Source organism: Arthrobacter sp. D1-17, from assembly GCF_054130535.1.
This window is the reverse complement of the sequence record NZ_CP096382.1, coordinates 3,719,525-3,833,051: the sequence shown is the minus strand read 5'-3', so window position 1 is coordinate 3,833,051 and position 113,527 is coordinate 3,719,525. Positions and strand designations below refer to the sequence as shown.

Genomic DNA, 113,527 nt, shown 5'->3' with positions numbered 1-113,527 from the left:
CCGGGACCGGTTCGGCCGTGGCCTTGGTCTCTTCGGTGGCGGGCGGGGTGGTCTTCAGCCTGAATCGCTTGCCGACGGAGGACCCACCCCCGGCACGGTTCTTGTTGAAGATGTCGAAACCGACTGCGAGCAGGAGCACCAGGCCCTTGATCAGCTGCTGGTAGTCGGTTCCAAGGCCGAGGATGGACATGCCGTTGTTCAGGACGCCCATGATGAGGCCGCCGATCATGGCCCCGGCGACCGTGCCGATACCGCCCTGGACGGCTGCTCCGCCGATGAAGGCCGCGGCGATCGAGTCGAGTTCAAAGCCAGTGCCGCCGGCGGGCTGGGCGGAGTTGAGGCGGGCTGTGAAGATCAGGCCTGCGAGGGCGGCGAGGACGCCCATGTTCACGAAGAGCCGGAACGTGACGGCCTTGGTCTTGATGCCGGAGAGCTCAGCGGCGTGCAGGTTCCCGCCGATGGCGTAGGTGTGCCGGCCGAAGATGCTGTTGTTCATCAGCGCGGAATATGCGATCACCAGTCCCGCGAGGACGAGCAGCACGATCGGGGTGCCCCGGTAGCTGGCGAGGAGGAAGGTAATGGCCAGCATCAGCAGGGCAATGAATGCGGTCTTCGTGGCGAACCAGGCCATGGGTTCGTTTTCCAGGTTGAACTTGCTCCGGATCCGGCGCTCCTTGATGGCTTGGAAAAGCAAGGCGGCGGTGCCGCCAACGCCAAGGATGACGGTCAGCCACTCGAGCACGGACGTGCCGCCCGAGATATCCGGGAGGAAGCCGCCGCCCAAGGCCCGGAGTTCATCAGGGAAGGGGGTGATCTGCTGGTTCTTCAGTGTGATCAGGGTCAGCCCGCGGAAAATGAGCATGCCGGCCAGGGTGACGATGAACGCGGGGATGCCGACGTACGCGATCCAATATCCCTGCCAGGCGCCCACTAGCGCGCCGACGAGCAGGCACGCAGGGATAGCGGCCCACCAGGCCCAGCCCCAGTGGACAATCATGACACCGGCGACGGCACCAATGAAGCCGGCGATGGAACCGACGGATAGGTCGATGTGCCCGGCGATGATCACCATGACCATGCCGATGGCGAGGATGAGGATGTAGCTGTTCTGAACGACGAGGTTGGTGACGTTCTGCGGCTGTAGCAGGATGCCGTCGGTGAGGACCTGGAACAGCAGGACAATCAGTATCAGGGCGACGAAGATGCCGACCTGGCGGAGGCGGCTTGCCAGGAAGCCGAGGGATTCTCGTAGGGCGGACATGGCCGTTATTCCTTCTCTTGTGTCATGTAGTGCATGAGGGTTTCCTGGGAGGCTTCGGCGATGGGGACTTCACCCGTGACGTGACCGGCCGACAGGGTGTAGATCCGGTCGCAGATGCCCAGGAGTTCGGGGAGTTCGGAGGAGATCACGATGACGGCTTTACCCTGCGCGGCGAGCTCGGCGATGATCGTGTAGATCTCGTACTTCGCACCGACGTCGATACCGCGGGTGGGTTCGTCCAGGATCAGCACGTCGGGGTCCGAGAACATCCACTTGCTCAGGACTACTTTTTGCTGGTTGCCGCCCGATAGTTTGCCCGTGATGGAAGCGACCGAGGGAGCCTTGATGTTCATGCTCTTCCGGTAGCTGTTGGCCACCGTCGTCTCCTGGTTCTTATCCACCCAGCCGCGTTTGGCGATCTTGGGCAGGGCTGCCATGGAGATATTCCGTTTGATGTCCTCGATGAGATTCAGGCCGTAGTGCTTCCGGTCCTCAGTGGCGTAGGCGATGCCATGGCGGATGGCCTCCGGAACGGTTGACGTGTTGATTTCCTGGCCGTATTTGAACACTTTTCCGGAGACCGCCCGGCCGTAAGTGCGACCGAAAACGCTCATGGCCAGTTCCGTGCGACCTGCACCCATCAGCCCGGCGAGCCCGACGACTTCGCCCTTGCGGACGTTCAGGCTGGCGTTGTGCACCACGGTGCGGGTGTGGTCCTGCGGATGCTGGACCGTCCAGTCTTCGATGCGGAGGACTTCCTCGCCGATCTGCGGTTCACGCTCGGGGTAGAGGCTGTCCAGATCCCGGCCGACCATGCCGCGGATGATCCGCTCCTGGGTAATCTCGCCCTGGTCCAGGCGCAGGGTCTCGATGGATTTGCCATCCCGGATGATGGTGACGGCGTCGGCGACCTTGCGGATCTCGTTCAGTTTGTGGCTGATGATGATGCTGGTAACGCCCTGGCCCTTCAGGTGCAGGATGAGGTTCAGCAGGTGGTCGGAGTCCTCGTCGTTAAGCGCTGCGGTGGGCTCGTCCAGGATCAGCAGTTTCACCTCCTTGGACAGTGCCTTGGCGATTTCGACGAGCTGCTGCTTGCCCACGCTGATGTGCTGGACCGGCGTGGCCGGGTTTTCGTCCAAGCCCACGCGGGCAAGCAGCTTTGCCGCTTCAAGGTTGGTTTTGCGCCAGTCCACCCAGCCCCGGGAGGCCAGTTCATTGCCGAGAAAGATGTTCTCCGCGACGGAAAGGTACGGGCTCAGGGCCAGTTCCTGGTGGATGATCACGATCCCGCGCTTCTCGCTGTCACTGATGGATGTGAAGTCGCAGGGTTCGTTCTCAAAGAGGATGTCGCCGTCGAAGGTGCTGTGCGCGTACACGCCCGACAGCACTTTCATCAGGGTGGATTTGCCGGCCCCGTTTTCGCCGCAGATGGCATGGACCTCGCCGCGGTTCACGGCCAGGGTGACGTCCTGAAGCGCCTTGACGCCAGGGAAGGTCTTGGTGATCCCCCGCATCTGAAGAATGGGTACGTTCATGGTGAGTTCCCGCTGCTCTTTTTGTTGAACTGCTCTGTCCGGTGAGCTGATCTGGTGAATAAGCCCGGGGGCCCTGCGGTTGCAGGGCCCCCGGCTTACCTGTGGATAAGAGGCTGCTACTTAATGTCGGCGACTGTGTAGTAACCGGAATCGATCAGTTCCTGCTTGTGGTTGTCCTTGGTGACGATGACAGACTTCAGCAGGTAGGACGGAACCACCTTGACCTTGTTGTTGTAGGTCTCGGTGTCGTTGGTCTCCGGCTCCTCGTCCTTCAGGACCGCGTCCACCATCTTCACGGCCTGCTCGCCGAGTTTGCGGGTGTCCTTGAAGATCGTGGAGTACTGTTCCCCGGCAACGATGGACTTCACCGAGCCCTTTTCTGCGTCCTGGCCGGTCACAACCGGAAGGGCGCCCTTGGAGTAGCCGCCGGTGCTGGTCAGTGCGGAGATGATGCCGATGGAGAGCCCGTCGTAAGGAGACAGCACGCCGTCGAGCTTCTTGCCGGACCCGTATGCAGCGGTGAGGATGTCTTCCATTCTCTTCTGGGCGGTGGCAGCCTGCCAGCGCAGAATGGCGGCCTGCTCAAACTTCGTCTGGCCGCTGGGTACCTTGATAGTGCCGGCGTCCAGATACGGCTTGAGGGTGTCCATGGCGCCGGTCCAGAAGAAGTTGGCGTTGTTGTCGTCCGGGCTGCCGGCGAACAGCTCCACGTTGAACGGGCCCTTGCCATCCACCTTCTTGCCGGAAGCATCGATCAGGCCCAGGCCTGTCAGCAGGGACGTTGCCTGCTGAACACCTACCTCGTAATTGTCGAAGGTGGTGTAGTAATCCACGTTGGGCGTTCCGTTGATCAGGCGGTCATAGGCGATGACCTTGACGTTCTGCTCCTTCGCCTTGGCCAGGACATCCGTCAGTGTGGTGCCGTCGATCGCAGCGATGATCAGGGACTTGGCACCCTTGGTCAGCATGTTCTCAATCTGCGAGACCTGGGTAGGGATGTCGTCGTTGGCGTACTGGAGGTCCGTCTTGTAGCCAAGCTTGGTCAGGGATTCCGAGACGTTCTTGCCGTCGGCAATCCACCGCTCAGACGTCTGCGTCGGCATCGAGATCCCCACCAGTGCACCGGCAGCGTCGGCGCTGCCGGTTGCAGCGGCGGCGCCGGGCCGGCTGCCGCAGCCGGTGGCGCCTACCGTAACAGCCAGGACGACGGCGACGGCGCCCAGGAGCTTCTTAATTCTCACGTTTTTCTCCTTCCGTGGCCTGGCTGGGCCACGAATCGGTGCTTGAGCGGAAAGCGTATGTGCTTTTCGCCGGGGCCGGCCACTTGTGTCCGGCGTACCGAAGCCGTTCCGCAGGACCGGCGACGGAAGCTGTTATGCCGGGAGCAGGTACCCCGGCTGCGCAAATATATCTGTTAGCGCTAACAATTGAGGACAATACTATCCGCGGCATCCCTGTGAAGCAAGACACAGGTTGGTCACGCCCATGGCAACAGGCACTCCGGAAAAAGGGAAGTGCCGAAGACGGAGGGTGCAGGGCCGGGGGCAGCTGCCAGCCCTGCACCGCTGAAGCTATGAGCTCAGGAAGAACGTGGCCGCCAGCCGCTCACTCTTGCCGACCTTTGCCAGAGCCAAAGCCCCCTCGCGAAGAACCAAATAGGAGCCCGGGAAGTCGACAGCCTCAAAGGACACGCCTGCCCGGTCGGAGAGGCCGGCCCGTTCGAGGAAGCCCGACGATGATCCCTCGGTGGCAGCGATGGAGACGGCTGACCCCTGCACCCGGAGATAGCGCCCTTTGGTCAGGACCGGTTCGATGACCACCGAGTTCTTCTTGGCGTAGCCTGGGGCAATCCGGAATTGGGATGCTCCCAGGGAGGGGGAAGGGGCGGCCGTGACCACCGTACCGTCGTGGGCCAGGTAGGTGCCCCGAGCGGCGGCAGGTTCCAGCCGCACCGGAAGCTCTCCATCCCCGACTGGAACACCGAAATTTGGTGTGCCGTCGGCGTTCCAGTGCAGCCGCTGGACGCGCGCGTGCCGGTTGGGGTCGTAGAGGGGGTCGCCGACGATGGCGCGGTAGGACCGCGCGTGGTACACGAGCACGTCGTTGCCTGCTTCATCCGTTGTGAAGGAGTTGTGTCCCGGACCGTACTGCTTTGACCCCTCGTTGGTGGTGAAAACCGGGGTTGGGGTTTTTGTCCAGGAAGCGACGTCCAGCAGGTCGGCATTTTCGTCCGCGGTCAGGAGTCCCATGCAGTAATTGGCATCGGTGGCGCTGGCGGAGAAGGTGACGAAGATACGGCCGTTCCGCTTGATCACCGCAGCCCCTTCGTTGACTTTGAATCCGCGCGTCTCCCAGTCCATCGTCGGGACCGCAATGCGGACGGGAGTACTGGAAAGAGTGGAGGGCGACGACATGGAGGCGATGTACAGGCTGGAGTTCACGCCGGTATCGCTCTGGGCCCAGAGCAGGTAGCGCGTGCCGGCATGTTCGAAGGTGGTGGCGTCCAGCGAGAAGGTGTCTGCATGGGTAAACACGCGAACCGGCGGCTCCCACACGGCGGTGGTTGGGTCAGCTGCGGCAGTGGAAATGACGTAGATGCGCACACGGAAGACATCGCTGCTGTCGCCGGCGGCAAAGTAGATGTGCCATTTCCCGTCGAAGTGGTGCAGCTCCGGCGCCCAGATGTGGCCGCCCATTGTTCCGCTGGTCGGCCGTGTCCAGACGACTGCTTCCGGGGAGCTGCCCAGTCCGGAGATGGTGGAGGAGGAGCGCACGATGATCCGGTCATACTCAGGGACGGAGCCGGTGAAGTAGTATTTGCCGTCCGTGTGCTTCATGAGCCAAGGATCGGCACGCTGCGGAACTACCGGGTTGTTCAGCGGATCTGAGCCGGCCGCTGCGGCTGCGGCCGGCGCCGCAACGAGGGAACCGGCTCCGGCCGCGGCAAGTACTGCGGCTGCGGCTGTGCCGGAGCCGAGGAGTGCGCGGCGGGAAAAGGGGCGGGTAACGGGAACATTCATGCTGGAAACGTCCTTTCGACGTGCGGGAGGGAAAGAGGCAGGTGAGGCAGGGATCAACGTGTTTTCCTGCCGAAGAGCCGCTGCAGCAGGATGAAAACGAGGAGCAGGCCGCCGATGACGATCTTTGTCCACCAGGAGCTGAGGGTCCCGTCGTAAGCGATGAAAGTCTGGACGATTCCCAGCACAAGCACGCCTACCACTGATCCCAGGACATAGCCGGTGCCGCCGGTCAGAAGCGTGCCGCCGATGACAACCGCCGCGATGGCGTCCAGCTCCATGCCCTGGGCCGCGAGGCTGTAGCCGGAGAGGCTGTAGAAGGAGAACAGAATGCCGGCAATGGCGGAGCAGAGGCCGCTCAAGGCGTAGACCAGGATCTTGGTGGTCTTCACGGGCAGGCCCATCAGCATGGCGGAGTGCTCGTTGCCGCCGACCGCGTAGACCGTACGGCCGAAGCGCGTGTGGTGCAGGACGAAGAAGGCCGCGGCCACAATTCCAAGCGCCAGGAGGACGCCCGGCGAGACGAAGAGGTCCCCGGGCAGGGGAATCTGCGCCTGGGCCATGCCCGTGAAGAACGGCTCATTAACGGGGATGGAGTCGAGGCTGATGACGTAGCAGAGGCCGCGGGCCAGGAACATGCCAGCCAGGGTGACTATGAAAGGCTGGATGTCGAAGTACTGGATGATCAGGCCCATCAGGAGTCCCAGCCCGCCGCCGATGAGCAGCACCAGGACGATGACGGCCCCTGGGTTCCAGCCCTGCTGCAGGAGCGTGGCGCTCACCATCATGGACAGTGCGACGACGGCTCCCACCGAAAGGTCGATGCCGCCGGTAAGAATCACAAAGGTCATGCCGACGGCGAGCACAATGAGGAAGGTGTTGTCGATGAAGATGTTCAGGAAGACCTGGCCGGAAAGGAAGCTCGGGTACATTCCGGCCCCGACGGCGAACATGGCGATGAACAGGCCCACCGTGGCAAGCGTCGGTGCGTAGCGCGCAGCTCCGTGGAGGCGGCTGCGCGCCGGTGACGGTTTCTTGACGGCCAGGGGCGTAAGCGTGGACAGGGGGGACATTAGATGGCGACCTTTTCCTTGGCGGCTTCCTTTGCGGCGGGCTTGGGTGCTGCCTTGAGGCGGCTGAGCAGGTTCCGCGCCTTGGGCGCCTGCAGGAGGCAGACGGTGATGACGACGAGGGCTTTGAACACCAGGGTCACCTCCGGCGGAATCCCAAGCGTATAGACCGTGGTGGTCAGTGTCTGGATGATGAAAGCCCCGACGACGGTCCCCACCAGTGTGTACCGCCCGCCTGCCAGCGAGGTGCCGCCGATGACAACTGCGAGGATGGCGTCCATTTCGATGTAGAGGCCGGCGTTGTTGGCGTCGGCCGCCGTGACGTTGGAGCTGATCATGAGGCCGGCGATGGCAGCGCAGACGGCGCTGAAGACGTAGACGATCCAGATGATGTTCCGTGAGCGGAGTCCGGCCAGGCGGCTGGCGACGGGATTGATGCCGACGGCTTCGATCAGGGTTCCCAATGCCGTGCGGCGGGTGAGGACCGCCGCCAGGGCGAAGACAGCGGCGGTGATCAGGATGGAAATGGGAAGCGTGAAGAGGTACCCGGCGCCGATTGACTTGTAGTGGTCATTCGAGACGGAAATGATCTGGCCGCCGGTGATGAGCTGGGCGATGCCGCGCCCGGCCGTCATAAGCACCAGCGTGGCAATGATTGGCTGCACGCCGATGGTGGAGACCAGGAAGCCGTTCCATGCGCCGAGGACAAGGCCGGCGATCACTGCGATGAGAACCGCCATGGCGGCTGTCACTGGCGAACCGGGATCGGGCGAGGCTGCAATGTACGCGCACGAGGCCGCGCCGGCGATCGCCACCACGGCGCCTACCGACAGGTCGATGCCCCGGGTGGCGATGACCATGGTCATGCCCAAGGCGATGAGGATGGTCGGAGCGCCGTTGCGCATGATATCGATGAGGCTGCCGTACAGGTGCCCGTCCTGCATCCTGAGGCTCAGGAAGTCGGGCCGGAATACCTGGTTCAGCAGCAGCAGCGCTGCGAGGGCGATGACCGGCCACGCTAGGCGGTGTTTGAGAAGGGATTTCACTGGGCGCCCCCGGCGATGACCGTCATAACGTCTTCTACGGAGACGCCGTCGTTGTTGATTTCGGCGACCATCGCCCTGTCCTTGATGACCGCGAGGCGGTCGCTTACGCGCAGCACTTCCTCGAGCTCAGAGGAGATGAAGAGAATGGACATCCCGTCGGCCGCGAGTTTGTTGACAAGCTTCTGGATCTGGGTCTTGGCTCCGATGTCGATGCCGCGGGTGGGCTCGTCGAGGATCAGGAGTTCCGGATGCGTCACCAGCCATCGGGCCAGAAGCACCTTCTGCTGGTTTCCGCCGCTCAGGTTGCGGATGAGTGCGTCCGGGTTTGCCGGCCGGATGTCGAGAGCCTCGATGTATTCGGCCACCAGTTCGTCCTGGATGCGGCGGGGGATGCGGCGCGCCCAGCCCTTGCTGGCCTGCATTGCCAGCACCAGGTTATCGCGGACCGTCAGGTCTCCGACGAGGCCTTCCTCCTTGCGGTCCTCCGAGCAAAATCCGATGCGCTTGTCGATGGCGGCGCGCGGGGAACGGACCTTCTGGCCCGCGCCCTTGATCTTGATGGTGCCTTCGTCCGCCTTGTCGGCGCCGAAGATGAGCCGGGCAATCTCTGTCCGGCCGGCCCCGAGGAGGCCTGCCAGGCCTACCACCTCGCCAGGATAGATGGACAGGTCCACGTTGGAAACCGACCCTTTTCTACCCAGACCGCGGGCCTGGAGGAAAGGCGTTGCGTCGGCGCCGTTACTGGCACGTGCCCGGGCAGGGGCCTGGTCCAGTTCGGCGAGGGCCTCCATGTCCTTGCCGATCATCTTGGAGATGAGGCTCATGCGGGAAAGATCCCGGGTCATGTATTCGCCCACGAGCTTGCCGTTGCGAAGGACAGTCATGCGGTCTGAGATTTCGTAGACCTGTTCCAGGAAGTGCGAGACGAACAGGATGGCGACGCCGCGGTCGCGGAGGTCCCTGATGACGCGGAAAAGCTGGTTGACCTCGTCAGCGTCCAGGCTCGACGTCGGTTCATCCAGGATGAGGACTTTCGCGTTGATTTCCACTGAGCGGGCGATAGCGATCAGCTGCTGGACCGCGATGGAATGGGTGGACAGCAGCGATCCTGGATCAATGTGGTCCAGCTGCAGCTCGGCCATGACCTCACGGGCCCGGGACCGCACGCCCTTCCAGTCAATGGAGCCGCGGCGGCGCGGTTCGCGGCCCAGCAGGACGTTTTCTTCAATGGTGAGGTTGGGGCAGAGGTTAACTTCCTGGTAGACGGTGCTGATGCCGGCAGCCTGGGATTCAGCGGGCGCTGAGAACCGCTGCGGTTCGCCGAGTACCGTGATGGTGCCGGAGTCAATGGTGTACACGCCTGTCAGGGCCTTGATCAGCGTTGACTTGCCGGCGCCGTTTTCTCCCATCAGGGCGTGGACTTCACCTTGAAAGAGGCGGAAATCGACGCCGTCGAGCGCCTTAACTCCTGGGAATCCAATAGCTATCTCGGTCATCTCGACGACCGGAACGATCTCGTTCATCCTCATGTCTTTTCTCTGCTTGGCATGCCCTGCGGGGGCTGCCGTGCTTGGTGTGCCGTGCGGCGGCGGATCCGCCGCCGCACGGACATTCAGGGGGCCGCGGTTCAGTACGGGTTAGTACGGGCGGCTGGCGAGAACCTGCTTGGCCTGCTCCTGGGTGAAGGTCGTCTCCTCGGTGACGACGCGTTCGGGCACGCTCTCCCCGGCGACAACCTTCTTGGCGAGATCCATGAGCTGGTCGCCAAGCATCGGGCTGCACTCCACGATGTAGTTGATCTTGCCGTTGCTCAGCGCGGTCATGCCGTCCTTCACGGCGTCAATGGTGATGATCTTGATGTCCTGGCCCGGAATCTTGCCAGCCGCTTCGATCGCCTCGATAGCGCCCAGGCCCTCGTCATCGTTGTGGGCGAAAACGACGTCAATGTCCTCGTTGTTCTTGAGGAAGGCCTCCATGACCTGCTTGCCGCCGCTGCGGGTGAAGTCGCCGCTCTGGGAGGCGATGATCTTCAGATCAGGATCAGCCTTGATAGCTTCCTCGAACCCTTCCTTGCGGTCATTCGCGGGAGCGGATCCCGTGGTGCCCTGGATCTCCACGATGTTTACCGGTTCGCTCGCCTTGGACTGCTCAACGAGCCACGCCCCGGCTTTCCTGCCTTCCTCCACGAAGTCAGATCCAAGGAAGGTCTTGTAGAGGGACTTGTCGGAGGAGTCCACTGCCCGGTCCGTCAGGATGACGGGAATCTTCGCGTTCTTGGCTTCCTTCAGCACCGTGTCCCAGCCGGACTCCACCACGGGGGAGAAAGCGATGACATCGACCTTCTGCTGGATATAGGAGCGGATAGCCTTGATCTGGTTCTCCTGCTTCTGCTGGGCGTCGGAGAACTTCAGGTCGATCCCGGCCTTCTTGGCCGAGTCCTGGACTGACTTCGTATTGGCTGTCCGCCAGCCGCTTTCGGCACCGACCTGGGCGAAGCCCATCGTGATCTTGTCACCGCCGGAGTTGCCGGCAGCGCTGCCGGCATCTGCGGTTCCACCGCAGGCAGTGAGGGTAAGCATTGATGCGGCGGCCACCGCAAGCAGGGATTTCTTAAACACAACATCCTCCCGGACTGTAGTTACATGCAGGCGTGAGCCTTCTAACACCGCCGTTGCTGCAAGTGAGCTGATGCGCTCTGCGACTCAGTGTGAACGCTAACAATTGATCGCGTCAAGTAGCCGCGGTCACATTCTAGAAGTGCCCGCAGCGGGGCTGCCGATTTTCGCGGTCATGCTTTACAACAGCGGAAAGATGCCGAATACTCATGTTCCGGCGGCCGTTGTTAGCGTTCACAGTTTTCTGTCCACCGTTACGAGCGGCACTGCAGCCAGACCGGCGTTGTACATCCTGACGCGGGCAATGCTCTGACGTCCGCCATGCAACTGCAGCAGGGACTGCTGCAGTTGCATGGGTCATAGCGCCGGCGAACCGTTCAAAGGAGAAAGGCCATCCCTTCCATGCCATCCAAACCATCAATACCCGCCAGACGGGCATGCACCATGGTGCTTGCGGGTTCACTGGCGGCGGCGCTGCTGTCGTTGGCACCGGCCTTGGGCGCGAATGCCGAGGCCGGTGAGAACCGGACCATCAGCATCAACGCCGCCGGGACCGGGCCGTCGATCGACTCAACCATGTATGGAGCCTTTTACGAGGACATCAACCAGGGCGCCGACGGCGGCATATACGCGGAACTTGTCCAGAACAGGTCCTTTGAATTCAACTCCGCCGACAACCGCACCTATACACCCATGACAGCCTGGGAAACCCTGCGGCGGGGCAGTGACGGAACAGTCGCCGTCGTCAATGACACCAACCGGCTGAACGAAAAAAACCGGAACTACCTGCAGATTGATGCCACTGCCGCCGGCGCGGGCAGTGGCGCCGGAGTGGGGGTGCGCAACGGCGGCTGGAATGCAGGGCAGAAGCTCGAGGCGCACAAAAAGTACAGCTATTCGGTGTGGGCCCGCACTTCCAATCCTGCCGGGTCCACGCTTGCCGTGACCCTGGAGACCCCGGAAGGCTCCCGCCTGGACATCGCCAGCATCAAGATCAAGGGTGACCGCTGGGCCAAATACGATGTGACCCTGTCACCGAAGTCCTCCACCGGGGCCGGCCGGCTGGCAACGGTGATCCAGGGGACCGGCACTGTCCGGCTCGACATGATCTCCCTCTTCCCCAAAGACACCTGGAACGGCAGGGAAAACGGCCTCCGCAAGGACCTGGCCGAGAAGATTGCCGACCTGACCCCCGGATTCCTGCGCTTCCCAGGCGGCTGCATCGTCAACACCGGAAGCTACGACACGTACTCAGCCCCCAACTACACGCGGGCCCGGACTTACCAGTGGAAGGACACCATTGGGCCGGTGGAGCAGCGCCCGGCAAACCGTAACTTCTGGGGCTACAACCAGACCTACGGCCTGGGCTACATGGAGTACTTCCAATGGGCCGAAGACCTGGGGGCCGTCCCTGTGCCGGTGGTTCCGGTAGGCGTAACCGGCTGCGGCGACACCAAGCAGGCGCCGGACCAGGCAACCCTTGACCGCTACATCCAGGACACGCTTGACCTGATCGAGTTCGCCAACGGTGATGCCAGCACGGAGTGGGGCGCCAAGCGCATCGCCTACGGCCATCCGGAACCCTACAACCTGGACCGCATCGGACTGGGCAACGAGGAGTACAAGCCGGAGTTCAAGGAATACTTCACCCAGTTCTACAACGCCGTCCGAAAGGCGCATCCCGAGATCAAAATCATCGGGAACACCGGGCCGTTCAGCCAGGGCCCCGAATTCGACGATCTCTCCGAATTCAACGCAGAGACGGGCGTCGACTTCGTCGATGAGCATTACTACAACGAACCGTCCTGGTTCCTGAACAACAATGACCGCTACGACTACTACGACCGCAACAGCTACAAAGTTTTCCTCGGTGAGTATGCATCGCGCGGGAACAAGCCGGACAATGCCCTCGCGGAAGCCTCCTACATGACCGGCCTCGAACGGAACGCCGACGTGGTCAAGATGGCCTCCTACGCGCCGCTGATCGCGAATGAAGCCAACATCCAGTGGAGCCCGGACCTGATGTTCTTCAACGGCACGTCTGTCCGGACCACTCCTAACTACGAGGTCCAGAAGCTGTTCATGAACAACGTCGGCACCCAGGTGGTGCCGAGCACGCAGGACAACCCGGCCTCAACCGTGGCGCCAATTGCCGGAAAGATCGGGCTGTCCACGTGGGCAACTTCCGCACGGTATGACGACGTCAAGGTGACCGGCCAGGACGGCACCACCCTGTTCAGTGACGACTTCTCCGGAACGGCTGCGGCGTGGACCGGCAACGGCACCGGTTCCTGGTCCATCCAGGACGGCGGCTACGTCCAGTCCAGCACCACCGCGCAGAACACCATGGTGACCGCCGGGAGCGCGGACTGGAGCAACTACACGCTCAGCACCAAGGCAACCAAGCTGGCCGGCTCGGAAGGCTTCCTCGTATCCTTCGGCGTCAAGGACACCGGAAACTACTTCTGGTGGAACCTGGGCGGCTGGAACAACTCCAAGTCCGTCGTCGAAAAGGCCGTCAACGGCGGCAAGACGAACGTCATCGAAAAGAACACGGTGATCCAGACCGGACATGAATACGACATCAGGATCGAGGTCACCGGCCGTATCGCGAAGCTGTACCTGGACAACGTCCTGTGGGGCACCGTGGACGATACGCAAGCCGACCCTGTCTACTCCGTTGTCACGAAGGACGCCGGGTCGGGGGACACGATCGTGAAGGTGGTCAACACCTCGTCCGCCCGGACCCCTGTTGACGTCAAGGTCACCGGTGCATCCAAACTCAGCACCAATGCCGCGGTAACCACTCTCACACAGACCGCGGACGGGCAGAACCTCGCCCCGGCCGCCAGCACCTTCAGCGGAGCCGGGGCCGAGTTCACCTACGAGTTTGAACCGAAGTCCGTGACCTTCATCCGGCTTGCAGAAGCCCGGAAGTAGGCGGCACACCAAAGCCACGGCCTTGACCGGGGAAGGCCCGGCTGGATGGCACAGCCGGGCTTTCCCCTTCCCAACCACTGCATTCCACCATTGCCTTCCACAACACTGCGGCTCCCGGCCGCCCCTGAATGAAAGGGTCTCCATGCTCCCTCCACACGTACGTGCCCGCACGGGTCCGGCACTCACTACTACTGCAGGTGCAGTCGCCACTGCCGCCGCGCTGGTACTCGGCGGGCTCACCGCCGGCGCACCCGCCTCCGCCGCTGTCGACGACGGGCTGGTCCTGAAATACAGCCTGACGGAACCTGCGGGGACCATCGTGGAAGACAGCTCCGGGAACGGCCGCAACGGCGAGATCAGCGGTGATGCCACCCGACTGGGCAGCGAGGGCCTCCAGCTCGGCGGTACAAACGGACACGTCCGCCTCCCTAACGACGTCATGCGCGGGCTGACCTCGATCACCGTCTCAACGGACGTCAAAATCGCATCGGACCAGGGTGCCCCCTACTTCATCTGGGGGATGGGCAACACCACCAACGGCGCCGGCAACGGCTACCTCTTCACCACCGGCAACTCCTACCGGACCTCCATCGCCAGCGGCAACTGGTCAACCGAGCAGACCATCAGCGCGAACCGGGACCTGGCGCGCGAAGCGTGGAAGACCCTTACGTACACCCTCAACGGCGGTACGGCCGTCCTCTACGAGGACGGAACGGAAGTCGCCCGCAAGAGCGGCGTCACCATCACGCCTGGAAGCATCGGGGGAGGAACCACGACGGCGAACTACCTCGGGAGGTCCGTCTACAGTGGCGACAAGTACCTCAAGGGCCAGGTCCGCGACTTCCGCATCTATAACCGAGCCCTGTCAGCCAGCGAAGTCCGAGAGCTCGGGTACATTTCCCCTGAGCAGCGGGTCACCCTCGACCTGCAGGAGCTCTCACTCGGCGACACCTCCGCAGTGACCGTGAATCTGAAGCTGCCCGTTACCGGACCCAACGGCTCCGCCTACACCTGGTCCTCCTCGGACCCCACCGTCGTCTCTGCGCAAGGAGCCGTAACCCGTCCCGCCCACGGAACAGGAAACGCAGCTGTGACACTGACGGCCAGGGCCACTTCGGGTGGGGCATCTGCGTCGAAAGCTTTCACCGTCACGGTGCTGGAAGACATCAGCGACGAGCAGAAGGTCAGCGAGGCCGCCGCGGCCCTGAACATCTGGGACGCGGAGGCGATCCGCGGGAACATCACCCTTCCCGCAGCTGGGCTGCACGGCACCGACGTTGACTGGCAGTCAAGCGACGAGCCGGTCATCACGGCCACCGGCGAGGTCACGCGCCCCGCATACGGCAGCGAGCCGGCCAAGCTCAACCTGCATGCAACGGTCAGCATCGGCAAGACGAAGATCAGGAAGAAATTCCGCGTGACCGTGCTGCCGCTGCCGAAAGCGGAGGCCAAGGAGGGCTACGCGTTCGCCTACTTCACCGGCAACGACCTCGCCGGGGAAAACATCTTCATGGCCGCCAGCCGCGGCAATGACGCGCTCAAGTGGGACGAGCTGAACGGCGGAAAGCCCGTCCTTAAGTCCGGTCTCGGCACCAAGGGGCTTCGCGATCCCTTCATCATCCGCTCTCCGGAGGGCGACAAGTTCTACATGATCGCCACGGACCTCTCCATCGGCGGCGGCACCAGCTGGGACTCCTCGCAGCGCCAGGGAAGTCAGTACATCGAGGTCTGGGAGTCAACCGATCTGGTGAACTGGTCCGAGCAGCGGCACGTGAAGGTTTCGCCCGATACGGCAGGGAACACGTGGGCTCCGGAAGCGCACTACGACGAGAAGATCGGCGCGTACGTCGTGTACTGGGCCTCCAAGATCTACAACGCTAACGATCCCGCCCACGCCGGCGGCACGCACAACAAAATGATGTACTCCACCACGCGCGACTTCCGCACCTTTACCGAGGCCAAGGTGTGGAACGATCCCGGCAACTCTGTCATTGACTCCACGGTCATCAAGGAAGGCGACACCTTCTACCGGTTCACCAAGGACGAAGGCCGTGTTTCCGGATGCCTGGACATCATGCAGGAAAAGTCTGACGACCTGCTCGCCGTTGATCTGCCCGCAACGAATCCGCGAAACTGGGCGCTGATGGGCAACTGCATAGGCAAGAAGGCCGGGACCGGCGGAGTGGAAGGGCCCACCATCGTCAAATCCAACACGGAAGAGAAGTACTACCTGTTCGTCGACGAATTCGGCGGCCGAGGCTACATACCGCTGGAAAGCACCAGCCTCGAAAACCCTGACTGGAAGCTCTCCACCGACTACGAGCTGCCGCGCGCGCCTCGCCATGGAACCGTTCTTCCCGTCACGAAGGCCGAGTTGGAACGCCTGCGCAGCCAGCTCGGCTGACACTGCAGAAGCATCTCTGAACCGCGGAAGCAAGTGGCTCCGCCGCAACGGCGGAGCCACTTTCGGTCTAGGACGCCGGGCGCGCCACGAGCTCAACCTTGACCTCCTGCGTCTCCGTTCCCCGGCGGAATTCCACGGTCACGGTCTGGCCGGGGCTCTTGCTCCGCAGCGCTGCCAGCAGGTCCTCCGGCGACGCGACCTCGTCGCCGTCGAGCCTTACGATCACATCACCGGCACGCATGCCTGCTTTCGCTGCCGGACCGCCCTCCTGGACGGTGAGTGCCAGCGCCCCGCGGGTGTCCGGCAGGCCGAGTTCATTAGCGATCGGTTCGGTAATTTCCGCCAGCCCCAAGCCGATGAAAGCGTGATCGGCCGTGCCGTCCTCGCGGAGCTGGTCCGCGACTTTCACCGCCGTGGCTGCCGGAATCGCAAAGCCAAGGGCAACGGCGCCAGCTGAGGGCGGGATGTAGGCCTCGCTGATTCCGATCACCTCACCGCGGCCGTTGACGACCGCTCCACCGGAGTTACCGGGGCTGATCGCAGCATCGGTCTGGATCAGGTCCACAAGGGATTGGCTGCTCGACGCCGAGCCGGGGATTTCGCGGTGGAGTCCCGAGATGATGCCGGACGTGACTGTGTTTTCGAACCCCAGCGGCGACCCTATGACGATGGCGAGTTCGCCTATCCGGGGCAGGTCGGTCTGGAACTTGGCGGCCGGGAGGCCTGTCCGCTCGGCCTCCACGAGCGCAAGGTCCGAGATCTCGTCCGTGGCCCGCACCTTGCCGGCCACCCTCCGGCCATCCGCGAAGCCCACCTCGACGTTCCGGCTCCCGCGCACCACATGCTCGTTGGTCAGGATCAGTCCGTCCTCTGAATACACCACGCCGCTGCCCAGACCGCCGCGGCCCGTAAACACAGTCACCACCGAAGGCTGCACATTGGTGACGATCGAGGGGATATCCGCAGGACCCTGCGGAATCGCCTGGGCGGAAGCCGCCGGCCCGGGGTGCCCCTGCGTTCCGCCTGCCGGCGTCCCGCCCGGTGGAGTGCCGCCGGGGGACTGCGCGGCGGGAGGCTGGGCGGCACCGGGCTCCGGGCCTTGGCTGGAGCCTGTGCATCCGGTGGCCGCGGCGAGCACCGCTGCGGCTGCGATCACCCCGAGGAGGCGGAAGGGACGGTGGGTTCGATCTTGCCTGGAGTCCATCGCAGTTCCTCCTGCCGGGCCTGTGGGAAGCTGCTTAAACGCTAAACCCGACGGGCAACGGGGGCCAGAGCTTGTCCTGGCTTTCCGGCGGAACCCCTTCGAGGGTCAGCTCGCACGCGCTGCGAGGCTTTCCCTCGCGGAGCCCGGGGCGGAGTCCGTGAGCGTTTGCCGCCCGAGCACATCCGGGTCTGCCGGATCAACGGAGTCTGCCGGTTTTATATTCAGGCCATAGAGCGCTTCAAGCGCTGCAGTGTAGTCACCATGTCGGCCCGCGGCTGCCAGTTCCCGCGCCCGCGCCGTGGGCACGTGCATGAGCTGGCGAACCACGCGGCGCACCGCGAACTCCACGGCTTCGGCCGTGGCCGGGCAGGCGTGCTGGTTCCGGATCCGCTCCATCTCGCCCGCGAGCACCTGCTGCATGTGACCCCGCAGGGCCACAATCGCGGAATCCATCTGGCGGGCCCGCCGCTCCTCCTCGAACCGAAGGGATGCCTGCCGGACCAGCACAGTGGCCTGCTGAACCACGGCGGAGTGCTCGCTCGGTGCTGCCAGCCGCACGTCGTCGAGCGTGATCAGGTCGATCCCCGGAATGTTCCCGGTCTCCGGATCGAAGTCCCGGCTCAAGGCCAGATCGACGACGACGAGGCGCCCTTGCGCGCCCTTCCGCCAGCGCCTGAACTCGCCCGTTCCCAGACGCGGTCCGCGTCCGCTGCAGCCGACCACCAGGTCCGCGTTCCGGATGGCGGCCGGCAGGTCCGCCTGTGACAGGGCAGCAGCACCGCGGGCCTCAGCGAAGGCCTCGGCACGGCCGGACCAGGAGAAAACGGACACGTTGGAGCAGTGCCCGGCGGCCAGCAGCGCCAGGGTGGATCCGGCGTAGGCACCCGTGCCGACCACCACCACCGACAGCCCGGCCGTGCCGCCGCAGCCCAGCTTGGCTGCGGCCAGGTCCAAGGCCACTGAAACCATGGAGCGGCCGGCGTCGCCCAGTTTCGTCAAAGCACCAACTTCCCGTGACGCGCGGGATGCCGCTTGGAACAGCCGGATCAGCCCGCCGCCTGCGGTACCCGTCTCTTGTGCCGCCGCCAGGGCCCGCCGGATTTGGCCCGCGATTTCACGCTCGCCGACGACCGCCGAATCGAGGCCGGCCCCCACTGCAAAGAGGTGCTCGGTCATGTCGTGGCCGGCCAGGAACTCCAGGGATCCGCTGAGTTCGCCTTCGGGAAGGCCTGAGCAGCTGCTGATGACTGAAATGACGCCGTCGCACGCAGCACCCGGGGCAGATCCCGCTGCGGTCTCAAGGTAGACCTCAAAGCGGTTGCAGGTCGAGAGCACCACGGCCCCGGATACATCCGGTAAGGCGGCCAGGGCTGTGGACGTGATTCGCCGGGAGCCGGAGCCCAGCCGGGCAAGGAAGTTCAGACCGGTGGAACGATGGGACGCCACGAGCGCAAACAATTGGCCGGCCGGAGCAGCCTGCCCGCCCGCACGCCCTTCCGGACGCGCGCCTTTAAGACCTTTTGACACAACAGCCCCCTGTTTTCCCCAGTTTTTCCGCGACGAGGAGTCCCGGCCCGTGCGGCCAGCCGCCGTTGCCCGGCCGCAGAGCTTGCCTTGCAGTCAGGGTGGGCCCCCCACCTTGGGAAATCCTTGCGTGCAGGGCGGTCCACGGAGCAGGCAAAAGGTTATTCCGGCACATGGCGTGGGTACTTGACCCATGAGTTTCGGACGACTGAAGAATGGAAGGACAGCAATGATCGCACTTCTGATCATCGACATGCAGAACGCCTATTTCGAGGATCCCGGGCTGGCTCCTCGGCAGGATGAGCTGGTCCGGGCCTGCAATCGGCTTATCAGTGACTTTACCGGGAAGGGGGCGAAAATTCTGCTGGTGGGCACCGAGCACGAACGGGACAAGTCCACCTGGTCACTGAACATGCTGGAGGACGATCAGGGTTTCATCTTCCGGGGGTCCGAGCAGGCAAAGTTCGTCCCCGGCCTGGAAGCAGACGGGCTGCCCCGGATGATCAAAACGCGCGACAGCGCCTTCACCGGGACCGACCTCATTGCCCGGCTGCGGAACTGGGGTGCCGAGGAACTGGTGCTCGCGGGTGTCGCGACGCATAACTGCATCGCCCACACCGCGGCCGATGCCTTCGCACACAACTTCCGCGTCATCTACGCCGAGGAAGCCATGGCATCGGGCAACGAGCAGGCGGCGGCGGACATGCTGCGCATTCTGACCGACGAATACCGCCAGCCCGTGCTGTCGACGGACGATATAGGGAAACGCCTGGACGGCATCTGAAGCGGCCGCAGCCGCTGTCACCCAACCACAGAAGCAGGGGCTGAGATTCCCTCCGGTAGATCCGCGAGCAGCTCGCCAACTGTCGGCGGGTTGGCGCCGGGCCGCCGGACCGTGATCGCGGCGGCCTTCGACGCCGTCCGTCCGAGGGTTTCCAGCACTGCGGGTGCCAGGCCGTCGGCCCCTCGGGCCAGCAACCCGTAAATCAGCGCCGCCATGTATGAGTCGCCGGCTCCGATGGTGTCGGCCACTACGGAGGTGATGGAAGGGATGTGCAGCTTGGTGGCGGGCGTTGCCAGCAGGGAGCCTTCCGCGCCCCGGGTGACGACGGCGAGTCCGGCGCCGAGTTCGAGGATCCTGGCGGCGGCGTCCTCGAGGGCCAGCCCAGGGTAGAGCCACCGGGCGTCCTCATCGCTGAGTTTGACCACGTCGGTCAGCGGGACCAGGCCCTCGAAGATGGTGAGTGCTTCGGCGTGGCTGCCCAGGAGCGCGGGGCGGACGTTGGGGTCGTAGGTGACGGTGCATTCCCGGTGGGACTGCTCCAGGAGCGTTTTGACGGCTGCGGCGCCGGGTGCCAGGAAGGTGGCGATCGAGCCGGTGTGGAGGACCTTGGGAAGGAAAGCGGGAGCCACCGGCTGGAGTTCCCAGCTGATGTCGAAGTCGTAGCGTGCGGATCCGTCGGCGGCGAGGGTGGCTGTGGCGGAGGCAGTGCGGCCTTCGGATCTGGAACCGGGAAGAAGCTCGACGCCGGCGCCGGCCAGGTGGGCTGAAATCGCCGCCCCACGGTCGTCGTCGCCGATTGACGTGAGGAGGGCCGTGGGAACACCGAGGCGGCCCAGCCCATAGGCGACGTTTGCGGGTGAGCCGCCGGGGTGCTCGATGGTGCCGGCGGGGGAGGTCACGACGTCAATGAGTGCTTCACCAATGACGATGACGTCCGGGTTTGCCGCGGGAGTGCCGGGGTGGGTCTTGAGCACGGTGGGCCTTTCATGAAGCCGTCCACGGACCTGGCGGAGGCCAGCGGGCGGAGTGTTGGGTGGGGGAACCGGCGGTATTGGCCTGTATGGAGCGTCCTTCCGGACATGCGATCGAACCAGCAGTGAATGTCGCACGATTGGCGGCATCGTATGACAACGATGTCAGAGCACATATAAGCAGCAGTGAAATGTAGAGTCAAAGCGATGAAGCCAAAAAGTCTTGAGGGATGAAGAGCCAAAGAATGGCAACGATGTCTAGTGCTGCCCGAACGGATGCGCCTAAAACTCGGCCCACCATGCGCCACGTAGCTGCCCTCGCCGGCGTGGGCATTAAGACCGTCTCCCGCGTGATGAATGATGAGCCGGGCGTCTCCGAGGCTATGCGGAAGCGGGTCCTGGGCGCGTCCCGGCAGCTTAACTACCAGCTGGACACGGCCGCAGGCAGCCTTCGCCGTGCCGGCCGGCAGACTCTCTCCATCGGGCTTCTGCTGCCGAGCGTGGCGAACCCGTTCAGCTCCGGAATCCACCGGGGCCCTCGAAGATACGCTGATGGCCCGCGGCATTGCAGTCTTCGCCGCCAGCCTCGACGACGACCCGGAGCGTGAGAAGGCCCTGGTGGCCGCGTTCCTGGGCCGGCGCGTCGATGGCCTGGTCCTGACGCCTATCGCCAAAAGCCAGTCCTACGTTGTCCCAGAGCATTCCCGGGATCTGCCCATGGTGTTTATCGACCGCGAACCGGTGGGTATCGAGGCGGACGCTGTGGTGACGGACAACGCTGTCGGAGCAGCCAAAGCCGCCGCGCACCTGATCGCCCGCGGCCACACAAAACTTGCCTACCTGGGAGACCGGGTGGACATCCAGACCGCCCGCGAACGCAGGCGCGGCTTCGTGGAAGAGCTCGGACGCGCCGGCATACCGACCTCAGCGGTCCCTGTTATTGAAGGGCTCCATGGTGAGGAATCTGCGCGCCTGGCTGCCTTGGAGTTGCTCCGCTCCGGGAACCCGCCGACGGCCATCTTCTCGAGTCAGAACCTTGTCACGTTCGGCGTGATGCGCGCCTTAAAGGAGCTGGGCGTCAGCAGAGACGTAGCGCTCGTCGGATTCGATGACTTCACCCTCGCCGACATGATGGACCCGGGCATCACCGTTATTGCGCAACATCCCGGGCGGATCGGCAAACTCGCCGCCGAGCGGCTCCTGGCCAGGATCGACGGCGACACCCAGGCCCCGCAGACGTATGTGGTTCCGTCAGAGCTGATAGCACGCGGATCAGGAGAGCTGCCGCCCCGCTGAGGAAATCAAGGTATCGAATCCTGCAACCATTCGGATCATTCGAGGACGAGGGCGCTGTAGGCAGGGGGGCACGGTGAAGCCCACACTCTCAGAACCAGTTGCTAGTGTGGGGGATATGAAATTTCGCCTTCCCGCCGTTGTCCTGGTTCCTGCACTGCTTTTGGTGGCTGGTTGCAGCCAGGCGGAGGAAGCGGTACAGAACGCTGCGAGTTCAGCCGCATCGGGCGTTGCCAACGCGGCGGCAGAGCAGGTGAAGGGCCAAATCTGCACGTTGCTGGAGGACGGCGTGGTCAGCGCCTCGGACAAGGCGGTGCTCAGCGGACTGGTAGCCGGCGCGGAAACCGCAGGTCTCCCGTCGGAGATCACCAACCCCCTGAAGGAGATCGCCGAAGCCGGCGATGCCGTGCCGGGTGAGTCCGTGAAGCAGCTGCAGGAGGCCTGCGCGCCGGCCTAACGCCATATTCGGGCTTGGCCTGACGTCCGTTTGGCGGTTGGTTTGGACTCCGTGAGGCATCCCCCTGCAATAATCGGAACCAACAGTTGCCCGGGAGCTGGCAAGCGGCCGGAGCGCTGAATGTATTGGCCGATTACAGCAGATGAGGGCGGACATCCATGAAGGCTTCCAGCCAGCAGTACGAGCCCGCTTCGGGAGCGGCGGCACCACTTTCCGAAGCTTCAGTATCTTCCGGTGCTCCCGTGAACCGCGAGCTGCTGCACTGGCTCGCAGACGCGCACGGCGTGGGAACCACCTACCAGGGCTGGGACGGGCTGCCGCACGAGGTTGCCCCGGACACCCTGATCCGGGTCCTGGCGGCGCTGGGAGTGCAGGCGGGGACCGATGAGCTGATCGAGAAAGCCCTCGCTGATGCCGAACTGGCGCCCTGGCGGCGGGTGCTGCCTCCCGCCGTCGTGATGCAGGAAGGGGAGCCGGCGCAAGTGCCGGTCCACATCCCGGCCAGCTCCACCGCCCGGGTGACTGTGATGACCGAGGACGGGCGCAAGCTCGACGCCGTGCAGCAGGAGCACTTGACGGAGCCCCGTGACGTGGATGGCATCACGGTGACCCGCTCCATATTCCAGCTTCCGGGAAGCATGGGCCTGGGCTGGCACACTGTACGGGCGGAATCGGAGGGCCAGGTTTCCGAAGCTACCCTCGTGGTGGTGCCCTCGCGGCTCACCACAGCGGCGCAGCTCGAGGAGCGCCGGGGATGGGGCCTGGCCACGCAGCTGTATTCCGTGCGGTCAGAGCGCTCCTGGGGGGTTGGCGACTTTGCAGACCTGGCCGACCTCACCGCTCTTGCCGGCGCCCGCGGCGCTGACTACGTGCTCGTGAACCCCCTGCACGCTGCCGATCCCGTGCCGCCCGTGGAGCCTTCGCCGTATTCACCCTCCACCCGGCGTTTTTTCAACCCCCTATACCTGCGGATCGAGGCAGTGCCGGAGCTGGCATACCTGAAGCCAAAGAAGCAGCTCGCCATTCACGACCTCATGAAACAGGCGCGGAAGCTCAACGAGGACGGCTCGCGAATCGACAGGGATGCCGCCTATGCCGCGAAACTGGCGGCGCTGGAGCTGCTGTACGGAGTCAAGCGCTCGCCGGCCCGCCAGCGCGCCTATGAGGACTTTTGCCGGACGGCCGGCCCGGGACTGAATGACTTCGCCCTGTGGTGCGCGATCCGTGAGGACATCGACGCCGACGATCCGTTCTGGACGGATCCTGCCGCCGCACCGGGATCCCCGCTGGTGGAAAAGCTGCGGGTGGAGCTTGACCACCGGATCGGCTTCCACCGCTGGCTGCAGTGGCTGTGCGACGAGCAGCTGGAATCCGCGCAGACTGCTGCCACCCGCGCCGGAATGCGCCTCGGCGTGGTGCACGACCTTGCCGTGGGCGTGGACCTGCAGAGCTCCGATGCGTGGACGCTGCAGGGTGTTCTCGCTCCCGGCGTGAGCGTCGGCGCCCCCCCGGACATGTACAACCAGCTGGGACAGGACTGGCACCAGCCGCCGTGGCATCCCACCCGCCTGGCAGAGGCCGGCTACCGTCCGTTCCGGGAAATGTTGGCAACGATTCTGCGGCATTCCGGCGGGATCCGGGTGGACCACATCCTGGGCTTCTTCCGGCTCTGGTGGATACCGGCCGGCAATACGCCGGGGAACGGCGCTTACGTCCGTTTCGACCATGACGCCATGATCGGAATCCTGGCACTCGAGGCCCAGCGCGCGGGCGCGGTGGTGATTGGCGAGGATCTGGGCACCTTCGAGCCGTGGGTCCGTGACTACCTTGCTGCCCGCGGCGTCCTCGGCACCTCCATCCTCTGGTTCGAGAACGACGGCGATGTCCCCCTTCCGCCGGAAAAGTACCGCGTACAGGCTCTTTCGAGCGTGAACACGCACGACCTTCCCCCGACGGCGGGCTATCTGGCGGGCGACCACGTGACGCTGCGCAGCGGGCTGGGCCTGCTGCAGCGGCCGGCCGAGGAAGAGCGCCTCGAACACAATGCCAAGCTCGACAAGATGATGCACCTGCTGCAGGAGCGGGGACTGCTTCCGGCCGGCGATACCGGCAGTGAGGAGGAGAGGATCGAGGCGCTGCACCGCCTGCTGGCGCAGACGCCGTCCGTCCTGCTGGGCGTGGCCCTCGTTGACGCCATTGGGGAGCGCAGGGTTCAGAACCAACCGGGAACAACCTCGGCGCAGTACCCCAACTGGCAGGTGCCCTTGGCGGATTCGGACGGTGACCCGGTGCTGCTGGACAGCCTTGACAGCAACGAAAGGTTCAACTCGCTCCTTGCTGCCGTGGAGGAGTCGGTCCGGGCCCACTAGATAAAGCAGTGCGCACCCGGTGGCGGGAAACTTGCCGGGTGCGCACTGTGCTTTCTTTGCCCCCTGACGTTAGTCAGGTGTAAGGGCGGTCTCAGCCCGCTGTAACAGGTGCGTGCTGTGGTCGTAGCGGAAGGTGACCTGTCCGCCGTCGTGATCCAGCGGGATGTCCGTGCCGCCGCGGGCTCCTCCCTGGCCGTAGTTCTCATCCCAGGTACCGTTGATGGCGGCCTTGAAGTGGTACTTGCCTGCGGGCAGCCCGGCTGTCAGCTTCCAGATGTTGTCTGCCGGATCCAGCGCCATGAACGCGGATTCGCAATCGGGCTGCCAGTCCTCTGGACAGCCCATCACTTTGTTGAAGTCACCTGCGACGGTAACGGATCGAGGCTGCTGCACGGCAAGGGTTCCCACCGTCACAGTCCGGACGCTGCTGGTCGTGGTGTATCCGGGTCCGCTCAGCCTCGCCCGATAGCTGACTGCGGTGCCATGAGGGGTATCTGTGAGATCGTCCACCACGGTGTACTCGGGAGAGGATGTATCCGGCGCGCCGATCACCGTCCATTCCCCCTCTGCGACGCGCCGCTCGAAGCGCACTACGTGGCTGGCCTTTTCCGGATCCGCGGCGGCTGTCACCTTCACCTTGCCGCTGGCAGAGGCGCCTTCCTTCGGCTCCTGAATAGTCAGCACCGGCGCGGGGACCCTTGCGCTGCGGACGCCGCTGGTGGCCCTGTGGCCGCCGTTATCGAGGACGACTGCGCGGTACTCGAGGGGTGTTCCCGGCTGCAGCGAGGCAACATCATGGAAGACCCGGTAGGGAGCGGAGTCGTCCGTGCCGACGGACTCCCATCGTCCGCCCGGTGCCTTCGCTTGGAAAGTGACCTGGTAGAACGAAGTACCGCCGACGTCGGCCGTTACCTGCATGCGGCCGTTGTCACCGGGCGTGCTGGCTGTGGCCGTTGCCGGGGCAGGCGCCTGCAGTGACACGGCGGGGGCTGACGTGGAGTGTGGGATCCTGCCCGAGGATTTGTAGACGACGGCGGACAGCGGCGGAACCGTAACGTTCAGCTTGCCGTCCACTGACGTCTTGGCCTCAGCAGCAGCGTCACCGTAGACAAGGCTGTAGTTGCGCTTGGTGATGAAGGTGGGGATGGCCGCAGTCTGAGGCTGTTCACTGTTGTTCAGTGCCACCACGTACTCCCGCTGGTCCTTGGCATCGGTACGGGAGAAAGCGTAAATGCCCGGGCCGTTGGAGGCGTAGCGGTGCTGGTGTGCGCCAGTGCGCAGGGCGGGGTGCTCCTTCGTCAGCTTAGCCAGCTCACTGATTTTGCGGTAGAGCGGGTGCCCGGTGTTGAAGTTGTCAATTTTGTGCGTTGCGTCAGTGCCCAGCAGATCGTCGTCGAGGTATTCGGGTACCCGGCTGGCGAACAGCGTCTGCCGCGCATCCTGGTCGCCGCCGGGGCCGGTGAAGCCCTGCTCGTCGCCGTAGTAGATCACGGGGTTTCCCCGTGAGAAGTACATGAGCTCGTGAGCGAGCTCATCGCGGGCAACCCGTTCGGCGTCGTCCGCATCCGGGTTGTCCGTGGTGATGAAGCTGCCGATGCGGCCCATGTCGTGGTTCCCGAGGAAGGTAGGCAACTGGTAGACGTTGGAGTCGGCATCGGTGTACCAGTCATCCCCGGCGAAGAACGTCTCCAGCTGACCCGCGTGCTGGCTGCGGGAGGCAAAGTTTCGCGCCGCGTCCTGGAACGGGAAGTCCAGCACCGCCTGCATCTTGTTCCGGGTGGTGAACTGGGACGTGAAGCTCTTTGTCGTATCAAAGACCTCGCCGAACATGAAGAACTCGTCCTTGCCCTGTTCGCTGGCGTAGCCGAGGACCTCAGGGCCAAACTTCTGCCAGAACTCGTCATTGACGTGCTTCATGGTGTCGATCCGGAAGCCGTCGATGCCGAAGTCTTTGATCCACATCTTGTAGACATCAGTCATGCCCTTTACGACGGCGGGATGCTCGGTGAAGAGGTCATCCAGACCGAAAAAATCGCCGTAGAGAGCGTTCTCCCCTGCAAAGGTGGTGTCCCCGCGGTTGTGATAGAGCCTGGGATCGTTGAGCCAGGAGGGCACCTTAAGGTTTTCCTCTCCGGGTTGCAGAACTGGCTTGTACGGGAACGAGGTTTTTGCATCCAGCTTCGGGAAGTTTGCCGCCCCGGCGTAGTCCCGGTCATCGAAGGCGACTCCATCGTCGGTACGGTACGGGACCTGGTCCTTAGACACATAGCTGGCACGGGCACCCTCCTCGTACCCGATCACGTCTGCCGTGTGATTGGTGATGATGTCGAAGTACACCTTCATGCCGCGCGAGTGGGCTTCGTCGATGAGCTTCTTCAGCTCGGCGTTCGTTCCCAGGTGCGGGTCGATCTGGGTGAAGTCGGTGACCCAGTAGCCGTGATACCCAGCAGATTTGTCCTCCGGCTGCATGGCCTTGTTCTTGAAGCTGGGTGTCAGCCAGATGGAGGTGGTGCCCAGGCCCTGGATGTAGTCGATCTTGTTCAGTAGCCCGTTCAGGTCACCGCCATTGAAGAATCCTTTGCGTGTCGGGTCGAAGCCGGACACGTTCGGATCAGCTCCCAGACCTCCGTCGTCATTGGCGGTGCTTCCGTTGCTGAACCTGTCGGCCATGACGAAGTAGAAGTTCTCATTGCTCACCGGCGCTCGCAGGGACTGCAGGCCCGACGGCGGCTCGCCGGCTGACCCGGCGTTCTTTGTCCCCGACGAGGCCGACTTACCCTGCACCGTCTGCATCTCAGGAGCCGACCGGCCATCCGGGGCCGCCTGGGCAGGTAGTCCGGATCCCGCCAGCACGGCGGCGGAAGCAGCCACCGCGAGCGTGCGGGACATCGTGGTGAAGGCCCGGCCCTCAGGGCCAACCGCCCGTGGTCGCGAGTATCCGTGGGCAGGGTAGGAGAACATAGCGAGACCTTCCGCGCAGCGACGTTGCAACATAATATCGAAACTAAATTTAGTTCCTTGAGTATTTTGTGGCGAAGAGCATAAGAAGGTCAACACTTTGCCCCTGCTAATGACGGGCGCGTTGCCAGCTACCGGCACCTGCCACCTCTCCACGGGAGCTGTTCGAACGCGCGCCATCAGTGAAGACACCCTTGCGCTCTTTCTTGTAATGGATGTTTACAAGCTTTGTGTTTCTCTCGGCTGGGCTTAGCCTGCCATAACAAGCGCTGTAGGGGAACCCGTAATCAGCCGGTATTGAACTTCCCCGGGCTGGCCAGTGTCTGGGTCCAGACGGGAGGTGGTTACGTCATGAGAACGCTCATGGGCGACGTGCAGCCATCCTTCACGGACCAGGTGATGGCGCGGCCAGTCGCCGCCACTGGCACAGTCCATGAGAGGACGCACGATCTCGGGGGCGCCGTCCACATCGAGCACAGAGATCCGGTTGGAACCGCGGACCCCCACATATGCGCGCTTCCCGTCAGCAGACAGGGCAATTTCAGCGGCTGAGTCGCCTTCCTTTGCCCCGCCAGCCGTGGCCGGTGATCGGCCGACGAATTCGAAGTGTCCGGATTCTGGATCAGTCCCCACCGCGAACACCTCGATTGAATATTCGGTGACGACGAGTACGGTGCCATCCGCACGCTGCACCAGGTGCCGGGGGCCGCTGTCCTTGGGCAACACTACTTCGTGATCCACTGTGAGGCCGGCTCCTGCTGTATACGTCCAGACGCGCAGCAGGTCGTGGCCCAGGTCTGTGGTCATGACCCGGCCGTCTGCGAGCATGAGGCTGGCGTGGGCGCGGCTTGGGCGTCCGCTACCGTGGGGATCCGCCGAGGGCGCCGCCGAAAAGCGCGAGCTGATCGCGCCCGTCGGCGTCCAGTTCGAAAAGCAGCACCTGGCCGTCACCCCAGCACGCGACGATGAGGAACTTTCCTTCGGGGCTGACGGCAACGTGACAGGCAGCTTCGCCCGCAGGCCATGGCTCACCGATCGCCTCCAGCCCGTACTCGCCGCGCCGGCGGTAGGCCTGTACGGACTGCGTGCTCTCACCGACGGCGTAAACGAGGGGCAGGGACGGATGGACGGCAAGGAACGACGGCGAGTCAGCCTTCACGGCGGTGCCGCGCCAGATGAGGGTTCCGTCCGGAGTGGCCGAGATGGCTCCTATTCCGGCACCGTGTCCGCCACTGTCGGATGTGTAGGAGCCAGTCCAGATAAGCGGGTGGTTTTCCATTGGTGTCATGGCCCCATCTTGCCAAGGTCTATCGCTTTTCGGGTCGGCTACGATGAAGATTCAGTGCGCTGATGTGCACTTTTCAAACCCGGGAGGTGGAGACCATTAGCGCAGCGCCAGCCGGGGTTTTCCCTGCCCGCTGCCCGGGCCGCCCGGGCTAGTGGGTGTCACGGGATGCCCGTCGTTCGGTCGAGGCGGTCCCATGCCACCTGATTCCCCGTCCCTTTCCGCCGTGATTACCCGGTTACGTACCGCAGGCTGCGTGTATGCGGAAGAGGAAGCAGTGCTCCTTATCGCCGCTGAGTTCACCGCTGAGCAGCTGGCCGATGCCGTTGAGCAGCGCAGTGCGGGTTTTCCCTTGGAGCACATTCTCGGCTGGGCCGAGTTCTGCGGTCTCCGGATTGCTGTCGAGCCAGGGGTCTTCGTTCCCCGGCGCCGCAGCGGGCTCCTGGTGAGTGAGGCCGCCCGGATCCTTGGGATATCAATGGCGGCAGTGCAGGCTTCAGCCGCGAAGGCTTCGACCGCGGAAGTTTCCGTGCCGGCCGCCTCCGGTGCGAGTGGACCAAGTGTGGGGGCAGCCGGTGCACGTACATCCGGTGCGCTAGTAGTGGACCTTTGCTGCGGATCCGGGGCGGTGGGGCTGGCACTGGCAAGGCTTGCGCCGGGAATCGAGCTGCACGCCTCCGATATTGACACCGCTGCAGTGCGGTGTGCCCGGCGCAATGTTCTTCCCGCTGGCGGCGATGTTTATGAAGGGGATCTGTACTCCGCCCTGCCTGGCCGGCTTAGGGGACATGCGGACATCCTGGCCGTCAACGCGCCCTACGTTCCCACCGGGTCCATCGGCTGCATGCCTTTTGAGGCCCGGGTCCACGAACCCCGGGTTTCCCTGGATGGTGGACCTGAAGGGCTTGACATTCAGCGAAGAGTGGCCGGCGATGCCCGCTCCTGGCTTCGCCGAGGTGGTCATCTGCACATAGAGACGAGCCGGCATCAGGCCAGGCGGACCGCGGCGGCCGTCGTAAGCGGTGGGCTCATACCCCGGATCGTGCAGTCGGAGGACCTCGACGCCACTGTGGTTGTGGGGCTTCGGCCATAGGCAGCTTGGCCCGTGAAGTCTGTTTGGCAGTGGATTTGCCAGTGTTCCTTGTGGATGCAGAGCCGGACGCCGTTGTCGGTGTTGGCGGGTCCGCCGTCGGCCGGATCCACGTCCGTTGCCTCAGGCGCTCCAGTTGCCGCGGTTCCGGATGCTGCCGCGACTTCGGTGCCGGGTTCGCTGCCGGGGCCCTTACCGAAACCCTTTACCGAACCCTCCAGCGCCAAAGCAGCAGGAGCGGAATCAACAGCGGCCTCCACGGCCTCAAGGCAACGCCGCAAATTAACGAAAGCACCGCCGTCGGACGAAGGAGTGTCCTCAACGGCGGTGCTGGAATCTGCTTCAGGACAAGAATTTCCTGAAGCAGTAACGCTGCTCAAGGCACGGATGAGCGGGGCGGCATTGCGCCCTGCCCCGCTGCACTTGTACCGCGTCCCCCAGTTCGTTTTCATGGGACAACTTTGTCAGAGGGGTCTGACAATAGAGCGGTGCCAAAAAATTGGCTCAGGTTGCTGGCCGGGTGAGGACAGGACTGTTAGAGCCTCTTGCCTTCGGTGTGCGCTCCGGAACCAGCACCAGCGGCACCCTCGTCACCGGACGGAACATCCGAAGTCCCAAGATTCACTGTCTCCGGGTGGGTGCTGTGAGCGGGGATATGCTCGCTCTCGGAGGCATCGCCGTCGGCTTCCACACTGCTGGAAGCGCTTTCTGGCGTGCTGCCGGACTTGGACGAGTCGCGGTGCATCGCCGAACTCAGGACGGTTCCTGCCCGACGCGCCGCCTCAGAAAGCTGGTCGCCCACCTCGGGCGCCTTTTCCTTAACGACTTCGGTGGCCGCCGTAACTTTGTCCTGGACGGGCTTGCTGTCCCAGATGCTCGTGGCACGGGCTTTGATCTTGTCGTACGCTGCCCGGCCGGACCTCGATCCGAGGACGTAGCCTGCGGCAATTCCGGCGCCGAAGAGAAGTTTGGATTTCATGATGAACTCCTGCTCTTGAGAGGGATATGTACGATGTGGAAACTGAGCCGGCATAGGCGTCAGCTATGAAAACAGCCCCGGGAGTTGTCCCGGGGCCGCCTTCAGGTCGAGCTCCGACTAGCGGACACTGCGACGGGTGACCATGCCGTAGATCAGCAGGACGATGATCGCCCCGCCGATGGCCAGCAGCCAAGTGGACAGTGAGAAGAATTCGTTGATTCCCACGCCGAAGAGTGCGCTGCCGATCCAGCCGCCGAGAAGAGCTCCGACTACACCGAGCACAAGCGTGATCAAAATGCCACCGCCCTGCCGTCCGGGGAGGATCGCCTTAGCGATGGCTCCAGCAATCAGGCCCAGAATCAGAAATGCGAGAAAACCCATTTTTATCGTCCTCTTCCTTATAAAGGAGGCACCCGGTGTGCCGGGTACGCTTCGCCCTTCTTCCTAATACTAAACATGCTTACTATTTTTCTGCCAGTCGGTCTTCGAAGAAAACTGACATTCAGAGCGCCTTGCAGGGCGTATCAGTGCCCTTGAACATCCGAGTTAACTCCTGCCTCGGGCCCTTCATCCAGCGTCTCCATGGCAATCAAATCCTCCGCGTCCAAGGCGAATCCAAAGACGTCAATATTTTCCCGGAGTCTTTGAGGATCTGCGGACTTGGGGACGGTCACCAGACCCTGTTGAACGTGCCAGCGCAGCACCACCTGACCTTCCGTTTTCCCATGTTTCTTCGCAATCCGGCCCACCACCGGCGCTGACAGCAGGCCCGAGCCTGCCCCCAGTGGGCTGTACGATTCGGTGACAATGCCGTGGTGCTCGTTGTAGGCGCAATCGGCCGTGCGGGTGATTGAGGGGTTGAGCTGAATTTGATTGACGGCGGGAACCACCTCCGTTGCCCGCATGAGCTGCTCAAGATGTGAGGGCTTGAAGTTCGAAACGCCGATTGAGCGGGCCTTGCCATCGGCCTGCAACTGCTCAAATGTCTTCCACGTGGAGATGAATTCACCTCTGCGGGGCAGCGGCCAATGGATGAGCAGCAGGTCCACATACTCCATCTGCAGCCGTCTCAGCGAACCTTCGAGGCCGGCAATAGCCCTATCCCCGCCCTGGAATTCGCCGTCCAGTTTAGTGGTGACGAAGAACTCTTCACGTGCGAGTGCACTCCTGCGAAGCCCTTCCCCAACTCCCGCTTCGTTTCCGTATTTCACCGCGGTATCAATGTGACGGTAACCGGCCTCTATTGCTTGTACGACGGCATCCGTCACCTGGCGGTCGTCCAGCGGCCAGGTGCCGAGACCGATTTGTGGAATCCGGTTACCATCGTTCAGCTCGATCAGCGGTGTGAGTGCCATTCCAAAAGTCTTTCCCATCAACTCCCATTTGCACAGAGCCCTGGAGTTGATTAAGGGCGTTGCCGTTTGGAGTCCCGCTTGATGCGCGGGGAATGGGCGTGGGGATGGGCTTCCCGACGCGGGGTTCATTGTGGGGGTCAATGATCAGGTCGATGGGTGATCTGGAGGACTCGCCCAAGTGGACGTGGCTCGGGGTGAGACGGGTGGGGAGCCTGGAGGAGAGCGCTGTGTTGTTGTAGCCGACGAGTGCCAAGTCGGCGCCTGTCCTGAGGTTGTGGCGGTGGGCTGCTGCCATGATTCCCATGGCGATGTTGCCGTTGGCGGCAAAAACGGCGGTTGGCGTTTTTTTCGTGTAGCCGGCCAGGAGTGCGCTTCCGGCTGTGAAGCTGTCTTCAATGCCGTAGCCCGCTGCAAGGAGCCAAGGTTCCGGGGTTTCAATTCCTGCCTCATCTATGGCTGCACGGGCACCGGCGAGGCGGGCAATCCCGCTGGACGTGAAGGACGGTCCGGTGACCACTGCGATGTCCCGGTGGCCCAGATCGATGAGGTGCGCGGTGGCCAGTATCAGCCCGTCGACGTTTCGGTCCAGCAGGGTCCCGGCTGCGCGTTCGCCTGTCTGGGAGGGGACTTTCGCTCACCGGGATTCACGGGTCCAGTTAGCCGGCGGCCGCTGTGACTATGGACTCGCCGGCACAGCGCTGGTATCCCTTGGGTGTGTGGCAGGCCCTCTTCCGAACAAGCAATTCCCACCGAGCAAAGGATGCGCACCATGAGTCAAGCTTCCGACGATTCCAGGCAGGACTCCCCGGAGGATCCCCAGCAGAGCACTCCGCAGGGGTTCCCCTTTGACCCGGAACAGGATCCGCCGTCGGAGGAGCCCCCAATTCCCCCGCAGGACTCACCGGGGCCGCCCACCCAGCCCAACGGTGATCCTGATGAGCCTGCCTTGGAGGACCCGCAGCGCCCGCCGACACGCTGAAGCAACGTCGGCTCCGGGTATGGCCGAAAGCGTGCGGTATTGGCGGAAAGCCCCCCTTGTTCGGCGACGGGCCCTAAAGCTGGCTGTGTGCCGCGGTGGCGGGGTCGCCTCCCACGCGGGAACCGTCCTCCAGCGCATTGATCGACGAGACGGCGGCCTCGTCAAGGGCGATGGACGCGGCCGCGAGGTTCTCCTGCATCCGTTCCCGTGTGGACGATTTGGGAATCGCGATGGTGCCTGTGGCGAGGTGCCACGCCAGGATGATCTGGGCAGGGGTAGCGTTCCGCTCCTCAGCCAAGGTCGTGACCGCGCTGGCGTGGAGGTCCGTTCCCTGGCCCAACGGGCTGTAGGCCTCGACGGCGATTCCGAGTGCGCGGTTCTTTTCGGTCAATGCCGCCTGCTGAAACGTCGGGTGGACCTCGAGCTGGTTCACAGCCGGCACAACATCGGTGTCTCCGATCAGGGAGTCCACATGGCTTTCCAGGAAGTTGGATACACCGATGGCCCGAGATTCCTTTCTGCCATAGATATTTTCCAAGGCCTTCCATGCCTCGATATACAGTCCCTGGGAAGGCACCGGCCAGTGGATCAGGTAGAGGTCGACATAATCGAGACCCAGCGCCTTCAGGCTGTTCTGGAAAGCCTCGTGGGCGTTCCCTTGCTCACCGTTGCGGAGCTTCGTGGTGATGAACAGTTCCTCGCGGGGAATGCCGGAGGCGGCGATCGCGGCACCTACGCCGGCCTCGTTGCGATAGGCCGCCGCCGTGTCGATGTGCCGGTAGCCGACTTCAAGCGCCTGTTCGACGATCCTCTGGGTTTCCTCCGGCGGCACCTGGAAGACACCGAAACCCAGTTGCGGAATGGTGACGCCGTTATTCAGCGTGAGGTGTGGAACCTGGGACACGTTGGTACTCCTTGAGGTAGCGGATTCTGGATACAGCCTATGCACCCTTCCGCCCGCTGTGCTGCTTTGCCGCGGATTGCCCCTGCCGACCCGGCTGGTGCTCCGGTCAAGCGGTGCGGCGCTACTGTGCTGCTGCCCAGCCCCAAGCCGCGATTCTGGCCATACGCCCATTGGGCCTGAACGCACGCTTTCCTAGGCTTGGAAGAGAACAGCAAGCACAATCACCAAGGATGGCATTCAACGATGAAACGCATCGCACTGCTCAAGGCACGTCAGGCCGCGTCGGCGCCAACCGGAACGCACTGCCCGGCCTCCGGTTCATGGATTCCGGAAGGCGCGCCGCAGGAAACCCACACTTTCTTCGAAGGGCAGGTCCTGCCCGCCTACCTGGGTGAACCGATCATGTGGCGGCGTTTGCCCCCGGCTAAGGACTCATGAGCCGGCAGCAGGGGCCTGCACGGCCTGTCCAAACAGCAGACGCAGAACCGCGCCCCGCCCGGGCTGTCACCCGCCTTGCCCCGTCTCAATGGGCGGAGCTGGCTCCGGGGGAGGCGGTGTGGGTGGAGAGGGCAGGTTACGGCTTCGACGCCGGCTACGTGGACGATGTCTCCCAGCACCAGGAGATTATTGGGTTGAGTTCGCGGGCCGGGGCCGCCGTCTGCTCTGCAGCGGCGACCCCGTTCACGTGTGGACCAGCAACCCGACGGAAGACTGATCCTATGCTTGCTGTCCACGCCCTGACGCCGGCTCAAGCCGCGAATCCAGGCTGATGAGGGCAGGCGGATCAAAACAGTTGCTGGATAGCCGTCAGCGCTCTAGTCGGAAGCCGAGCTTGATGGTTACCTGCCAGTCCGCAATCTGGCCGTCCTCAAGGTGGCCACGGATTTCCTTGACTTCGAACCAGTCCAGGTTGCGGAGCGTTTTCGCCGCCTCAGCTACGCCGTTGCGGACTGCAGCGTCCACGCCTTCCGTTGAGGTGCCGACAATTTCGGAAATGCTGTACGTGTGGTTAGGCAACTTCGCTCCTCGTGATCGTCGTCGATACCCGGCTGCGGGCCGTTCCTGCAGAGTATCGGAAGGACAGGGCTGGGACTAGGTGTTCGCCTGCCCGGCTTCGAGCACGTAGCTTCTCAGGTCGTCCAGGGTTTGCTGCATGTGGGAGTCCATCGCTTCCCGCGCACGGTGGGGATCCCGGGCAGCCAGGGCATCGGCGATGTTCTGGTGGTGGCCGATCGCATGCTCCTGGATCTGGGGAACCTGGGACGTTTCCGTGCGGCGCTTCTCCAGCACCCGGTGGAGCGGCTCGAAAAGGACCGCGACAAACACGTTCTCCGATGCCTGCAGGATCAGGTCGTGGAAAGCGAGGTCGGCCGTCACGAAACGGGCTAGGTCGTTGGCCTCATGAGCTTCGCGCATGTCCTGCACACGGGCCTGCACGTCCTCAAGTTCGCCGTCGGTAATACGCTGTGCCGCAAGTTCGCAGGCGCCGGTTTCCAGCATCCTGCGCAGCTCGATCAGCTGTACGGCGGCAGCCGGGCCGTTCTGGCCCTCGGAGGCGGCCCGGAGTACAGCCTCCAATGACGACCACCGGTTGAGGGGGTTCACGAACGTGCCCCGGCCCCGCTCCACGCTGAGGATCCGCTGAGCCTCAAGGGTCTTCATGGCCTCCCGGACAGTCATTCGGCTGACCTCGTGCCGGGCGCTAAGTTCAAGTTCACCGGGAACGCTGGCGCCCGGCGGGAACTCGCCGGCAATGATGCGATCCAGCAGTTCGTCAGCGACGACGCCCACCAGTGATTTCCGTGCCATCTTCTCCGCCCAGCGTTCTTTCTGATATGTCTGACAAGTCTACTTGCGCACGGCTGTGCCTTATGCCACACTAGCAACAAAGGACAGATGTCTGACATCTGATCGATGAAATTTCCGCAATACGTTCGACACAACGGAGTGCACTGTGCCCCTTGAAGCAGACATCCTGGCCGCCTTTCCCGCGGAGCTTATGATCCCAGCGCAACAGGTGGCCGATGCGGTCACCGCTTCAGCTGCTACCTCCCCCCGCGTCCTGGTTGTCCTCGACGACGACCCCACCGGTACGCAGTCGGTTTCTGATCTGCCCGTGCTCACCCAGTGGGAAATCGAGGACTTTACCTGGGCTTTGCATCAGGGCAAGGCAGCGGTGTACGTCCTCACCAACACGCGCAGCCTGGACCCGTCAGAAGCGGCAGCCAGGAACGAGGAAATCGTGCGGAACGCCCTCGCCGCCGCCCGGAAGGGCGATGAAAATCTCCGCCTCGGCTTCGTCAGCCGCAGCGACTCGACGCTGCGGGGCCACTTCCCGCTCGAACCCGACGTCATTGCCGCCACCGTCGCCGCCGAGAGCGGCGAAACGACCGACGGCGTCGTAATGGTCCCAGCCTTCCCGGACGCCGGGCGGGTCACTATCGGGGGCGTCCACTACATGCGTGGCACCGGCGATCATGCGGGCCGGCTCATTCCCGTTGCGGAGACCGAGTTCGCCAAGGATGCAACGTTCGGGTTCAGCAGTTCGACAATGGCCAAGTACGTCGAGGAGAAATCGCAGGGCCGCTACACCGCGGACTCGGTGATCGTGCTGGACCTCCACATCATCCGTGCCGGCGCCGCCACCGGTGACGCCCAGGTTTCCGCCAAGGCCATCGCTGATGCGATCGCGCCCGCCACTGCTTCCACCCCGATCGTCGTGGATATCGTGACTGAGAATGACATGCGCGCCCTGGCCCTTGGCCTCGAAGAGGCAGAACGCCGCGGCAAGAAGCTCCTCTACCGCGTGGGTCCGCCCTTCATGCGCGCCCGCATCGGCCAGGACATCCGCCGCGAGCTCACCCGCGAGGAAGCATATGCCGGCAATACTCCGTCCGAGGCCGGAGGCCTGATCGTCGTCGGCTCGCATGTAGGCGTCACCACGCGCCAGCTGAAGGTGCTGACGGATCGGCACAGTTCTGCCCGCATCGTGGAGATTGACGTTGAAAGGCTGCTCGGGGACGATGCGGACGCCCACCTCGACCAGACGGTGGATGCCGTCGTCGAAGCACTCCACAGCGGTGACGTCATCGTGCACACAAGCCGCCTGCTCATCAAGACCAATGACCCGGCCGAAAGCCTCCGGATCGCCCGCACGGTGTCCGCCGCCGTCGTGGCAGTAGTGAACCGCACGCTCAAGACCTTCCCGCCGCGGTTCGTTATCGCCAAGGGCGGCATCACGTCTTCGGATGTGGCCGCCCACGGCCTGGAGATCCGGCACGCGATCGTTCGCGGGCCCATGCTTCCGGGCATTGTCAGTCTCTGGGAACCGGTGGATGGTCCTGCAAAGGGCATTCCGTACATCGTTTTCGCCGGCAACGTGGGCGACGACCAGTCCCTGGCCCAGGTCACCCGCAAGCTCAGCAACAGCTTCTCCCCAAGTACCGCCTGACCTCACAAGCCCGGCCAGGGACCCGGTTTCGCCTGGGTCCGGGCCAACCAGCGGAACACGTACAACGCCACTTCAATGGAGAACACCATGCCCTCGAATTACACCGTCACCGTCCTTGGCCTCGGCGCCATGGGCCTGCCGATGGCCACGCGCCTGGCCACCCAGCTCACCGTCCACGGCTTCGACATCGCCGAACCCCGCCTGCGCCTCGCTGAAGACGCCGGAATCCGCACCTTCGGCTCGGCCCAAGAGGCTACGGAAGGCACGGACGCCCTGCTGCTGGCGGTCCGGAATACCGAACAGCTCAACGACGTCCTCTTCGGTGAAAACGGCGTTGCCCCCGTCCTTAAGCAGGGCGCCGTGGTCATCCTCACGAGCACGGTGGGCACGGAAGCCATTCCCGCTACCGTTGCGCGGCTGGCCGAAGCGGGAGTCTCCCTCATTGACGCGCCGCTCTCCGGCGGCCCGAAGCGCGCCGGCGAAGGCGACCTGCTGATCGTGGTCGGCGCAGAGCCGACCGCCCTCGAATCCGCCCGCCCCGTCCTGGAACTGCTCGCTTCCACCCTGACCGTTGTAGGGGACAAGCCGGGGGACGGCCAGGCGCTGAAAACCGTAAACCAGCTGCTGTGTGGCATCCACATCGCGGCCGCCGCCGAGGCCATGGCACTCGCCGATGCCCTCGGCCTGGACCAGGCGAAGACCCTCGCCGCCCTCGAAGCAGGCGCCGCGGGATCCTTCATGCTTTCCAACCGTGGCCCGCGCATCCTGGAGGCCTACACCGAGGACGGTGCCGAGGTGCTCAGCCGCCTTGACATCTTCGTCAAGGACATGGGGATCGTGGGCAAGGCCACCCGCTCCGCCGGCCTCGCAACCCCTGTTGCCGCCGCGGCAGAGCAGCTCTACCTGCTCGGCCAGGCCCACGGCCTCGCCGCCGCCGACGATTCCGCCGTTATCAAGGTCGTGGCCCCCACCAAGCGGACGGCGGGCTAGTGCGCGCGCGGCTGGACGATATTGTCGGTTCCGCCCTCCAGCAGGGCTCGGCCGTGCCGGCCTTCACCTGCTACGACTTCACCACGGCCATGGCCGTTGTCAGCGCGGCGGAGGAAGAAGGCCGCGGCGTCATCCTGCTCGTCGCCCCAAAGACCGCCGCCACGACGAACGGGCTAAGGCTGATCACGGCACTCAGGGGCCTGGCTGATGCCGCTGCCGTACCTGTGTCGGTGCAGCTGGACCACGCCTCCGACCTTGCTGTCATCCTGGCTGCCGTTGCAGCCGGTGCCGACTCCGTCCTGGCAGACGGGTCCTCGCTGGCCTACGAGGACAACGTCGCCCTGGTTCGCCAGGTTCGTGCGGAGCTGACCGCCCGGGGGAGGGCCGACGTTGTGCTTGAAGCGGAACTTGGCGGCCTTGCCGGAGACGAAGACCGTGCCTTCGGGGCAGGAGCTAAAGATGAGGCCGTCGGAAACGATTCCGCCGGCCTTACCGATTCTGCCCAGGTGGAAGACTTCGTGGCGCGGACCGGGGCGCAGCTGCTCGCGGTCGCGGTGGGCAACGTGCACGGCCGGTACACGGGCAAGCCTGAACTCCGGTGGGACGTATTGCAGGATATTGCCGTTCGCACACACATCCCGCTGGTGCTCCACGGGGCGTCCGGCATTCCGGGGGAGGAGTTGGTCAAGGCTCCAGCCATGAATGTTGGCAAGGTCAACTTCAACACTGAGCTGCGCACCGGAGTCCTGTCCATGCTGGAGGCGGAGACTGCCGTGCACCGTGCCGACGGCGAGAACCTCCAGGGCCTGCTGGCCTCCTGGAATGAATCCGCCAAAGATTTTGCTGCCTCGGCGCTGGTGATGCTTACCCGCTGACGCTCACAGCTGGAGCCATCCACATGCTGGCCCCCATGGCGCAAAATGGACGTAGCAGCGACTTTAGCGTTCGTAGGGGGCGCCATGGAGTGTTCACCGCAGCGGCCCGGGGCGGGGGATGGCGCGCCAGGACCGGAACGCGACCTGACCATAGACTTGGCACGTTTCGTCTGCCTTGCACTGGTGGTGGTGGGGCATTCGATGATGGCCAGCCCCGTGCTCCACCCCGATGGCAAGGTGACCACGGAAAACACCCTGGCCGAACAGGACTGGTTCGAACTGGTCATCTGGATTTTCATGGTGATGCCGCTGTTCTTCGTGGTGGGCGGCATTACCGGCCTGCAGTCATGGCGCCGTATGCAGGCCCGCGGAGGAAACGGCTATGAGTTCGCCCGGGTGCGGCTGCTTCGACTCATCCAGCCGGCGTCGGCGCTGCTCGCGGTGATGTTCGTCGGGCTGTGGTGCGCCTTGCTCCTAGGGGTCGACCCGCAGGTGGTGGGGCTCATGGCCACAGGCGCCGGCATGCCGCTCTGGTTCCTCGCCGCTTACCTGGCCGCGCAATTGAACATCCCGCTGCTGGCCCGGCTTCATCGGCGCGCGCCGTGGACTACGCTCGGTACACTTGCAGCGCTGGTGGTAGCCGTCGACTGTCTGCGCGGCGCCATGCCGCTGCTGGCCTACGTCAACATGCTCTTCCTGTGGTGCGCAGTGCAGCAGCTCGGCTTCTTCATGGCCGACGGGTTTCCCGCGCGGCGGAGCATCTCGTGGTTCGTGGGGCTGATCGCGGCCAGCAACCTGCTCCTGCTCGTCCTCACCGGCCTGCGCCTCTACCGCGACAATATGCTGGTCAACCTCAACCCGCCCAATTTCTGCCTGTTGCTCCTCGGCGTTTCACAGGCCGCAGCGCTCCAGCTCTTCCGCCCGACGCTCGACCGGGTTGCCTCGATCACCCGGGTCCGGAGTGTGGTGGCGCTTGTGGGACGCCACGCCATGACGATCTACCTCTGGCACCTGCCCCTGCTCGCTGCGATGACTGGCCTGCTGCTGCTCACGGACTTCCCCAAGCCGGCTTCCGCCACCACCGCCTGGTGGTGGTCCCGGCCGCTGGTGATCCTCGCTGTCGCCGCACTGCTCCTGCCCGTCATCGCCCTGTTCGGGCGGCTGGAGGAACGGCCGACGGCGGCAGTCCACTCACGCGGCCGGCACCCCGCCGCCGTGGTGGCGGCTGCCGTCGTCGTGTTCATCCCTGTGGCGGACGCTGCGGTCAATGGCCTCACGCTGCCCCTGCTGGGCGGCGGTGCCGCCTGCTTCGCCTTGGCGGTCCTGCTGCTGGGCCGCGTCCCGGCCAGGACAAAGGAAGCATTGCCAGTAAACCCATTAAGTGCCAATGTCGAACCATGACGGAGAACACGGTATCCACCGAGGACCAATTCACCCCGGATGTCACCACCTTCCGGAACGATAAGCTCCACCGCTATGAGCTGCACGTTGGGGGAAAGCTTGCGGTGCATATCCGGTTCATGGACAAGCCCGGCCATGTTGACTTCATCCATACCGAAACGGCGGCAGAATTCCAAGGCCAAGGCCTCGCCAACGTGCTGGTGCACTTCGCACTGGACGATGTGGTTGCCGCAGGAAAGCGGATCATTCCGCACTGCCCGTTCACGGCGCGATACCTCCGAAAGCATGATGTGTACAACCAGTGCATCGATTGGCCCGAGGAGGCAGCGCCTAAGCTCCTGGGAACCTGACTTGTGAGCCCTCCGACATTTCCGTACGATCGTCTCGGGCTATGCAGTTGGCTTGCGGACTTTCTCTTGGAGAATGCTGTGAATCATAAACTGCGTGTCCTCGTTCAGCTCGATCTGGATCCCGGCTGCGTCACCGTTGAAGCCGGTGGCTGCCTCGCCGCCCAGGCGAACTTCCCCTTACTGCTCCCCCTGATGCTCCGCGCCCAGCATGCGTCCACGGGCCATCCTGCCGGACTCGCCGACGTGAGGAGCACCGCGTGAACGAGGAAGATCTTGCCCGGTACCTGACGGAAACCGTCGACCCGGCCGTGGCCGTCGCTGCTCTGCCCGAGCGGTCCCTGGCTGAACTGGCCGATGCCCTGTACCGCCACCTTGATACACCCAACCCCGCGTTCGGCGCCCATTCCTGGTACGCGCAGGTCGCAGAGGAGTTGCAGTTGCGGCGGACAACAGGGGAGGGCCAACTGGCCGGGGATTCAGCGGCGCAGCCCGAAGACCATGGGCCTGCCGGGCCCGCGGGCCAGGAAGTGCCGGCACGCTAGCCGTTCCCCTGGGGGCGGCATCATGCCTGCCCCCGCAGGGCTGGCGCATTCCCTGCCCGCCAGGGGGCGAGGGGACCGTCAGGCCGAAGGAGATTATGACGGCGGAACCTTCCTTTCGTGGTTGCGGCGCCACTGGCCCGCATGCCAGAAGAGCAGCCCCATGATGCCCAGCAGCCCTGCAAACAAGAGGAAGGGCGCGAACGTCATCCACATGTAACCGGTGGGTGTTGAGTCGGCTGTGCCCGGCGTATTGAGCATCTCCTGGGCAACGGTGAACGCCCCGAAGGCGGACAGAATCAGGCCTGCTGCGACCGCCCAGAGTGCCACGATAAACGGGTTGATCGGTATTCGGGCCGCCTGGCCCGAGCTCTCCAGACCTGCAGGGGTCAAACTCCCGGCTGCGGATCCAGCCGGGTTTCCGGGGCCGTTGGTACCAAGGCCAGGCCCGACGTCGGCCCGGCCGTAGCGGGTCGGGTTGCCCCGCGCATCGATTTCGCGGAAGCTCAGCGGGTCAGCGCCTGCGTCGGACATACTCCCCTGCTTTCCGCCGTGGCCGGGCTTGCTCTCCGGCACACTGGCTTGCTGAACGCTGCATGAAAACGGCTGGTCGGGACTCTGCTCGAACTCTACTCCCGCATGCCTCCGCCCGGCCACGACCCGTGAGCCACGAGGGCGGGCGCAGGGTGGTTGCGTGGGGAGGCATTATGTCCCTCTGCCAGCAGCCGAACAAAGTCAATGACGTCCACGGGAAACACAAAAACCCCGAAAACGCGCGGATTTCAGAGAATACATCACAAAAGTTTGACTAAAAGGTGCCCCTAAGTAAGGCTTGCCTTGCTCTAAGAGTTTTGCAAGCCCGAGAAAGAGGATGACCACTGTGACGCTGCAGCCCCCTGTCCGTGAGAGACCAGCGCAGGAGATACCCGCTGAAGAAGATGCCGGTGATCAAACAGCCGGGGACAAGGGCCAACAGGAACAGGCGTATCCCGATTTTGGATCCCGTGTAGAGCTGGCCTTGTCCGCCAGCAACCACCTCTTGAATTCCCGGAACGCACCCCGATACGTGGCGCAGGTGCTGCAGGGGGTCAACGCCGTTGCCACCAAACTCGAGCGGACCGCGCGGCCGTTCACTGGAGTCGGGCCCGCGGAGATGAAGCGCCGCATCGGGGAGGTCGACCTGGCACAGCCACTGCCGGATACAGCGGCGGCGCTGGAGGAGCTCGAAGACGTGTACCTGCGCGACGCCATCTACTTCCACGATCCCAAATACGCCGCCCACCTGAACTGTCCGGTCGTGATTCCGGCGCTCGTGGGGGAGACCATCCTCTCCGCGGTCAACTCGTCCATGGACACCTGGGACCAAAGCGCCGGCGGCACCATGATCGAACGGCGCCTCATTGCATGGACGGCGCAGCGGCTGGAACTCGGCACCGACGCTGACGGCGTCTTCACCTCCGGGGGAAGCCAGTCGAACTTCCAGGCACTCCTGATTGCGCGTAACCATGCCGTGGCCACCCTGCGGCAGCACCCGGCGGCGGCAGGGCTGAGGCTCCCGGCACTGCTGGACAAGCTGCGAATCTTCACGTCGGAGGACAGCCACTTCAGCATCAGGAAATCCGCGTCAATGCTGGGACTCGGCTATGACGCCGTGGTCCCCGTCCGATGCGGCAGCGACCACAGGATGGACCCGGCCTCCCTGGCAGAGGCTTTGGCCGACGCCAACGGGAACGGTCTGGTGCCCATGGCGGTGGTTGCAACCGCCGGCACCACGGACTTCGGCGCTGTGGATCCGCTTGCCGAAGCGTCCGCCCTGGCCCGCGCCTACGGATCCTGGTTCCATGTGGATGCCGCCTATGGCGGTGGACTGATGGTGTCCGGCCGCTACGGTCACCTTCTGAAAGGCATCGGGCTCGCGGATTCCGTCACGGTCGACTTCCATAAGACGTTCTTCCAGCCCGTCAGCTCCAGCGCCTTGCTCGTCCGGGACGGGGCCATGCTTCGCCACGTGACATACTACGCGGACTACCTGAACCCGGAAGCCGCGGCACGTGCCGACATTCCCAACCAGGTGGACAAGAGCATTCAGACCACGCGCCGCTTTGATGCGCTCAAGCTGTGGCTGACGCTGCGGATTATGGGCGCTGACGCCATCGGTGCCCTTTTCGACGAGGCCATTGATCTCGCCGCCCGGGTGGGCGGCCTGCTGGCGGCGGACCCGGATTTCGAACTGGCTGCCGGACCCCAGCTCAGCACTCTTGTCTTCCGCTACCGTCCGCTGCTCGACGACGGCACCCGGCTTTCCGATGACGCCGCCGACTGTGTGAACCCAGCCATCCGAGCCCACGTCTTTGCCTCGGGCGAGGCCGTGGTGGCAGGCACCAAGGTGGCCGGACGCCACTTCCTCAAATTCACCCTCCTCAATGCCGAGGCCACGCTGGAGGACATCAGCCAAATTGTCGAACTGCTCCGTGAAGCGGGTGCAGGGCTGCTGAAGAGCCAGGAGGTGGCGGTGTGAACACACCTTCTTCCACGTCCCCTGATACTTTGGGCAGCGGGCGCATCTACGACTTCGCCGGAATCGGCGTAGGCCCCTTCAACCTGGGGCTCGCTGCCCTGACCGAGCCCATCGAGGGCGTGGACGCCGTGTTCCTTGAGCGGCGGCCGTCCTTCGATTGGCATCCGGGCATGCTGCTGGAGCCCGCGCACCTGCAGGTACCCTTTATGGCCGACCTCGTGACGCTCGCGGATCCGACGTCGCGCTTTTCCTTCCTGAACTTCCTCAAGCAGACCGGGCGCCTCTACCGGTTTTACATCCGCGAGAACTTCTATCCGCTGCGCGCCGAGTACAACCAGTACTGCCAGTGGGTGGCAGGGCAGCTGGACTCCGTGCGTTTTGGCACGGACGTCAGGGGGATAACGTACGACGACGGCGTGTACCGGCTCGCTGTTGACGGCCCGGACGGTCCTGACATCGTGCTTGCCCGCAGGCTGGTGCTCGGCACGGGAACATCGCCGTACATTCCGGACGTTTGCGCTGGGGTGATGGATGCCGGCGGGCTTGTCCTGCACAATGCTGAATACCTGCCACGGAAAGCCGAACTCCAGCAGCAGCGGAGCATCACGATCGTCGGCAGCGGCCAGAGCGCCGCGGAGATCTACTACGAGCTGCTGCAGGAAATTGACGTGCACGGGTACCAGCTGAACTGGGTCACGCGCTCCGGCCGCTTCTTCCCGCTGGAGTACACCAAGCTCACGCTGGAAATGACGTCCCCGGACTACGTGGACTATTTCCACAGTCTCCCGCAGGAGCGGCGGGACGGGCTGATCAGGAGCCAAAAGAACCTGTACAAGGGCATCAACTCCGAACTCATCGACGCCATCTACGACCTGCTGTACACCAAGAGCCTCACAGGCCTGACCGACACCAGACTGCTGACCCATTCGGCCCTGACGGGTGCGGCGTGGGATCCGGCAACCGGAACGCACACCCTGGAGCTGCGGCACGAGGAACAGGACTCCCCCTACAGCATCGAGAGCGAGGCGGTGGTGCTGGCCACCGGTTACTCCTACCGCGAGCCGGCTTTCCTCGCCGGAATCCACCGCCGCATCTCCCGCGACAACAGCGGCAGGTTCGCGGTGCAGCGCAACTACTCCACCGGCGTCGAACCCGGAGAGATCTTTGTCCAAAACGCGGAGCTGCACACCCACGGCTTCGTCACGCCGGACCTCGGCATGGCCGCCTACCGGAATTCGTGCATCCTGCGCGAGATCACCGGACGGGAGGCCTACCCCGTGGAACGCAGCATCGCGTTCCAGGACTTCGGCGCACCGGGCGCCGTTCACCAACAGGATGACATTCAACACCTACCCGAGCAGATGGAGCTTTCCATGTCCCAGTCCCACTTCCAGACCCAGGCGCCCGGCCAGGCGGCCTCCCAGATCGGAGAAAGCGCATGAGCATGTCAGCAGCCATCGATCTGCAGGTCCTGTCGGACGCGGCCCACGTGGACGCGGTGCTGCGCTGCTGGGTCCGTGAGCGCAACGTGACGGTGGGCGCGGACGGAATCTTCACCGCTGTCCCCGGCACGGCGCTTAACGTGAGCGCCCGCTGTACGCATGTCTCCCGGACAGGCCTGCACAGCTTCACGGACGTGGCCGTGGTGCACCCGGACGGCAGCCGCCAGGAAGTGGGCGCCGAGGAGCTGCTCGCCCTCCTGACCACTGGAGCAGAACCGCAGGAACGTTCGCTGTTGCTGCAGCGGACCAGGGAGTCCATCGGCAACATCAGCATCTTTGCAGGACGGGACCAGCGTGCGTCCGGGCCCATGGACGGGCCGCTGTCCCTGGACGGGCCGCTGTTTCTGGCCGCGGAGCGGTCCCTGCTCCTCGGCCACCTCCAGCACCCTGCTCCAAAAAGCAGGGACAACCTCAGCGCGGCGGAACTCGAGGCATATTCACCTGAGCTTGGCGGCCAGTTCCAGATGCACTGGTTTGAAGCGGACCGTTCCGTCGTCACCGAGGTCCAGGCAGCAGGTGCCCCTTCGCTGGGCGGAAAGGATGTGCACCAGTTGCTGGCGGACATCGCCGGACACCGCCCCGCTCCCGGCCACGTACTGATCCCGGCACACCCCTGGCAGGCGGAGGCTGTGCAGCAACGCGGGGCGGTCGGCGAACTCATGGCTGCGGGACTGCTCCGGCCGCTGGGTCCGCTGGGGGATGAATGGTGGGCCACCTCGAGCCTTCGCACCCTCTACCACCCCGAGCACCCGGTCATGCTGAAGCTGTCGCTGGGCCTGAAGATCACCAACTCCGTCCGGGAGGCCACGGCTACCGAACTCAAGCGCGGCGTCGAAGTAAACCGCCTGATCGATGCAGGTTACATCACCCACAGCGACCCTGGCTTCACCATCGTTCGGGATCCTGCTTCGGCCGCCGTCATCGACCCTTCCGACCCCACCGGCGGAACACTGACCGGGCTCGACGTTTCCCTTCGGGAGGTACCGGAGGCAGTGGACCGGATGGTGTGCCTGGCCGGACTGATCGCCCCCTCGGCACCAGCCGGCCCTGACACGTGGGGACCCAGCCTCCTGGCCCGCTGGTGCGGGGACCCCCTTGCATGGCTGGGCAGCTATGTCGACCGCGTCCTCGTGCCGATGCTCAGCCTGTACGCCGGCACCGGCATCGGCCTTGAAGGACACCAGCAGAACACCCTCGTCCGGCTGGACTCTGAAGGCCGCATCACCGGAGGCGCCTACCGGGACAACCAGGGCTACTATCTTGCCGCCTCCCGGCTCCGCGACGTCCTGGCCCGCACCGGCGGGGAAAGCAGCACCCTTGCCGTTGTTGACGACGCCATCGTGGATGACCGGCTCACGTACTACCTCCTGCACAACCAGACACTGTCTTTGGTTGGAGCAATGGCGGCGGAAGGTATGGCAAACGAGGGACTGCTGCTGGCGGTGGTCCGGGAGAGGCTGCAGGCGGCGCTCCCGGACCTTGCCGAAGCAGGCCCGGCCGGACCGCGGCTGGTGAACCGGTGGCTGACGGCCGCCTCCCTGCCCTGCAAGGCACATCTTGCCACGCGTCTCGCCGGCATTGACGAGGTGGTGGCGCCGCTGGATGCGCAGTCCGTTTACCTTGACGTGCCCAACCCGCTGGTGGTGGGTGCATGACGGCGCTGAGGTGGAGCCGGGAGGTGCCGCTGGAAGGACTGGTCCTGCGGCAGGCCACACCTGCTGACGCCCAGGACCTCGCCACCCTGATGGGCGAGCCGGATGTGGAGCAGTGGTGGCACCAGGCATGGGAGCCGGAGAAGTGGGCTGCCTATATTGCCGGTCTGGTGCAGGATCCTGACAGCCTGCCTCTGACACTTGCCGATAACGTGCCTGATGGGCAGACGGTGGGGTACGTCGAGGTCTACAGGGTGGCAACCGACACCCTTGGCCGGCACATCGCCCACAGCCCGACAGATCTCGGAATGCACCTCGCCCTGGGCGAGCTCGCGCGCGGACGGGGACTGGGCACACACCTGATCCGCAGTGTCCTGGACGCCGCCCCCGCAATCCTGGAAGGCTGCGGGCGCCTGGTGGCCGAACCGGACACCCGGAATACCAGGTCCCACCGGGCATTTGAGGCTGCCGGCTTCGCTGCCGCCGGTACCGTGCAACTTCCGGACAAGAGTGCCTTGCTTGTTGTTGCGGCACCTAATGCCGTGTCCATCCAGGAAACGGCGTCCATCCAGGCAGCTGGGTCCCTGCAGCAAGCCGTGTCCCCGCACCACATGAATGAAGGAGTCCTGTTGTGACCCTGCCATCCGCAAAACTGCTGGCCAAGCTGATCGGGGCCCTGCTCTCCGAGGAGCTGCTGCTTGCCGACCCCGTCAAGCCCGGCCCATCTGCAGACCTGGCAGGGGAGCCGAGCTCCATGCCGTTCCGGCTCGACCTCGAGACGGTTTCCTACCTGTTCACCGCAAGCCGCACGGGTTTCGGTGCCTACAGCGTTGACCCCGGAAGCACCCGCCGGGTCAGCCGCGGAGTGCTGGGCGACGACGAGAGCGAGCCGGCGGATGACCCGGGACGGTTTGTCGTGGACGCGGCGGGCGCCCTGGGACTGACCGGGACCACCGTCGCAAACTACCTCGCCGAGCTCTCCGCGACGCTTGCCGCCGATATGCGGTTGGAGGCGGCAGGAGTACCTGTAAAAGAACTGGTCCGCCTCCCGCACGCCCGCATGGAAGGACACCTGACCGGGCACCCCTTGCTGGTGGCCAACAAAGGGCGGCTGGGATTCTCGGCGTCCGACTGCGAACAGTATGCCCCGGAGGCACGCAAGCCGCTGCGCCCGGTGTGGCTGGCCGTTTCACGGCGCCTGGCGGAGTTCCGCGCCGTCCCGTCGATGTCGGAGCAGGACCTGCTTGACCGGGAACTCGCACCGGTGGAGCAGGATCGCTTCAAGGCGGTGCTTTGCGACAGCGGGGCCGACCCCTCCGGCTATGTGCTGGTGCCGGCACATCCCTGGCAGGTGGATCATGTGGTGCGGCAGTTGTGGTCCGGCAGCATGCTGTCCGGACAGATCATCGTCCTCGGAGAGTCGGAGGACGAGTATCTGCCGACACAGTCGATCCGGACCCTGGTGAACATCGACGCGCCCGGAAGGCTCCAGATCAAGCTGCCCTTGAAGATCCTCAACACGTCTGTGTACCGGGGCATTCCGCGGCACTGCACACTCGCGGCGCCGGTAACCACGCACTGGATGCGCTCCCTCTGGGACGCGGATGCGTTTCTTGGCCGGCACACGGTGCTGCTTGGCGAGGTCGCCTCGGTTACTGTCCGGCACCCGCACCTGGCGGACTATCCGGGCATCCCGTATCAGTGGGACGAGACCCTGGGCTGCATTTGGCGGGAACCGGTGGACCCCGCGCTGGGTGAAGGCGAGACGGTGTGGCCCCTGGCGATGGTGCTGCATGAGGACTCCGCGGGGGATCTCGCCGTTGCGGCCCTGGCGGAGCTCTCCGGGCGGGATCTTCGGGAATGGCTGGAGGCGCTGGTGTCCGTGACCGTGGGCCCCCTGCTGCACCTCCTGCACACCTATGGAGTCAGCGTAAACCCGCACGGAGAGAACCTGATGATCATTTGCGACGCCGGGGGAATGCCGAGCCGGCTGGTGATCAAAGACCTCGTCGACGACGTCTGCGTCAGCACGGATCCTGTGCCGGAGCGTTCCTGGGAACCGGACGGGCCCGTGCGGGTCCTGCCGCGCAAGCCTTGGCACGTGCTGCGGCAGTACATCGTGGACGCGCTGTTCCTTGGTGTTTGGGGACCCCTGGGCGACCTGCTGGACTCCCGCGGATTGGCCGGGACCTCCGCTGACTTGTGGAACCTGACCCGGAAAATTATCACCGAATACGCGGACACGCACCCCGGGCAGGCTGCCCGCCTCGCAGCCACAGGGTTCCTGGGGCAGGAGTTTGGACGCTACCCGCTCAACGGCTACCGCCTGCGCCTGGGCTACACGGACCTGGATACGCGGCCGCCGGTGCCGAAAGCAGGCACCATGCCCAATCCCATGTACAGCCCGGGTCTGCCTGTATAGGCCGGACTCGATGCACAGGAGTAGGGGCCGGGTTCAGAGCGGGCCCCCTGAAAAGCAGTCCTTTCCGGGCGCGTGGCCTGGGAAGGACTGCTTCGTTTCCGGCGCCGCCGGTACCGGCAGGCTGCAGCCTGTCGTTACCCGGTGTGCCGTCCCGTCAGTTTGTCCCGGAGCCGATCGACCATCCCAACGCCTGCTCCCACAGTCTTATGGAACAGTTCAGAGTGCGGCGCAGTGGGGTGCGGCCGGGTCGGTGCCAGTTTCTTGGCCTTCTGCACCTTTTCGCCTAAATCGACGAGTTTCTCCTCCGGGATGTGGGAGCGCAGCTTCGGGAACTGTTCAGATTCTTCGTCGCCGGCATGGTGGGACAGCTGCGACTCCAGTTCCCTGACCAGTTCCATGAAAGTCTGGTCCGCAGGATCGACGCGTTCAATCCGCTTCATCAGCTTGACGATGTCGTCGTGCTCTTTCTTGTCGTGTTCGACCTCCTCCGCACCGTTTGGCACATGGTCTTCCATCGCGGGGTAGACGAACATTTCCTCGGCGACGGCGTGACGCATCACTTCCGCGATCAAAGTGTCGGCCAGGTCCCGGCGCTCGCTGGCATCGGACGTCAGGCCGATCTGGCCTATCAGCTCAATCATCTCGCGGTGGTCGGCGGTGAGGATGTCAACGACATCCACCCTTGTCCCGTCAGCATTGGTTTCGGTCACGACAGGGTCCTCCTTTGGATCGTTGCCTCTACGGCGGCGGCCGTTCAGCGGCGGCCTGTTCAGCGGTGCTGAGGGGGCCAACGTATCACCGGCCAACTCGGAGATCCATGGGCAGGCGTTCACGCTGGGTTGCCTGACGTTGTTGCGTCGGATCGGTTCGACGCCGGTGCCCGCGGCAGTTCATCGGCCTTTGACCCCGCGATAGACGAGGACACCTGGACGAGGGCCCGCGGCTCGGCGCTGGTCCTGCCCACCGCCATGGTGGGCACCTCCGCCGACAGTCCGCGGATGTCCTGCGCTGGGAAGTTCGGGACGGGACAGGTTCTGAAAGGCTGAGCCCAGCAAAAGTGCAGCGCTAAGCTAGCGTCATGACCACAGCCCTCATCACCGGTGCCACCGCCGGACTCGGAGCGGAATTCGCCCGCCAGCTGGCGGAACAGGGCCACGACCTGGTGCTCGTCGCCCGCGACGAGTCCCGCCTGCAGGCCACCGCCGCGGACCTCTCACGCCGGTACGGGACCACCGCAGAGGTGCTGCCCGCGGACCTGACCGACGACGCCGGAGTGGCCGCCGTCGTCGAACGCCTTTCCGATACGTCCCGGCCCGTGGAGGTGCTGGTGAACAATGCCGGCATGGGGCTGCTGGAGGACTTTGACCGGAACAGCATCGAGGACGAGAAGAAGCACCTGAAGCTCCATGTCCAGACGGCAATGGAGCTCAGCCACGCCGTACTGCAGGGGATGCTGACGCGCGGTTCCGGCCGCATCGTCAACGTTGCAAGCGTGGCCGCATTCCTGCCGCGGGGAACGTATTCGGCTGCAAAGGCATGGCTGGTGAGCTTCAGCCGCTGGGCAAACCTCGCCTACAGTCCGCGGGGAGTGAACGTTACGGCGCTCTGCCCCGGGTTCGTCCACACCGAATTCCACGACAGGATGGGAATGGACAAATCCGTGGCCCCGGGCTGGACCTGGCTGCGCCCGGCCAGAGTGGTCCGCGAAGGTTTGGCAGACAATGCGAAGGGCAAGGCTGTTTCCGTTCCGACCAAGCGCTACAAGGTCCTCGCCGCCGTGGCGCGGGTCCTTCCGGACCGCGTCACAGCCGGGCCGCCAAGGAAGCCCAAGGAACCACAGCAGGGTTCCGGCGTGACCGGATAAGCACCACGACGAGGACGCCGGTCACGGCCCCACGAGCGTTTCCGCGCCGCGCTCCGCGATGAGCACAGTGGGGTCTGACGGCGCGGCCAGGTGGGTCATCAGGAGGATCGCTGCCCGAGAGCACACCAACGGCGCCGGCCGCGCCGACCGCAATGGTGTAGCGCGTCGCGTGGACGGCGGCCTTGTACCAGAGCTGTCCTTGCAGCCGGCTGGTGGTTCTCCTGGCCCCCGGCAGATGAGGGGGCTGCATGCGTATTCAGGGGAGGCAACAAAGGCCTGTCCCGCGCATGCTGCCCCGAGGACAGCACGCCGGACAGGCCTTCATCACGGACGCCGGGTTACAACAGCAGCATCAGGCGTTGGCAGGAACCTTAGCCTCTTCACTATCCGCCTTCGCCGCGTCCACGGTCTCGAACGGCAGTTCGTCGAGGTCAATCAGCGGGTTCTCGTCTTGGCCTGCAACCAGCTCACGGGCCTCCGCGGCGGTGTCCACGCTGGGCATGGAGCCAGGCAGCGGGCGCTGCGCCGACTCCTTAAGGAAGTAGATGGCGACCGCGCCGATGGCCGAAGTGGCCATCAGGTAGTAGGCCGGCATCATGTCGTTGCCTGTCGCCGAGATCAGCGCGGCAACGATGAACGGCGTGGTGCCGCCGAAGATGGCCACGGAGAAGTTGTAGGCGATACCCATGGCGCCGTACCGGCTGGATGTGGGGAACTGGGCAGGCAAAGCCGACGCCAGGTTGGCAACATAGAACGTCACCGGGAAGGCCACGAGGGAGAGCCCTGCCAGGGTAGACCAGACGCTGCCGATGCCGATCAGCATGAACGCCGGGGCTGCCAGCACGATGGTGCTCGCTGCTCCGATCCACAGCACGGGACGGCGGCCGATGCGGTCGGACAGCTTGCCGGTCAGGGGGATGCACAGGCTCATGATCACCAGGACCGGGATTGTCAGCAGCGTGCCGTGAACAGGATCGTAGCCCTTGGACTCGGTGAGGTACGTGGGCATGTAGGAGGTCAGCGCGTAACCGGCGGTGTTTGCCGCGGCCACGAGGACCATTGCCACGATGATCGAACGCCAGTACGCCTTTACAATGCCAACCGGGCCCTTCGCAGCGGCAACGTCTCCGGCAGCAGCGTCCCGGGCCTGCTCTTCCTGGGCATCAAGGGTTGCCTGGAACTGGGGGGATTCTTCGATCTTGCTCCGGAAATACACGGCAATCAGGCCGAGCGGGCCGGCGAGAAGGAACGGCAGGCGCCAGCCCCACTCCTCCATTGCGGACTGGCCCAGCGTCAGCTGCAGCCCCGAAACCAGCGCGGCACCGAGGGCAAAGCCAAGGTAGCTGCCGAGGTCCAGGAAGCTCGCGAAGAAACCGCGGCGCTTGTCAGGGGCATACTCGCTGACGAACGTCGTAGCGCCTGCATATTCGCCGCCCGTGGAGAAACCCTGGACGATCTTCAGCAGCACCAGCAGGCCGGCCGCCCACATCCCGATCTGGGCGTAGCCGGGGAGCAGACCAATAGCGAAGGTGCTCGCGGCCATCAGCATCAGGGTCGCAGCGAGGACCTTTTGGCGGCCGATTTTGTCTCCGAGCCAGCCAAAGATCACGCCGCCGAGCGGGCGGGCGATAAAGGTCGCGGCGAAGGTCCCCAGCAGAAAGAGGGTCTGGACTTTTGCATCGGCCTCGGGCAGGAACACCGGCCCCATAGTGGTGATCAGGTAACCGAACACACCGACGTCGTACCATTCCATGGTGTTGCCCACGATGGTGCCGCCGAGGGCCTTTTTCAGCATGGGCTGGTCAACAACATTGACGTCGGACTCCTTGAGCCTGCGACGTGCGAGTAGCCTTGGTTTTTTCACACCCTGAGGTGCCGCTTGGTCGGTTCCGCCGGCATCAGTAACGCCTGCTGAAGAGTCGGTCGTGCTTCGGTCTGTGGGCATTTGGGCCGCTCCTGTGGAGGTCATTTGCTTGCGACTTTTGGCTGCCCCGCTCTGGGCAGGCCTTCAATTTTACGCGATTGCCATGGCAATTGAGAGTTTGCTGCCGTACCATCCGACTTTTTAGCCCCGGATACGCGGCCGGACCGGACTCTGTTTCCCCATGTTTAGGCCCGTCGTTTCGCGGATCCCGTCGCCCTGACGGCGTCCATATCAAAATTTTTCTTGGCAGGCCCGTTTTGGGCACAATTTCCGGGGTACCGAGGCCCTCCAGCCACCGGAATTGTGCCCCGGATCGTGCCTCGGATTGTGCCTCCAGCAGCTGGGAATAGTGCCTCCGGCCGGGCGGCAGGTTGAACCTTTTGGTGCCGGTGATCGTCTGTTCGGATAAGCGGATCCGGCAGCGCGGGCTGCGGGCCGTGAACTGGGACAGAAACGGGTCGGGGGTGTTCGTCGTGGACTACGTGGTGAACGGTCTGCCACTGCACATTCTGGTGGTGCACGGCACGGTGGTCCTCGTGCCGCTCGCTGCCTTGTGCACGCTCCTGAGCACGGCATGGCCGGAGGCCCGGAGGCGGCTGGGTATCGTGACTCCGCTCCTTGCCCTGGTGGCACTGATCATCGTCCCTATCACGCAGCAGTCCGGCGAGTGGCTTATGCAGCGCGTGGACACAACCCCCGCCATCACAACGCACTCCAACCTCGGGGGCACGCTGCTTCCCTGGGTCATCGGGGTGTTCATTGTGGCCGTGGCGCAGTGGCTGTGGTTCCGGTACGGGACCGCACAGGTTGAAGGACTCCGGAGGAAGCTCGGAACTGCAGGCTCCCGCGCTGCGGGAGCCGCCGTCGTCGTGCTGGTCCTTGTCCTCTGCGGTGGAACCGTCTACCGGGTGATAGAGATCGGGGAGGCCGGTTCCCGTGCTGTCTGGGAGGGTTCCTTCACTACGGGGCAGGACTGATGTTTTGCAGGGGTTCCGGCCTGCCGGGTTTCTGCCTATGGTTGAGCCATGGGAACACTCATTTTTGAGTAGCGGCACGGCTGGGTAGCCGGCACGGCGGCTGTCATCGCTGCACCCTGCATCGCCGCCACATTACAAAATCCACGCCTGTTGAGGCCCGCCTCCGCGTGTTCCGGTCTCGCCGAACATACACTCCGGCCAGCCGGTTATCCCGAAGGCAGCCAGGCAGCGGCTTCATTTCATCGCGGAAAGGAAGAACAAATGGCTGATAAGAGCAAAGGGCACTCCCTTAAACCGGAGGTGGCCGCACACCTGTTCGAGTCCATGGACAGGCCCCCGCTGCCCACTCCCGAAACCATCGCCGTCGCCGCGGCCATGGCCACCGGGCACCGCTGGCCCGACGGAAATGGCAAGCACCGCCACCCAAAGGACCGAGGGTCGAACCACGGCCGCATGGGGCAGGGAGCCGCAGTGACTGCAATCCACCGGACAAGCCGGCCCCAGCTGCCGCACTCGTCCTAGCCCTGGATCCACGTCGCGAAGCTGGCCAGCTCTGGAAGCTGGCCAGCCGGCGATGTCGGCCTGCAGCTAATGCGTGCGGGCCAGCGGGGATCAGGGCCGGGCGGTCTCAGTGACGACGTCCTCCGGCTTCTTGTCCAGCCGCCAGCCGCGCCAGACCGGGTGCCGCAGCTTTCCCGCGCCGGTCCATTCGCCAAAGGCCACCTCGCCCACGAGGTCGGGTTTCACCCAGTGGGCACCGGCGGCGTCCAGGGCGGGGACCTGGTCAAAGGGCGACGTTGTCCGGCTCAACCCGTTCATGGTCTGGCGCAGTTCCATCAGTTCACGGGTGCTGAAACCCGTGCCCACGCGGCCCACGTAGCGCAGCTTCCCGCCGTCGGGGATGCCCAGCAGCAGAGCGCCCACGCTGTCCGACCGCTCACCCTTGCCGGGCCGCCAGCCCCCCACCACGACTTCCTGGGTCTGTTCGATCTTGAGCTTGATCCACAGGCGGCTCCGTTGCCCGCTGACGTAGCGACTGTCAGTGCGTTTGGCCATGACTCCTTCAAGACCGAGCTCGCGCGCGCTTTCCAGAATGAGCTCTAGCGGCTCATCCAGCGTTTCGGAGAGCAGCACCGGGCAGTCCGAGGGGCGGTAGAAGCCCTGCAGCCTCGCCCTTCGTTCCTCGAGGGTGCGCCTGCGCAGGTCTTCGCCGCCCTCGGACAGCAGATCGAAAAGCATGAGCTGCACAGGGATGTTCGTACGGGCCCGTTTCACGTCGCCGGGCTTGGTCAGTTTCATCCGGCCCTGCAGGAGGCCGAAGTCGGGCGTTCCCCTGGGCCCAAGGGCCACGATCTCACCGTCGGCGATGAAATCCTGTGGCGGCCAGCAGTTCCGGTCGGTCAGCTCGGGGTAGCTGGCAGACATGTCGTTGCCGTTGCGGCTGAGAAGCCGCACCTTCCCGCTGTCCGCCACCACGAGGGCCCGGATGCCGTCCCACTTCAGCTCAAAGGACCAGTCGCTGCCGTGAAGGTCTGCCGGCGTCCCGGCTGTTGCCAGCATGGGCGTCGGGTCCTCGACGATGATGCTGCTTTTGCTTGCGGCGGTGCTGCGGCTGGCTCCGGTATTCCCTGCAGGGGACGTGCCGGCCTCTGCCTTGGCAGCTTCAGACTTGCCTGGTTCCGCCGTGCCGGCTCCGGGCTTCGCTGTTCCGGACGTGCCGATCCCCGCCGTGGCAGCGGAGGACAGACTTCCGCGCTTGCCGCGCACGCTGTGGGACTTGTCCATGAGGTGAATAAGCCACTGCCCCTGATCACCCTGGCCTTCCCCGGTGTGGATCAGCGCAAACTTCTTGGTTCCCCCGAGGCCGCCGCCTTCCTGGCCGGTCAGCGTGACGATTACTTCCTTGCCGTTGACCCACTTTTCCAAGTCATAAACGCCCTTATCCCAGATGGTCATCGTTCCGGCGCCGTACTGGCCCTTGGGGATGGTGCCCTCGAAATCGGCGTAGTCCATCGGGTGGTCTTCGGTCTGTACGGCCAGATGGTTCTTGGTACCCGTTTCCGGTACGCCCTTGGGCAACGCCCACGACACCAGCACACCCTCGTGCTCCAGGCGGAGGTCATAGTGGAGCCTGCTTGCATGGTGCTCCTGAATCACGAAGACTTCCTTGCCGTCCCTGCCGGCCTTGTCCTGCTGTGGCCCCTTGCCCCTCCCGGACCGGGTCCTGTGGTGCTTTTCGGCAGTGAAGGGTTCAGGAGTTTCATTTTGGTCCCGCAGGGACCGGTACTTGTTCAGCCTCGGGTCGTCGTGGCCCCCGCCACGGCGCGCACCGCCGTCGGACTTTCCGCCGACGCCGTGCGCGGCGCCGCCGCCCCCGTGCCCGCCGTCCCCGGCGGTACTTCTGGCGGCACGGCTGCTGGCCTCATCGACGGCGGCGAACGGGTCCTTGCCGCTACGGACCCGTCGCATGACCTCCCCATAGTGAAGGTGCCTGAGGGAGGCGGATGACAGCTCGCGCCAAGTGCGTGGGGCGGCCACGGTGGGGGAGGGCAGGCCCCGCAGTGAGTACGGAACGATTGTGGTCTTGGCGGCATTGTTCTGGCTCCAGTCCACGAGCACCTTGCCCGTCCTCAGCGACTTCTTCATGTCGCTCACGGCCAGGTCGGGTTGGTCGGCTTCGAGGGCCCGTGCGAGTTCGTGCGCGAAATCGGAAATCTGATCCGATGTTTGCGTGCCGTCCAGTGCCGCGTACAGGTGGATGCCCTTGCTCCCGCTGGTCACGGGCATCGGGTCCAGCCCCACATCCTGCAGGATGGCCCGGGCCAGCCGTGCCACCTCGGCGCATTCCTGCAGCCCCGCGCCTTCGCCGGGGTCAAGGTCAAGCACGATCCGGTCGGGGTTGAGGACATTTCCGTGCGAGTCCACCCGCCACTGCGGGACGTGGATTTCCAGCGAGGCGATCTGCGCCAGCCACGCCAGGGTTGCGGGATCGTTGACCAGGGGGTAGTAGTTGGTGCTGGTCTTGTGGGTGATGGCCGCCCTGGGCACCCAGCCGGGGGTGGAATGGTCCAGGTTTTTCTGAAAGAACATCTGCCCCGGCTCTTCCGCCGTTCCGACGCCGTGGACCCACCTCTTGCGCGTCGCCGGCCGGTCCGCCGCGGCCGGGATGAGAACAGGCGCCACTGCGGCGTAGTAAGCCAGGACATCGGCCTTGGTTGTGCCCGTTGCCGGGTAGAGGATCTTGTCCAGGTTTGTCAGTGTCAGTTCACGCCCTCCGACGCGGACCCGCTCCTTACTGCCGGCCACGGGGCTTCACCTCCGGGGCAGGGTGATGTTGACTGGTCTCATGAGAGCGATCTGGAAAGGCGCCATTGCGTTCGGGCTGGTCAACGTCCCGGTCAAGGTGTACAGCGCCACCGAGGACCATGACATCAGCCTCCATCAGGTGCACAACGCCGACGGCGGCAGGATCCGCTACCAGCGCCGGTGCGAGGTCTGCAGCAAAGTGGTGGACTACGCGGACATCGAGAAGGCCTACGAGGAGGACGGGCGCACGGTGATCCTGACCCGTGACGAACTGAAGGCCATCCCGGCGGAAAACAGCCACGAGATCGAAGTGGTGCAATTTGTGCCGTCCGAGCAGCTCGACCCCATCATGTTCGAGAAGAGCTACTACCTCGAACCCGATTCGAAATCGCCCAAGGCATACATGCTGCTGCGCCGGGCGCTCGAGGACACCGACCGCGTGGCCATCGTGCAGTTCGCGCTGCGCGACAAGACGCGGCTGGGCGCCCTGCGGATTCGGGACGACGTCCTGATGCTGCAGGCCCTGCTGTGGGCGGACGAGGTGCGCGAGGCGGAGTTTCCCTCGCTGGACACGTCCATTCGAATCTCCGCCCAGGAGCGCGAGATGTCGGCAGCCCTCGTGGAATCCATGGCTTCCGACTTTGAACCGGAGCAGTTCACGGACGACTACCAGGCCCAGCTGCGCCACCTGATCGAGGCCAAGCTGGAGAAGGGCGATGCCCTGGACACCGAAGAGACCTTTGGTGCCGAGGCCGGGGAAGGGGGCACCGGCGAAGTTATCGACCTCATGGAGGCGCTCAAGCGGAGCCTGGACCGCAAGCGCGGAGCGGGAAAGCGGGCGGCCGGCGGCGCTGAGGACTCTGAGGAGTCCGATTCTGAGGAAGACGAGACCGAAGAAGCTGAGGAAACCGGGACTGACAGCAGCACCGGCTCCGGCAAGGGCACCTCGCGCAGCAGCTCGTCCGGCAGGAGTGCGGCGGGCAAGGGAACATCCGGCAGACGGACTGGGACCAAGGCCGGCAGCGCCGCGACAGATGGTGACGGGAAGACTGGAACGGCCAAGACATCGGCTGCTAAATCCGGCACCGCCGCTAAATCGGGGGCAGCGAAGTCCGCCGGCAGCAGGGCAGCAAGCGCCAAGGGCGGGGAAAGTGCCCCCTCGAAGTCCGCTGCCAAGACCGGTTCCAAGACTGGAACGGCCGCCAAGGCAGGGAAGTCGACGGCCGCGAAGACGGCCACTAAGACGGCGGCTTCCAGCAAGACGGCGGCGTCCACCAAGACAGCGAGGAAGGGCGCCTAAGGCGGAAGGTGTTCCGCGTACCACGTTGGCTTGCCCTTGCCTACGGGGCGTCGACTTCTCCGCGGTCCACTGAGGCCCGCCAGGCGCCGGTCTCGATTCCGCGTGACTCGATGAACTCCTTGAAGCGCAGAAGGTCCGATTCCACCTGGCTTTCATCCACGTGCGCCGCGGCTCCTGTGCGCTCCAGCAGCCCCTCGGGCTCCCAATCCAGCTCCACGCTGACCCGGCACAGGTCCTCGCCGAGGCTGTCGAACGTCACGCGCCCGGCGTTGCGCGGTTTGTCCCTGCTGACCCACGCAATGCATTTGTCCGGCGTCTGCTCCAAGATCTGCGCGTCATACTCCCGCTTGATGCCTGCCACCTTGGTGCGGAAATGCAGGGACGTCTCGTCGATCTGTTCCACGGACTCGACACCCTTCATGAACTGGGGGAAGGACTCGAACTGCGTCCACTGGTTGTAGGCCGTGCTGACGGGAACCCGGACCTCAATGCTTTCGTGCAGGGTTGCCACTCTGTCATCCTCCTTCGGCCCGGTTCTCCGGTGCGGTTTTAAACGGTCGTGCGGCGTGGAGTGCCTTCTCTGGCGGCGCCATGATTCCAAGCTAGTTGGGCGCCAGGGCAAAAACAACCGACTAGTAAGTTTGCTTACCAGTGACCCCAAGGGCCCTAAAATGCCAACGGCCGGCTCCTGCCGTTCCCGAAAAGTGGGGAAGGGGCAGGGCCGGCCGCAGTGAGGCTGCTGAATGCTACTCGGCGTCGTGGTCCGTCTCGAGGATCTGAACGAGGCGGTCGAGTGCTGCGTCTGCACCCTCGCCCTCCGCCCGGAGCACTACAACATCGCCGTGTGAAGCACCGAGGCTCATCAGGGACAGGATACTGGCGGCGTCCATTGCCTCGTCTGCCGGCTCACCTTCACGGGCGATGGTGATGTCGAGGTCAAACTCGCCGGCTGCTTCGGCGAAGATAGCGGCCGGGCGTGCGTGCAGGCCTACTCGGCTGGCGACGGTTGCGGTACGTTCGGACATTTCTGCTCCTTGCAATATGCAGTGTGGGTTTGGGTGCTGACGGTCAGCGGTCAGACAGAAACAGGGACGCTCTCCACCGTATCAACGGGCTTGCGGACAGCCCAGCGCTTGAGGGCGAGCACGATGAGCGCTGTCACCACCATGCCGGCCACGATGGAAAGGGCGAACATCAGGAGATTGCCAATGGCGAAGAACACGAAGAACCCGCCATGGGGTGCCTGTGACGTCACGCCAAAGGCCATGCTGAGCGCACCGGTCACGGCACCGCCGGCCATGCTGGCGGGAATGACGCGGAGGGGATCGGCGGCAGCGAACGGAATGGCGCCCTCTGAAATGAACGAAGCACCGAGCAGCCAGGCTGCTTTGCCGTTCTCGCGCTCAGCCAGGCTGAAGAGCTTCTTGTCCAAAACCGTTGCCAGGGCCATTGCGAGCGGCGGGACCATGCCCGCAGCCATGACGGTCGCCATGATCTGCCACGGCGCCTGATTGGTCGCGCTGCCGGCGCCCAGGCCGGCAACGGCGAAGGCATAGGCCACCTTGTTGACCGGGCCCCCGAGGTCGAAGCACATCATGAGGCCGAGGATGATTCCGAGCACCACGGCGGAAGCCCCGGTCATGCCCGAGAGCCAGCCGTTCAGCCCGGCGGTGAGGCCGGCGATAGGCCCGCCCAAGAACAGGAACATGGCGCCGGAGGCGACGATGGAAGCCAGCAGCGGAATGATCACCACGGGCATCAGGCCGCGGAGCCAGCGGGGTACGGCCCAGGTCCCGATCAGGTGCGCGATGTAGCCGGCCAGCAGGCCGCCGACGATACCGCCGAGGAAGCCGGCACCCATGAACCCGGCCACAGCGCCGGCAACGAAGCCTGGTGCGATGCCTGGCCGGTCCGCTATGGCGTAGGCGATGTACCCGGCCAGGGCCGGGACCAGGAAGCCCATGGACAGGGCGCCGATCTTGAAGGCAACCGTGCCCAGGTACAGTGCGAGGTTTCCGTCAGGCAGGTTGAAGAGCGTGTTGTTCGCCAGGATGTCATCAGCCTTGGTGCCCAAAGCGATGTCGAAGCCGGCGAGCAGGAAGCCCAGGGCGATCAGCAGACCGCCGCCCGCAACGAACGGAATCATGTAACTGACGCCGGTGAGCAGTGCCCTCTTCAGCTTCTGGCCGATGTGCTCGCCCTTCTCAGCAGCTTCCTGCTCGGCCTGCTCTTCAGCGCCGAAGTGTGGAACGCGGCGGGCGTTGGGGTTGTCCGCGGCGTCCAGCGCTTCCTGCACCATCTTGGCGGGCTCGTCGATGCCGCGCTTGACCGGGGCATTGATGACGGGCTTACCGGCGAAGCGCTCCTTGCCGCGCACGTCAACGTCCACGGCGAAGATCACGGCGTCGGCGGCGGCGATAACGGCTGGGTCCAGCGGCTTGGCGCCCGAAGAACCCTGGGTTTCCACCTGCAGGTCAACGCCCGCTTCCTGGGCTGCTGCCACGAGCGAGTCGGCCGCCATGTAAGTGTGGGCGATGCCGGTGGGGCAGGCCGTGACGGCCACGAGGCGCTTGGGTCCGCTCTTTGCCGTAGCGCCACCGGTAGCCCCCGGCATCGCGGCTGCTGATGTTCCTGCGCCACCGGCTGCCGAGGCACCGGCTGCCGAGGCACCTGCGGGGACAGTGGCAGCGTGTGCTGCCGGCTTGTCCGCCAGGGCGTTCTCCACGAGTTCAACGATCTCGGCCTCGGAGGATGCGGCGCGCAGGCTGGCGGTGAAGTCCTTTTTGATCAGGGACCGGGCGAGCTTCGAGAGGAGCTTGAGGTGTTCCTGGTCTGCTCCTGAGGGAGCAGCGATGAAGAAGATGAGGTCCGCAGGACCATCCTTCGCACCGAAATCGACCTTCTGCGACAGCCGGGCCATGGCCAGTGTCGGCTCGGTCACTGCCGCCGAGCGGCAGTGGGGGATGGCAATGCCGCCGGGAACGCCGGTGGCGGTTTTCTGCTCACGGGCGAAGGCATCGGCGAAGAGGCCTTCAACTTCGCTTGCGCGGCCAACGGCGGCAACCCGGCCTGCGAGATGCCGGATCACGTCCTCGGGCGAATTGCCCAGGTTCTGGTCGAGCTCGACCAGGTCGGTGGTAATGAGCTGAGTCACTGTCAATCCTTCCGGAGAGCCGTGATGGTTACGGCATCGGGGGTGGTTTGGTGGACTGCCGGGACAGTGGAGCCCGGCAGGGAAGCGGCTGCGGCACCATGCGCCACAGCCTGACGGAGGCAGTCAGCCGGGGCGGCACCCTGGCCTGCGGCGAGCAGATAGCCGGCCAGCGAGGAATCGCCTGCGCCGACCGTACTGACCGCGGTGACCGGCGGATGCGTGGCCAGCCACGCGCCGTCGGCCGTCACAAGAACAGCGCCCTTGGAACCGAGCGTTGCCAACACGGCTCCCACACCGGAACGCACGACGGCGGCGGCGGCCGCCGCGGCAGCCTCCGGATCCGCTTCGAGCTCCTCGGCCGTGATCACCGGGGCGAAGCCTGCTGCAGCAGCAAGTTCCGCCAGTTCCTCGGCGTTGGGTTTGAGCAGGTCTGGTTTCCCGGAGACCGCTCCTTCCGGCTCGTCCGCGACGGCCGCGGCGAGCGGCGCCCCGGAAGAGTCAACCGCGATCTGCGGAACTCCGGTTTCGGCGTCCCCTGACCTGATCCGCCGGGCAACGGTGGCATAGAAACCGGCGGGAACCCCCGGCGGGAGAGACCCCGCAAGGACAACCCAGCTGGCACCCCTGGCATGTTCCAGCAGCAGCCCGATGAGGGCCTCCTGGGCTTCTTCACCGAGCATCGGACCGGGCTCGTTGATCTTGGTGGTGACCCCGCCCGGCTCCGTGAGTGCCACGTTGGTCCGCAGCGGCTCGTGGATGGAGAGGGCTGCGAAGGGCACCTTGGCGTCGCGCAATCCGGCAATGACGGGGTCAGAGTCTCCACCCGGGAGGACAGCAACCGTTTCAAGCCCGGAGGCTACGAGGGCGCGTGAAACATTGACTCCTTTGCCGCCGGACTCCTGGCTGACGGACACGGCGCGCTGCACTTCACCGCGTTCAAGGGGCCCTGGCAGAGCCACGGTGCGGTCAAGGCTGGGATTGGCCGTGAGCGTGACGATCATGCGACGACCACCTCCACGCCGGCATCTGCAAGCGCCGCGGCTAGTTCTCGGCTGGGTTTGCGGTCAGTGATCACTGTGTCCAGATCTTTCAACGAGGCGAACTGGACCAGCGTTTCCGCGTCCAGCTTGGATGAATCGGCCAGCACCACAATGCGGCGGGCCGAATGGACGAACGCGGCTTTGACGGCCGCCTCTTCGGGGTCGGGCGTGCTGAGGCCGAAGCTTGGGTGGATGCCGTTGGTGCCCAGGAAGGCGATGTCAGGGCGCAGCCGGCAGGCCGCATCAACGGTGGACTGGCCTACGGCGGCCTGTGTCAGTCCACGGACCCGGCCGCCCAGGAGCTGCAGCGCGATGCCGTTGGTGCTGGCGAGTTTGGCGGCGATGGGGACGGCGTGGGTGATGACCACCAGTTCTTGGTTGTCCGACTTTGCGGCTGCCCCCTTTCCCGCGGAGGGTGCGGGGCTGCGCCGGGCCAGGATGTCCGCCAGCACCTCGGTGGTGGAGCCTGCATCGAGCACGATGCTGCTTGAGGGCCCTTTGGGCAGGAAGGCGAGGGCGGCCTCCGCAATGCGGAGCTTTTGCGCTTGGCGCTGGACCGTTCGCTCGAGGATGCTTTCTTCGGTTGTGCTGAAACGGTCAGCGGAGACCGCCCCTCCGTGGACGCGGCGGACGGTGCCAACCGCTTCCAAAGCGGCGAGATCACGCCGGACGGTTTCGGTGGTGATGCGGAAGCGCTCGGCGAGGTCGGTGACGCTGGCGCGGCCGCTGGCTGCAACGAGCCCTGCGATCTGCTGCTGACGCTCCTCGGCGAACACATACCCTCCATTGCGTAAGTACTGCCTGCCCTGCAGTGACTGCCATCACATGATCTGCAATTACTTGACTTTATCTTTGTTCTTGTTGCTTTGTCAATGAAAAACAACATGAAACCAAAAAGCCGGGCCTGACCCGGAGGGTCGGCCCGGCAATCCGGTGCTCATGGAGGACTGGCGGCCAGCCGTAGGGCTGCGGCAGGTCCATGGTGAAGGGGTCTACAGGTTTCCGTCACGGCTTTCATTGCGCGTGATGCGCTCGCCCGTGCTTGGATCAACCACCGAACGGGTCTCGCTGACGCGGCGGCTCCTGCCGGGGTTGGCCAGGATGAGGGACGCGACCAGCCCGATGACGCCAACGGCCATCAGGATGTACCCGATCAGTGTCTGGTCGACATTGGGGATGAGGCCCGGGGTGACGGCCCAAGCCAGGATGGCACCCAGTGCGATAAGGAAAATAGCGGAACCGATTCTCATAACGTGCTCCTTGCATTAGCGGACTTCCCGCAACGTGGTTGGTGCCTGCCAAATCTCTGCGTCTGTCAGAATTTCCCGGTCTGCCAGACTTTGAACCGTCTTTTGCTAAGCATGCTGTTAATCGTCAGGCTACATCCCGGGAATCGCACTTTCAATCAAACGCGCAGGTCAGCCCGGAGATGGCTTGGATAGGCTGGTCCGATGGAAACGGTGGTGTGGTCGAAGCCGGCCAGCGAACGTGCGGGGACGCCCTTGCTGGTCATGATGCATGGCTATGGCAGGGACGAATCGCGGATGGTGAACCTGTTCGACCATCTCCCCTCTGAATTCACCTGCGCTGCGTTGCGGGCACCCATGCCAATCGCGGACGGGTATGGCTGGTTTTTGCTCGACTACTTCCTGACGAACGACTTCGCTGATGTCATCGCTGCTGCAAATTCTGTCCTGACCTGGATTGACTCCGTCAAGGACGGGCATAGCAGTGTGAGCCTGCTGGGATATTCGCAGGGAATGGCGATGGCAAGCACGTTACTGAGGCTGCGTCCGCGGGATTTTCCGGCCGTGGTGGGTCTGTCCGGCTTTGTGCTGAACAATGACTTGTTGGGGCTGGGGGAGTCCTTCGACGTCCGGCCGCCGTTTTTCTGGGGGAGGGACAAGGCGGATCTGGTGATCAACGATGATGCCATCGAGTACACCGCGGAGTGGCTGGAGGCCCATACCCGGCTGACCGCGCGCACTTACCCGGGAATGGGCCACGGGATGTGCAAGGCCGAAATGGTGGACGTCAGCGCCTTCCTGAGGCACTACGTGCGCGAGGCAGAAAGTTAAAAAACAGTTGCAGGGCAAATCTGCAAGCGCTTACACTCGTCTCTGGCCGTGAGGGTCTGGAAGGGCGCTGGATGCAGGCTGCGGAAACGGAAAGGACGTTTGCCGTGACAAGCCTGCAGCCTCATCATGGAAGTAGACGTTTCCAGCGTCCTGCGCCGCACATCATCGATGCTGTGCCAGCGGGGGCCTCTCTGTGCCGTTCAGGACAGCTGCTCAATGGTTCGCGCCGAATGACCTGCGCGACACAAAGTTCCGCCAATGGGGGCGGACCACTCCGCATGGTCCCCAACCAGTGCTGCCCGCCCTCCGAAAGGAATCTGCACCTGCCATGACTGACCTACCCAACGCCAGCGGCCATGCCTGCGCCAACTCCGGCAGCACCCTGCCCAGCTGGACCACAGCCTCAGCCATCCTGTTCGACCTCGACGGCGTCCTGACGCCTACTGCTGTAGTGCATGAGCGCGCTTGGCAGGAGCTTTTTGACGGGTACCTCGCCTCCGTGCCGGGGAAGCCGGGCTACCGCGAGAGCGACTACTTCGACCACATCGACGGCAAGCCCAGGTTCGACGGCGTCCGTGACTTCCTGACCTCCCGCGGCATTGAACTTCCGGAGGGGCCGACGGATGACCACCCGGACAACGAGACGGTCCAGGGGCTGGGCAACCGGAAGAACGAAATCTTCAACGACATTGTCAGCGCTGGTGTAGATGCCTACAAGGGCTCGGTACGGTTCCTGGAAGCTGCCCTGTCCCGGGGGCTCAAGGTCGCCGTTGTCTCATCCTCGCGCAACGCACCATCTGTGCTGCGCGCCGCCGGCCTCGATGCCCACTTCACGGTGGTGGTGGACGGCGTGGTGGCAGCGGCGGAAGGTATTCCCGGAAAGCCCAGCCCCGCCACATACGAATACGCTGCCCGGCTTCTGGAGCTGCCCAGCGAGGAGTGCGTGGTTGTCGAAGACGCAGTGTCCGGCGTTCAGGCCGGCAAAGCAGGCAACTTCCACTCAGTGATCGGGGTGGACCGCGGTGCAGGCCGGCAGACCCTGCTCAATGCCGGCGCTACGCTCGTGGTCAATGATCTGGATGAACTGCTCTAGTCCCCTCTCCACGCTTTACGCCAGGTCCCCAACCCTGGCCGCACCTCCAACCGCATAAGGAACGCCACTCATGGCACTCATCACCGCTGATCGCATCCGCTTCCCCAACGACCCCTGGAAGCTCGTGGAGACAAGCCATGTCTCCGGCACCGCCGGCGCTCTGGAAACGTTATTCGCCCTCGGTAATGGCCACCTGGGCATCCGCGGTGCCCACTGGGCCCCCGCAGATGCGGAGCTTCCCGGCAGCTTCATTAATGGGTTGCACGAAATCTGGGACATCAAGCATGCTGAAAATGCGTTTGGTTTCGCCCGCACCGGCCAGCGGATCCTCTACATCCCGGACGTCAACAACTTCGGTGTGACCATCGACGGCGAAGCGCTTAGCCTGGCCGAGTCCACCGTGCTGGATTACCGCCGCACGCTCGACTTTGGCACTGGAATCTATGAATGCCGGGTCGTCTGGCAGTGCCGCTCCGGCGCCACCGTCACCACCGTGGAGCGCCGCGCCGTGGGCTTCGAGTCGCGCGGCTGCCTTGGCATCTCGCTGGAACTCTCCGCGGACCGTCCTGTTTCCGCTGACGTTACATCGTCGGTGGTCAACCGGCAGGACCAGCCGGTGGACGACCACTCGGCGCATGACCCCCGGCGTGCCGGCCGGCACGCCGGCCGAGTCCTGCTGCCGGTGAAGCTCGACGGCGGTGACGGTTCGCTTCGTCTTTCCTGGGAAGCCGCGGAGTCCAAGCAGCGTGTGGGAATCGCCGTCGACCACTGGACCTCCGCCGGACACCAGCCGTTCGACACCCAGGTGGACCAGGACGAGAGCAGCGTCCGGTATGTGCTGGCTGTCGGAGCAGACGAAAGCTTCACGCTCGAAAAGAGTGTCAGCTACGCGGTGGCCGCCAGTACCAGGGAGTTCCTGCCGGGCACGGCAGATGTGCAGGCCGGGGAGGACCCGTCGGAGGCCGCCGGGGCAGCCCTCAAAACCGTCTCGGAGGTCTTCGCTGAAAGCGAGGCGCACTACCGCGGCTACTGGGCCACCGCGGACATCAAGGTGGGAGGCCAGCCGGAACTGCAGCAGGCGGTCCGCTGGAACCTTTTCCAGCTCGCCCAGGCCACCGCGCGTGCAGGCGTTGCCGGCATTCCCGCCAAGGGTGTCAGTGGATCGGGCTATGACGGGCACTATTTCTGGGACCAGGAGGTCTACCTCCTGCCGTACATGACGTACATAAATCCCGACGGCGCCCGTCAGGTGCTGGAGTTCCGGCATGGCATGCTGCCCGAGGCAAAGATCAGAGCCAAAGAGCTCAGCGTGGATGGGGCGCTGTTTCCCTGGCGCACCATCAACGGGCTCGAGGCCAGCGCCTATTACGCCGCCGGCACGGCCCAGTTCCACATTGCCGCTGCCATCGCCTTTGCCGCCAACAGGTATGTATGGGCCAGCGGTGACGCCGAATTCCGCGGCGGCATGGGGGCGGACCTGCTCATCGAAACCGCACGCATGTGGGCGTCGCTGGGGTTCTTTGGCAAGGACGGCCAGTTCCACATCCATGGCGTGACCGGACCGGACGAGTACACGGCCGTGGTGAACGACAACCTGTACACCAACGTCATGGCGCGGTTTAATCTGCGCGCGGCGGCAGCGCTGGACCATCCGGCGGTCGACGACGCCGAGCGGCAGCTATGGCAGGCGGCGGCGGACCGGATCCAGTTGCCCTTCGATGAGCGGTTCCAGGTCTACTCCCAAGACAACGACTTCATGACCCTGGAGGCGTGGGACTGGACGACCCCCCGCTCCAAGTACCCCCTGCTCCTGCACTTCCACCCGCTAGTGATTTACCGCCACCAGGTGCTCAAGCAGGCGGACACGGTCCTGGCCATGTTCCTGCAGTGGCAGGAGTTCTCGGCCGAAGAGAAGCGCCGCGCGTTTGACTTCTACGACCCCATCACCACCGGCGATTCCACGCTTTCCGCGTGCGTTCAAGGCATTATGGCCGCCGAGGTTGGCTACCGGGGGGCAGCCCTGGAGCACTTCACGAATGCCGCCTTCATCGACCTCGACGATACCCACGGCAACACGATCGACGGTGTTCACATCGCCTCGACGGGCGGCGTGTGGAGCTCGCTGGTGTGCGGCTTCGCCGGCCTTCGTGACCAGGGCCCTGTGCCGTATTTCGATCCGCGACTGCCGGAGGAATGGGACAGCCTATCGTTCCACCTGAAGATCCAGGGACGGCTCCTCCTGGTAGACCTCGACCCGGCCGGCATCACCCTGCGCGTCCTGGAGGGGGAGCCGCTGGACGTCGATGTTCGCGGAGGTGTGCACTCCGTGGGCGCCCACCCAGTGCGCGTGGCACTCGATCCGGTTGAAGCGCCCGAGCCTTCAGCGTTCCCGAGCGGACCGCCCACGGCCAGCATCCCGGTGGTACGCGCCCGGTCCTGACAGACGTCGAGTCCTGACAGAAGTCAGGGTCTGGCGTCTGCGTCTGCGTCTGCGGGAACATCGTGGCGCCGGTCCAGGGGGTGGGCCGTCTCGTCGGCCGGCATGCGGGCGGCCACCACTGCCACAACGGCCATGACGGGGCAGACGCCGCCGGCGACGAGGAAGATGGCCCAGATGGGGAACACTTCTGCGGCGGGTCCCGCGAGCGCCATGGACACCGGCATCAGCGCCAGGGAAACAAAGAAATCCAGGCTGGAGACCCTGCCCAGCAGGTGCGGCGGAACGCGCCGCTGCAGCAAAGTGCCCCAGATGACCATGCCCACGCTGCCGGTGGCGCCGAAGATGAAGACAGCCAACGCCAGCACCCAGAAACTGTCGATGATGCCCACCGCGGCCAGCGGCAGGCTGCCCATGCCCCACGAAACCATCATCACTGTCAGGTACCGGCGCGGCAGCCGGAAGGAGGCTGTGACGAGGGAAGCGATCGCGCTGCCCACCCCCATAACGGCCAGCAGGAAGCCGAACATCCGTGAGTCACCGTTGAGCTGGTCCCGGATAACGAACGGCAGCAGCACCTCGATGGGGCCGATAAGGAAAAGGACCGAAATGCACGCCCACAGCAGGGTCCAGAGCAGCCAGGGGGTCCGGACGGTATAGCTGATGCCCTCCCGGAGGTCGCGGAAGAAGGAGGATTTCTCCGGTTTCCCTTCCCCGATGCCGGGAGCCACTACCGCAGCGGGAGCCTCCACTGCCGCGGGACGAAGGAAGTTCAGAATGACAAAGGCCAGCAGATGGCAGGCGGCCACGCCCGTCACCGCGTGTGATGGTGAAAGTGCAGCAACAATGATGCCGGCCGCCGCCGGGCCCGCCGCCTGCTGCAGCATCGGCCGCAGGGTCCCTTCCATTCCGTTGGCCGCCAGCAGGTCTCCCGGAGGCAGGATCCGGGGCAGAATCGCGGAATAGGCAGGAAAGAAGAACGCCGCGCCCACGCCGAGCACGAAGGCCCCCACTGCCAGATGCCACAGCTGCAGCCAGCCGGCGAGGGCCAGTCCGCTGATGGTGGCAATCACCGCCAGGTTGACGCCTTCGACGGCGATGATGAGGAACCGCTGCGGAAAACGGTCCGCGGCAATGCCGCCGGCCAGGACAAAGGCCACCAGCCCCATACTTCCCGCGGCGGCGACCACCGAAAGCTCGAGAGGCCCGCCGCCGAGTTGGATGACCTGGTACACCATGGCAACTGCCCACATCCCGGAACCAAAAATGGACACGGCCAAGGCGGCAATCAGAACACGGTATTCGCGGTGGACAAAGGGGCGGAGCGCTTTCGGGAGTGGCACTGTGCAATCTTAGGCCTGGCAGCCCCACTGGGTAAGCGGTGCTGGGATAGGCTCTGGGCATGGGGATCGGAATTGCCGCAACGGCGCGGCGCAACGTGGCACTGATCGGCGCCAACTATGGCCTTGCATTGCATCCATTGGACCGGGACGGAGTCCACGTCCCAGGTGAACCCGCCAGTTGCTTTGCCACTTTTTGGGTTGCCGACTGGTCCAAATGGGGGACCGGGACGGCGTTGCTGGTGGCCACGCTCCAAGGGTGGCGCAGCTACGGTCCGGATGAGCTTTTCGCCTCTACCCTCGCCGGTGAACTGACGCGGTACTTCCCCGAGGCTGCCCGTTTTCCCTTCACTGCCCTCAGCCACACCGAGGATGATTTCCGCGTGCAGCTGAACCTTGAGCGGGGGTTCAAGGCCGTTGGGCGCCGCGCCGCACTCGAAATCTCCGGCGTGCTGGACAGGCGGCAGTTTGCAGCGCCCGACTTTCAGCTCGGGCCCGCCAGCGCGTCGATGAGTAATGTCTACCTGCCGTGCAGCGCAGGCCGGCTGTCTGAATTCGGCATCGACTGGCCGGGCGCCCCCATGGTCTATCCCGGTCCGCGGGGGCCGTCATCATCGGCGTATCTCGCCGTGGCAGAATCCTGGACGGTCCAGGCGGCCGGTGAATCATCAGCAGGGTGACTAATGTTAATGCAGGCAGCAGCTGAACGGCTGGCTGCCGACCGAGGCAGAGGGGAAGATGGCAATGCGAAGCAACCCGGCAATGAAAATCGCCCAAGAGGCCGCGCAGAAAGCGGTGTTCGATTCAGAGGGAAAACCTAAACCTGGGGTCCATAATTTCCTCCTTCGAGCAATCGACGTGCAGCGTCCGCTGGTCCTTGTGAACCTGAAGCGCCTGCAGCGGCAGAATCCCAAGGCTACAGCGGCCCAGCTGGCTGACATTTTGGAGCGTGATTACCTGCGGGCCGTTACTGGCGGAGGAGCGGCGGTGGGTGCCACGGCGCTGGTCCCCGGGATTGGTACTGTCGCATCCCTGGGCCTGTCCGCGGCAGCTACTATCGGTTTCCTGTCAGCAACGGCGTTATACGCGTCCTCGCTCGCCGAGCTGCACGGGATCCGCATGGTGGATCCAAACAAAGCCAAAACGCTGGTGATGGCCATCATGCTCGGCGAGGAAGGCACTTCGCTTCTGGGGACCCTGACCGGGCAGGCGGTGGCGCACGGGGCCAAAGGAGGCCAGCCGCTCGGCGACATCATTGCCCGCAGCGGGTCAGCCTCCGGCTTCATCCGTAGCCGCATCCAGAAAGCGTTCCTGAAAAGCCTGCTGCGTCGGCAGGGTTCGATGCTCCTCGGCCGCGCGCTGCCCTTCGGCATCGGCGCAGTGGTCGGGGGGGCCGGCAACCTCGCCATGGGCAAGGTGGTGGTGGCCAACGCCAAGGAAGCGTTCGGGCCGATGCCGGACACCATCCCCGGAGAAGTAGCAGCAGGGTCGGACGCTTCGCTGGAAGGCGGCACGGGTGGATCTGAACGCTGATCTCGGCGAATCCTTCGGCTCGTGGAGCATGGGTGATGATGCAGCCATGTTCCAGCTGGTCACCAGCGCCAATGTGGCGTGCGGCTTCCACGCCGGGGACCCTGTCACCATGTTGGACAGCTGCCGGGCGGCCTTCGAACTTGACGTCACCGTCGGTGCCCACGTCGGCTACCGCGATCTTGCGGGGTTCGGACGGCGCTTTCTGGACATGTCCTTCGACGAGCTGTTTGGCGATGTCCTGTACCAGCTCGGCGCGCTGGATGGCGTGGCGCACGCGGTAGGTGCGTCTGTGGACTACGTGAAACCTCACGGTGCGCTCTACAACCGGATATTCCACGATGCCGAGCAGGCAGCTGCCGTCCTCGCCGCGGTCCACGCCTACGACGAGAGCCTGCCAGTTCTCGGACTGCCGGGCTCTGAGCTGCTGAAACAGGCCGAGGAGGCGGGGCACCCCGTTTTCCGTGAAGCCTTCGTTGACCGTGCCTACCTGCCGGACGGCACCCTGGTGCCGCGTTCCAGGGAGGGGGCGGTCCTGAACGACGTCCGTTCTATCGTTGACCGCGCCGTGCGCCTGGCACAGAAAGGCGAGGTACTGGCCGTGGACGGCACAGTGGTCCGGGTCGAGCCGGACTCGCTGTGCATCCACGGCGACACCCCAGGTGCGGTGGGCATGGCTGCCGCCGTCCGCGCAGGTCTTGAGGAGGCCGGCGTGGAGCTTCAGCCCTTCGCCTGACAGCGGGGAACAAGGCCCCCGCTAAAGGACGGTCCCGCTGCTTGGCCGGCTAAGGGGGCTTGCCTACCGGAGTCTGCCCCGAGGGCAGGCCCCGCTACCGGCGCTGGCCCCCGGAACCGACCCACCGCTCCAGCTGCCGGACTGCGTCCGGGACCCCGGCCTGCTGCGGAAGGGCCTGGCGGTTCAATGGGCCGATGCCGCCTGGCTTTGAGGGCGTATACAGCCAGCTGGTGAAGAAGGCTGTCAGGTCCCGGCCGGAGGATCGTTCGGACAGTTCGATGAAGTCGGCCGTGGACACGTTGCCACCAGCATTGGAGACTGTCCACTCCCTGAGGATGTCGAGAAAGACCTCGGTTCCCACCAGCGTGCGGAGTGCGTGCAGCGTCATGGCGCCACGCACGTATACGGCAGCGTCAAAGAGGGCTTCAGTTCCGGGATCGCCGATGGTTACAGTCCAGAAAGGGGCGTCAGCGGGAATGACGCTGGCGTAGAAGCCGAAGATCTGCTGCGGTGTTTCCCGCCCCTCGTGCTCGCTCCACAGCCACTCCAAATACACCGCGAAGCCCTCGTTCAACCAGATGTCGCGCCAGGATTTCACGGCAACGTCGTCCCCCACCCACTGGTGCGCCAGTTCATGGACTACAACTGACTCGCCTGCCTGCTCATCGACAAAGAAATACTTGGAGTAGATGGGGCGGGTCTGGTTCTCGAGCGCAAATCCCAGGCTGGCGAGATCATCAACAATCCCACCGGCTGCCTCAAACGGATAGGGCCCTAAGTATCCCGAGAGGAAGCCAATAATCTCGGGCTGCCTCTCGAAGGAGGCCTTGACCCGGTCGCCCAGGGACGGAGGGCCCTCAGTGCCCGCACTCCAGCGGACCTTGCTTTCCGGACTTCCCTCAGGCGGTCCGGAAGCATGCCAGCCATCGAATGTGTTTCCGTCGTCTTCAAAGGACGTGGTGCCTTCCCCTGTCGAAACTGTGACGTCATCAACGGAGACGCCGTCGAAGCGTCCTACGCCGTCGCTCACGTACGTGATGGCTATTTCCACGTCCTTTCCCGCGAAGCCGCTCAGACTAACCCCCCACGATTCCCAGCCGGCACTAGCCCCGGTAGCTGCCCACCAGTGTCCCGTGCTGCCGGTTGGTGTGCACGTCCCATCTCCCTTGTGTGTGAGGTAATGCGCTAGGAAGGGATGCAGCCTCAACAGGTTGGGGCAGGCCGCACCCGGACTGGCACTGGTGTGGCCCGTTTCGTCCTTCAGGGTGGTCCAGTTGCCCGAGCCTGCGGCACGTGCTTCCACGAACGTGAAGTCGAAGTTGGTTTCGATGTTCCGCTGAAGCCAGAAGGAAAGAGCGGCCCCTTCCTTCGGGACGCTTATTGTCCTCTTGAGCCGCGTATAGGAGTTCAGGCTGTTGTGGGACCAGGCAAAGTTCTTACCTGTTTTCGCCTGCACCACGGGGGTGAAGAGGTCGGGATCGATCACATCGATGTAACTGATCCCGTTCTTTTTGTATTTGTTCAGTTCAAACTGCCCCACGCTCGCCGTCGCGAGATAGGCGGGCATCGGTTCGTCCGCCCGCCACGTCCAGGTGGCCTTGCCGTCCTTCGAGCCGTGTTCCTCCAGCAATCCGTTGGCAACCGCTTCCAGGCCCTCCGGCACCGTGATCCGGAACGTGAACGCGGCCTTGTCCAGTGGGTGGTCATTCACCGGGAACCAGGTGGCGGCAACGTGCGGCTGCCCGATCACCAGCGACCCATCGTCTGTATGGAAGAAGCCCAGCGGGCCGAGCTGTTCGTTCAAAAGGATGGGCACGCCGTCGTACTTCACCTTGGTCTCGAAGACCGTTCCGTTTGTGACGCCGTTCTCCGGCGTGACTGTGAGCTCCTTACCACTACGGATAAAGGAGGCCTTCTCACCGTCGACGGTGACGGAACGTACGTTCAGGCCGACCAGATCCAGATTGAAGGACGAAAGACTGTGGGTTGCCTGGGCACGGATAGTGGCGGTGCCGGCCAAGACATCAGTGGCGGGGTGATAGCTGAGGTCCAGGATGTAGCGAGCCACGTCGTAGCCGCCGTTGCCGTCGAGAGGATAGTACGGATCGCCCAGGCCCGGCGCACCTGGCTGGAAGTTATCGCCCACAGCTGCCAAATTCACCGGGCTGGCTATCGTGGCAGGAGCAGAGAGGGCTGCCACGGCAAGCAGGCAGACAAGCAAAAGGCCGGTGCGTGGGAACGCCCGGCCTGGACGGGCCTGCCGGCCCGCTGCAGAGATCGAGGGTAGGGAATCCATAGCTCCTCGTTTGGGAACTTCTCGCACGACATACGGTACGGGCACCGGACGTACCGGGGCCGGTCGATCGCCGACTCGAGGCCGGGGCGGACTGTAGGCTAAAAATGCGCCTGTCTGCCCGCCCTGTCAAGGGGAAAACCCTGTCAAGGGAGAATTACCGGCTTTTCCTGTGCGGTCCCGGGTGCCAGGACGAGTGTCAGCCGAAGGCCAGATGCGCAACGGTGAAGATCGCCAGGCCGGCCATCGAACCCACCACGGTGCCATTGATCCGGATGAACTGAAGGTCCTTGCCCACCTGCAGTTCAATCTTCCGCGAGGTCTCTTCCGCATCCCAGCGGGCCACCGTATCGGTGATGACGCCGGCAATGTCGGAACGGTACGTGCGGACAAGATAGCCCGCTGCGTCACCGATCCAGGTGTTCACCTTGCCCGCCAGTTCTTCGTCATTGACCAGCCGTGCTCCGAAGTCACGCACGGCCGCCTTGAACCTGACCGTCAGTTCGCTGTCGGGATCGTCGACGGCGGTCAGCAGCGCACTCTTGATGGTCGACCAGGTCCGCGAGGCGAGTTCACGGACTTCGGGGTCTCCCAGGATCTGGGCTTTCATGCCTTCTGCACGGGCGATCATCGCAGGATCGTACTGCAGATCGTGGGCCAGGTCTGTGAGGTACTTGTCGATCGACCGGCGCACCTCGTGGTTCTGGTCTGCCTGGACGGCCCTCGTGAACTTGAGGATTTCGAGGTAGACCTTGTCGCCCACGAGGCCGTCCACGATCTTGGGCACCCACTGCGGGGAGCGGTCCGTGACCAGGCGGCTGACCGTCTCGTGGTTGGCTGCCACCCAGTCCGCGGCGCGGTCCACCAAGAGGTCAACCAGCGTGTGGTGGTGGCCTTCGGCGAAGATACGTTCGGCCATCCGACCTACCGGTGGTCCCCACGGGGGAGCCAGCAGATGCCGGCGGACCATGCCCTCGATTACTGCCTGGACGTCGTCGTCATTGAGGACCTTGAACGCACCGCGGATGGCAGCACCGCCCTCCTTCGCTACGCGCTCGGCACCACCCGGGGCGGACAGCCACTGGCCCGCCTTGCCGGCGATGTTGATGCTGGCCAGTTTGTCCTGAACCACCTGCTCGGAGAGGAAATTGGTCTCCACGAACTCGCCCAGTGATGCTCCGATTTGGTCCTTGCGCCGGGGAATGATGGCGGTGTGCGGGATTTTCACGCCCATCGGATACTTGAACAGTGCAGTTACCGCAAACCAGTCAGCGAGTGCCCCCACCATCCCGCCCTCTGCAGCAGCCCGCACGTATTCCAGCCAGGGGTACTGCTTTTGCAGGGCAAAGGCGATGGTGAACACAACAGCCATGGCGATCAGCAGGGAGAGCGCCAGGAGCTTCATCTTCCGAAGCGCAGCGGCCTTCTCAGCATCACCCTCTGGGAACTGGTTTGGCGTGGCAGCCGGCGGCGTCCGGCGGAGCGGGCCGGCGTGGGGGGCGGCGGGCTTGGTGGTTGTCTCAGAGTTCACCTGCATGTGCCCAGCCTAGTCCCGCTTTCACCGGGGCCGTCGGCTAACGTGTCAGCATGACAACCGACGCGTCCGCTTCAGTCCGTCCCTTGGTGTATGCCCATCGGGGCGCCAGCGCGGATTTCGCGGAGCACACCAGGGCGGCGTATCTTCAGGCCCTCGCCGACGGTGCCGACGGTGTGGAGTGCGATGTGCAGCTAAGCCGGGACCAGCACGTGGTGCTGCTGCACGATGCCAATCTCGACCGCACCTCGGATGGTACAGGTCCCGTGGCCGAGCGGACCCTCAAGGAGCTGCGCCAGCTGGATTTCTCGTCGTGGAAGGGCGTCCGGATTCCGGAAGCCTTCGGCCCGCGCTCGGACCAGTTTCTGACTCTGACCGATCTGTTGGGTCTGCTCCGTGGCGCAGGGCGCGAGATCGGCCTGGCCATCGAGCTGAAACACCCCAGCCCCTATCAGCTCAAACTCGAAGACCGCGTGCTGGATGTCCTCCGGGCGCAGGGATGGAACCTGCGGACGTCCCGGCTGGACAACATCAGGGTCACTTTCATGAGCTTCAGTCCCGATGCCGTGCGGCACTTGCGTAAGTCCGTCCCTGCTGAGTTCATTTGCCAGCTTGTGGACGACATCAACGTGGTGGAAATCCGCCGGGACCTTGGCCTTGGTCCACTGACCGGCGGTGCCGTTGCCAACGTTATGAAGGCTGCCCAGCTTGAGGGCGAGCGGATCCTCAACGCCTGCGATGTGGGGATGGCAGGTCCCGGCATCGCCTATGTCCGGGAGCACGCCGCCACTGTCCGCCGCTGGCTGGATTCCGGCCGCAGGTTCAGGGTGTGGACGGTGGACACGGCCGAGGACGTGGCGTTGTGCCTGGGGATGGGGTTCCAGGAGATCACCACCAACCGGCCGGCGCAGGTGTTGGCCCAACTGCAGCCTGTGTAACCGCTCCTGCAAGCTGTGATTGAGTGGTGCCATGCCCCTCACCTTTCCTTCCCACCTCCTGCAGTCCCCGGCGGTGCGGGTGGGCCTGTCCATCAGCGTGGCAACTGGCCTCTACGGCGTTTCCTTTGGTGCCCTCTCCGTGACGTCCGGACTGGATTTCTGGCAGACGATGGCACTGAGCCTGCTGCTTTTCAGCGGCGGCTCGCAGTTTGCCTTCATTGGCGTGGTTGCCGGAGGAGGATCGGGACTTGCCGCGATGGGAGCCGCTACTCTGCTGGGGATGCGCAACGGCATATACGGCATGCAGCTCAATGTGCTGCTGCATCCGAAAGGCTGGCGCAAGTACGCGGCCGCCCAGCTGACCATTGATGAATCCACCGCCACGAGCACGGGACAGACCGATCCTCTGGAACAGCAGCGCGGATTCTGGACCGCGGGGCTTGGCATCTTCATCCTGTGGAACGTCTTCACGGCCGTAGGGGCGCTCGCGGGCAGCGCCTTGGGCGATCCCAAACAGTGGGGGCTCGACGGCGCCGCAGTGGCGGCGTTCTTGGCGCTGCTCTGGCCAAGACTCAAAGGCAAGGAGCCGGTGGCCATCGCGATCTTGTGCGCGCTTGCCACCGTCTTGGCGGTTCCGTTCGTTCCGGCAGGTGTGCCGATCCTGGTGGCTGCGGCTGTTGCGGCGCTCTTTGGCTGGTTCAGCCACGGGCCCAGGGATGAAGGGCTGGAGCCCGACATCAATCCCTACGATGAACGCAGGCAGCACGGATCCCATCCGGGAGGCGGAAGTACAGCCAGTGATTCCGCATGAATCTTTGGTTGTGGCTGCTGCTGTCCTGCCTGCTTGCCTACGCATGGAAGCTTGTGGGTTACCTCGTCCCCGCCACGCTGCTGAAAAATGCGAGGACGTCGCGCATAGCCGGAACAATGACCATCGGCCTGCTTGCCTCCCTGACGGTAGTCAACGCCGCAGCATCGGGCCAGGAGCTCCTTTTGGACGCCCGGCTCGGAGCGCTCGCGGCGGCCGGTGTCGCGCTGCTGTTCCGCGCTCCATTCCTGGTGGTTGTCCTGGCGGGCGCTGGAACCGCGGCTCTGCTCCGGCTCGCGGGCTGGAACTGATCCCGCAGATGACCTGCCGCCGGGTTAAGCCGCTCCGTAGGCGTCCGGCGAGGACGGTGCGGAGCGCCTGGCCAGTTCCTCGGTGGCGAGGTCATACCAGTCCTGGGCTCCGAACACGGGCTTGGGAGTGTCCAGGTTGCGGTAGAGCGCATCCACGATAATTCCCAGCTCATCTGTGGTGGCCGCAGTGAGGGTCTCTTCCGGATCACCGGAACTTTTCATGAAATGGGCGAGTTGGGAGCGGTTCATGCTAACCCAGCCGCGGACTTATTCACTCGTGAAAGTGCCATGTTTTGCTCCGTGCAATGGAAACGTACCCGAGGCTGGCTGCCTAACCACTGGTCTGCCCAGCTTACTGTGGAGTTTAGTTCAGCGGAATATCCCGTGCTGGCGAACTGTGCTAGTCGAGCTGCATTCCAGGCATCGGCACCTGCGGCGGCAGTGACCGCTCCGGCCGCTCGGAGCGTATGGCGTCCTCCACCAGGGCAGCAGGACGGCGCCAGGCATCAGAGCCCGGCTCCATCGTGTCCACCACTCCGATGAGCATGGCAAGCAGTCGCACCATGTCGGTCAGTGAGATGTCTGTGCGGAGCGTGCCTTGCCCTTGGCCCCGGCCGAGGAGGATCCCAACGGATTCGATGAGGCTCCCGGTGATGCCTGTCAGGAGATCGCGGCGCCCCGCCACGGCGCCGAGCAAATTGGCATTCTCGCTTGCCGCGGCCATCACGGAATCGATGACGCGGAAAAGGCCGTCGGCGGCGTCCTGGCCGGCCAATGCGATATCGATGACCGGGTCGACGGTCAGCCGGAGTTGGCGGTTCAGCGCAGCCAAGACCAGCTGCTCCTTGTCCGAGAAGTTGCGGAAGAGTGTTGCCGGCCCTACTCCTGCAGTAGCAGCGATGGTCTGCAGGGGAACCTCCGGGCCATACTCCCTGAAACACTCGCGGGCCGCATTGATGATCTTGTCCACATTGCGGGCAGCGTCGGCACGAAGGGGCTTGCGCTCTACTGCGAGGTTCATGTCTTCAGGTTAGCAACGCACCGTTCGGCCTTCTTCGTTACCGATTGGTAGCCCGGCAATATGACGCAGCACACGTTCGGCTGCCTTTTTCGGCCGTGCCAGACTGAACCCACAGTGCTTGCATCCTCAGGCCGCACCAAGGAAGATCTGGCGATGCAGCCCCCGCCCATGAGCATGCTTTTGTGCCCAAAGAGTACATAGGAGATTCCAGTGATCGTAGCGTTTTCAGTAGCTCCCTCGGGTACCGTCGGCGACTCGGTTCATGACGCCGTTGCGGCGGCAGTCAAGGTCGTGAGGGAGTCGGGCCTGCCGAACCGGACCAGTTCCATGTTCACAGAGATAGAAGGTGACTGGGACGAGGTGATGGATGTCGTCAAGCGGGCAACTGAAGCTGTGGGTGAGTATGGGCCCCGCGTGTCCCTCGTGCTAAAGGCAGACATTCGGCCAGGCCATGAGGGCGAGCTGACGGGGAAGGTCGAGCGCCTGGAGCGGGCGCTCGAAGGAGCGGGTGTCAGGCTCGACGAGGAGGCATGAGAAGACCATGATCGAGCACAAGTCCCGGCCGGAGTGGGTGGCCGTAGAAAAGTTTCTGTCGGACGCCGTCGTGCATCAGGGGACCGACCTGCAGCGCGCGCTGCAGTCCGCCGCCGACGCAGGGATGCCGGCCATCGAGGTGACCCCGAACGCCGGCAAGCTGCTGAAGTTGCTGGTCAGAGCATCGGGCGCGAAACGGGTGCTGGAAATCGGCACCCTGGCCGGGTTCAGCACCATTTGGATCGCTCAGGGGCTTCCCGACGACGGCCGGCTGGTGACGTGCGAATACCTGACCAAGCATGCCGACGTTGCCCGGAAGAATGTGGACGCCGCCGGAGTCGGCCACAAAGTGGAAATCCGGATCGGTGCTGCGCTCGATACACTGCCCGCATTGGAAGACGAGGACGCGGGTCCCTTCGATTTTGTCTTTATTGACGCGGACAAGGAGAACGACCCCCAGTACTTGCAGTGGGCCGTTCGCCTGGGCCGGCCAGGTACCACCATCGTCATGGACAACGTGGTGTGGGAGGGTGCGGTGCTGGACCCTGCCCTGGACGAGGTCAACGCGCCGGGGATTATCAGTGCCCTGAAAATGATGGGGGAAGACAGCCGTTTGGACGCCACTGTCATCCAGACGGTGGGGTCCAAGGGCTGGGACGGTTTCGCGCTGGCTGTGGTCCGCTAGCCCTGGTCACTGTCCGGTCAGAGTAAAAGCACCGCCCGCGTACTGCGTGTACGCGGGCGGTGCTTTTACTGATTGGACTGTTGAAGGTTTAGCCGAGGACGTTCATGATGTTCCAGCCTCCGCCAACCCGGACCCTGTTCGGGAAGGTGCCTGTGCCGCTGCCCAGGTAGGACCAGAGAACACCGCTGCGGTCGCGTGCCACGAGGTCATCACGTCCGTCGCTGTTCAGGTCTGCGGCGCCGCTTATGGCGTTCATGGCATTCCAGCCTGCGCCTGCCCTGACCCTGGTGGGGAAGGCGCCAGCGGCGTTGCCCATGTATGACCACAGGACTCCGCTGGCATCCCGTGCGACCAGGTCGGCCTTGCCGTCGCGGTTGATGTCACCGGCTGCGCTGATGGCCATGGTGCCCCAGCCTGCGCCGACGCGGACCCGGCTTGGGAAGGTGCCGGTGTTGTTGCCGGCGTAGCTCCACAGGACGCCCTGGGAGTCAACGGCGAGCAGGTCACTCCGTCCGTCGCCGGTGACATCGCTGGCAGCGCTGATGCTCTTCATCGTGTTCCAGCCTGCCCCAACCCGGACCCGGGTGGGAAAGGCGCCGGAGCCGTTGCCGCGATAGGTCCAGAGGACTCCGGCGGAGTCACGGGCCACGATGTCAGCGCGGCCGTCTCCGGTGAGGTCTCCGGTCCCGCTGATGGAGTTCATGACGTTCCAGCCTGCACCAACCCTGATCCGGTTCGGGAAACTGCCTGAGCCGTTACCGAGGTACGTCCACAGCACGCCACTGGAGTCGCGTGCCACGATGTCAGCACGTCCGTCACCATTGAAGTCCTGCATGACGCTGGTGACTCCCGTGCCCGTGCCGATGCGGATGTTCCGGTTGGCAACGACACCGATGTTTCCGGCCATGTCCGTGGCTCGGACACTGAAGGTGTGGTAGCCGTTGGTCTGCGCGTCCCAGGTCTTCGGTGAGGCGCACGTCGGATCCCACGCGCCGTTGGTGGGAAGCAGCCGGCATTCGTACTGTGCCTGCGCGTCGGCGCTGCTGAAGTTCAGCGTGGGCGTGTTGTCCAGGCTGGGTGTGGACGGGAACGGTGCAGTGACGGAAACAGTCGGTGCCGTGGTGTCTACGGTGAACGTGAGCTCAGCGGAGGTCAGCGCACCTGCGCGCGCCTGGACCGTGTGGCGGCCCTGGGCCAGCGGCGCCAGCTTCAGGGAGTATGTGGAACCCGTGACCGTGGCAGCGCGCGGTGCGCCGTCGACGACCAGTTGGACTGGTCCGGTCGTACCGGCCGGCAGCGTGCCGGTAAGAGTGGGGGTGGTCACATTCGTTACGTTGTCCGCGGAGGAGCGGCCGCTGTCACTAGCGGCTGCCAGGTCCGGCGTCGAAGGCGCACCGTCCGTGGCCGTGGAGATCAGGCCCTGCACCGTGAACAGGTTCGTCGTCACCGTGTTGACACCGGGACCGCCGGCGTTCGGTCCGACCACCCGGACGAAGTTATTGCCTGAGGGGGCTCCCGTGACAGTCCGTGCCGTGTCGATGGACCCGATGGTTCCGGCCTCTGCGCCGTTCTGGCGGAGGAATGTTGCTGTAGAACCGGTCGCATAATCGCCCAGGAAGGCGGCGCCGACTCCTGCCCAGTCGCAGGCGGTCGCCGCGCCCGGCTCGCAACCCTCGTCCAGGGTCTCGTTGATCACGCCGGTGGCGTCGGCCTCGAAGGTGTGGACCCCGTACGGGTGCGTAATGGTGTAGGAGGCGCCGGCCTGCAGCCCGTCAAACCGGAACCGCAGCCGGCCGAAGCCCATCTGGTCGCCGTTGACTACTGCTTCGTTGGCGTGTGCTGCCTCGAGGGCGGCTTCGTAGGAGCCAATAGTGCCGACATCGGCCGCCGCCGCGAACCAGAACGCTTCATCAGGGAAGTTGTCGGGGTAGGAAACGGGCGCCTCCGGGTTGGGCGGTTCGGAAAGGCAGCCCTTCCCTGCCTCGTAGCAGAGCTGCAGCCGGACCGTGCCGTCCGAATACCAGGCGGGAAAGCCGTTGGCCGGATCCACGGGACCCATACCGGCGGTTGCGGCGCTCCCGGGGATGGCAGCGAGCGGCGCCAGCGAGGCGGCCAGCAGTGCGCCGGAGACAACGGCGGCAAGACGGCGGGAGGTTGTCGTCATCGGCTGACGGGTTGCCCGACGGGCGCGGCGCGCTCCATCGGGCATCTCGGGCCGGTTAGCAGACTTGGAAAACATGGTGACTCCTCAGATGGACACTCGATTAGTGGCCCCCAGTACCTTCAAGGCCAGGCGGGGAAGTAAATTCCCTGCCACCGCCACATTGTCGAAACGACCTTGGATAAATCTCGGACCAGGACTTCCTGTAGCCCCTGACTTCCGGGTGCCGGCTCCCACTTAGTGCTTGCAAAGCCCCGGTTTTGCCTCAAAAGTGTCCAAAGGGGCCTGTGAAGTGGACCGTGATGCATGGGGTTGATGTTTCTGCTGATGCCCAAAGCGCCGGAATGACGGCCCGCAGAGCACTTAAACCATCGATTTGTGGGGGCCCATATGGGGGTGCGGCACGGGCTGACCCTCCGGCAGGCTTGTCCGCTCCAGAATTTCCCAAGAACACGGCGACATGCTCGTGGCATGCCTTTGAAAGGAGATCCTGTCGTGTCCGTTTTCCGGCGGCAAATCCTCCTTACCGGTGGCCCACTCAAAACAGCTCCTGGAGGCGGTGCGTTCCTGACGCGACGGGAAGCCCGCGCGGCAAGGGGACTAGGCCATGCCGGAGGGCCCCGGAAGGGCTTCTGGAACAGGAAAACCACGGCGGCGGCGGTTCTGGCCGGGGGTTTGCTCGTCACCCGTTTGTGGGTCCTTGAGCCCATGACGGTCAGCTCCGAAAGCATGGAACCCTCTGTCCCGCGTGGCAGCATCATCCTGCTCTACAAACCCGGGCCCCAGTTGGCCGGCGTCCCAGCTGGGGGACTGGTCGTCTTCAGCAGTCCCGAGGATGGACGCCCCACGCTGAAGCGTGCCGTGGCGCTGGAGGGGCAGACTGTCGCCATTGAAGACTCCGTCCTTGTGGTGGACGGCGCCCCGCAGCCTGAACCGGGCATCGATCACAGCCGCATCGACGGCACGTACTTTGGCCCGGTCACCGTGCCGTCCGGTCACGTCTTCGTCCTTGGTGACAATCGTTCGGGCTCCATCGATTCCCGCAGCTACGGCAGTGTCCCGCTGGAAAACGTACAGGCTACAGTGGTGTGGCCGTTGGGGAGGTAGTCCACCGCTCCGGCCGAGGCGCCTAGTCCCAGCCCCAGGCTGGGACTATTTTTCTGTCTCTTTCTGCCTGGAGTTGGCTAAGCCCCGGAGGTGATGCCTTGGGGGGCCACGGCTTGGGGCCCCGTCCGCGTTGCGGTCGGGGCCCCAAGGCTGTTGCTGGCGTTGCTTCTTGCTTCTACGGCTGATGTCAGCGGCTGGCGATGGACGCCGTCGCGCTACCTCCCCTGCTGGACTGGACCATGACGCGGGTAACCTGCTGGGCGGGGCCCGGTTTGATCTTGTAGGACCAGGCACCCAGGGTGTCCACCTGAGCGGTGCCGATCTTCACCGGCGTGGCGGCGTTGGAGACGTCCCAGACCACGATGGACGTTGCGGGAGTCAGGATGGCGGTATTGCCCGCCAGGGTGGAGGTTCCCGATATCCGGAGTTCGCTGCCCCTGCGGTGGCGTGAGCCGGCGTCAATGGTTACTGAGTCATTCTGAATCGTCAGGTCAACCCAAGCTTCCTTGGTAGTGCCATCTGCCCCTGTGGTCACCAGCTTGATTCGGGCTGGGCCTTGCGTCGGGGGAGCCTTCGGCGCCGAATCTTGGGTGCTGGCCCACAATGGAACAGCGACTGTGGGGTTGGGTGCGGTGGTGCTGGAGAGCGTTACTGTTGGCCCGGTTACCTGGCTCCACTGATACCCCACCTCGCCTGTGGACGAGCTCCCGTCGAGCTGGACGCTCGTGCCGCGGGCCGCAGTGGTCGATGATGCGGTGACCGCTGCGGTCAACGGTTCCGTACCTCCCGTGGAGCCGCCGCCTGGCCCGGTCTCGGTGACGGGTCCCGAATCCGGTGCCGGAGTCAGGGGATCGAGCCCGGGCTCCGTAGCACTGCCGCCGGCTACAGTGACAGCAAGAGTTGCGGCGTTGCCTGCATCATGCTTCACGGTAATGGTCGCCGGTGGCGCCTTCACCGGGATCGATGCTTCAGCAGGTGCGCCCTCCGTCGCCGGAGCCTCGAGCGTGCCCAGACCGACGACCTCGAGCGGGTATCCGACCGATGACGTTGCCGCGACCTCCAGCTTCGAGCCGTCGAAGACAGCTTTGGTGATGGAGATGCCGCTTGGCTTGCTCACGTTGATGGTGCTGCTGCTGGCCGGCTTATCCGCGATGTTGGTGATCTTGACGGACGTCGGAGCGTCCCCGGTGAACTGGATCCGGGCGTAGTAGCGTCCCGAGTCCGGGTCCGTGACCATCGGGGTCAGCTTGAACTTCCCGTCCTGGCCCTCAACCTGCAGCTGTGCGGAATTGCTGCTGCTGGCGAAGACGTCTATCATGCCGCCGTTGAGCACTGCCGAATCCGCGCTGACACCACTGTTCGTGGCGATCTTGCCCATCAGTGAGAACTGGTCAGTCTCAACGTTCAGCCCGCCGCCACTGACGGAGAACTTGTTGTAGCCGAAGGGGCTGCCCGTCACCGTGTGGTCCTGGTTTGGGTCGCCCAGGTACCCCTCAGGAGCGCCGGTGTCCCATTTGAGGAAGGGCCCGATGTTGCTCTTCAAAGCGGTGGTGAAGTTTCCAATGGCCGGCGAGATGTCTTCCACAAGTTTTCCGTCGCCGGCTCCGTCGGTATCTATGGTGATGGTGCCGTACGGATGCTGGAAGGTCAGGGTCTGGTTGGCCGGACCGCCCTTGACGACGATGCGCTGGCGCCCGAACACGACTTGGTCGCCGTCCGTCACAGAATTCGAGAACGCGGCTTCCAGGCCGAGCACCAGGACCGCCTGGCCACCGTTTGGCAGCTCCAGTTCGGATCCGGCCAGCATGTAGAAGGCCTCGTCGGGGAAGTTGTCCGGGAATGAGATTTCTGCCGCTTCGTTTGGAACATCGCCGGGGAGGAAGCCACAGAGCGGGTTTTGGGCCTCCAGGCACAGTTCGAGGCGCGTGTGGTTCTTGTCTTCGTACCAGGAGGGGAAGCCGTAGGCCGAGTTGACGGGGCCGACGGCGATGATACCGCCGGGATTAGTTTGCGTTACCTGGGTAGCCGCAACCGCGGACCCGACGCCGGTGGCCGTCAGCAGGACGGCGACTGCCGCCGCCACATTTCGGCGTTCGAACAGGCTGCGGCCAAGACGAGTTGCTGAGGCTCTGCGTCGCCCGTGTGGGTGATGCACGGAACCGTTGGGTGGGCTGGCTGCCATGTCGTCTCCTAGGAAGGGGGATGTGGATGGCAATCAGTATTCGTTTCCCCCGTTGGGGAAACCTTTGGCGACGTTGGGACGAGTGGGACTCACGGGGTGGCCGCGTTCAAAGAGACGGGGCCGTCAACAGCAGGCAGTGCAGAACGCCCGACGCGTCCACGATGATGTGGATAAGGAAGAGCCGGCAAGCGAGGATCTCCTGCGCGCCGTTTTTCAGGGGGCCCGAAGTGGGGGGCAGCTCTGGACATGAGCCGCTGGCCGGGGCTCAGTTCTACAACGGCGGCAACGGGCGAGGGCCGCCTCCTAGTCCTTCCCCTTGGCCTTCTCTTCTTCGGCTTTGCCCTTGCCGGGTTCCCCGTCCTTCTTTTTACCCTCGTCCTGTGGCTTGTCGTCTTGGGGCTTGTCTTCTTCGCCGTCCTGCTGCGACTGTGACGGCAGCGGACCGGGTACTTCAGTCGGGGCAGGGGCGGCAGGCCCTGGCGGAATCGCGGCCAGCGCGTCGCTGCGGACGAGGGTGACGGCGTGGAGGATGCGGGCCTTGCGTTCCGTGCTGATTTTGCCTTCCGATGCTGCCCGTTGCACGTCAGCTGCAAGGGTGTCCAGCCCTGTCAGGGCACCAGCGTAGTCGCCGGCGGCCAGGGCTGCGCGGACGGCTACTACCTGCTCCTGCAAGGCGGCGCCTGTACCGGTGTCCAGGTCCAAAGGGGCGGCGCATCCCGGGACGGCGAGGGCGGCCGCAAGGATCAGGACGCGGACGGGTCGGAGGCGAGCCAGGTTCATGGACCGGCCGACGGTCATGGCCGCACGCTTTCTTCTAGTTCCCTCATATGGTCCTCGACGAGGCCGGTCAGTGCGGGGGAGGGGGCGGGAGCGGGGCGGCCTGAAGCCAGGACACCGGACGAGAGCAGGACCGCAAGGACAATGCCGGCCGCGGCGGCCGTTGCGGCGGCTGGGATCCAGGTGCGCCGCGCGGCCTTCGTTGCCCGCCCCTTGCCCTGGATGTTGGGTGTTCGTGGTGTCCGAGTAACGGGAGGTGTTCGGGGAGCCCTGGACGGAGGAACGGGGAGGCGGGACATCGTCGAGTTTGTCTGCTGGCCGGGCACGGGTTGTGGCAGGAATCCCTTGGCCGATCGGCGTTCTGCCGGGGTGCCGGCCGAAGCTGCGGTGCCGGGCTTCCCCGCAGAGGGCAGACGCAGGGTGGGGTTCGCAGCTTGGCCGGTGAGGGTAGCAGCGACTTCGGCGGCTGCAGGACGTGCCTGAGGCTCGCGTCGGGTCATCCGGCTGAGCAGGCCGCCCCAGAAGGGCCCCAGGTGTTCCGGGACGACGGGGTCTCTGGAGAGGCGGGCTGCTGCTGATGCAAAGGGAGAGCCGGGATATTCCTGGGTTCCGGTCAGGCATTCCAGGAGGACCAGCCCGAGGGCGTAGATGTCTGCAGCCGGCTGTCCTTCATGTCCTGTTGCCTGTTCCGGGCTGAGGTAGGCGGCTGTGCCGATGGTTGTGTCGGAAAGGGTGAGACGGTCGCTGCCCGAGGTGCGGGCGATCCCGAAGTCGGCCAGTTTCGAAGTCGCACGCCCTTCTGACCAGCCTTCTGGCAAAAGGATGTTGGCGGGCTTCACATCACGGTGCACCACGCCGCGGGCATGGATGAAGTCCAGTGCCGCGGCGGTCTCGGCTCCCACACGGCGCGTATCTCTATCTGAGAGGGGGCCGGCCCGGAGCCTCCGGTGCAGATCGATTCCGGGGACATACTCCATGACCAGGTACTCAAGCGTCCCGAGGTCGCCGGCGCCGTCGAACGTCGCGTCATAGAGCGCGACGAGGCCGGGGTGGCTCAGTCCTGCAAGCAGGCGCATTTCAGTCCGCCGCCGCTGGAGGTCTGCGGGATCCGGATCGTCGTGGCGGAAGAGTTTTACGGCCACGTCCCGGCCCAGCACTTCGTCCTGCGCTCGGTAAACAGTGGACATGCCGCCGCTGCCCAGGACCTCAAGCAGTCTGTACCGGCCAGCCAGGGATTCTGCGCCTAGTTTGTCCGAATTCATATGCTGTACTTTAGGGCCGGGACGACGCCCGCCCCGGCCCGGGGGCGGTTAGCGGTGGGCGTAGGTGAGGCAGTCGGCGTTGTCGCGGCCGGGGCCCACGTGTACCTCGGAGGCTCCGCACATGAGGTGGTCGTTGTGGACGCATTCGGAGCGCTGGCAGGCTCCGACGTCGGCGAGGACTTTGGAGAGTCCGCCGTGGGAGCCGGTGTCGATGAAGGTGGCGCAGTGAGCGTGGTTTTCGTCTCCGCCGACGGTGATGGCGGCGGCGTTGCAGTTGGTGTGGTCGTTGAAGGAACAGTTCGTTACGCTGCAGTCTGCGACGTGCGTTGTCATGGGAGATTCCTCCTGGTCCCGGCTGCCCGGGACGGGCAGCGCCTTGGGTCCACGGTATGCCGGTCCGGGCAGATCAAAAAGACCCAATCATGTGCCCTAATTGCGCCCAGCCGGGTGCCGGATGGATCCTGTGAGGATGGACTGTGGAGCAAAGTCTGCCTCGGAGAATGGCTGGAAATGCCAAAAGCCCCGCGCCATGTGAAGGCAACACGGGGCTTTCCCCCAGATGCACCGGCATCTGGGGGAAATGCGGTGCACCCGGACTGCAGTTACTGCAGGTTGTCCTTCAACTTTAGAATTGGGTGCGGAGACTGCCGCGATATTCCAGAAATCCGCCAGAACCCTGTACAGGCGGGAGGGCGCAAGGTAGTTTCAAACCAGGAACCCTGTCGGTGCGCTTGCTTTCAGGGAACCCCTCCGGGATTTGTGCACTCCCTCGAGGTATCGCCGCTGTAGCCTCATGGCGGCCGTCACGCACTCTGAGGAAAGAGCCTGCCATGGCCACCTCCCATTTCCGCCAGTTCCTATCCGACGCCACTGCTCCTGCCCCAGACACAGACAGTCCGTTGGGGCCGGACTGCCTCTACGGCTTGTACACCAGCTGGTGCTTGCTCCAGGGGATCACGCCCAAGCCCGACGCGTCCTTCCGGAAGGGCATGCGGCTGTGCCGCATCAATGTCCACAACGGCAGGCTGAGAATGAAAGGCCGCGCGGCAGCGGACTACATACTCACCAGCTACCCGCACGCCGCCTGATCATGTCTCTCGGTTTCCACGGCTTCCGTTCTGACGGTGCAGGCCGGCGCCGGGCACTGCCGGTCACGTGCGGCAACTGCGGCAGCGACCACTACCTCACCATCCGATCCGTCACCGATCTGCAGGGCCAGCCGCCCGACGTCGTCATGGTTTCCTACACGTGCAGCCGGTGCGGGACCTTCAGCGAGCACCCTGCCCAGGTTGCCGACCTTTCGCTGGTCCTGGCCCGTCCGGAACAGACGGGGGACGTGCTGATATTCGGCAGCCACTACATGCACTGCGGGCAGCCGATGAAGAAAGCCGGTTCGGAACTGCGCAAGCTCTCGGCGCCTCTGTCTACTGAAGATGAGGGCGAAGACGCCCTGGGCGTCTACCTGTCTACCAGGGTTCTCAGATGCGGCTGCGGCTTCCAGATGGAACTGCCCGAGTGAACCTCCTGCGAGTAATGGCCTCGGGTGACCCGCCGGGCCTGTTTATTGCCCGCGTCCATGGTGTCTTCAACGTGCTCAACGGGCTGTGGCCCTTGGTCCATATGTCCAGCTTCGAAACAGTCTTCGGTCCCAAGACGGACAAATGGCTGGTCCGAACTGTCGGAGGGCTCCTGCTCGTCAACGGCATCGCTCAGCTTCGCACCGGCAAAGGCAAAGCGGAGGTGCAGCAGGCGAGACGCATCGGTATGGGTACCGCTGCCACCCTCACAACCATTGACCTGGTCTATGTCGGAAACGGCACCCTCAGCAGGATGTATCTGCTTGATGCTGCGGCTGAAGTCCTGTGGATCACCCTTTGGCACCGGAGCCAGTCCAAGCCTTAGGGGCGGTTGCAGGGAGCTTCGGCACGAGGACGACGGCGGGAAGTCCCGCCGTCGTCCTCGTGTTTTCGGTGCTTCCCTTCTGCCTCTACTTCCTCTCTGCGGGGTCCTGTCCGTTGCGTCCCGCCTTGTGAGTGCCGTTCTGTTCGCCGTTTTTTCCATTGGAGTGCTGCTCGCGGAGCTCCCGGCCGTGGCGGATGTCTTCCTCCTCCTGGGCCTGCAGCTTGTCGCTCTTCTTGGTGTCCCGCGGCGGCAACTGGATGGTTTCCTCAGCCTCGATGCCGGCCTGCAGCTGGCGGCCGCGCTCCATTTCAGCGTCGAATTCCGCGCCGAACAGCAGCGACATGTTCATGATCCAGAGCCACAGCAGCATGACGATCACGCCGCCGATTGCGCCGTAGGTCTTGTTGTAGTTCCCGAAATTGGCCACGTAGAAGCCAAAGCCCAGCGAGGCCAGGACGAAGACCACCAGCGCGATGAACGAGCCGAGGCTCATCCAGCGGAATTTCGGCTGTTTCACGTTGGGCGTGGCGTAGTAGAGTACCGCGATGATCACGATGACCAGCAGGACTATGACCGGCCACTTGGCGATGTTCCACACGGTCAGGAAGGCCCCGCCCAGTCCGATGGCACCGCCTACGGCTTCTGCCACCGGCCCGCTGAGGACGAGCATCGCGGCCAGCAGAGCCACGATGACCACGGAAAGCAGGGTCACGCCAAACATCGTGCCGCGGAGCTTGACGAAACCGCGGCCTTCATCAATCTCGTAAACGCGGTTCATGGCCCGGCCAAACCCGGTCACGTAGCCGGAAGCGGACCAGAGGGCGGTGGCGAGACCGATGATGAGGGTGAAGCCGGCGGCCGGGGACGCGGTGAGTTCCTCGATGGGACCTCTGATAGTGTCCATGGCTGCGCCGGGGGCGACGCCCTGCGCGATCTGGAGGAGTGCCGCCGTCGTGCTTTGTGCATCACCGAAGATGCCGAGGAGGGAAACCAGGGCCAGCAGTGCCGGGAAAAGCGAGAGGACGGCGTAGTACGTCAGACCGGCGGCGAGGTCGGGGCACTGGTCCTGCGTGAACTCCCGCAGGGTTTTTTTGAAGATGTATTTCCAGGCGGGCTTGGTGACATCTGTGGGGCTGTCGGGCTTGCGTTCGTCGTCGGGGGCAGGCGCCGCTGACGCCTTGGCCTTGCTGGTCTCTTGAGCTTCATTCGTGGCCATTGGACCATCCTTTCGGGGGCTTGCAGTTCGGCAGGATTCGAAAGGGGAATGCTGCTGCCACCCTGCAATCACATTGGGTCAGGTTGTGGACGCTGTCCTTGGCTTCTGCGGGGTACCGCATCCGGGCCCGGTCAACCCAGGCCCGGGCCCCGTCTATCGCGCGTGAGCGGGTCGCTGCCCATCGGGTCATCGGCCAACTCCTTCCCGGCCAGGGGGTCGTCCGCGATATGTGTCGGGGACCGGGGATCCTCTGCCAGCTGGGGGGAATCGAGCGGATCGGGGCGTCCGGCCCTGGCTGCGGCGGCACCGCCGAATCCCGCGGCACCGGCGAATCCGGCGGTGGTGGCGTTAGGACCGGGCAGGCCGACAGGCGGCGGGGGTACGGGCGTGCCTGCCGGCGGGGCGTAGCTCCCCGACGCCGTCTCCGCACCGGGCAGGTCCACTTGGGGTGGCGGCACAGGAGCCCGGGAAGGCCGTTCGAGCCCTGCCGGTTCAATCCCTGCTTGTCCGTATGCTGCAGGGGGCATCTCCGCCCGGTGGCGGCCGCCGTCTTGCTGGCCCGCCCCGACACTAAGGCCCCGGCTGAGCCTTCCGGCCAGGACGCCCGCGCCGGCGGCCAGGAGGAGGAACGTCCCGGGACGCCTCCGGGCAAAGGAGGCCACGTCGTCCAGCAGCGCGGCGGGATCGCCTCTGCCGAGCCAGGCCGCCGCGGCCTCGGACCGTTCCGCGGCTTGCCGTATCAGATCGGCGGCGGCCCCCGGCTGGTCGGATGCCCGCGACATCGCATGCAGCTGGTCCGAAACGGAACGCAGGCCAGATGCTGCCTTTTGTTGCTGGCTGGAGGCCTGGCCGCTAAGTCGCGACCTTGTTTCGCTGAGCAAATCCGCAGCCGCTGACCTGGCTCCGGCTGCGACGCCGGCAACCTCGGTTTTTGCTGCCTGGGCGAGGGCACCGGCTGAGTCCGAGGCCTGCTGCGCCGAATCCAGTGCCCCTTCCTTGGCAGCCTCCTTCTTGGATGTAGCCGCTCCGGCCTCGGGGTAACTTGCGCGCTGCGGCCATTCGTTCTGTGTCATCGTCGCTCTCTTTCCGGGCAGGTGGCTGCTGATCACAATCGGCTGCACTCGCTGTAAAATAGTAAGCATGGTTACTATCAGATAGAAAGTACCTCGGTTGCCGTTCGTTCAACCGGCTGCGAGCTGGGGCCCGTATCGGGCCCTGCCCGTATCGCCGGACCGTGCTGGATATGGAAAGAGGTGGAGCCTCGGTGGATACAGCTACCTGGGTATGGATCATTGTTGCAATTGTTGTTATCGCGCTGATCATTTTGCTGTTGGTGACCGGCCGCAAGCGCAAGGAGGCGTTTAAGCGGAAAAGGGATGAAACCAATCGCCAGCATGCTGCCGACATCCGCAGAAAGGCCGAGGATGCCGAGCTTGAGGCCCGGGAGAACGAAGCGCAGGCACTTCGGGCCAAGGCCGACGCCGAGAAGGCCCAGGTTGAGGCTGCCCGGTTGAGCCAGGAAGCCGAACAGCGGCAGTCCGAGGCGCAGGGCTTCAGGAGTGATTCCGAAAAGCACCTGCACAAAGCGAACGCGCTGGATCCGGACGCCGATGAGAAGCGTGAACAGCCCAAGGGGGCCATCGTCAACCCTGATCAGCGGCCTGACGCGACCCGCCCGAACAACTCGCGCGAGTAACGCCGGAACCGGCTTTCGCTGGCACGCCCTCTACGGCGCCGACCGCCGATGGCCGGGCGATGGGGCCCTAAGCCGGGACGTCGGGCCGTCGGTGCATAAGCCGGGCCACCGGGGGATCACTGCGGGTAGCGCGGCGGGTCAGGGGGTCCCGCCCCCGCGCGCCCCGGGGGCGGGACTTCCCTTCCGTGTTATGCCCGTCTCCGCCGGACCAATTCCCCCGCGGTTGCCCACAGTGGGCGTCGCGGTTTCAGCGGCGGCGACGGGGCAAGCCCGGCGCCTGTCGCCATGCCTTCAATGACTTCCTGGATGGCATCCAGGGACGATGTCCGGGGCTCCCAGCCGAGTTCCGTCCGGGCGCGGGCGGTGTCCATAATGGGCGCTCCTGCTGCCATGTCCACCCAACCGGAGTCCGTCTGCTGCAGCCTTAGCCGCCAGGTCAAGTCGACGAGGGTGTGCAGGAACCGGACCGGAATAGGCAGCACCCGGCGGGCTGAGAAGAGCCGGGCCAGGTTTTGCGGCGTGACCACCGGTTCTGCTGCGACGTTGAAGGGCCCGGACGCTTTGTTCCGGACAACCCGCCAATAAGCATCTGCCACGTCATCCGCGTGCAGGGCCTGAAAGATGAATTCGTTGGGGATGGGCAGGATCGGCAGGGCCGGGCGGCGGGGTACCAGCCTGGGGTGCACCATGCCGAGGAAGTACCGGCCGATCTCGCTTCCGGCGTCGCCTTGGAAGATCAGCCCCGGGCGCAGCCTGGCCACGATGATGGAAGGATTGTCCGCGGCGAACCGGTCCAGCACGGCCTCCTGGTCGGCTTTATCCCGGCTGTAGTGCGACCCCTCCATACCCTGGGTAGGCCAGCCCTCGTCCACCCGGCGGTCCTTCGGGCCTGGGCTGTAGGCGCCGACTGACGAAGCGCACACCACATGCCCGACCCCCGCGTCCCTGGCGGCGGCCAGGACGTTCTCCGTGCCGGTCACGTTGGTGCGGTGCAGCAGGGAGAGATCCCGGTTTGGCTGGATCTGCCACGCAAGATGCACCACGGCGTCTGCCCCGGCCAGCGCAACACCAAGACTTCCCTGGCTGGCGCTCACACCCACGTCCAAAGTGTGCCATTCCACTCCCCGGTAGGGGTCTTGCGAAATATCCGGCATCCGGCGGCTGATGCCCACCAGTTCCAGACCGTGCACCTCTTCTGCGGCGGCGCGTTGGAGCCTGCGCAACAGTGCCGTGCCGGCGTTTCCGCTGGCTCCTGTAATGACGATGCGCATGTCATATCCTCCGTGGCTGCCTTGGACCTGTACCGCGGCGCCAGGCGACGTCCCGTGGCGCCGCAGAAGGTGCTGCTTTGAAAGAGCCTACCTGCTGGGGCAATTGTGTAATAAGCACGCTTATGGTTTCCTTCTTCTAAGTCTTGCCGAAGGCTTTCTAGAGATCCAGGTCGAAGGAATCCCCGACATGCCCGAGAAAATTGCCTTATCCGCTGTCAACGAATCAGCCGAATGCGACGGGGAGTCCTTAGTCGAATCCGCCCGGCCTGAATGGGCCGCGCGGTGCTCCACTCGTGCACTTCACCAGTCAGGGCGGCTTCACGAGGCCTTCCAGAACCAGCTGGTGCTCAACTACCTTGACCTCGCTGAGTCCCTAGCCGCGCGCTATGCCGCCAGGGGCAGGGACCGCGCCGATCTTGTACAGGTGGCGTACCTCGGGTTGGTGAAGGCTGCCAGGGGCTTTGACGAGAAAAAGGGCGAGAGTTTTCCGGCCTACGCTGCACCGACGATCAGCGGGGAGCTGAAGCGGTTCCTCCGGGACCGGTGTTGGACCGTGCGGCCCCCGCGCAGGGTCCAGGACGTCCGGACGCAGATGCTCCGCACAGCTCCTGATCTGGCACAGTCCCTGGGACGCGTGCCCACCGAGCAGGAACTGGCCGCGGAAATGGCTGTCCCGGTTGAGGAAGTCAGGGAGGCCCAGGCCGCGGGAAGCAGCATGCATCCCGATTCGCTCGACAACACCGATCCGTGGGGCGGCCCGCCGATGGCGGAAACCCTGATGTCGCCGGATACCCCCATAGAGCACCTTGAAGAACTGGTGTGCCTGAACGAAGCAATCCAGGAGCTGGATCCGGATGACCGCGAGATGCTGTACCGCCGGTATTTCCGGGAGGAGACTCAGTCCGAACTCGGCCAGCGGTTCGGCATCTCGCAGATGCAGGTGTCGCGGCGGCTGTCACGCATTCTTGTCTGCCTCCAGCACCGCCTGCTGGCCGAGGATCACGAGAGCGAGAGCCCGCGGACGGCGGCGAGCACGTCCTCTGCAGAAACGGCCAGGAGAGCAGGGTCCGGCGTGGCGGCGAACGTGTCGCCGCGCCGCAGCTGAGCGTGGGTCAGCACCACGTGCGGCCCGGGCGGAGGCCCCCACACTTCAGCGGGCGCAGGCCCGAAAAGGACCACAGACGGCCGGGCATAGGCTGATGCGAGATGGGCCGCGCCTGTGTCGGCCGAGACTACCAGCCGCGCGTCTGCCACTGTTGCTGCGAAGGCCGACAGTCCGAGCGTCCCGGCCAGGACGTGGCACTCGGCCAGTCCCGCGGCCTTGGCCACGTCCAGGGCACGCGGACGTTCTCCGGAGCTGCCGGTAAAGACCACGTGGTGCCCCTGCCTGGAAAGCTCCCGGGCCACGCGGGCGAACCTCTCCACAGGCCACAGCCGGCTGCCGTATGCGGCGCCTACATGAAGCACCGTGGCACCCGGGCAGGGACTGGCTACGGAGGGCTGCAGCAGCCGGAAATCCTCGGGCTCGGCCGCGATGCCGTGCCACTCCAGCAGCCGTGTCCACCGGGTCCGTTCGTGAATGTCATGTACCCACTCAGGCCCGTTCCTGGTGGCACTGCGGTGCCCAATTATTGTCCGTGGCCTGATGTCCGCCAGCCGGTCATCGCTTTCCGGCCCACTGCCGTGGAGGTTGACCGCCACGTCCACCGTTCCGGGTGCGATCGGAATCGGAACGTCGAGGCCGTGCGTGGGGAGCAGCTCGTACCCCCCGACAAGCTCGAGTGCCTCAGCCAGCCATCCCTGGGCCGCGTAAAGCAGGCGGTGACGGGGATATGCACGGCGCAGCGCACGCAGCGCCGGAACGGCGACCAGCATGTCACCAAGTTTCAGTGCCCGCAGAACCAAGAGGACGGGCTGTTCGCGTCCGCCATCAGGTTGTTCCATTGCCTGTCCTCCTCCGGTCGATGCAGCTTGTGCAAGACTGCCTGACGAGGAGTCTAATCCGAAGAAGTAGGAGGGCGGCTGTTTAGCCTTGTGCCGGCGGGGGAACGGAGGGTGTATGGCAAGCAACGCTTCTCGACTTAAAGCTGTGCTGTTCGACCGGGACGGCACTCTCGTCATTGACGTGCCCTACAACGGCGACCCCTCAAAGGTCAGGCCCTTCCCTGGCGCACGCAGGGTCCTTGACGAGCTGCGCGGCCTGGGTCTGGCCACCGGTGTGTTGAGCAACCAGTCGGGCGTGGCCCGGGGCATACTGACGATGGACCAGGTCGACAGCGTGAACAATCGCGTAGAGGAACTGTTGGGACCCTTTGATGTATGGGAAGTGTGCCCGCATTCAGCCGAGGACTCCTGCAGCTGCCGCAAGCCGGCCCCCGGCATGATTCACAGCGCGTGCGACAGACTCGGGATTAAGGCGTCGGAGGCCGCATTCATCGGTGACATCGGCAGCGACGTGCAGGCCGCCCGGGCTGCGGGTGCCCGGGGTGTGCTGGTTCCCACACCGGTGACACGCGAGGAGGAGGTGGCAGCGGCCCCGGAAGTCGCAGCGGACCTTGAGCAGGCCGTGGCCCTGCTCCTCAAGGGACCGGCATGAGCAGGGTCCTGGTGGCCCGGCTCGACAGCGTGGGCGACGTGCTGCTGGCCGGTCCTGCCGTCAGGGCTGTGGCCAACGGCAGGCGGGCCGACGGCGGCGCCCCCAATGACGTCGTCGTGCTGTGCGGACCCCAAGGGCAGCCTGCCGCGTCACTGCTGCCGTTTGTTTCCGACGTTTTCGCTTGGGACAGCCCGTGGATTACCAATCCCGCCCCTCCTGTAACGGGACCGCACCTGGACGTGCTGGTGGACTTCGTCCGTAATTCCCGCATCGCCGAAGCAGTCATCCTCACCTCCTTCCACCAGTCACCCCTGCCGCTGGCGATGCTCCTGCGGCTGGCCGGGGTTTCTCGCATCACGGGCGCATCGACCGACTACGCAGGGTCGTTGCTGGACGTCCGGTTGCGGCCCGGCGAGGATTTCCCTGAAGACCAGCCGGAGGCAGTCCGGGCGCTGGGAATTGCCAAGGCAGCAGGTTTCCGGCTGAGGGACGGCGACGACGGGAAGCTGATGGTGAAGGAGCCGCCGGACGTCCGGAACCTCGTCGGAGAAGAGCCCTACGTCGTGGTCCATCCAGGGGCAACGGTGCCGGCGCGGGCTTGGCCCCCGCTCCACCATGCTGCCGCCGTGGAGCTGCTGGAGGGTTCAGGCCACCGCGTGGTGGTGACCGGCGGGCCCGGGGAGACAGAGCTGACGGCAACCGTGGCCGGCCCGTCAGCCCTGGACCTTGGCGGGCAGACCGATCTCCGGACCCTATCGGGGGTCCTGGCAAGGGCTCAGGTGGTCGTCACCGGGAATACGGGTCCAGCCCACTTGGCGGCCGCGGTAGGAACCCCGGTGGTTAGCCTGTTCTCGCCGGTCGTTCCGGCGATCCGGTGGGCGCCGTACGGGGTGCCGCTGGAACTGCTCGGTGACCAGAATGCAAGGTGCAAAGGGAGCCGGGCCCGGATTTGTCCGGTTCCCGGCCACCCCTGCCTGAGCTCGGTATCGCCCGAGCAGGTGGTGGAGGCCGTTGAACGGCTGATGCGCGGGATTTCCTCTCTCAGCACTCGAAGAAAGGTGCGCAGGTAATGAGAATTCTCCTCTGGCACGTACACGGATCCTGGACGGATGCGTTTGTCCGCGGACGGCACGAGTATCTCCTGCCGGTTCTGGCTGAAGGAGGCGCGTGGGGCCTGGGCCGGGCCGGGAGGGATTGGCCGGCGTCCGTCCAGGAGGTGTCCCTGGCGACGTTGGATGCCGACAGCATCGACGCCGTCGTGCTCCAGCGGCCTGAGGAGGCCGCAGAGGTGGCCAGGCTGCTGGGGCGCCGTCCCGGCGTCGATCTTCCAGCCGTTTTCGTTGAACACAACACGCCCAAGGGGAACGTTCCCTTCAGCCGGCACCCGCTCGCGGACCAGCACGAAATTCCGGTGGTGCACGTAACCCACTTCAACGAACTCTTTTGGGACAGCGGCCAGGCGCCCACCACTGTTATCGAGCACGGGATCCACGACCCCGGCTACCTTTACACAGGCGAACTGCCTGAACTGGGGGTAGTGGTGAATGAACCGGTCCGCCGCGGGCGCGTGACAGGAACGGACCTGCTGCCCCGTTTCGCCGAGGCCGCACCGCTGCAGGTTTTTGGAATGGGCGGTGGCGAGCTTCATGCAGCAACGGGAATTGGGCCGTCAAGGCTGACGGTCCGCGGGGACCTGAAGACCGCAGAGCTCCATCGCGAACTGGCCCACTGCCGGGTTTACCTGCACCCCCTGCGCTGGACATCCCTGGGACTCGCGCTGCTGGAGGCGATGCATCTCGGGATGCCAGTCCTGGCCCTTGACACGACTGAAGCAGCGCGGGCCGTACCGGCCGAAGCGGGAGCTGTTTCCACCAGCGTGAGTGAGCTGCTGCGGACTGCCAGGCGGCTCATCAACGACCCCGAGGAGGCGCGGCGACGGGGTAAAGCAGCACGGGAAGCGGTTCTGGAGCGTTACGGCCTTGACCGCTTCCTGGCTGACTGGGACACGGTCCTGGCGGATCTCAAGCCCTCGCCAGGCCACCGTACCTTGATGGGGCCCGGAACCGGGCCCTCTATCCCGGCGCGAGAAAGGACTACCCATTGAAGATCTCAATGATTTCGGAGCACGCGAGTCCGTTGGCCGCGCTCGGCGGGGTGGATGCGGGCGGCCAGAATGTGCATGTGGCTGCGCTTTCCACGGCACTGGCCCGCCGGGGCCACGCTGTCACGGTCTATACCAGGCGCGATGCCCCGGATCTGCCCGCAAAGGTGCGGGTACAGCCGAGACTCGAGGTGGTGCACGTCGACGCCGGACCTGCCGCCCATGTTCCGAAGGACGAGCTGCTGCCGTTCATGGAGGCGCTCGCTGACGGGGTGGTCCGGGACTGGGGCCGCACGCCTCCAGACATCGTCCACGGCCACTTCTGGATGTCCGGCATCGCAGCGCTCAATGCCGCACGCCGTGATCCTTCGGGCTTCCGTGTGCCCGTAGTCCAGACGTTCCATGCCCTTGGCACCGTCAAGCGCCGGCACCAGGGCACCGACGACACCAGTCCAGCAGAGCGCCGGTTCCTGGAACCGTCCGTGGGGCGGTCGGTCGACCGGATCATTGCCACCTGCTCGGATGAGGTTTTCGAACTGAAGGCGATGGGCATCGATACGGGAAAAATCTCCATTGCGCCCTGCGGTGTGGATCTGGAGCTGTTTTCCGGTACGGGACCGGTGGATTCCCGGCCCCGCCGGCATCGCATCCTGTCTGTTGGGCGGCTGGTGCCGCGAAAAGGGGTGGACTTGGTGATCCGCGCCCTCGCGCGCCTGAAGGAGGCGGGGTTCGACGACGTCGAACTCCTCATCGTTGGCGGCGGCGGAACCGCAGGGAACCAGGATCCTGAAGCACGGAGGCTTCTCGGGCTCGCCGGGGATTTGGGCGTGGCGGATCAGGTGGTGCTCCGCGGACAGGTGTCCCGCGAGGAGATGCCTGCGATTTTCCGCAGCGCCGACGCCGTGGCCTGCACACCCTGGTATGAGCCGTTCGGCATCGTTCCGCTTGAAGCTATGGCATGCGGTGTACCGGTGGTGGCCGCGGCAGTGGGGGGTTTGACGGATTCAGTGGTGAATCACGGAACCGGCCTGCACGTGCCCCCAAGGGACCCGGAAGCGATAGCCGATGCGTTGGCCACGCTGCTGGCCTCACCGGAACTCCGGGGCAAGCTGGGCCGGGCCGGTGAAAGGCGTGCAAAGGCGCGGTTCTCCTGGAGCCGGATCGCGGCGGAAACCGAAAAGGCGTACCAGTTGGCGGTCGCTGAAACGGCAACGGCCACCAGCCTCCCCATGGAAGGAGCGGCACTGTGACAACGGAATGGTCCCTGCAGGAGGCTGAGCTTCCAGCCCTGCCGCCGGTCGCCGGCCGCGCAGTATTTGAAAAGCCCCGCGCGCAGTCCCTGGCGCAGCCCCTCGGGCAGTCCCTGGCGCAGCCGGAAGCGGGGCAGGATACGGCGATTCCCGAGGCGTCCCGGGACGCCGTCCGGATCCATCTGGAGAATGTTCTTCCGGCTCTGCGCTCGCTGGAGAGCCAGGCCGGTCAACTGGCGGCGTGGGGCGTCGAACTGGCTAACCGGCTTCTGGGCGGCCAGCGGTTGCTGGCAGCGGGCAACGGAGGCTCCGCTGCCGAGGCGCAGCATCTGACCGCTGAGCTTGTGGGCAGGTTCGACGGCGAGCGCGTGCCTTTCTCGGCCATCTCGCTGCACGCCGAGAGTTCGGCGGTGACCGCCATTGCCAATGACTATGGCTACGATGAGCTCTTCGCCAGGCAGGTGCGGGCCCACGGCCGCTCCGGTGACATCCTCCTGCTGCTGTCTACCAGCGGAAAGAGCCCCAACCTGCTGCGCGCCGCCGAAGCAGCTGCCCGCCTGAACGTGACCACGTGGGCGCTCACGGGCCCCGCACCGAACCCGCTGGCAGAATGCTGCGACGAGGTGGTGGCCATCGACGCCCTGTCAGCCAACGCGCAGGAGGGGCACCTCATCGCCCTGCACGCCCTGTGCCGGTCATTTGAAGCCGAGATAGCCCGCAAGGGCAGGACTCCCGCCGGGCAGGGGGCTGATCTCGGATGAGAATCACTGTGGTTGGAGATGTCCTGCTTGACGTGGACCTGGCCGGTGAAGCCACGAGGCTGTGCCCCGACGCGCCGGTCCCTGTGGTGGATATTGCGGAAGTCCGACGGCGTGCAGGCGGCGCGGGGCTCGTTGCCCGGATGCTTGCCCAGGATGGACACCGGGTCACCCTGGTGACTGTGCTGTCCGATGACGACGCCTCCCTGGAGCTCGAAGGGGCACTCGCCGGGATACGGGTGGTAGCAGGTAGTTCAGGTGTCCGGACCCCGGTGAAAACGCGGGTACGGGCGGGTCGCCAGCCCGTGGTCCGGGTGGATGAGGACTGCGCCAGGCCCGCCGTGCCCGCCGCAACGGCAGCGATGCTGAAAGCGATCGAACATGCGGAGGCGATCGTCGTTGCCGACTATGGCCGCGGTGTTGCGGCCAATCCTGAAATCCGGTCGCTCCTCACGGCCCTGGCCAACGACGTGCCGATCGTGTGGGACCCGCACCCGGCAGGTGCGGATCCGGTACCCGGGGTTGCCGTGGCCACGCCCAATCTCGCCGAGGCAACTAAGGCGGCGGGCAGGGCGGCCGAGACGCCGAATGAGGTCGCAGAAGTGGGCAACGCGCTGCTGGACCGCTGGCAGGGCAAAGCGGTGCTCGTGACCATGGGGGAGGACGGCGGGCTCCTGCTCCGACAGGAGGACCGCCGTCCGCGGACCATTCCCGCTCCCGCCACCGACGTCACTGACCCCTGCGGAGCGGGTGACCGGCTGGCAGCCAGTCTGGTGGCGCACCTTGCGGAAGGCCGCACCCTGGACGACGCCGCCGAACTCGCTATCCATGCGGCAGCTGACTTCCTGGGTGCCGGGGGAGTTGCCTCCCTGCCGGACCGCCACCGTCCCGTCTGGCAGCATCGGCGCGACGAGGACGCGATGGCGCTGGCCCGACGGGTCCGGGCGAACGGCGGAACCGTGGTCGCAACGGGCGGCTGCTTCGACCTGCTGCATGCAGGACATGCCCGCACACTCGCGGCTGCCCGGGACCTCGGCGACTGCCTGATCGTCTGCCTGAACTCGGACGCCTCGGTGCACCGGATCAAAGGTGAGCAGCGGCCCATCGTCAGCGAGCAGGACAGGGCGGAACTTCTCCTGGCGCTGGAGTGCGTGGACGCCGTGATGATCTTCGAGGAGGACACCCCGGAGGCCTGCCTGGATGAGCTGCGGCCGGACATCTGGGTGAAGGGCGGCGACTATCAGGCGTCACAGCTGCCCGAAGCCAGCCTTGTTGAAAGCTGGGGCGGGCGCTGCATGACGGTGCCCTTCCACCCCGCCAGGTCCACGTCCATCCTGGCTGATGCGCTGGCCAAGGTCAGCTGAACCTCTGCGGTCAGGCGCACCAGAAACAAGATATAGACCCGAACGAAAGGAACACCATGTATGAATCGACCTTCCGGCCCGGCCGGGTGCTGGTCACCGGGGGAGCCTCAGGCCTGGGGGCCGCCGTCGTCGACGCCGTTCTGAAGGCGGGCGGTACGCCCGTAGTGCTGGACCGGGACATCCGGAACGTCGCTGCTGCGAAGGCTTTTGAGGTCGATGTTTCGGACCGTGCCGCGGTGACCGAAGCCGTCCGGCAGGCGGCTGAGACGCTGGACGGCCTGGACGCAGTGGTCACCGCAGCCGGGATCGACCGCTGCGGCAAGCTGGAGGACGTGGACGCCGATGAGTGGGAACGCGTGATTGGGGTCAACCTGATGGGGACGGTGTCCGTGGTCCGCGCCGCCCTCCCGTACCTGAAGGAATCCCGCGGGCGCGTAGTAACCATCGCCTCCACGCTGGGGAAGCGCGCACTTCCGGAGGCGACGGCCTACTGCGCCTCCAAGTTCGGGGTGGTCGGCTTCAGCCACTCCCTCGCCGCCGAGACGGGAGGCGAGATCGGCGTGACCACCATGATCCCGGGCGGTATGAAGACGCGCTTCTTCGACGACCGGGCGGAGCAGTACAAGCCCCAGGACGACTCCCGCCTCAACGATCCCGCCAACGTGGCCCAGGCCATCCTGTTCGTGCTCTCACAGCCGGCAGGGTGCGAGGTGCGCGAAATGCTCATCTGCCACGAGGAGGAAGGCTCATGGCCGTAAGCTGCAGGACGTCTTCGTAGACGGCATCGGGGGCGACCGCCTCCACCGTGGACTCGTCGTGGGGGCACCTCGGCGCTGTCCAGCCCACCTGGGTCATGTCCACGCCACAAACACCGCAGCGCGTGGTCCAGCCGAGGTGGATCCGGTGGAGGCTCCGCCCCAAGGGGCCGGCATTGATGGCGTTGCCGGTCCAGAAAACACCCACTGTGGGTGAGCCCAGCGCCTGGGCCAGATGGCGGGGACCGCTGTCATTTGCCACGACGACGCTGCAGTCAGCCAAGAGGGCAGCGAGCTCGCCCAGTTCAAGCTGGCCGGCCAGTGACTCCACCTGCGGACTGGCCGGCGTGGGGGTGCCGGCGGAGCCGTGTCCGACGGCGTGCTCCACCACTGCCTCGGCCAGCTCCTTTTCGCTGTGGTCGCCGATCACCAAAACCCGGAAGCCGTCATCGGCCGCCATACGGGCCACTGCCCCGAACCGTTCCGCAGGCCACCGCCGGCGTGGATCCGTGGCGCCCGGATGGATCACCACCCTGCCGCGCTCAGGCGAGGAGTCCAGCCTCTCCAGCCGGGAGGTGAGGCGCTGCCTGAATTCCGGCAGCGTCCGCATCCTGGCCTCGAGTTCCACCGGTGCAGCGCCGGCGAATCCGGCCACTTCCAGGGCCCGCATCGGCTCGTGCTGGTAGTACAGGTAGGGCACGGTCCGCTCGAGGCGGGCAGCGTCCGGCGTCCTGGTGCCCACGGTGTGGCGTGCCCCGAGCCGTAGCAGGAACGGATTTGAGTAGCGCCCGCCCCCGTGCAGCTGCACGGCGAGGTCGAACTTCCGCCCGCGCATTGTGCTGAAGAAGTTCTCCAGTTCATCCTTGTCCTCGGCTCCCGGCCGGACGCCTTCGGAAAACGGCAGGATGACGGTTTCGTCCACGGGTCCGCAGGTCTGCGAGAGCAGTTCGGCGTGCATGGGTGTGCCCAGCAGAGTCAGGGAGGCCTCAGGGTAGGCGGCCTTCAGCGCCGACATCGCCGGCAGCGCGAACATCAGGTCACCCAAGCCGCCGCCGCGGAGCACGGCGATCCGCGAGACGCCCGTGAACCTTTCCAGGATGGGACCCACTCCCTGGCTGATGATGCGTGCTCCGCCGAAGTCGGCGTTGGAGTCTTCCATGGCGTGGGCCTTTCGTTCGGGAGGAACAATTACTCGTTTACTTCAGCGGGCTTCGGTCAGCTCCGGTTTGCTTCCGTGGTGCCCACCATACGGCCCAGCCATTACCGGATGCCAGCAATGAAACTCCCGACGGCTCCGGCGTGTAAACCAGCGAACACGGGGTACGGATGAGGCAGTAGACGGCACGAAGTAGACGGCACAACCAGAAAACGGCACGCCGGTTGACACCCGGGGGCCGCGCAGCGAGGAGCCACATGCACACCGCAACCGAGACTTTCCAGGCCACGGAAGAGGACCTGCTCATCATCAGGGATCCGCGCACCGGAGAGGTCGTGGGAGAATTTTCCTCCGCCCGGACCGGGGACGTGGCCCGGGCAGTGGAGGCTTCCCGTGCGGCACAGCCCGCCTGGGCCGCCACGCCGCCCGCTGAGCGGGGAAAGCTCTTACGCGCGGCGGCCGCCGCTTTGAACGAAGCCGCGGCGCAGCTGGCGGACATCAATGCGCGGGAAACCGGCCGCCCGGTGCAGGAAGCCTTGGCAGGCGTTGCCGCCGGTGTTTCCACGCTGGAGCAGTATGCGGAGCTCGGCCCGGTACACCGGGGCCACAGCCTGCGCGGCAACGCGCTCGCGGCCGATTACACCATCGCCGAGCCCCGCGGGGTAGCCGTCCTGCTGACGCCGTGGAATGATCCCGTCGCAGTGGCCTGCGGCCTCATCGGCGCGGCGCTGGTCACCGGAAACACTGTGATCCACAAGCCCAGCGAGCGCTGCCCGGGAGTCGGGGAACGCCTCGGTCAGGTGCTGGCGTCGGTTTTCCCGCCGGACGTGCTGCAGACCCTCACAGGAGGGCCCGACGCCGGAACTTTCCTTACGCAGCACATGGACGTCGACGTTTTCGCGCACGTGGGGTCCAGTGACACCGGGGCCCGCATCGCCCGGGCTGCCGTACTGACGGGTGCGCATGTGCTCCGCGAAAACGGCGGCAACGACCCCCTGCTGGTCGACGCGGACGTCGATCCCGCATGGGCAGCCGAGCAGGCCGCCATCGGGGCCTTCAGCAACAGCGGCCAGATCTGCACCTCGGTGGAGCGGATCTATGTCCACAAGGCGGTGGCGGAACAGTTCTGCGCGGCGCTCGCCGCCGAAGCCCGGAACCGCAACCGGAAGGGGATCGCACCGCTGGTGGACACGCGCCTGCGGGAGACCGTCCACCGGCACGTCTCGGAAGCGCTTCAGCTTGGCGCACGCGCCGTGGAAGGCGGGGAAGTCCCGGACGGCCCCGGCGCCTTTTACCCGGCCACAGTACTGGTCGACTGCGCTGACAGCATGGACGTCATGTCGGAGGAGACCTTCGGACCGGTGGCGCCGGTGCGCGTCGTGGACAGCTTCGAGGAGGGGTTGCAGCTCGCCGCCGCCGGACGCTACGGCCTGGCCGCAACTGTGCTCACAGGAAACATCGCCCATGCCCAGCAGGCAGTCGCGGCCCTCCCGGTGGGCACGGTGAAGGTTAATGAAGTATTCGGCGGAGCGCCGGGTGGTTCCGCCCAACCCCGAGGTGAAAGCGGCCATGGGTTCGGTTACGGTCCGGAACTCCTGGACGAATTCACGCAGGTCAAGGTGGTGCACATCGCAGCGGCACCGCAACGCGCCCCTGGCGGCGGCTCCGCATCAGCAGCGGAAGGAACCGGTTTGGAAGGCACTGGTCCGGAAGGTGCGGGAGCATGAGCGGCGAGGAGAAGCCGGATCTGTCGGAGCAGCGCGGGCTCGCCGCCTGGCTGCCGCGGCGGCTCGCGGAGGCGAGTCCCTCAATCCTGGTGGTGGGGGACCTGATTCTTGACGGCTGGTGGAGCGGCCCGAGCGACAGGATGTGCCGCGAAGCGCCGGCTCCTGTGGTGGACATCAACCGCCGTGAGTTCTCGCCGGGCGGCGCGGCAAACACAGCCATGAACCTGGCCTCCCTGGGTGCCCGGGTGGGCGTCGCAGGGCTCATCGGAACGGACGACGCCGGCGCGGAGCTTATGCGCCAGCTGCTTGCGGCAGGCGTCGACACCCGATTCCTGACGCAGGATCCGGAGATGGTCACCACCACCAAGATCCGGATCAGCAGCGGGGGGCAGGTTCTGCTCCGCTTCGATGACGCTGCCGCGACTATCCCGGAGGCCGCCTCCGCGGCGCTCGCAGCGGCGGTGCCGGCCGCCGTCCAAGCACCTGACGCCGTCGTGATCTGTGACTACGGCACAGGGACGCTGGCCGAGCCGGTCCGCGGCCGGCTGATTGAGGCGCTCTCCCGGCGGGGCCAGGACCAGCTCGTCGTCGTGGATGCCCATGACCCGCGTCCCTGGGCAGCACTGCACCCCGACCTCGTCACGCCCAATGCACAGGAGACGGCAAGACTGCTGGACCGGCGCCTGGCCGGAGGTGCCGAGCGCGCCTCAGTGGTCTCCGAGCACGGGCAGCAACTGCTGGAGGCCACAGGTGCAGGGGCGGTGGTGGTCACCCTGGACCGCGACGGAACTGTCCTGATTCCCGCCAACGGCAAACCACACCGGACCTGGGCAAGGCCGGCAACCGAGAAGCAGGCGTCCGGAGCGGGGGACACGTTCGTGGCCGCGCTGACCCTCGCCCGTGCAGTGTCCCTTCCGCTGACCACCAGCCTTGACTTTGCCCAGGCTGCTGCGGACGTCGTCGTCCATCATCCCGGGACCTCCGTCTGCGCCACAGGCGAGCTGGAACGCTACCTCGAAAGCTTCGCCGACACCGCCCTGACGGCAGATGAACTGGAACGCCACATCCGTGCGCACCGCAGCGACGGCCAGAGCGTTGTCCTGACCAACGGCTGCTTCGACGTGCTGCACCGCGGACACACCCGCTACCTCAACCAGGCCAAGCAGCTGGGTGACATCCTGGTGGTCGCCCTCAACAGCGATGATTCCGTGCGCGCATTGAAGGGACCGGACCGTCCCATCAACAGCGTGGCGGACAGGGCTGCCGTGATCGCCGCGTTGAGCTGCGTGGACTACGTGACGGTCTTTGACACTCCCACGCCCATTCCGCTGCTTGAGCAGTTGCGCCCGGAGATCTACGCCAAGGGTGGTGACTACACCCCGGAAATGCTTGCCGAAACCGCGACCGTGGAGGGCTATGGTGGCCGGGTCTGCATTTTGGACTATGTGGCGGAACGTTCCACCACGGCCATGGTCCAGCGGATCCGCGACGGAAAAGGCGCGGCGGTCTCGGAGGCATAGCCTGTATACCGCTGCTGGACCGGCGGTTCGAGCCTGGCGGGTTCGCTGTTCGAGCCTGGCGGGTTCGCTGTTCGAGCCTGGCGGGATCAAGGGCGCTCTGCGGTACCGGCAGGCTCAACCGCAACGGGCAACTACGCTTAGACGCATGACGGAAGCAGCGGAAATCTGATGGCGAGGCGCGGTAAACAAGGCGGTAAGACAGGTGGGAATTCCGGCAGCAAGGCGGGCGGTGCCAGCGGCCGGGGCGTGATGGAGCTTTCCAAGGGCGGCCGTACGGACGGGCCTGTCGAGGGTGTCTACTACATCGATACCGGGGACTGCGAACTCATCGCGGACCAGGACAACTCCACGGGCTGGCTGTTGCGCATTAACGGAGTCATGAGCTCACACATCGACCTCGCCGACCCGCTGTTCCTCGACTTCGAATACATGCGCTGGATTGCTGCCCTCGTTGAGTCACGCTGGCCGCCGGAGTCCCGGGCAAAGCTGCGTGGACTTCACCTGGGCGGAGGCGCCTGCTCGCTTGCCCGTTACTTCTCCGCCGCCTACCCGGATGCCCGGCAGGTCGTGGTGGAACTGGACGGGAAGCTGGCAGAGTACGTCCGCGGGTGGTTCGACCTCCCGAAGGCCCCGCTGCTCCGCATCCGCGTAGGCGAAGCCCGGGCTGTCACCGAAACGCTGACGCCAGACACCCGCGACTTCATCATCAGGGATGTTTTTGCAGGGGCGCGTACGCCACGGTCCCTTACGACCAGCGAGTTTACTAAGCATGTTAAGCGGGTGCTGGCTCCGGGCGGCGTCTATGTCATGAACTCCGGGGACGGACCGGACCTCAAGAATGCGCGAGAGGACGCCGCCACACTCGCGGTTTCCTTCAAGCACACCGTGATCATCGCTGATCCGGCCATGCTGAAGGGACGCCGCTACGGCAACATGGTCATGGCAGGCAGTGACCTGCCCTTCGACGACGACCCCCGCCTGGCGCGCAGGCTCTTGGGCGGGGCTGTTCCCGCGCACATCTGGGATGACGCCAAGGTACGGGCCTTCGCAGCCGGCGCGTCAGTCCGCCACGACCCTTCCACTCCAGCCCCCGAGCCGTCAAGCCCCGGTCTCAAGCCTTCATCGACTGCTGAGGAGCGCCCTAATAAGGCAGATTAACGGCAATTACCCAGCAACGGACGGGGTTCCCGGGCGGCCCAGCAGCATGGCACGGCGGGCTGCGACCTCGTCCTGGACGGCCTGCACCACCGCTGCGACGGCCGGACGGCGCATGGAATCCGGCCGCAGCACCATCCAGTAGGGGAGCCGTTCTGCGAAATTCCCGGGCAGCAGGCGCACCAGGTCCTCGTGCCGGTCGCCCATGAAGCAGGGCAGGAAGCCAATGCCTGCCCCGGCCCGCGTCGCTTCCACATGGACGAACACGTTGGTCGAGCTCACTCCGTCCCGCATGGCAGGCACAAGCCGCCGCGGCGCATCGAGGTCATCCACCTGCAGCATGGAGTCCACGAAATACACGAGAGGGTGCGCGGCCAGGGCCTCCACTGAATCCGGGATTCCGTTTTCCGCCAGATAGGAGCGGGAGGCGTACATGCCGAGCACGTATTCGCCCAGGCGGAATGCTTCCGCCCGGTGCACCTGCGGTTCACCCACCACCACCTCAATGTCGAGCCCCGAGCGCTGCTGCAGGGCACGTCTCGTTACCGTCACTATCTCCACGCTGAGGCCGGGGTGGTCCCGCCGCAGCTTAGCCACGGCCGGGGCGGCGATGTACGCGCTGAAACCGTCGGTCGCCGTCATGCGAACGACGCCGGTAACCGGGTCAGGCGGGCGGCCCGCCGGGCCGAGCGTGCGCACCGCCGCCTCCACCTGCTCCGCGACTATGACCGCCTGCGCCCCGAGTTCGGTCAACTCCCAGCCGCCTGCCGCCCGCGACAGGACCCGTCCACCGAGAGCTTTTTCAAGGGCTGCAATCCTGCGCGAAACGGTGGTGTGGTTGAGTCCTAGAGACTGGGCCGCCGTCGTGAATTTTGCTGAGCGAGATACCGCGAGCAGCACCAGCAAATCATCGGGGTTGGCTTCCATATCTGCAATTTTGCAGGAAATAAGTGCTGGATTAGGTATTGAGCACAATACTCTCTGCGGCAATACTCAGGGAAAGCCAAAGTGTCGTGAGCTGCGGCACATGTCAGCGCGGACACCTTGAGGAGCGGAACTTGAGTGTAAAGAACCTGAACGGACGTAAGGCGGTGGTGACCGGCGCTGCCAGCGGCATCGGGGCTGCATGTGCCCGGGAGCTGGCGGCGCGAGGGGCAAAGGTAGTGCTGGCAGACGTGGACGAGCCCGGCGCGGCGGCGCTGGCTGACGAGCTGGGGGGAACGGTATGGGCGGTGGATCTCCTGGACGTCGACGGCCTTGCCGGGCTGAGCCTGGACTGCGACATTCTGGTCAACAACGCCGGGATCCAGCACGTCAGTCCCATCGAGGACTTTGATCCGCAGGCCTTCCGCCGGATCTTGACGCTCATGCTCGAGGCGCCGTTCCTCCTGGTGAGGGCGGCGCTGCCCAACATGTACGCCAACAGCTTCGGCCGCATCATCAACATCTCGTCCGTCCACGGGATCCGCGCCTCGCCGTTCAAGAGCGCCTACGTCTCGGCGAAACACGGCATGGAGGGGCTGAGCAAGGTGACGGCGTTGGAGGGCGGAGCGCATGGGGTGACGTCCAACTGTGTCAATCCCGGCTACGTCCGGACGCCGCTCGTGGAAAAGCAGATCGCGGACCAGGCGCGGGTTCACGGCATCCCCGAATCCGAGGTCCTCGCCAAGGTCATGCTGACGGAGTCGGCAGTGAAGCGCCTGGTAGAGCCGGCGGAAGTTGCCTCGCTGGTGGCGTGGCTGGTGTCCGACGACGCCGGCATGGTGACGGGCGCGAGCTACACCATGGACGGCGGCTGGTCGGCGCGGTAGAACCTCGCGCGAGGCTAGGCTCATGCGCGAGGATTTCTCCCGTGGACATGCCCTCGGCAGAGTTCCACCGGCTGCTCACGGCCGTGGTGGTTCCCCGCCCCATCATCTGGGTGTCCAGCACGTCCGGTGAGGGAGTGGACAATCTCGCTCCGCATCAATGCAACGGGCACCAACTTGCCGCCCGACGTCAGCGAGTCCGATGCCGCGGGTGTAACCCGCGAACCTGGGATGACGGTCAGTGTCCCGCGGGCTAGTCAGCGGGACTGCCGGCCTGCCTGATGTACTCCTCGACGGCCGATTCCGGAATCCGGTAGGACTTCCCGAAGCGGACCGAAGCCAGGGCGTGGGACTTAACCAGCCGGTACACAGTCATCTTGGACACCCGCAGCGCCGCCGCGACTTCGGCGATGGTCATGTAGGCCGTGGGCAGGTTTGCAATGGACATGGGGATGCACTCCTTTGTGGGGCCGGGGCGGCGAGCGCCCGGTTACTCCGGCCGTCTGAGGTACCGGAAGTCGTAGTAAAAGACGCGCCCCGCGGACCGGAGGCCAACGGATGTGCCGTTGCGGGATTCCACAATGCCTTCCCGGCGGCCGTTAAAAGGGTCATCCCCGACGACGGCTTCGCCGATCCTGTAGGGAATGGCGGCCGTCCGTGCGCGGCTCAGGGTTTTGCTTAGCAGCCGTGCCAGGCGTCCTGTTCGCCCCGGGGCTTCGGTGGTGAATTGGATCATGCGGACCACTCCTCTACAGTGTGACCTGTCGTGGATTCACTCGCGGCGCGGATCCGGTTGCTGTCGTCGAAAAAGGCTCCGATCCGGGTGCACCGTGAAATAAGAGTAGACACTCGCACCAGCAGCCACATCCGTAGCAGCTACCTCACTTCTCACGCAGCACCACTTGGAAACTCTGCGGACTACCTGCTTTTGAGTGGTCGCGGTGAATGCGGCGGATGCCTCCGGCGCGGCCTCCTGCACTAGTTCTCCGGGGCGTTGTCCTGCCCCGCGTCTGACATACCGGACTCAGTTGCCGGTGCCCGGTATCGGACAGGTCGGGCAGGGGTGCACCATTAAGTGGCGAGGGGTGCACCATTGAGTACGGTATCCCGGACCACGCTCCTTGCCCGGGCCCGATGATGGAGGAAATGACATGCCCTATGCCGCGCCAGTCGGGCAGGAAGCGCCGGTGCCGGTGAAAGCCGGGAAACCGGCCACGAAGGTGACGTCGAAAGTTCCGGCGGCAGAAAATACTCTTCGCATCCTCAAACTGCTGGCCTCCAAGCGGGGACCGATGGCGGCGTCGAGCATTGCCACGGCGCTGGGACTGCCGCGTTCAAGCGTCTACCACCTCCTGGGGGTGATGGAATCCAATGGCTTCGTCCTGCACCTGCACGAGGAACAGCGGTACGGCCTTGGCATCAGTGCCTTCGAGCTCAGCTCGGCATACTCCCGGCAGGAACCGCTGTCCCGCCTCGGCCGGCCCGTGCTGGCCTCGCTCGTGGATGCGATCGGTGAAAGCGCACATCTTGCCGTCCTGCACGGGCGCGACGTGCTGTACATCGTGGAGGAACGCGCCAAGAACCGGCCGTCCCTCGTGACCGACGTCGGCGTCCGGCTGCCGAGCCACCTCACCGCCAGCGGCCGGGCCATTCTTGCTGCCCTGCCCAAGTCGCAGGTCCGGGCACTGTATCCCAATGCGGCCGCCTTCTCTGCCCGGCACGAGGTGGAAGGCGCCATTATGAAGTACTCCGCGCTGTCCTCGCACCTGGACCAGGTCCGCCAGCGCGGCTACGCCACTGAGCACGGCGAGGTGACGCCGGGATTCGGTTCGATCGCCGCCGCCGTCACCGATCACCTGGGGTGGCCGACGGCGGCAGTTGCCGTGACATTCCTTGAGGACAAACTGCCGGCGGACCAGTGGCCCGCCCTGGCGGCCCGCGTCCAAAAGGTGGCGAACGAACTGTCCGCCCGCATCCACGGACGCCCGGTGCAGTAGCCTGCACCGGCCGCCGCGGTCACTGTTCCTACAGCCGGTGGCCCCGGATGTCCGCCGAGGTGTTCTCCACCACGTTCTTCACCATCGGAAGCGAGGCAGTCTCATCGACGAGCTCGGCGCGGAGCCGGCCTGCGCCTTTGACCTTGAATTGGTAGGCCAGCAGCAGCACGGCCAGCCACGCCGCGCCGACGTAGAGAGCCACGCGTGTCTCCTCGAAGACTCCCAGAACGGTGATGACCAGGGCCATGAAAGAGATGGTCAGGATGGAAGCCGTGGGCCACCACGGGGACGGGAATTCGGAGGCTGGGAGGCCGGTCCGTGCTATTTCACGCTTCATGGCCACGTGCGAGGCAAGGATCATCACCCAGACCCATACGGTGGCGAAGGTGGCGATCGACGCGATCAGAACGAAAACGTCCTTTGGGATGAGCGCGTTCAGGAGCACGCCGGCGAGCAGGATCGCGGCCATCATGATCACTGTCATCCAGGGCACGCCATGGCGGGACACTTTCCCGAAGCTCTGCGGAGCCTGGCCCTGCCGGGCCAGGCCGAACAGGATGCGTCCGGCGCCGAAGATGTCGCTGTTGATGGCGGACAGGGCGGCAGTGATGACCACGGCATTGAGGATGTGCGGTGCCGCAGGAATCCCAAGCCCGCTGAAAATCTGCACGAACGGGCTGCCGTTGGTGCCTATTTCATTCCATGGGAACAAACTCATCAGCACGCCCAGCGTCAGTACGTAAAACAGCAGCACCCGGACCGGGACCGTGTTGACGGCCTTGGGGAGGACCTTCTTGGGGTCCGCGGCCTCGCCGGCCGTGATGCCGATTGTCTCGATCCCGCCGAACGCGAACATCACGACGGCGAACGAGGCCAGGAGCCCTTCAAAGCCGCTGGGGAAGAAGCCCCCGTGCTCGACGAGGTTGCCCAGTCCGGGAGCGGCAGCGGACCCGCCGGCTTGGAAGCCGAAGACAATGAGGGCGGCCCCGCCGGCGATCATGGCGATGATGGCAGCCACCTTGATGAGGGAGAACCAGAACTCGAGCTCGCCGAAGACTTTGACGCTGAGCAGGTTCAGCGCTGCCAGGAAGAAGATGATGGCGAGGATCCAGATCCAGCGCTC

The 113,527-nt window shown here is 64.9% G+C and carries 104 protein-coding genes and 2 pseudogenes (3 of these 106 running past the window's edge); 56 read left to right on the top strand and 50 right to left on the bottom strand.

Going from position 1 to position 113,527, the window contains the following annotated elements:
- Nucleotides 1–63 (top strand): annotated as a pseudogene (locus M1E01_RS17705) (substrate-binding domain-containing protein) (it extends 383 nt beyond the left edge of the window).
- On the opposite strand, the gene mmsB reads toward M1E01_RS17705, so the two are convergent.
- From mmsB to M1E01_RS17665, 8 genes are all read right to left on the bottom strand, one after another.
- Nucleotides 1–1,261 carry the 5' portion of a multiple monosaccharide ABC transporter permease gene (gene mmsB / locus M1E01_RS17700; RefSeq protein WP_457972828.1) on the bottom strand. Its footprint begins 38 nt before the window's first position, so 1,261 of the gene's 1,299 nt are visible here — the first part of the coding sequence; the start codon lies at nt 1,259–1,261; its stop codon lies off the left edge, out of view. The pseudogene M1E01_RS17705 and the gene mmsB sit on opposite strands and share 101 nt — an antisense overlap.
- Nucleotides 1,262–1,266: 5 nt before the next feature.
- Complete coding sequence (gene mmsA, locus M1E01_RS17695) at nt 1,267–2,796, bottom strand: multiple monosaccharide ABC transporter ATP-binding protein (protein ID WP_457972827.1); 1,530 nt, start codon at nt 2,794–2,796, stop codon at nt 1,267–1,269.
- Between the two features lie 116 nt (nt 2,797–2,912).
- The gene (gene chvE / locus M1E01_RS17690) at nt 2,913–4,037 is read right to left on the bottom strand and encodes a multiple monosaccharide ABC transporter substrate-binding protein (RefSeq protein ID WP_457972826.1); all 1,125 of its coding nucleotides are present in this window, start codon (nt 4,035–4,037) and stop codon (nt 2,913–2,915) included.
- Between the two features lie 330 nt (nt 4,038–4,367).
- Nucleotides 4,368–5,816, bottom strand: coding sequence for a family 43 glycosylhydrolase (locus M1E01_RS17685; RefSeq protein WP_457972825.1), 1,449 nt, complete (start codon nt 5,814–5,816; stop codon nt 4,368–4,370).
- A gap of 53 nt (nt 5,817–5,869) precedes the next feature.
- Entirely contained in the window at nt 5,870–6,886 is a 1,017-nt protein-coding gene (yjfF, locus tag M1E01_RS17680) for a galactofuranose ABC transporter, permease protein YjfF (RefSeq protein ID WP_457972824.1), read from the bottom strand.
- Nucleotides 6,886–7,929, bottom strand: a complete 1,044-nt coding sequence (locus tag M1E01_RS17675) for an ABC transporter permease (protein WP_457972822.1) — start codon at nt 7,927–7,929, stop codon at nt 6,886–6,888. Before M1E01_RS17675 ends, yjfF begins: the two co-directional genes overlap by 1 nt.
- Nucleotides 7,926–9,452 carry a sugar ABC transporter ATP-binding protein gene (locus M1E01_RS17670; protein ID WP_457975012.1) on the bottom strand — a complete coding sequence of 509 codons (1,527 nt, stop codon included), beginning with the start codon at nt 9,450–9,452 and terminating at the stop codon, nt 7,926–7,928. Before M1E01_RS17670 ends, M1E01_RS17675 begins: the two co-directional genes overlap by 4 nt.
- A 114-nt stretch (nt 9,453–9,566) precedes the next feature.
- Nucleotides 9,567–10,547, bottom strand: coding sequence for an ABC transporter substrate-binding protein (locus M1E01_RS17665; protein ID WP_457972821.1), 981 nt, complete (start codon nt 10,545–10,547; stop codon nt 9,567–9,569).
- 399 nt (nt 10,548–10,946) lie between these two features.
- Between M1E01_RS17665 and M1E01_RS17660 the strand changes: the two genes are divergently transcribed.
- Nucleotides 10,947–13,484 (top strand): alpha-L-arabinofuranosidase C-terminal domain-containing protein, encoded by a 2,538-nt coding sequence (locus tag M1E01_RS17660; RefSeq protein WP_457972820.1) that lies wholly within the window; start codon nt 10,947–10,949, stop codon nt 13,482–13,484.
- Between the two features lie 142 nt (nt 13,485–13,626).
- The gene (locus M1E01_RS17655; protein WP_457972819.1) at nt 13,627–15,888 is read left to right on the top strand and encodes an immunoglobulin-like domain-containing protein; all 2,262 of its coding nucleotides are present in this window, start codon (nt 13,627–13,629) and stop codon (nt 15,886–15,888) included.
- Between the two features lie 67 nt (nt 15,889–15,955).
- Here M1E01_RS17655 and M1E01_RS17650 read toward each other — a convergent pair whose 3' ends face one another.
- Together M1E01_RS17650 and M1E01_RS17645 are read right to left on the bottom strand one after the other, a co-directional pair.
- A complete protein-coding gene (locus M1E01_RS17650; protein ID WP_457972818.1) occupies nt 15,956–17,092 on the bottom strand; it encodes a S1C family serine protease in 1,137 nt (378 codons plus the stop codon).
- 105 nt (nt 17,093–17,197) lie between these two features.
- On the bottom strand, nt 17,198–18,538 hold the full coding sequence (locus M1E01_RS17645) for a glutamyl-tRNA reductase (protein WP_457972817.1): 1,341 nt from the start codon (nt 18,536–18,538) through the stop codon (nt 17,198–17,200).
- A 307-nt stretch (nt 18,539–18,845) separates the two neighbouring features.
- Here M1E01_RS17645 and M1E01_RS17640 point away from each other — a divergent pair, with 307 nt between their 5' ends.
- The gene (locus M1E01_RS17640) at nt 18,846–19,400 is read left to right on the top strand and encodes a cysteine hydrolase family protein (RefSeq protein ID WP_457972816.1); all 555 of its coding nucleotides are present in this window, start codon (nt 18,846–18,848) and stop codon (nt 19,398–19,400) included.
- A gap of 17 nt (nt 19,401–19,417) precedes the next feature.
- Here the strand turns inward: M1E01_RS17640 and M1E01_RS17635 are convergent, their stop codons facing one another.
- Nucleotides 19,418–20,374: a carbohydrate kinase family protein gene (locus tag M1E01_RS17635; protein WP_457972815.1), complete on the bottom strand. Its 957-nt coding sequence runs from the start codon at nt 20,372–20,374 to the stop codon at nt 19,418–19,420.
- Nucleotides 20,375–20,670: 296 nt separating this feature from the next.
- Here M1E01_RS17635 and M1E01_RS17630 point away from each other — a divergent pair.
- From M1E01_RS17630 to malQ, 3 genes and pseudogenes are all read left to right on the top strand, one after another.
- Nucleotides 20,671–21,667 (top strand): annotated as a pseudogene (locus M1E01_RS17630) (LacI family DNA-binding transcriptional regulator).
- A 115-nt stretch (nt 21,668–21,782) separates the two neighbouring features.
- A complete protein-coding gene (locus M1E01_RS17625; protein WP_457972814.1) occupies nt 21,783–22,121 on the top strand; it encodes a hypothetical protein in 339 nt (112 codons plus the stop codon).
- Nucleotides 22,122–22,279: 158 nt separating this feature from the next.
- A complete protein-coding gene (gene malQ, locus M1E01_RS17620) occupies nt 22,280–24,490 on the top strand; it encodes a 4-alpha-glucanotransferase (protein ID WP_457972813.1) in 2,211 nt (736 codons plus the stop codon).
- Nucleotides 24,491–24,559: 69 nt separating this feature from the next.
- Here the strand turns inward: malQ and M1E01_RS17615 are convergent, their stop codons facing one another.
- The 3 genes from M1E01_RS17615 to M1E01_RS17605 all read right to left on the bottom strand — a co-directional run bounded on the left by M1E01_RS17615 (nt 24,560) and on the right by M1E01_RS17605 (nt 28,736).
- Nucleotides 24,560–27,451: an alpha-amylase family glycosyl hydrolase gene (locus tag M1E01_RS17615; RefSeq protein ID WP_457972812.1), complete on the bottom strand. Its 2,892-nt coding sequence runs from the start codon at nt 27,449–27,451 to the stop codon at nt 24,560–24,562.
- A gap of 246 nt (nt 27,452–27,697) precedes the next feature.
- On the bottom strand, nt 27,698–28,255 hold the full coding sequence (locus tag M1E01_RS17610) for a lactonase family protein (protein WP_457972811.1): 558 nt from the start codon (nt 28,253–28,255) through the stop codon (nt 27,698–27,700).
- A gap of 52 nt (nt 28,256–28,307) precedes the next feature.
- Entirely contained in the window at nt 28,308–28,736 is a 429-nt protein-coding gene (locus M1E01_RS17605) for a lactonase family protein (protein ID WP_457972810.1), read from the bottom strand.
- Nucleotides 28,737–28,929: 193 nt separating this feature from the next.
- Between M1E01_RS17605 and M1E01_RS17600 the strand changes: the two genes are divergently transcribed.
- Nucleotides 28,930–29,826: a methyltransferase gene (locus M1E01_RS17600; RefSeq protein WP_457972809.1), complete on the top strand. Its 897-nt coding sequence runs from the start codon at nt 28,930–28,932 to the stop codon at nt 29,824–29,826.
- 532 nt (nt 29,827–30,358) lie between these two features.
- On the opposite strand, the gene M1E01_RS17595 is transcribed toward M1E01_RS17600, so the two are convergent.
- From M1E01_RS17595 to M1E01_RS17580, 4 genes are all read right to left on the bottom strand, one after another.
- Nucleotides 30,359–30,802 carry a hypothetical protein gene (locus M1E01_RS17595; protein ID WP_457972808.1) on the bottom strand — a complete coding sequence of 148 codons (444 nt, stop codon included), beginning with the start codon at nt 30,800–30,802 and terminating at the stop codon, nt 30,359–30,361.
- Nucleotides 30,803–30,919: 117 nt separating this feature from the next.
- Nucleotides 30,920–31,183, bottom strand: a complete 264-nt coding sequence (locus M1E01_RS17590; protein ID WP_457972807.1) for a GlsB/YeaQ/YmgE family stress response membrane protein — start codon at nt 31,181–31,183, stop codon at nt 30,920–30,922.
- Between the two features lie 143 nt (nt 31,184–31,326).
- A complete protein-coding gene (locus M1E01_RS17585; RefSeq protein ID WP_457972806.1) occupies nt 31,327–32,157 on the bottom strand; it encodes an aldo/keto reductase in 831 nt (276 codons plus the stop codon).
- Nucleotides 32,120–32,674 carry a substrate-binding domain-containing protein gene (locus M1E01_RS17580; RefSeq protein WP_457972805.1) on the bottom strand — a complete coding sequence of 185 codons (555 nt, stop codon included), beginning with the start codon at nt 32,672–32,674 and terminating at the stop codon, nt 32,120–32,122. Before M1E01_RS17580 ends, M1E01_RS17585 begins: the two co-directional genes overlap by 38 nt.
- Nucleotides 32,675–32,926: 252 nt before the next feature.
- Between M1E01_RS17580 and M1E01_RS17575 the strand changes: the two genes are divergently transcribed.
- A complete protein-coding gene (locus M1E01_RS17575; protein ID WP_457972804.1) occupies nt 32,927–33,136 on the top strand; it encodes a hypothetical protein in 210 nt (69 codons plus the stop codon).
- Nucleotides 33,137–33,209: 73 nt separating this feature from the next.
- Here M1E01_RS17575 and M1E01_RS17570 read toward each other — a convergent pair whose 3' ends face one another.
- Nucleotides 33,210–34,040 carry an aldo/keto reductase gene (locus M1E01_RS17570; protein ID WP_457972803.1) on the bottom strand — a complete coding sequence of 277 codons (831 nt, stop codon included), beginning with the start codon at nt 34,038–34,040 and terminating at the stop codon, nt 33,210–33,212.
- Between the two features lie 243 nt (nt 34,041–34,283).
- Here M1E01_RS17570 and M1E01_RS17565 point away from each other — a divergent pair, with 243 nt between their 5' ends.
- Nucleotides 34,284–34,478, top strand: coding sequence for a hypothetical protein (locus M1E01_RS17565; protein WP_457972802.1), 195 nt, complete (start codon nt 34,284–34,286; stop codon nt 34,476–34,478).
- A gap of 369 nt (nt 34,479–34,847) precedes the next feature.
- Here the strand turns inward: M1E01_RS17565 and M1E01_RS17560 are convergent, their stop codons facing one another.
- Both M1E01_RS17560 and M1E01_RS17555 read right to left on the bottom strand, forming a co-directional pair.
- Nucleotides 34,848–35,057: a dodecin gene (locus M1E01_RS17560; RefSeq protein ID WP_400477990.1), complete on the bottom strand. Its 210-nt coding sequence runs from the start codon at nt 35,055–35,057 to the stop codon at nt 34,848–34,850.
- A 75-nt stretch (nt 35,058–35,132) separates the two neighbouring features.
- On the bottom strand, nt 35,133–35,849 hold the full coding sequence (locus M1E01_RS17555) for a FadR/GntR family transcriptional regulator (protein WP_457972801.1): 717 nt from the start codon (nt 35,847–35,849) through the stop codon (nt 35,133–35,135).
- A 145-nt stretch (nt 35,850–35,994) separates the two neighbouring features.
- Here M1E01_RS17555 and M1E01_RS17550 point away from each other — a divergent pair, with 145 nt between their 5' ends.
- From M1E01_RS17550 to M1E01_RS17520, 7 genes are all read left to right on the top strand, one after another.
- Complete coding sequence (locus M1E01_RS17550) at nt 35,995–37,491, top strand: four-carbon acid sugar kinase family protein (protein WP_457972800.1); 1,497 nt, start codon at nt 35,995–35,997, stop codon at nt 37,489–37,491.
- An 87-nt stretch (nt 37,492–37,578) separates the two neighbouring features.
- Nucleotides 37,579–38,481 (top strand): NAD(P)-dependent oxidoreductase, encoded by a 903-nt coding sequence (locus tag M1E01_RS17545; protein ID WP_457972799.1) that lies wholly within the window; start codon nt 37,579–37,581, stop codon nt 38,479–38,481.
- On the top strand, nt 38,481–39,356 hold the full coding sequence (locus M1E01_RS17540) for a class II fructose-bisphosphate aldolase (protein ID WP_457972798.1): 876 nt from the start codon (nt 38,481–38,483) through the stop codon (nt 39,354–39,356). Before M1E01_RS17545 ends, M1E01_RS17540 begins: the two co-directional genes overlap by 1 nt.
- Before the next feature lie 84 nt (nt 39,357–39,440).
- On the top strand, nt 39,441–40,757 hold the full coding sequence (locus M1E01_RS17535; RefSeq protein WP_457972797.1) for an acyltransferase family protein: 1,317 nt from the start codon (nt 39,441–39,443) through the stop codon (nt 40,755–40,757).
- Nucleotides 40,754–41,107: a GNAT family N-acetyltransferase gene (locus tag M1E01_RS17530; RefSeq protein WP_457972796.1), complete on the top strand. Its 354-nt coding sequence runs from the start codon at nt 40,754–40,756 to the stop codon at nt 41,105–41,107. The genes M1E01_RS17535 and M1E01_RS17530 overlap by 4 nt, the downstream gene beginning before the upstream one ends.
- Nucleotides 41,108–41,185: 78 nt before the next feature.
- Complete coding sequence (locus tag M1E01_RS17525; RefSeq protein WP_457972795.1) at nt 41,186–41,368, top strand: hypothetical protein; 183 nt, start codon at nt 41,186–41,188, stop codon at nt 41,366–41,368.
- Nucleotides 41,365–41,649: a hypothetical protein gene (locus M1E01_RS17520; RefSeq protein ID WP_457972794.1), complete on the top strand. Its 285-nt coding sequence runs from the start codon at nt 41,365–41,367 to the stop codon at nt 41,647–41,649. The genes M1E01_RS17525 and M1E01_RS17520 overlap by 4 nt, the downstream gene beginning before the upstream one ends.
- A 93-nt stretch (nt 41,650–41,742) precedes the next feature.
- Here M1E01_RS17520 and M1E01_RS17515 read toward each other — a convergent pair whose 3' ends face one another.
- Nucleotides 41,743–42,180, bottom strand: a complete 438-nt coding sequence (locus M1E01_RS17515; RefSeq protein ID WP_457972793.1) for a hypothetical protein — start codon at nt 42,178–42,180, stop codon at nt 41,743–41,745.
- 478 nt (nt 42,181–42,658) lie between these two features.
- On the opposite strand from M1E01_RS17515, the gene M1E01_RS17510 reads away from it, so the two are divergent.
- Genes M1E01_RS17510 through M1E01_RS17490 form a run of 5 tightly spaced genes read left to right on the top strand, consistent with a single transcriptional unit; the run spans nt 42,659 to nt 49,740 of the window.
- Complete coding sequence (locus M1E01_RS17510; protein ID WP_457975011.1) at nt 42,659–44,164, top strand: pyridoxal phosphate-dependent decarboxylase family protein; 1,506 nt, start codon at nt 42,659–42,661, stop codon at nt 44,162–44,164.
- On the top strand, nt 44,161–45,606 hold the full coding sequence (locus tag M1E01_RS17505; RefSeq protein WP_457972792.1) for a lysine N(6)-hydroxylase/L-ornithine N(5)-oxygenase family protein: 1,446 nt from the start codon (nt 44,161–44,163) through the stop codon (nt 45,604–45,606). The genes M1E01_RS17510 and M1E01_RS17505 overlap by 4 nt, the downstream gene beginning before the upstream one ends.
- Nucleotides 45,603–47,321: an IucA/IucC family protein gene (locus M1E01_RS17500; protein WP_457972791.1), complete on the top strand. Its 1,719-nt coding sequence runs from the start codon at nt 45,603–45,605 to the stop codon at nt 47,319–47,321. The genes M1E01_RS17505 and M1E01_RS17500 overlap by 4 nt, the downstream gene beginning before the upstream one ends.
- On the top strand, nt 47,318–47,953 hold the full coding sequence (locus M1E01_RS17495; protein WP_457972790.1) for a GNAT family N-acetyltransferase: 636 nt from the start codon (nt 47,318–47,320) through the stop codon (nt 47,951–47,953). Before M1E01_RS17500 ends, M1E01_RS17495 begins: the two co-directional genes overlap by 4 nt.
- A complete protein-coding gene (locus M1E01_RS17490) occupies nt 47,950–49,740 on the top strand; it encodes an IucA/IucC family protein (RefSeq protein WP_457972789.1) in 1,791 nt (596 codons plus the stop codon). Before M1E01_RS17495 ends, M1E01_RS17490 begins: the two co-directional genes overlap by 4 nt.
- A 134-nt stretch (nt 49,741–49,874) precedes the next feature.
- Here M1E01_RS17490 and M1E01_RS17485 read toward each other — a convergent pair whose 3' ends face one another.
- Nucleotides 49,875–50,450: a hemerythrin domain-containing protein gene (locus tag M1E01_RS17485; RefSeq protein WP_457972788.1), complete on the bottom strand. Its 576-nt coding sequence runs from the start codon at nt 50,448–50,450 to the stop codon at nt 49,875–49,877.
- Nucleotides 50,451–50,579: 129 nt separating this feature from the next.
- Here M1E01_RS17485 and M1E01_RS17480 point away from each other — a divergent pair, with 129 nt between their 5' ends.
- A complete protein-coding gene (locus M1E01_RS17480; RefSeq protein ID WP_457972787.1) occupies nt 50,580–50,786 on the top strand; it encodes a hypothetical protein in 207 nt (68 codons plus the stop codon).
- A 32-nt stretch (nt 50,787–50,818) separates the two neighbouring features.
- Nucleotides 50,819–51,604 (top strand): SDR family NAD(P)-dependent oxidoreductase, encoded by a 786-nt coding sequence (locus M1E01_RS17475; protein ID WP_457972786.1) that lies wholly within the window; start codon nt 50,819–50,821, stop codon nt 51,602–51,604.
- A 352-nt stretch (nt 51,605–51,956) separates the two neighbouring features.
- Here the strand turns inward: M1E01_RS17475 and M1E01_RS17470 are convergent, their stop codons facing one another.
- Nucleotides 51,957–53,549 (bottom strand): MFS transporter, encoded by a 1,593-nt coding sequence (locus tag M1E01_RS17470; protein ID WP_457972785.1) that lies wholly within the window; start codon nt 53,547–53,549, stop codon nt 51,957–51,959.
- Between the two features lie 416 nt (nt 53,550–53,965).
- Between M1E01_RS17470 and M1E01_RS17465 the strand changes: the two genes are divergently transcribed.
- Both M1E01_RS17465 and M1E01_RS17460 read left to right on the top strand, forming a co-directional pair.
- Nucleotides 53,966–54,505 (top strand): DUF2231 domain-containing protein, encoded by a 540-nt coding sequence (locus M1E01_RS17465; RefSeq protein WP_457972784.1) that lies wholly within the window; start codon nt 53,966–53,968, stop codon nt 54,503–54,505.
- A 261-nt stretch (nt 54,506–54,766) separates the two neighbouring features.
- Nucleotides 54,767–55,027 carry a hypothetical protein gene (locus M1E01_RS17460; protein WP_457972783.1) on the top strand — a complete coding sequence of 87 codons (261 nt, stop codon included), beginning with the start codon at nt 54,767–54,769 and terminating at the stop codon, nt 55,025–55,027.
- 90 nt (nt 55,028–55,117) lie between these two features.
- Here the strand turns inward: M1E01_RS17460 and M1E01_RS17455 are convergent, their stop codons facing one another.
- Nucleotides 55,118–57,811, bottom strand: a complete 2,694-nt coding sequence (locus tag M1E01_RS17455; RefSeq protein WP_457972782.1) for an ATP-dependent DNA ligase — start codon at nt 57,809–57,811, stop codon at nt 55,118–55,120.
- Between the two features lie 40 nt (nt 57,812–57,851).
- On the opposite strand from M1E01_RS17455, the gene ku reads away from it, so the two are divergent.
- Nucleotides 57,852–59,111 carry a non-homologous end joining protein Ku gene (ku, locus tag M1E01_RS17450; protein ID WP_457972781.1) on the top strand — a complete coding sequence of 420 codons (1,260 nt, stop codon included), beginning with the start codon at nt 57,852–57,854 and terminating at the stop codon, nt 59,109–59,111.
- Nucleotides 59,112–59,151: 40 nt separating this feature from the next.
- Here the strand turns inward: ku and M1E01_RS17445 are convergent, their stop codons facing one another.
- The 6 genes from M1E01_RS17445 to M1E01_RS17420 form a co-directional block, all read right to left on the bottom strand.
- A complete protein-coding gene (locus M1E01_RS17445; protein ID WP_457972780.1) occupies nt 59,152–59,622 on the bottom strand; it encodes an SRPBCC family protein in 471 nt (156 codons plus the stop codon).
- A 235-nt stretch (nt 59,623–59,857) separates the two neighbouring features.
- Complete coding sequence (locus M1E01_RS17440) at nt 59,858–60,136, bottom strand: HPr family phosphocarrier protein (RefSeq protein ID WP_457972779.1); 279 nt, start codon at nt 60,134–60,136, stop codon at nt 59,858–59,860.
- A gap of 50 nt (nt 60,137–60,186) precedes the next feature.
- The gene (locus tag M1E01_RS17435) at nt 60,187–62,265 is read right to left on the bottom strand and encodes a PTS fructose transporter subunit IIABC (protein WP_457972778.1); all 2,079 of its coding nucleotides are present in this window, start codon (nt 62,263–62,265) and stop codon (nt 60,187–60,189) included.
- Nucleotides 62,266–62,267: 2 nt separating this feature from the next.
- Entirely contained in the window at nt 62,268–63,266 is a 999-nt protein-coding gene (locus tag M1E01_RS17430; RefSeq protein ID WP_457972777.1) for a 1-phosphofructokinase family hexose kinase, read from the bottom strand.
- Nucleotides 63,263–64,081 carry a DeoR/GlpR family DNA-binding transcription regulator gene (locus M1E01_RS17425; RefSeq protein ID WP_457972776.1) on the bottom strand — a complete coding sequence of 273 codons (819 nt, stop codon included), beginning with the start codon at nt 64,079–64,081 and terminating at the stop codon, nt 63,263–63,265. Before M1E01_RS17425 ends, M1E01_RS17430 begins: the two co-directional genes overlap by 4 nt.
- Before the next feature lie 216 nt (nt 64,082–64,297).
- Nucleotides 64,298–64,555: a DUF6458 family protein gene (locus M1E01_RS17420; protein ID WP_457972775.1), complete on the bottom strand. Its 258-nt coding sequence runs from the start codon at nt 64,553–64,555 to the stop codon at nt 64,298–64,300.
- A gap of 201 nt (nt 64,556–64,756) precedes the next feature.
- On the opposite strand from M1E01_RS17420, the gene M1E01_RS17415 reads away from it, so the two are divergent.
- From M1E01_RS17415 to M1E01_RS17405, 3 genes are all read left to right on the top strand, one after another.
- The gene (locus M1E01_RS17415; RefSeq protein ID WP_457972774.1) at nt 64,757–65,383 is read left to right on the top strand and encodes an alpha/beta hydrolase; all 627 of its coding nucleotides are present in this window, start codon (nt 64,757–64,759) and stop codon (nt 65,381–65,383) included.
- A 328-nt stretch (nt 65,384–65,711) separates the two neighbouring features.
- Nucleotides 65,712–66,476, top strand: coding sequence for an HAD family hydrolase (locus tag M1E01_RS17410; protein ID WP_457972773.1), 765 nt, complete (start codon nt 65,712–65,714; stop codon nt 66,474–66,476).
- Between the two features lie 70 nt (nt 66,477–66,546).
- Nucleotides 66,547–68,916 carry a glycoside hydrolase family 65 protein gene (locus M1E01_RS17405; RefSeq protein ID WP_457972772.1) on the top strand — a complete coding sequence of 790 codons (2,370 nt, stop codon included), beginning with the start codon at nt 66,547–66,549 and terminating at the stop codon, nt 68,914–68,916.
- A 23-nt stretch (nt 68,917–68,939) separates the two neighbouring features.
- Here the strand turns inward: M1E01_RS17405 and M1E01_RS17400 are convergent, their stop codons facing one another.
- Nucleotides 68,940–70,256, bottom strand: coding sequence for an MFS transporter (locus M1E01_RS17400; protein ID WP_457972771.1), 1,317 nt, complete (start codon nt 70,254–70,256; stop codon nt 68,940–68,942).
- Nucleotides 70,257–70,315: 59 nt separating this feature from the next.
- Here M1E01_RS17400 and M1E01_RS17395 point away from each other — a divergent pair, with 59 nt between their 5' ends.
- From M1E01_RS17395 to M1E01_RS17385, 3 genes are read left to right on the top strand one after another with little or no spacing between them, the layout of a single operon-like run.
- Nucleotides 70,316–70,933, top strand: coding sequence for a hypothetical protein (locus M1E01_RS17395; RefSeq protein WP_457972770.1), 618 nt, complete (start codon nt 70,316–70,318; stop codon nt 70,931–70,933).
- 58 nt (nt 70,934–70,991) lie between these two features.
- Nucleotides 70,992–71,786 (top strand): hypothetical protein, encoded by a 795-nt coding sequence (locus tag M1E01_RS17390; protein ID WP_457972769.1) that lies wholly within the window; start codon nt 70,992–70,994, stop codon nt 71,784–71,786.
- Complete coding sequence (locus M1E01_RS17385) at nt 71,770–72,519, top strand: LamB/YcsF family protein (RefSeq protein WP_457972768.1); 750 nt, start codon at nt 71,770–71,772, stop codon at nt 72,517–72,519. The genes M1E01_RS17390 and M1E01_RS17385 overlap by 17 nt, the downstream gene beginning before the upstream one ends.
- Before the next feature lie 94 nt (nt 72,520–72,613).
- On the opposite strand, the gene M1E01_RS17380 is transcribed toward M1E01_RS17385, so the two are convergent.
- A complete protein-coding gene (locus M1E01_RS17380) occupies nt 72,614–74,815 on the bottom strand; it encodes a M1 family aminopeptidase (protein WP_457972767.1) in 2,202 nt (733 codons plus the stop codon).
- Between the two features lie 196 nt (nt 74,816–75,011).
- Nucleotides 75,012–76,349 (bottom strand): DUF445 domain-containing protein, encoded by a 1,338-nt coding sequence (locus M1E01_RS17375; protein ID WP_457972766.1) that lies wholly within the window; start codon nt 76,347–76,349, stop codon nt 75,012–75,014.
- A gap of 50 nt (nt 76,350–76,399) precedes the next feature.
- Here M1E01_RS17375 and M1E01_RS17370 point away from each other — a divergent pair, with 50 nt between their 5' ends.
- The 3 genes from M1E01_RS17370 to M1E01_RS17360 are packed head-to-tail and all read left to right on the top strand — an operon-like array spanning nt 76,400 to nt 78,403.
- The gene (locus tag M1E01_RS17370; protein WP_457972765.1) at nt 76,400–77,284 is read left to right on the top strand and encodes a glycerophosphodiester phosphodiesterase; all 885 of its coding nucleotides are present in this window, start codon (nt 76,400–76,402) and stop codon (nt 77,282–77,284) included.
- Nucleotides 77,285–77,315: 31 nt separating this feature from the next.
- On the top strand, nt 77,316–78,095 hold the full coding sequence (locus M1E01_RS17365) for an AzlC family ABC transporter permease (RefSeq protein ID WP_457972764.1): 780 nt from the start codon (nt 77,316–77,318) through the stop codon (nt 78,093–78,095).
- Nucleotides 78,092–78,403, top strand: coding sequence for an AzlD domain-containing protein (locus M1E01_RS17360; RefSeq protein ID WP_309108856.1), 312 nt, complete (start codon nt 78,092–78,094; stop codon nt 78,401–78,403). Before M1E01_RS17365 ends, M1E01_RS17360 begins: the two co-directional genes overlap by 4 nt.
- 24 nt (nt 78,404–78,427) lie before the next feature.
- Here M1E01_RS17360 and M1E01_RS17355 read toward each other — a convergent pair whose 3' ends face one another.
- On the bottom strand, nt 78,428–78,652 hold the full coding sequence (locus M1E01_RS17355; RefSeq protein ID WP_309108857.1) for a hypothetical protein: 225 nt from the start codon (nt 78,650–78,652) through the stop codon (nt 78,428–78,430).
- A 151-nt stretch (nt 78,653–78,803) separates the two neighbouring features.
- Nucleotides 78,804–79,424, bottom strand: a complete 621-nt coding sequence (locus M1E01_RS17350) for a TetR/AcrR family transcriptional regulator (RefSeq protein ID WP_457972763.1) — start codon at nt 79,422–79,424, stop codon at nt 78,804–78,806.
- A 210-nt stretch (nt 79,425–79,634) separates the two neighbouring features.
- On the opposite strand from M1E01_RS17350, the gene M1E01_RS17345 reads away from it, so the two are divergent.
- Nucleotides 79,635–79,958: an MTH1187 family thiamine-binding protein gene (locus M1E01_RS17345; protein WP_309108859.1), complete on the top strand. Its 324-nt coding sequence runs from the start codon at nt 79,635–79,637 to the stop codon at nt 79,956–79,958.
- 7 nt (nt 79,959–79,965) lie between these two features.
- Nucleotides 79,966–80,643 carry an O-methyltransferase gene (locus M1E01_RS17340; RefSeq protein WP_457972762.1) on the top strand — a complete coding sequence of 226 codons (678 nt, stop codon included), beginning with the start codon at nt 79,966–79,968 and terminating at the stop codon, nt 80,641–80,643.
- A gap of 88 nt (nt 80,644–80,731) precedes the next feature.
- Here M1E01_RS17340 and M1E01_RS17335 read toward each other — a convergent pair whose 3' ends face one another.
- The gene (locus M1E01_RS17335) at nt 80,732–82,882 is read right to left on the bottom strand and encodes an FG-GAP-like repeat-containing protein (protein WP_457972761.1); all 2,151 of its coding nucleotides are present in this window, start codon (nt 82,880–82,882) and stop codon (nt 80,732–80,734) included.
- A gap of 630 nt (nt 82,883–83,512) precedes the next feature.
- On the opposite strand from M1E01_RS17335, the gene lepB reads away from it, so the two are divergent.
- Complete coding sequence (gene lepB, locus M1E01_RS17330; protein WP_457972760.1) at nt 83,513–83,911, top strand: signal peptidase I; 399 nt, start codon at nt 83,513–83,515, stop codon at nt 83,909–83,911.
- Between the two features lie 187 nt (nt 83,912–84,098).
- On the opposite strand, the gene M1E01_RS17325 is transcribed toward lepB, so the two are convergent.
- From M1E01_RS17325 to M1E01_RS17310, 4 genes are all read right to left on the bottom strand, one after another.
- Nucleotides 84,099–86,093, bottom strand: coding sequence for a hypothetical protein (locus tag M1E01_RS17325; protein ID WP_457972759.1), 1,995 nt, complete (start codon nt 86,091–86,093; stop codon nt 84,099–84,101).
- 303 nt (nt 86,094–86,396) lie between these two features.
- Nucleotides 86,397–86,891, bottom strand: a complete 495-nt coding sequence (locus tag M1E01_RS17320) for a hypothetical protein (protein ID WP_457972758.1) — start codon at nt 86,889–86,891, stop codon at nt 86,397–86,399.
- A complete protein-coding gene (locus M1E01_RS17315; RefSeq protein WP_457972757.1) occupies nt 86,888–88,132 on the bottom strand; it encodes a serine/threonine-protein kinase in 1,245 nt (414 codons plus the stop codon). The genes M1E01_RS17320 and M1E01_RS17315 overlap by 4 nt, the downstream gene beginning before the upstream one ends.
- A 48-nt stretch (nt 88,133–88,180) precedes the next feature.
- Nucleotides 88,181–88,465, bottom strand: a complete 285-nt coding sequence (locus tag M1E01_RS17310) for a DUF1540 domain-containing protein (RefSeq protein WP_457972756.1) — start codon at nt 88,463–88,465, stop codon at nt 88,181–88,183.
- Nucleotides 88,466–88,962: 497 nt separating this feature from the next.
- Here M1E01_RS17310 and M1E01_RS17305 point away from each other — a divergent pair, with 497 nt between their 5' ends.
- Genes M1E01_RS17305 through M1E01_RS17295 form a run of 3 tightly spaced genes read left to right on the top strand, consistent with a single transcriptional unit; the run spans nt 88,963 to nt 90,034 of the window.
- On the top strand, nt 88,963–89,220 hold the full coding sequence (locus M1E01_RS17305; RefSeq protein WP_457972755.1) for a hypothetical protein: 258 nt from the start codon (nt 88,963–88,965) through the stop codon (nt 89,218–89,220).
- A gap of 2 nt (nt 89,221–89,222) precedes the next feature.
- Nucleotides 89,223–89,651 (top strand): hypothetical protein, encoded by a 429-nt coding sequence (locus M1E01_RS17300; RefSeq protein WP_457972754.1) that lies wholly within the window; start codon nt 89,223–89,225, stop codon nt 89,649–89,651.
- Nucleotides 89,648–90,034 (top strand): hypothetical protein, encoded by a 387-nt coding sequence (locus M1E01_RS17295; protein WP_457972753.1) that lies wholly within the window; start codon nt 89,648–89,650, stop codon nt 90,032–90,034. The genes M1E01_RS17300 and M1E01_RS17295 overlap by 4 nt, the downstream gene beginning before the upstream one ends.
- Nucleotides 90,035–90,119: 85 nt before the next feature.
- Here the strand turns inward: M1E01_RS17295 and M1E01_RS17290 are convergent, their stop codons facing one another.
- Together M1E01_RS17290 and M1E01_RS17285 are read right to left on the bottom strand one after the other, a co-directional pair.
- Entirely contained in the window at nt 90,120–91,250 is a 1,131-nt protein-coding gene (locus M1E01_RS17290; protein WP_457972752.1) for a YihY/virulence factor BrkB family protein, read from the bottom strand.
- 131 nt (nt 91,251–91,381) lie between these two features.
- Nucleotides 91,382–92,323: a hypothetical protein gene (locus M1E01_RS17285; RefSeq protein WP_457972751.1), complete on the bottom strand. Its 942-nt coding sequence runs from the start codon at nt 92,321–92,323 to the stop codon at nt 91,382–91,384.
- 191 nt (nt 92,324–92,514) lie between these two features.
- On the opposite strand from M1E01_RS17285, the gene M1E01_RS17280 reads away from it, so the two are divergent.
- A complete protein-coding gene (locus M1E01_RS17280; RefSeq protein WP_457972750.1) occupies nt 92,515–92,946 on the top strand; it encodes a hypothetical protein in 432 nt (143 codons plus the stop codon).
- A gap of 188 nt (nt 92,947–93,134) precedes the next feature.
- On the opposite strand, the gene M1E01_RS17275 is transcribed toward M1E01_RS17280, so the two are convergent.
- Nucleotides 93,135–94,217: an NAD-dependent epimerase/dehydratase family protein gene (locus M1E01_RS17275; protein ID WP_457972749.1), complete on the bottom strand. Its 1,083-nt coding sequence runs from the start codon at nt 94,215–94,217 to the stop codon at nt 93,135–93,137.
- Between the two features lie 187 nt (nt 94,218–94,404).
- Between M1E01_RS17275 and M1E01_RS17270 the strand changes: the two genes are divergently transcribed.
- Nucleotides 94,405–95,322: a sigma-70 family RNA polymerase sigma factor gene (locus tag M1E01_RS17270; protein ID WP_457972748.1), complete on the top strand. Its 918-nt coding sequence runs from the start codon at nt 94,405–94,407 to the stop codon at nt 95,320–95,322.
- Here the strand turns inward: M1E01_RS17270 and M1E01_RS17265 are convergent.
- Nucleotides 95,217–96,161: a glycosyltransferase family 9 protein gene (locus M1E01_RS17265; RefSeq protein ID WP_457972747.1), complete on the bottom strand. Its 945-nt coding sequence runs from the start codon at nt 96,159–96,161 to the stop codon at nt 95,217–95,219. The genes M1E01_RS17270 and M1E01_RS17265 overlap by 106 nt on opposite strands.
- A gap of 115 nt (nt 96,162–96,276) precedes the next feature.
- On the opposite strand from M1E01_RS17265, the gene M1E01_RS17260 reads away from it, so the two are divergent.
- Genes M1E01_RS17260 through M1E01_RS17230 form a run of 7 tightly spaced genes read left to right on the top strand, consistent with a single transcriptional unit; the run spans nt 96,277 to nt 103,044 of the window.
- Complete coding sequence (locus M1E01_RS17260) at nt 96,277–96,813, top strand: D-glycero-alpha-D-manno-heptose-1,7-bisphosphate 7-phosphatase (protein WP_457972746.1); 537 nt, start codon at nt 96,277–96,279, stop codon at nt 96,811–96,813.
- A complete protein-coding gene (locus tag M1E01_RS17255; protein WP_457972745.1) occupies nt 96,810–97,883 on the top strand; it encodes a glycosyltransferase family 9 protein in 1,074 nt (357 codons plus the stop codon). The genes M1E01_RS17260 and M1E01_RS17255 overlap by 4 nt, the downstream gene beginning before the upstream one ends.
- Nucleotides 97,883–98,917, top strand: a complete 1,035-nt coding sequence (locus tag M1E01_RS17250; protein WP_457972744.1) for a glycosyltransferase — start codon at nt 97,883–97,885, stop codon at nt 98,915–98,917. Before M1E01_RS17255 ends, M1E01_RS17250 begins: the two co-directional genes overlap by 1 nt.
- Complete coding sequence (locus tag M1E01_RS17245) at nt 98,914–100,164, top strand: glycosyltransferase (RefSeq protein WP_457972743.1); 1,251 nt, start codon at nt 98,914–98,916, stop codon at nt 100,162–100,164. Before M1E01_RS17250 ends, M1E01_RS17245 begins: the two co-directional genes overlap by 4 nt.
- Nucleotides 100,161–100,925 carry a D-sedoheptulose-7-phosphate isomerase gene (locus M1E01_RS17240; protein ID WP_457972742.1) on the top strand — a complete coding sequence of 255 codons (765 nt, stop codon included), beginning with the start codon at nt 100,161–100,163 and terminating at the stop codon, nt 100,923–100,925. Before M1E01_RS17245 ends, M1E01_RS17240 begins: the two co-directional genes overlap by 4 nt.
- Nucleotides 100,922–102,286, top strand: a complete 1,365-nt coding sequence (gene rfaE2, locus M1E01_RS17235) for a D-glycero-beta-D-manno-heptose 1-phosphate adenylyltransferase (protein ID WP_457972741.1) — start codon at nt 100,922–100,924, stop codon at nt 102,284–102,286. The genes M1E01_RS17240 and rfaE2 (M1E01_RS17235) overlap by 4 nt, the downstream gene beginning before the upstream one ends.
- Before the next feature lie 56 nt (nt 102,287–102,342).
- The gene (locus M1E01_RS17230) at nt 102,343–103,044 is read left to right on the top strand and encodes an SDR family oxidoreductase (protein ID WP_457972740.1); all 702 of its coding nucleotides are present in this window, start codon (nt 102,343–102,345) and stop codon (nt 103,042–103,044) included.
- On the opposite strand, the gene M1E01_RS17225 is transcribed toward M1E01_RS17230, so the two are convergent.
- Entirely contained in the window at nt 103,010–104,200 is a 1,191-nt protein-coding gene (locus M1E01_RS17225; protein ID WP_457972739.1) for a glycosyltransferase family 9 protein, read from the bottom strand. The two genes, M1E01_RS17230 and M1E01_RS17225, sit on opposite strands and share 35 nt — an antisense overlap.
- Before the next feature lie 254 nt (nt 104,201–104,454).
- On the opposite strand from M1E01_RS17225, the gene M1E01_RS17220 reads away from it, so the two are divergent.
- The 3 genes from M1E01_RS17220 (at nt 104,455) to M1E01_RS17210 (ending at nt 108,602) form a co-directional block, all read left to right on the top strand.
- Nucleotides 104,455–105,924, top strand: a complete 1,470-nt coding sequence (locus M1E01_RS17220; protein WP_457972738.1) for an aldehyde dehydrogenase family protein — start codon at nt 104,455–104,457, stop codon at nt 105,922–105,924.
- Nucleotides 105,921–107,444, top strand: coding sequence for a D-glycero-beta-D-manno-heptose 1-phosphate adenylyltransferase (rfaE2, locus tag M1E01_RS17215; protein ID WP_457972737.1), 1,524 nt, complete (start codon nt 105,921–105,923; stop codon nt 107,442–107,444). The genes M1E01_RS17220 and rfaE2 (M1E01_RS17215) overlap by 4 nt, the downstream gene beginning before the upstream one ends.
- A gap of 249 nt (nt 107,445–107,693) precedes the next feature.
- Nucleotides 107,694–108,602, top strand: a complete 909-nt coding sequence (locus tag M1E01_RS17210; protein WP_457972736.1) for a spermidine synthase — start codon at nt 107,694–107,696, stop codon at nt 108,600–108,602.
- Nucleotides 108,603–108,608: 6 nt separating this feature from the next.
- Here the strand turns inward: M1E01_RS17210 and M1E01_RS17205 are convergent, their stop codons facing one another.
- The gene (locus M1E01_RS17205) at nt 108,609–109,526 is read right to left on the bottom strand and encodes a LysR family transcriptional regulator (protein ID WP_457972735.1); all 918 of its coding nucleotides are present in this window, start codon (nt 109,524–109,526) and stop codon (nt 108,609–108,611) included.
- 131 nt (nt 109,527–109,657) lie between these two features.
- Between M1E01_RS17205 and M1E01_RS17200 the strand changes: the two genes are divergently transcribed.
- Nucleotides 109,658–110,410, top strand: a complete 753-nt coding sequence (locus tag M1E01_RS17200) for a 3-hydroxybutyrate dehydrogenase (protein WP_457972734.1) — start codon at nt 109,658–109,660, stop codon at nt 110,408–110,410.
- A 250-nt stretch (nt 110,411–110,660) separates the two neighbouring features.
- On the opposite strand, the gene M1E01_RS17195 is transcribed toward M1E01_RS17200, so the two are convergent.
- Nucleotides 110,661–110,855: a helix-turn-helix domain-containing protein gene (locus M1E01_RS17195; protein WP_457972733.1), complete on the bottom strand. Its 195-nt coding sequence runs from the start codon at nt 110,853–110,855 to the stop codon at nt 110,661–110,663.
- A gap of 42 nt (nt 110,856–110,897) precedes the next feature.
- A complete protein-coding gene (locus M1E01_RS17190) occupies nt 110,898–111,143 on the bottom strand; it encodes a hypothetical protein (RefSeq protein ID WP_457972732.1) in 246 nt (81 codons plus the stop codon).
- A gap of 415 nt (nt 111,144–111,558) precedes the next feature.
- Here M1E01_RS17190 and M1E01_RS17185 point away from each other — a divergent pair, with 415 nt between their 5' ends.
- Complete coding sequence (locus M1E01_RS17185) at nt 111,559–112,404, top strand: IclR family transcriptional regulator (RefSeq protein WP_457972731.1); 846 nt, start codon at nt 111,559–111,561, stop codon at nt 112,402–112,404.
- A gap of 28 nt (nt 112,405–112,432) precedes the next feature.
- On the opposite strand, the gene M1E01_RS17180 is transcribed toward M1E01_RS17185, so the two are convergent.
- Nucleotides 112,433–113,527 carry the 3' portion of an amino acid permease gene (locus M1E01_RS17180; protein ID WP_457972730.1) on the bottom strand. It continues 438 nt past the right edge of the window, so the window shows 1,095 of its 1,533 coding nt (coding positions 439–1,533); its start codon lies off the right edge, out of view; its stop codon occupies nt 112,433–112,435.

Bases quoted from the DNA above. Each gene is read 5' to 3' on its own strand.
- M1E01_RS17670 (WP_457975012.1), bottom strand. From the start codon at position 9,452: ATGAACGAGATCGTTCCGGTCGTCGAGATGACCGAGATAGCTATTGGA.
- M1E01_RS17600 (WP_457972809.1), top strand. From the start codon at position 28,930: ATGCCACCTGATTCCCCGTCCCTTTCCGCCGTGATTACCCGGTTACGT.
- M1E01_RS17230 (WP_457972740.1), top strand. From the start codon at position 102,343: ATGTATGAATCGACCTTCCGGCCCGGCCGGGTGCTGGTCACCGGGGGA.
- M1E01_RS17250 (WP_457972744.1), top strand. From the start codon at position 97,883: ATGAGAATTCTCCTCTGGCACGTACACGGATCCTGGACGGATGCGTTT.
- M1E01_RS17325 (WP_457972759.1), bottom strand. From the start codon at position 86,093: ATGGCAGCCAGCCCACCCAACGGTTCCGTGCATCACCCACACGGGCGA.
- M1E01_RS17495 (WP_457972790.1), top strand. From the start codon at position 47,318: ATGACGGCGCTGAGGTGGAGCCGGGAGGTGCCGCTGGAAGGACTGGTC.
- M1E01_RS17335 (WP_457972761.1), bottom strand. From the start codon at position 82,882: ATGTTTTCCAAGTCTGCTAACCGGCCCGAGATGCCCGATGGAGCGCGC.
- M1E01_RS17290 (WP_457972752.1), bottom strand. From the start codon at position 91,250: ATGGCCACGAATGAAGCTCAAGAGACCAGCAAGGCCAAGGCGTCAGCG.
- M1E01_RS17405 (WP_457972772.1), top strand. From the start codon at position 66,547: ATGGCACTCATCACCGCTGATCGCATCCGCTTCCCCAACGACCCCTGG.
- M1E01_RS17685 (WP_457972825.1), bottom strand. From the start codon at position 5,816: ATGAATGTTCCCGTTACCCGCCCCTTTTCCCGCCGCGCACTCCTCGGC.
- M1E01_RS17655 (WP_457972819.1), top strand. From the start codon at position 13,627: ATGCTCCCTCCACACGTACGTGCCCGCACGGGTCCGGCACTCACTACT.
- yjfF (WP_457972824.1), bottom strand. From the start codon at position 6,886: ATGTCCCCCCTGTCCACGCTTACGCCCCTGGCCGTCAAGAAACCGTCA.
- M1E01_RS17615 (WP_457972812.1), bottom strand. From the start codon at position 27,451: ATGTTCTCCTACCCTGCCCACGGATACTCGCGACCACGGGCGGTTGGC.
- M1E01_RS17535 (WP_457972797.1), top strand. From the start codon at position 39,441: ATGGAGTGTTCACCGCAGCGGCCCGGGGCGGGGGATGGCGCGCCAGGA.
- M1E01_RS17500 (WP_457972791.1), top strand. From the start codon at position 45,603: ATGAGCATGTCAGCAGCCATCGATCTGCAGGTCCTGTCGGACGCGGCC.
- M1E01_RS17390 (WP_457972769.1), top strand. From the start codon at position 70,992: ATGGCAATGCGAAGCAACCCGGCAATGAAAATCGCCCAAGAGGCCGCG.
- M1E01_RS17190 (WP_457972732.1), bottom strand. From the start codon at position 111,143: ATGATCCAATTCACCACCGAAGCCCCGGGGCGAACAGGACGCCTGGCA.
- M1E01_RS17650 (WP_457972818.1), bottom strand. From the start codon at position 17,092: ATGGACTCCAGGCAAGATCGAACCCACCGTCCCTTCCGCCTCCTCGGG.
- M1E01_RS17320 (WP_457972758.1), bottom strand. From the start codon at position 86,891: ATGACCGTCGGCCGGTCCATGAACCTGGCTCGCCTCCGACCCGTCCGC.
- M1E01_RS17370 (WP_457972765.1), top strand. From the start codon at position 76,400: ATGACAACCGACGCGTCCGCTTCAGTCCGTCCCTTGGTGTATGCCCAT.
- M1E01_RS17260 (WP_457972746.1), top strand. From the start codon at position 96,277: ATGGCAAGCAACGCTTCTCGACTTAAAGCTGTGCTGTTCGACCGGGAC.
- M1E01_RS17275 (WP_457972749.1), bottom strand. From the start codon at position 94,217: ATGCGCATCGTCATTACAGGAGCCAGCGGAAACGCCGGCACGGCACTG.
- M1E01_RS17395 (WP_457972770.1), top strand. From the start codon at position 70,316: ATGGGGATCGGAATTGCCGCAACGGCGCGGCGCAACGTGGCACTGATC.
- M1E01_RS17545 (WP_457972799.1), top strand. From the start codon at position 37,579: ATGCCCTCGAATTACACCGTCACCGTCCTTGGCCTCGGCGCCATGGGC.
- M1E01_RS17220 (WP_457972738.1), top strand. From the start codon at position 104,455: ATGCACACCGCAACCGAGACTTTCCAGGCCACGGAAGAGGACCTGCTC.
- M1E01_RS17315 (WP_457972757.1), bottom strand. From the start codon at position 88,132: ATGAATTCGGACAAACTAGGCGCAGAATCCCTGGCTGGCCGGTACAGA.
- M1E01_RS17365 (WP_457972764.1), top strand. From the start codon at position 77,316: ATGCCCCTCACCTTTCCTTCCCACCTCCTGCAGTCCCCGGCGGTGCGG.
- M1E01_RS17375 (WP_457972766.1), bottom strand. From the start codon at position 76,349: ATGCAGGTGAACTCTGAGACAACCACCAAGCCCGCCGCCCCCCACGCC.
- M1E01_RS17555 (WP_457972801.1), bottom strand. From the start codon at position 35,849: ATGGCACGGAAATCACTGGTGGGCGTCGTCGCTGACGAACTGCTGGAT.
- rfaE2 (WP_457972741.1), top strand. From the start codon at position 100,922: ATGAGAATCACTGTGGTTGGAGATGTCCTGCTTGACGTGGACCTGGCC.
- M1E01_RS17300 (WP_457972754.1), top strand. From the start codon at position 89,223: ATGTCTCTCGGTTTCCACGGCTTCCGTTCTGACGGTGCAGGCCGGCGC.
- M1E01_RS17415 (WP_457972774.1), top strand. From the start codon at position 64,757: ATGGAAACGGTGGTGTGGTCGAAGCCGGCCAGCGAACGTGCGGGGACG.
- M1E01_RS17225 (WP_457972739.1), bottom strand. From the start codon at position 104,200: ATGGAAGACTCCAACGCCGACTTCGGCGGAGCACGCATCATCAGCCAG.
- M1E01_RS17205 (WP_457972735.1), bottom strand. From the start codon at position 109,526: ATGGAAGCCAACCCCGATGATTTGCTGGTGCTGCTCGCGGTATCTCGC.
- mmsA (WP_457972827.1), bottom strand. From the start codon at position 2,796: ATGAACGTACCCATTCTTCAGATGCGGGGGATCACCAAGACCTTCCCT.
- M1E01_RS17210 (WP_457972736.1), top strand. From the start codon at position 107,694: ATGGAGCTTTCCAAGGGCGGCCGTACGGACGGGCCTGTCGAGGGTGTC.
- M1E01_RS17660 (WP_457972820.1), top strand. From the start codon at position 10,947: ATGCCATCCAAACCATCAATACCCGCCAGACGGGCATGCACCATGGTG.
- M1E01_RS17360 (WP_309108856.1), top strand. From the start codon at position 78,092: ATGAATCTTTGGTTGTGGCTGCTGCTGTCCTGCCTGCTTGCCTACGCA.
- M1E01_RS17590 (WP_457972807.1), bottom strand. From the start codon at position 31,183: ATGGGTTTTCTCGCATTTCTGATTCTGGGCCTGATTGCTGGAGCCATC.
- M1E01_RS17440 (WP_457972779.1), bottom strand. From the start codon at position 60,136: ATGTCCGAACGTACCGCAACCGTCGCCAGCCGAGTAGGCCTGCACGCA.
- M1E01_RS17285 (WP_457972751.1), bottom strand. From the start codon at position 92,323: ATGACACAGAACGAATGGCCGCAGCGCGCAAGTTACCCCGAGGCCGGA.
- M1E01_RS17340 (WP_457972762.1), top strand. From the start codon at position 79,966: ATGATCGAGCACAAGTCCCGGCCGGAGTGGGTGGCCGTAGAAAAGTTT.
- M1E01_RS17270 (WP_457972748.1), top strand. From the start codon at position 94,405: ATGCCCGAGAAAATTGCCTTATCCGCTGTCAACGAATCAGCCGAATGC.
- M1E01_RS17585 (WP_457972806.1), bottom strand. From the start codon at position 32,157: ATGGCACTCACACCGCTGATCGAGCTGAACGATGGTAACCGGATTCCA.
- M1E01_RS17625 (WP_457972814.1), top strand. From the start codon at position 21,783: ATGAAATTTCGCCTTCCCGCCGTTGTCCTGGTTCCTGCACTGCTTTTG.
- M1E01_RS17355 (WP_309108857.1), bottom strand. From the start codon at position 78,652: ATGAACCGCTCCCAACTCGCCCATTTCATGAAAAGTTCCGGTGATCCG.
- lepB (WP_457972760.1), top strand. From the start codon at position 83,513: ATGACGGTCAGCTCCGAAAGCATGGAACCCTCTGTCCCGCGTGGCAGC.
- M1E01_RS17595 (WP_457972808.1), bottom strand. From the start codon at position 30,802: ATGAAATCCAAACTTCTCTTCGGCGCCGGAATTGCCGCAGGCTACGTC.
- rfaE2 (WP_457972737.1), top strand. From the start codon at position 105,921: ATGAGCGGCGAGGAGAAGCCGGATCTGTCGGAGCAGCGCGGGCTCGCC.
- M1E01_RS17430 (WP_457972777.1), bottom strand. From the start codon at position 63,266: ATGATCGTCACGCTCACGGCCAATCCCAGCCTTGACCGCACCGTGGCT.
- M1E01_RS17185 (WP_457972731.1), top strand. From the start codon at position 111,559: ATGCCCTATGCCGCGCCAGTCGGGCAGGAAGCGCCGGTGCCGGTGAAA.
- M1E01_RS17640 (WP_457972816.1), top strand. From the start codon at position 18,846: ATGATCGCACTTCTGATCATCGACATGCAGAACGCCTATTTCGAGGAT.
- ku (WP_457972781.1), top strand. From the start codon at position 57,852: ATGAGAGCGATCTGGAAAGGCGCCATTGCGTTCGGGCTGGTCAACGTC.
- M1E01_RS17310 (WP_457972756.1), bottom strand. From the start codon at position 88,465: ATGACAACGCACGTCGCAGACTGCAGCGTAACGAACTGTTCCTTCAAC.
- M1E01_RS17610 (WP_457972811.1), bottom strand. From the start codon at position 28,255: ATGACCACAGACCTGGGCCACGACCTGCTGCGCGTCTGGACGTATACA.
- M1E01_RS17530 (WP_457972796.1), top strand. From the start codon at position 40,754: ATGACGGAGAACACGGTATCCACCGAGGACCAATTCACCCCGGATGTC.
- M1E01_RS17255 (WP_457972745.1), top strand. From the start codon at position 96,810: ATGAGCAGGGTCCTGGTGGCCCGGCTCGACAGCGTGGGCGACGTGCTG.
- M1E01_RS17420 (WP_457972775.1), bottom strand. From the start codon at position 64,555: ATGAGAATCGGTTCCGCTATTTTCCTTATCGCACTGGGTGCCATCCTG.
- malQ (WP_457972813.1), top strand. From the start codon at position 22,280: ATGAAGGCTTCCAGCCAGCAGTACGAGCCCGCTTCGGGAGCGGCGGCA.
- M1E01_RS17575 (WP_457972804.1), top strand. From the start codon at position 32,927: ATGAGTCAAGCTTCCGACGATTCCAGGCAGGACTCCCCGGAGGATCCC.
- M1E01_RS17565 (WP_457972802.1), top strand. From the start codon at position 34,284: ATGAAACGCATCGCACTGCTCAAGGCACGTCAGGCCGCGTCGGCGCCA.
- M1E01_RS17475 (WP_457972786.1), top strand. From the start codon at position 50,819: ATGACCACAGCCCTCATCACCGGTGCCACCGCCGGACTCGGAGCGGAA.
- M1E01_RS17350 (WP_457972763.1), bottom strand. From the start codon at position 79,424: ATGAACCTCGCAGTAGAGCGCAAGCCCCTTCGTGCCGACGCTGCCCGC.
- M1E01_RS17470 (WP_457972785.1), bottom strand. From the start codon at position 53,549: ATGCCCACAGACCGAAGCACGACCGACTCTTCAGCAGGCGTTACTGAT.
- M1E01_RS17380 (WP_457972767.1), bottom strand. From the start codon at position 74,815: ATGGATTCCCTACCCTCGATCTCTGCAGCGGGCCGGCAGGCCCGTCCA.
- M1E01_RS17305 (WP_457972755.1), top strand. From the start codon at position 88,963: ATGGCCACCTCCCATTTCCGCCAGTTCCTATCCGACGCCACTGCTCCT.
- M1E01_RS17265 (WP_457972747.1), bottom strand. From the start codon at position 96,161: ATGGAACAACCTGATGGCGGACGCGAACAGCCCGTCCTCTTGGTTCTG.
- M1E01_RS17515 (WP_457972793.1), bottom strand. From the start codon at position 42,180: ATGTCCGACGCAGGCGCTGACCCGCTGAGCTTCCGCGAAATCGATGCG.
- M1E01_RS17605 (WP_457972810.1), bottom strand. From the start codon at position 28,736: ATGACACCAATGGAAAACCACCCGCTTATCTGGACTGGCTCCTACACA.
- M1E01_RS17410 (WP_457972773.1), top strand. From the start codon at position 65,712: ATGACTGACCTACCCAACGCCAGCGGCCATGCCTGCGCCAACTCCGGC.
- M1E01_RS17460 (WP_457972783.1), top strand. From the start codon at position 54,767: ATGGCTGATAAGAGCAAAGGGCACTCCCTTAAACCGGAGGTGGCCGCA.
- M1E01_RS17195 (WP_457972733.1), bottom strand. From the start codon at position 110,855: ATGTCCATTGCAAACCTGCCCACGGCCTACATGACCATCGCCGAAGTC.